This window comes from Trichocoleus sp. FACHB-46 (genome assembly GCF_014695385.1).
Classification (GTDB): Bacteria; Cyanobacteriota; Cyanobacteriia; order FACHB-46; family FACHB-46; genus Trichocoleus.
This window is the reverse complement of record NZ_JACJOD010000011.1, coordinates 1-115,343: the sequence shown is the minus strand read 5'-3', so window position 1 is coordinate 115,343 and position 115,343 is coordinate 1. Positions and strand designations below refer to the sequence as shown.

90 protein-coding genes (1 of these 90 running past the window's edge) are annotated in these 115,343 nt (G+C 49.5%); 49 read left to right on the top strand and 41 right to left on the bottom strand.

The features are described 5' to 3' along the window. Together H6F72_RS07085 and H6F72_RS07080 are read left to right on the top strand one after the other, a co-directional pair. Positions 1-1,089 carry the 3' portion of a serine/threonine-protein kinase gene (locus tag H6F72_RS07085; protein WP_190433198.1) on the top strand. The gene continues 333 nt to the left of window position 1, outside the view, so 1,089 of the gene's 1,422 nt are visible here — the last part of the coding sequence; its start codon lies beyond the left edge, outside the window; the stop codon is at positions 1,087-1,089. A gap of 74 nt (positions 1,090-1,163) precedes the next feature. Further along, positions 1,164-2,393, top strand: a complete 1,230-nt coding sequence (locus H6F72_RS07080) for an NAD(P)/FAD-dependent oxidoreductase (protein ID WP_190433196.1) — start codon at positions 1,164-1,166, stop codon at positions 2,391-2,393. Positions 2,394-2,489: 96 nt separating this feature from the next. Here the strand turns inward: H6F72_RS07080 and H6F72_RS07075 are convergent, their stop codons facing one another. The 11 genes from H6F72_RS07075 to dusB form a co-directional block, all read right to left on the bottom strand. Next, on the bottom strand, positions 2,490-3,248 hold the full coding sequence (locus H6F72_RS07075) for a HEAT repeat domain-containing protein (protein WP_190433194.1): 759 nt from the start codon (positions 3,246-3,248) through the stop codon (positions 2,490-2,492). Positions 3,249-3,431: 183 nt separating this feature from the next. Beyond that, the gene (locus tag H6F72_RS30705) at positions 3,432-3,566 is read right to left on the bottom strand and encodes a hypothetical protein (protein ID WP_255527309.1); all 135 of its coding nucleotides are present in this window, start codon (positions 3,564-3,566) and stop codon (positions 3,432-3,434) included. Positions 3,567-3,595: 29 nt separating this feature from the next. Then, positions 3,596-4,123 carry a GNAT family N-acetyltransferase gene (locus H6F72_RS07070; protein WP_348227568.1) on the bottom strand — a complete coding sequence of 176 codons (528 nt, stop codon included), beginning with the start codon at positions 4,121-4,123 and terminating at the stop codon, positions 3,596-3,598. A gap of 30 nt (positions 4,124-4,153) precedes the next feature. Continuing rightward, entirely contained in the window at positions 4,154-4,393 is a 240-nt protein-coding gene (locus H6F72_RS07065) for a hypothetical protein (protein WP_190433192.1), read from the bottom strand. Between the two features lie 90 nt (positions 4,394-4,483). Next, positions 4,484-5,758 (bottom strand): MFS transporter, encoded by a 1,275-nt coding sequence (locus H6F72_RS07060; protein ID WP_190433191.1) that lies wholly within the window; start codon positions 5,756-5,758, stop codon positions 4,484-4,486. A 104-nt stretch (positions 5,759-5,862) separates the two neighbouring features. Further along, entirely contained in the window at positions 5,863-6,480 is a 618-nt protein-coding gene (gene lexA, locus H6F72_RS07055; protein WP_190433190.1) for a transcriptional repressor LexA, read from the bottom strand. Positions 6,481-6,589: 109 nt separating this feature from the next. Beyond that, entirely contained in the window at positions 6,590-7,513 is a 924-nt protein-coding gene (gene argF, locus H6F72_RS07050; protein WP_190433189.1) for an ornithine carbamoyltransferase, read from the bottom strand. Positions 7,514-7,767: 254 nt separating this feature from the next. Continuing rightward, positions 7,768-8,154: a hypothetical protein gene (locus H6F72_RS07045; RefSeq protein ID WP_190433188.1), complete on the bottom strand. Its 387-nt coding sequence runs from the start codon at positions 8,152-8,154 to the stop codon at positions 7,768-7,770. A gap of 149 nt (positions 8,155-8,303) precedes the next feature. Beyond that, entirely contained in the window at positions 8,304-8,699 is a 396-nt protein-coding gene (locus H6F72_RS07040) for a response regulator (protein WP_190433187.1), read from the bottom strand. Positions 8,700-8,787: 88 nt separating this feature from the next. Then, positions 8,788-10,962, bottom strand: a complete 2,175-nt coding sequence (locus tag H6F72_RS07035) for a GAF domain-containing protein (RefSeq protein WP_190433186.1) — start codon at positions 10,960-10,962, stop codon at positions 8,788-8,790. A gap of 149 nt (positions 10,963-11,111) precedes the next feature. Next, a complete protein-coding gene (gene dusB / locus H6F72_RS07030; RefSeq protein WP_190433178.1) occupies positions 11,112-12,179 on the bottom strand; it encodes a tRNA dihydrouridine synthase DusB in 1,068 nt (355 codons plus the stop codon). Positions 12,180-12,379: 200 nt separating this feature from the next. On the opposite strand from dusB, the gene H6F72_RS07025 reads away from it, so the two are divergent. From H6F72_RS07025 to H6F72_RS06995, 7 genes are all read left to right on the top strand, one after another. Beyond that, complete coding sequence (locus tag H6F72_RS07025; RefSeq protein ID WP_190433176.1) at positions 12,380-12,991, top strand: Hsp20/alpha crystallin family protein; 612 nt, start codon at positions 12,380-12,382, stop codon at positions 12,989-12,991. A gap of 359 nt (positions 12,992-13,350) precedes the next feature. Further along, positions 13,351-15,273, top strand: coding sequence for a molecular chaperone DnaK (dnaK, locus tag H6F72_RS07020; RefSeq protein WP_190433173.1), 1,923 nt, complete (start codon positions 13,351-13,353; stop codon positions 15,271-15,273). A gap of 321 nt (positions 15,274-15,594) precedes the next feature. Continuing rightward, complete coding sequence (locus H6F72_RS07015; protein ID WP_190433163.1) at positions 15,595-16,482, top strand: hypothetical protein; 888 nt, start codon at positions 15,595-15,597, stop codon at positions 16,480-16,482. 210 nt (positions 16,483-16,692) lie between these two features. Beyond that, positions 16,693-17,619 carry a hypothetical protein gene (locus H6F72_RS07010; protein ID WP_190433161.1) on the top strand — a complete coding sequence of 309 codons (927 nt, stop codon included), beginning with the start codon at positions 16,693-16,695 and terminating at the stop codon, positions 17,617-17,619. Between the two features lie 42 nt (positions 17,620-17,661). Beyond that, a complete protein-coding gene (locus H6F72_RS07005) occupies positions 17,662-19,467 on the top strand; it encodes a proline--tRNA ligase (protein WP_190433158.1) in 1,806 nt (601 codons plus the stop codon). A gap of 119 nt (positions 19,468-19,586) precedes the next feature. Beyond that, on the top strand, positions 19,587-20,393 hold the full coding sequence (locus H6F72_RS07000; protein ID WP_190433156.1) for a DUF2993 domain-containing protein: 807 nt from the start codon (positions 19,587-19,589) through the stop codon (positions 20,391-20,393). A 131-nt stretch (positions 20,394-20,524) separates the two neighbouring features. After that, positions 20,525-21,166 (top strand): GerMN domain-containing protein, encoded by a 642-nt coding sequence (locus tag H6F72_RS06995; protein WP_190433154.1) that lies wholly within the window; start codon positions 20,525-20,527, stop codon positions 21,164-21,166. A gap of 22 nt (positions 21,167-21,188) precedes the next feature. On the opposite strand, the gene H6F72_RS06990 is transcribed toward H6F72_RS06995, so the two are convergent. Then, complete coding sequence (locus H6F72_RS06990) at positions 21,189-21,566, bottom strand: helix-turn-helix transcriptional regulator (protein ID WP_190433152.1); 378 nt, start codon at positions 21,564-21,566, stop codon at positions 21,189-21,191. Positions 21,567-22,032: 466 nt separating this feature from the next. On the opposite strand from H6F72_RS06990, the gene H6F72_RS06985 reads away from it, so the two are divergent. After that, positions 22,033-23,541, top strand: a complete 1,509-nt coding sequence (locus H6F72_RS06985) for an ATP-binding protein (protein WP_190433150.1) — start codon at positions 22,033-22,035, stop codon at positions 23,539-23,541. On the opposite strand, the gene H6F72_RS06980 is transcribed toward H6F72_RS06985, so the two are convergent. Both H6F72_RS06980 and H6F72_RS06975 read right to left on the bottom strand, forming a co-directional pair. After that, a complete protein-coding gene (locus H6F72_RS06980; RefSeq protein WP_190433148.1) occupies positions 23,538-23,924 on the bottom strand; it encodes a Rid family detoxifying hydrolase in 387 nt (128 codons plus the stop codon). The two genes, H6F72_RS06985 and H6F72_RS06980, sit on opposite strands and share 4 nt — an antisense overlap. 141 nt (positions 23,925-24,065) lie before the next feature. Next, positions 24,066-25,223 carry an acetamidase/formamidase family protein gene (locus tag H6F72_RS06975; protein ID WP_199298943.1) on the bottom strand — a complete coding sequence of 386 codons (1,158 nt, stop codon included), beginning with the start codon at positions 25,221-25,223 and terminating at the stop codon, positions 24,066-24,068. A gap of 214 nt (positions 25,224-25,437) precedes the next feature. Between H6F72_RS06975 and H6F72_RS06970 the strand changes: the two genes are divergently transcribed. Then, positions 25,438-26,382, top strand: coding sequence for an ABC transporter substrate-binding protein (locus tag H6F72_RS06970; RefSeq protein WP_190433147.1), 945 nt, complete (start codon positions 25,438-25,440; stop codon positions 26,380-26,382). 63 nt (positions 26,383-26,445) lie between these two features. Here H6F72_RS06970 and H6F72_RS06965 read toward each other — a convergent pair whose 3' ends face one another. Further along, on the bottom strand, positions 26,446-27,264 hold the full coding sequence (locus tag H6F72_RS06965) for an ABC transporter permease (protein ID WP_190433145.1): 819 nt from the start codon (positions 27,262-27,264) through the stop codon (positions 26,446-26,448). Between the two features lie 245 nt (positions 27,265-27,509). Here H6F72_RS06965 and H6F72_RS06960 point away from each other — a divergent pair, with 245 nt between their 5' ends. The 4 genes from H6F72_RS06960 (at position 27,510) to H6F72_RS06945 (ending at position 34,025) form a co-directional block, all read left to right on the top strand. After that, positions 27,510-28,355 carry an ABC transporter ATP-binding protein gene (locus tag H6F72_RS06960; protein ID WP_370527459.1) on the top strand — a complete coding sequence of 282 codons (846 nt, stop codon included), beginning with the start codon at positions 27,510-27,512 and terminating at the stop codon, positions 28,353-28,355. Positions 28,356-28,372: 17 nt separating this feature from the next. Further along, entirely contained in the window at positions 28,373-31,144 is a 2,772-nt protein-coding gene (locus H6F72_RS06955; RefSeq protein WP_199298942.1) for a transporter substrate-binding protein, read from the top strand. Positions 31,145-31,230: 86 nt separating this feature from the next. After that, a complete protein-coding gene (locus tag H6F72_RS06950) occupies positions 31,231-32,199 on the top strand; it encodes a phosphate/phosphite/phosphonate ABC transporter substrate-binding protein (RefSeq protein WP_199298941.1) in 969 nt (322 codons plus the stop codon). Next, positions 32,196-34,025, top strand: coding sequence for a sensor histidine kinase (locus H6F72_RS06945; protein ID WP_190433144.1), 1,830 nt, complete (start codon positions 32,196-32,198; stop codon positions 34,023-34,025). Before H6F72_RS06950 ends, H6F72_RS06945 begins: the two co-directional genes overlap by 4 nt. A gap of 34 nt (positions 34,026-34,059) precedes the next feature. Here H6F72_RS06945 and cobN read toward each other — a convergent pair whose 3' ends face one another. Then, a complete protein-coding gene (cobN, locus tag H6F72_RS06940; protein WP_190433142.1) occupies positions 34,060-37,980 on the bottom strand; it encodes a cobaltochelatase subunit CobN in 3,921 nt (1,306 codons plus the stop codon). Positions 37,981-38,311: 331 nt separating this feature from the next. On the opposite strand from cobN, the gene H6F72_RS06935 reads away from it, so the two are divergent. Both H6F72_RS06935 and H6F72_RS06930 read left to right on the top strand, forming a co-directional pair. Beyond that, on the top strand, positions 38,312-40,714 hold the full coding sequence (locus H6F72_RS06935; RefSeq protein ID WP_190433141.1) for a GAF domain-containing hybrid sensor histidine kinase/response regulator: 2,403 nt from the start codon (positions 38,312-38,314) through the stop codon (positions 40,712-40,714). A 43-nt stretch (positions 40,715-40,757) separates the two neighbouring features. Then, entirely contained in the window at positions 40,758-41,447 is a 690-nt protein-coding gene (locus tag H6F72_RS06930; protein ID WP_190433132.1) for an N-acetylmannosamine-6-phosphate 2-epimerase, read from the top strand. 29 nt (positions 41,448-41,476) lie between these two features. Here the strand turns inward: H6F72_RS06930 and H6F72_RS06925 are convergent, their stop codons facing one another. Continuing rightward, positions 41,477-42,634 (bottom strand): hypothetical protein, encoded by a 1,158-nt coding sequence (locus H6F72_RS06925; RefSeq protein WP_190433130.1) that lies wholly within the window; start codon positions 42,632-42,634, stop codon positions 41,477-41,479. Between the two features lie 132 nt (positions 42,635-42,766). Here H6F72_RS06925 and H6F72_RS06920 point away from each other — a divergent pair, with 132 nt between their 5' ends. Beyond that, positions 42,767-43,933, top strand: a complete 1,167-nt coding sequence (locus H6F72_RS06920; RefSeq protein ID WP_190433128.1) for a metallophosphoesterase — start codon at positions 42,767-42,769, stop codon at positions 43,931-43,933. Positions 43,934-43,955: 22 nt separating this feature from the next. Here the strand turns inward: H6F72_RS06920 and H6F72_RS06915 are convergent, their stop codons facing one another. After that, positions 43,956-44,660 carry a Mo-dependent nitrogenase C-terminal domain-containing protein gene (locus H6F72_RS06915; RefSeq protein WP_190433126.1) on the bottom strand — a complete coding sequence of 235 codons (705 nt, stop codon included), beginning with the start codon at positions 44,658-44,660 and terminating at the stop codon, positions 43,956-43,958. A gap of 103 nt (positions 44,661-44,763) precedes the next feature. Here H6F72_RS06915 and H6F72_RS06910 point away from each other — a divergent pair, with 103 nt between their 5' ends. After that, entirely contained in the window at positions 44,764-45,132 is a 369-nt protein-coding gene (locus H6F72_RS06910; RefSeq protein WP_190433124.1) for an EamA family transporter, read from the top strand. A 37-nt stretch (positions 45,133-45,169) separates the two neighbouring features. On the opposite strand, the gene H6F72_RS06905 is transcribed toward H6F72_RS06910, so the two are convergent. Genes H6F72_RS06905 through rfbC form a run of 6 tightly spaced genes read right to left on the bottom strand, consistent with a single transcriptional unit; the run spans position 45,170 to position 50,701 of the window. Then, entirely contained in the window at positions 45,170-46,243 is a 1,074-nt protein-coding gene (locus H6F72_RS06905; RefSeq protein WP_190433122.1) for a glycosyltransferase family 1 protein, read from the bottom strand. Further along, on the bottom strand, positions 46,227-47,168 hold the full coding sequence (locus H6F72_RS06900; RefSeq protein WP_190433120.1) for a glycosyltransferase family 2 protein: 942 nt from the start codon (positions 47,166-47,168) through the stop codon (positions 46,227-46,229). The genes H6F72_RS06905 and H6F72_RS06900 overlap by 17 nt, the downstream gene beginning before the upstream one ends. Positions 47,169-47,190: 22 nt before the next feature. After that, positions 47,191-48,192 carry a glycosyltransferase gene (locus H6F72_RS06895; RefSeq protein ID WP_190433118.1) on the bottom strand — a complete coding sequence of 334 codons (1,002 nt, stop codon included), beginning with the start codon at positions 48,190-48,192 and terminating at the stop codon, positions 47,191-47,193. 10 nt (positions 48,193-48,202) lie between these two features. Further along, a complete protein-coding gene (locus H6F72_RS06890; protein ID WP_190433115.1) occupies positions 48,203-49,276 on the bottom strand; it encodes a glucose-1-phosphate thymidylyltransferase in 1,074 nt (357 codons plus the stop codon). Next, complete coding sequence (gene rfbD / locus H6F72_RS06885; protein ID WP_190433114.1) at positions 49,248-50,156, bottom strand: dTDP-4-dehydrorhamnose reductase; 909 nt, start codon at positions 50,154-50,156, stop codon at positions 49,248-49,250. Before rfbD ends, H6F72_RS06890 begins: the two co-directional genes overlap by 29 nt. Beyond that, the gene (gene rfbC, locus H6F72_RS06880) at positions 50,153-50,701 is read right to left on the bottom strand and encodes a dTDP-4-dehydrorhamnose 3,5-epimerase (RefSeq protein ID WP_190433112.1); all 549 of its coding nucleotides are present in this window, start codon (positions 50,699-50,701) and stop codon (positions 50,153-50,155) included. The genes rfbD and rfbC overlap by 4 nt, the downstream gene beginning before the upstream one ends. A 610-nt stretch (positions 50,702-51,311) precedes the next feature. On the opposite strand from rfbC, the gene H6F72_RS06875 reads away from it, so the two are divergent. Both H6F72_RS06875 and larE read left to right on the top strand, forming a co-directional pair. Next, entirely contained in the window at positions 51,312-53,573 is a 2,262-nt protein-coding gene (locus tag H6F72_RS06875) for an ATP-binding protein (protein WP_190433110.1), read from the top strand. Between the two features lie 114 nt (positions 53,574-53,687). After that, positions 53,688-54,506 carry an ATP-dependent sacrificial sulfur transferase LarE gene (gene larE / locus H6F72_RS06870; RefSeq protein WP_190433109.1) on the top strand — a complete coding sequence of 273 codons (819 nt, stop codon included), beginning with the start codon at positions 53,688-53,690 and terminating at the stop codon, positions 54,504-54,506. A gap of 46 nt (positions 54,507-54,552) precedes the next feature. Here larE and H6F72_RS06865 read toward each other — a convergent pair whose 3' ends face one another. Continuing rightward, entirely contained in the window at positions 54,553-55,593 is a 1,041-nt protein-coding gene (locus tag H6F72_RS06865; protein ID WP_190433100.1) for a hypothetical protein, read from the bottom strand. Positions 55,594-55,626: 33 nt separating this feature from the next. Further along, entirely contained in the window at positions 55,627-56,271 is a 645-nt protein-coding gene (pdxH, locus tag H6F72_RS06860; RefSeq protein WP_190433098.1) for a pyridoxamine 5'-phosphate oxidase, read from the bottom strand. Positions 56,272-56,442: 171 nt separating this feature from the next. Between pdxH and H6F72_RS06855 the strand changes: the two genes are divergently transcribed. After that, positions 56,443-57,519, top strand: coding sequence for a glucokinase (locus tag H6F72_RS06855; protein ID WP_190433096.1), 1,077 nt, complete (start codon positions 56,443-56,445; stop codon positions 57,517-57,519). Between the two features lie 248 nt (positions 57,520-57,767). Here H6F72_RS06855 and H6F72_RS06850 read toward each other — a convergent pair whose 3' ends face one another. Continuing rightward, entirely contained in the window at positions 57,768-58,859 is a 1,092-nt protein-coding gene (locus H6F72_RS06850) for a HAMP domain-containing sensor histidine kinase (RefSeq protein WP_348252272.1), read from the bottom strand. A 328-nt stretch (positions 58,860-59,187) separates the two neighbouring features. Between H6F72_RS06850 and H6F72_RS06845 the strand changes: the two genes are divergently transcribed. Beyond that, the gene (locus tag H6F72_RS06845; RefSeq protein WP_190433095.1) at positions 59,188-59,904 is read left to right on the top strand and encodes a pirin family protein; all 717 of its coding nucleotides are present in this window, start codon (positions 59,188-59,190) and stop codon (positions 59,902-59,904) included. Positions 59,905-59,906: 2 nt separating this feature from the next. Here H6F72_RS06845 and H6F72_RS06840 read toward each other — a convergent pair whose 3' ends face one another. Next, on the bottom strand, positions 59,907-60,653 hold the full coding sequence (locus H6F72_RS06840) for a response regulator transcription factor (RefSeq protein ID WP_190433093.1): 747 nt from the start codon (positions 60,651-60,653) through the stop codon (positions 59,907-59,909). 171 nt (positions 60,654-60,824) lie between these two features. On the opposite strand from H6F72_RS06840, the gene H6F72_RS06835 reads away from it, so the two are divergent. Then, positions 60,825-62,660: a hypothetical protein gene (locus H6F72_RS06835; protein WP_190433090.1), complete on the top strand. Its 1,836-nt coding sequence runs from the start codon at positions 60,825-60,827 to the stop codon at positions 62,658-62,660. Positions 62,661-62,812: 152 nt separating this feature from the next. On the opposite strand, the gene fetB is transcribed toward H6F72_RS06835, so the two are convergent. Next, positions 62,813-63,592 carry an iron export ABC transporter permease subunit FetB gene (fetB, locus tag H6F72_RS06830; RefSeq protein ID WP_190433089.1) on the bottom strand — a complete coding sequence of 260 codons (780 nt, stop codon included), beginning with the start codon at positions 63,590-63,592 and terminating at the stop codon, positions 62,813-62,815. 157 nt (positions 63,593-63,749) lie between these two features. Between fetB and H6F72_RS06825 the strand changes: the two genes are divergently transcribed. From H6F72_RS06825 to H6F72_RS06815, 3 genes are all read left to right on the top strand, one after another. Then, positions 63,750-64,922, top strand: a complete 1,173-nt coding sequence (locus H6F72_RS06825) for an aminotransferase class I/II-fold pyridoxal phosphate-dependent enzyme (RefSeq protein WP_190433087.1) — start codon at positions 63,750-63,752, stop codon at positions 64,920-64,922. A 464-nt stretch (positions 64,923-65,386) separates the two neighbouring features. Next, on the top strand, positions 65,387-67,165 hold the full coding sequence (locus H6F72_RS06820) for an ABC1 kinase family protein (protein ID WP_370527458.1): 1,779 nt from the start codon (positions 65,387-65,389) through the stop codon (positions 67,163-67,165). 64 nt (positions 67,166-67,229) lie between these two features. After that, positions 67,230-67,601 carry a hypothetical protein gene (locus H6F72_RS06815; protein ID WP_190433085.1) on the top strand — a complete coding sequence of 124 codons (372 nt, stop codon included), beginning with the start codon at positions 67,230-67,232 and terminating at the stop codon, positions 67,599-67,601. A gap of 24 nt (positions 67,602-67,625) precedes the next feature. Here the strand turns inward: H6F72_RS06815 and H6F72_RS06810 are convergent, their stop codons facing one another. Both H6F72_RS06810 and H6F72_RS06805 read right to left on the bottom strand, forming a co-directional pair. Continuing rightward, positions 67,626-68,552, bottom strand: a complete 927-nt coding sequence (locus H6F72_RS06810; protein WP_190433083.1) for a tetratricopeptide repeat protein — start codon at positions 68,550-68,552, stop codon at positions 67,626-67,628. Beyond that, positions 68,549-70,210 (bottom strand): hypothetical protein, encoded by a 1,662-nt coding sequence (locus H6F72_RS06805; RefSeq protein ID WP_206755421.1) that lies wholly within the window; start codon positions 70,208-70,210, stop codon positions 68,549-68,551. The genes H6F72_RS06810 and H6F72_RS06805 overlap by 4 nt, the downstream gene beginning before the upstream one ends. Before the next feature lie 599 nt (positions 70,211-70,809). Here H6F72_RS06805 and H6F72_RS06800 point away from each other — a divergent pair. The 3 genes from H6F72_RS06800 (at position 70,810) to H6F72_RS06790 (ending at position 74,300) form a co-directional block, all read left to right on the top strand. Next, complete coding sequence (locus tag H6F72_RS06800; protein ID WP_190433080.1) at positions 70,810-72,873, top strand: elongation factor G; 2,064 nt, start codon at positions 70,810-70,812, stop codon at positions 72,871-72,873. A 99-nt stretch (positions 72,874-72,972) separates the two neighbouring features. Further along, positions 72,973-73,197 carry a hypothetical protein gene (locus H6F72_RS06795; protein WP_190433079.1) on the top strand — a complete coding sequence of 75 codons (225 nt, stop codon included), beginning with the start codon at positions 72,973-72,975 and terminating at the stop codon, positions 73,195-73,197. Further along, complete coding sequence (locus tag H6F72_RS06790) at positions 73,194-74,300, top strand: 1-acyl-sn-glycerol-3-phosphate acyltransferase (protein WP_190433078.1); 1,107 nt, start codon at positions 73,194-73,196, stop codon at positions 74,298-74,300. Before H6F72_RS06795 ends, H6F72_RS06790 begins: the two co-directional genes overlap by 4 nt. Here the strand turns inward: H6F72_RS06790 and H6F72_RS06785 are convergent, their stop codons facing one another. Further along, the gene (locus tag H6F72_RS06785) at positions 74,301-75,947 is read right to left on the bottom strand and encodes a DUF3352 domain-containing protein (RefSeq protein WP_190433077.1); all 1,647 of its coding nucleotides are present in this window, start codon (positions 75,945-75,947) and stop codon (positions 74,301-74,303) included. It abuts the gene before it with no gap. Between the two features lie 171 nt (positions 75,948-76,118). Between H6F72_RS06785 and cofH the strand changes: the two genes are divergently transcribed. Then, positions 76,119-77,273 (top strand): 7,8-didemethyl-8-hydroxy-5-deazariboflavin synthase subunit CofH, encoded by a 1,155-nt coding sequence (cofH, locus tag H6F72_RS06780; protein WP_190433075.1) that lies wholly within the window; start codon positions 76,119-76,121, stop codon positions 77,271-77,273. 33 nt (positions 77,274-77,306) lie between these two features. Here cofH and H6F72_RS06775 read toward each other — a convergent pair whose 3' ends face one another. Both H6F72_RS06775 and H6F72_RS06770 read right to left on the bottom strand, forming a co-directional pair. Continuing rightward, positions 77,307-77,591 (bottom strand): hypothetical protein, encoded by a 285-nt coding sequence (locus H6F72_RS06775; RefSeq protein WP_190433073.1) that lies wholly within the window; start codon positions 77,589-77,591, stop codon positions 77,307-77,309. Between the two features lie 287 nt (positions 77,592-77,878). After that, a complete protein-coding gene (locus H6F72_RS06770; protein WP_190433071.1) occupies positions 77,879-78,616 on the bottom strand; it encodes a hypothetical protein in 738 nt (245 codons plus the stop codon). Positions 78,617-79,095: 479 nt separating this feature from the next. Between H6F72_RS06770 and H6F72_RS06765 the strand changes: the two genes are divergently transcribed. The 3 genes from H6F72_RS06765 to tilS all read left to right on the top strand — a co-directional run bounded on the left by H6F72_RS06765 (position 79,096) and on the right by tilS (position 83,064). Continuing rightward, positions 79,096-80,862, top strand: coding sequence for a DUF3352 domain-containing protein (locus H6F72_RS06765; RefSeq protein ID WP_190433069.1), 1,767 nt, complete (start codon positions 79,096-79,098; stop codon positions 80,860-80,862). Between the two features lie 99 nt (positions 80,863-80,961). Further along, a complete protein-coding gene (gene ccsB, locus H6F72_RS06760; protein WP_190433067.1) occupies positions 80,962-81,993 on the top strand; it encodes a c-type cytochrome biogenesis protein CcsB in 1,032 nt (343 codons plus the stop codon). 87 nt (positions 81,994-82,080) lie between these two features. Continuing rightward, on the top strand, positions 82,081-83,064 hold the full coding sequence (gene tilS, locus H6F72_RS06755; RefSeq protein ID WP_190433065.1) for a tRNA lysidine(34) synthetase TilS: 984 nt from the start codon (positions 82,081-82,083) through the stop codon (positions 83,062-83,064). A 44-nt stretch (positions 83,065-83,108) separates the two neighbouring features. On the opposite strand, the gene hmpF is transcribed toward tilS, so the two are convergent. Next, positions 83,109-84,932 (bottom strand): pilus motility taxis protein HmpF, encoded by a 1,824-nt coding sequence (gene hmpF, locus H6F72_RS06750; protein ID WP_242016825.1) that lies wholly within the window; start codon positions 84,930-84,932, stop codon positions 83,109-83,111. A gap of 931 nt (positions 84,933-85,863) precedes the next feature. On the opposite strand from hmpF, the gene H6F72_RS06745 reads away from it, so the two are divergent. From H6F72_RS06745 to H6F72_RS06710, 8 genes are all read left to right on the top strand, one after another. After that, a complete protein-coding gene (locus H6F72_RS06745; RefSeq protein WP_190433057.1) occupies positions 85,864-87,141 on the top strand; it encodes a response regulator in 1,278 nt (425 codons plus the stop codon). Positions 87,142-87,285: 144 nt separating this feature from the next. Beyond that, the gene (locus H6F72_RS06740; RefSeq protein ID WP_190433054.1) at positions 87,286-87,651 is read left to right on the top strand and encodes a response regulator transcription factor; all 366 of its coding nucleotides are present in this window, start codon (positions 87,286-87,288) and stop codon (positions 87,649-87,651) included. 10 nt (positions 87,652-87,661) lie between these two features. Next, positions 87,662-88,192 (top strand): chemotaxis protein CheW, encoded by a 531-nt coding sequence (locus H6F72_RS06735; RefSeq protein ID WP_190433052.1) that lies wholly within the window; start codon positions 87,662-87,664, stop codon positions 88,190-88,192. A 125-nt stretch (positions 88,193-88,317) separates the two neighbouring features. Further along, positions 88,318-91,275, top strand: a complete 2,958-nt coding sequence (locus tag H6F72_RS06730) for a methyl-accepting chemotaxis protein (protein WP_190433050.1) — start codon at positions 88,318-88,320, stop codon at positions 91,273-91,275. A gap of 288 nt (positions 91,276-91,563) precedes the next feature. Continuing rightward, complete coding sequence (locus tag H6F72_RS06725) at positions 91,564-99,240, top strand: response regulator (RefSeq protein ID WP_190433048.1); 7,677 nt, start codon at positions 91,564-91,566, stop codon at positions 99,238-99,240. A 132-nt stretch (positions 99,241-99,372) separates the two neighbouring features. Further along, positions 99,373-101,478, top strand: coding sequence for a prolyl oligopeptidase family protein (locus H6F72_RS06720; RefSeq protein WP_190433045.1), 2,106 nt, complete (start codon positions 99,373-99,375; stop codon positions 101,476-101,478). Positions 101,479-101,614: 136 nt separating this feature from the next. Next, entirely contained in the window at positions 101,615-101,875 is a 261-nt protein-coding gene (locus tag H6F72_RS06715) for a hypothetical protein (protein ID WP_242016824.1), read from the top strand. Positions 101,876-102,070: 195 nt separating this feature from the next. Further along, positions 102,071-102,643, top strand: a complete 573-nt coding sequence (locus tag H6F72_RS06710) for a hypothetical protein (RefSeq protein ID WP_190433043.1) — start codon at positions 102,071-102,073, stop codon at positions 102,641-102,643. A gap of 92 nt (positions 102,644-102,735) precedes the next feature. On the opposite strand, the gene H6F72_RS06705 is transcribed toward H6F72_RS06710, so the two are convergent. The 3 genes from H6F72_RS06705 to H6F72_RS06695 form a co-directional block, all read right to left on the bottom strand. Then, positions 102,736-103,725 carry a pentapeptide repeat-containing protein gene (locus H6F72_RS06705; protein WP_190433041.1) on the bottom strand — a complete coding sequence of 330 codons (990 nt, stop codon included), beginning with the start codon at positions 103,723-103,725 and terminating at the stop codon, positions 102,736-102,738. A 182-nt stretch (positions 103,726-103,907) separates the two neighbouring features. Continuing rightward, entirely contained in the window at positions 103,908-104,717 is an 810-nt protein-coding gene (locus tag H6F72_RS06700) for an SIMPL domain-containing protein (RefSeq protein WP_190433039.1), read from the bottom strand. A gap of 190 nt (positions 104,718-104,907) precedes the next feature. Then, a complete protein-coding gene (locus H6F72_RS06695) occupies positions 104,908-105,717 on the bottom strand; it encodes a pentapeptide repeat-containing protein (protein WP_190433037.1) in 810 nt (269 codons plus the stop codon). 604 nt (positions 105,718-106,321) lie between these two features. Between H6F72_RS06695 and H6F72_RS06690 the strand changes: the two genes are divergently transcribed. Beyond that, positions 106,322-106,537, top strand: a complete 216-nt coding sequence (locus H6F72_RS06690) for a DUF2945 domain-containing protein (protein ID WP_190433035.1) — start codon at positions 106,322-106,324, stop codon at positions 106,535-106,537. A 2-nt stretch (positions 106,538-106,539) separates the two neighbouring features. Next, on the top strand, positions 106,540-106,869 hold the full coding sequence (locus H6F72_RS06685) for a DUF3140 domain-containing protein (RefSeq protein WP_190433033.1): 330 nt from the start codon (positions 106,540-106,542) through the stop codon (positions 106,867-106,869). Positions 106,870-106,900: 31 nt separating this feature from the next. Here the strand turns inward: H6F72_RS06685 and H6F72_RS06680 are convergent, their stop codons facing one another. Continuing rightward, positions 106,901-107,743 (bottom strand): pentapeptide repeat-containing protein, encoded by an 843-nt coding sequence (locus tag H6F72_RS06680; RefSeq protein ID WP_242016823.1) that lies wholly within the window; start codon positions 107,741-107,743, stop codon positions 106,901-106,903. A gap of 288 nt (positions 107,744-108,031) precedes the next feature. On the opposite strand from H6F72_RS06680, the gene ilvD reads away from it, so the two are divergent. Together ilvD and H6F72_RS06670 are read left to right on the top strand one after the other, a co-directional pair. Continuing rightward, the gene (gene ilvD, locus H6F72_RS06675) at positions 108,032-109,714 is read left to right on the top strand and encodes a dihydroxy-acid dehydratase (protein WP_190433032.1); all 1,683 of its coding nucleotides are present in this window, start codon (positions 108,032-108,034) and stop codon (positions 109,712-109,714) included. Between the two features lie 266 nt (positions 109,715-109,980). Continuing rightward, the gene (locus H6F72_RS06670; protein WP_190433030.1) at positions 109,981-110,601 is read left to right on the top strand and encodes a hypothetical protein; all 621 of its coding nucleotides are present in this window, start codon (positions 109,981-109,983) and stop codon (positions 110,599-110,601) included. Positions 110,602-110,623: 22 nt separating this feature from the next. Here the strand turns inward: H6F72_RS06670 and H6F72_RS06665 are convergent, their stop codons facing one another. Both H6F72_RS06665 and H6F72_RS06660 read right to left on the bottom strand, forming a co-directional pair. Continuing rightward, positions 110,624-110,956, bottom strand: coding sequence for a hypothetical protein (locus H6F72_RS06665; RefSeq protein ID WP_190433028.1), 333 nt, complete (start codon positions 110,954-110,956; stop codon positions 110,624-110,626). A 117-nt stretch (positions 110,957-111,073) separates the two neighbouring features. Continuing rightward, positions 111,074-112,798 (bottom strand): cellulase family glycosylhydrolase, encoded by a 1,725-nt coding sequence (locus H6F72_RS06660; RefSeq protein WP_190433025.1) that lies wholly within the window; start codon positions 112,796-112,798, stop codon positions 111,074-111,076. A gap of 130 nt (positions 112,799-112,928) precedes the next feature. Between H6F72_RS06660 and H6F72_RS29955 the strand changes: the two genes are divergently transcribed. From H6F72_RS29955 to H6F72_RS06650, 3 genes are all read left to right on the top strand, one after another. Beyond that, on the top strand, positions 112,929-113,087 hold the full coding sequence (locus H6F72_RS29955; protein WP_206755420.1) for a hypothetical protein: 159 nt from the start codon (positions 112,929-112,931) through the stop codon (positions 113,085-113,087). A 522-nt stretch (positions 113,088-113,609) separates the two neighbouring features. Further along, complete coding sequence (locus H6F72_RS06655) at positions 113,610-113,783, top strand: PCP reductase family protein (protein WP_190433023.1); 174 nt, start codon at positions 113,610-113,612, stop codon at positions 113,781-113,783. 754 nt (positions 113,784-114,537) lie between these two features. Continuing rightward, a complete protein-coding gene (locus tag H6F72_RS06650) occupies positions 114,538-114,924 on the top strand; it encodes a hypothetical protein (RefSeq protein WP_206755419.1) in 387 nt (128 codons plus the stop codon). Positions 114,925-115,343 lie beyond the last annotated feature (419 nt).

The following is a 115,343-nucleotide window of genomic DNA, read 5'->3' as shown; positions in this document are numbered from 1 at the left end:
CTGGGCGAGGCTACTGCGATTCACTATATTCGTCAGATTGGGCTAGCACTAAAAGTTGTCCATCAGAATGGTCTACTGCACCGAGATGTGAAGCCTCAGAACTTGATTTTGCGCCAAGGAACCGATCAAGTGATTTTGATCGACTTTGGCATTGCGCGGGAGTTTTCGCCGGGAGCGGTGCAGACTCATACCAGCTTCGTATCACCTGGTTACGCTCCCATTGAGCAATATCTGCCCCAGGAGAAGCGCACCCCTGCCACTGATGTTTATGGCTTAGCAGCCACTCTCTACATGCTGCTGACAGCTCAAGTCCCTGCCCCCTCAATTCTTCGCGATCGCCAACCCCTCCGAGAACCCAGAGAGTGGCGATCGGACTTGAGTGCTAGGGTCAACCAAGCGGTCGTCAGGGGCATGGCGGTCGAACCTCAATTACGCCCAGCCAGTGTTGATGAGTGGCTCCAGTTGCTACCTGACTCTCAATTTGCCAGTCAGCCAACTCCCTCCGCTACCACCCAAGCGGCAACGGTGGCCGTAATTCCACAACATCGGCCAGTTTCTCGGCCAGCTCCTCGGTCAGTTCCTACGGTCGTTGCTGCATCTCCTCGCTCCCAACTCTGGCGGTACGTGCTGATTGGTGGACTGGCAGCGATCGTAGCTGCAACGGTAGGAGCCTTAGTTGCCAGACAACCCTCCACTTCAAACCCATCCGTAGCCCAACCGAGTCCTGTCGCTCCGCCTTCCAGCCCAGCTCCAACTCAAGAAGCTGCAACTCCCGCTCCAGAAGCCATCTCTACTCCTACACCCCCGGTGCTACCAGAGGCTCCTGAGCCATCACCCCCCGACGAGCCTGAACCGCCCGCTCCAACCTCTCCTGAACCAGAAGGCGACTTAGAACCTGCACCTCCGTCAACTAGTCCCTCTCTACCCCCAGAATCTGAGAACATTCCTCCTGAACCGCCAGACGAAAAAGCCGCAGAGCAACAGCAAGAGGCAGAAGAACGAGCCGCAGAAGCAGCACGAGAAGCAGAAAAACAAGAAAAGGAGCGAGCTAAAGAGCAGGAGAAGGGAGACGGCAAAAAGAGAGATTAGCGCTGGCTTCAGCTTTTTGTGGAACTGAAGCGTTAGCCTAGAATCAAGGATTTGCAATCAGGGTTAGAATTCCTTTGTCTTCACGACCGTTAAAAGTTTTAGTGATTGGGGGCGGAGCGGCAGGCTTTTTTGGCGCGATCGCCTGTGCTGAGGCGCACCCCCACGCGCAAGTCATGCTGCTAGAAGCAGGCCGTCAACTTTTGCCCAAAGTTAGAATTTCAGGGGGCGGGCGCTGCAACGTGACCCATGCCTGTTTTGACCCAGCCGTTTTAACGCAGTACTACCCCAGGGGTGGCAAAGCTTTACGGGGAGCTTTCACCCGTTTCCAGCCACGAGACATGATTGCTTGGCTAGATCAGCATGGTGTGGAACTGAAAACCGAAGCTGATGGGCGAATGTTTCCTACCACCGATGATTCGGAAACCATTGTGGATTGCTTCATTCATGCGGCTAAGGCGGCGGGAGTGGAGATTCGCACTGGAGTTCCGGTGGCGGAAATTACTCGCTTAGATTCCGGCTTTGAGGTGGCGTTAAAGTCTGGGCAGACCCTCAGTTGCGATCGCCTCTTGCTCACCACAGGGAGCAGTCCCCAAGGGTATCAACTCGCTAAACAGTTGGGTCACAAAGTAGCGCCTCCTGTACCTTCTTTGTTTACCTTTAATGTTTCCGATCCGCGTCTGCACGACTTAGCAGGTGTTTCTGCCTCCTCAGTCCGAGTGCGCTTGCGGACAAGCAATGATGAGCAATTCGAGCAAAGCGGGCCATTACTAATTACGCACTGGGGCTTGAGTGGACCAGCCGTACTGAAACTGTCTGCTTGGGGAGCCAGGGCGCTGCATGACAGCCGTTATCAAGGCACTCTGCAAATCAACTGGTTGCCGCAATACAAACCAGAAGCCCTTCGGGAGCAATTGCTTGCAGTGAAGTCTCAGTTACCCAGAAAAGCGATCGCCCCCAATTGCCCAGTTCTCTTACCTCGCCGTCTGTGGGAACGGTTGATTGCTAGTGCTGGCATTACAGAAACAACTCGTTGGGCAGAGCTCTCTAATAAAGCCCTAAACCAACTGCTGCAAGAACTGACTCAGGGTTCCTATACCGTGAAAGGTAAAGGTGCCTTTAAAGAGGAGTTTGTCACTTGTGGCGGAGTCAGCTTAAAAGAAGTGGATTTCAAAACGATGGAAAGCCGCTGCTGTCCAAGGCTTTACCTAGCTGGAGAAATTCTAGATATTGATGGGGTTACAGGCGGCTTCAACTTTCAAAGCGCTTGGACAACTGCTTGGTTGGCAGGTCAGGCGATCGGTTGATGAGCATGCTAGTTCTACCGGAGTGCAATCGCTACCACCAGCGTTGTAAAATTGTCTCGGGAGAGCGCCATAGTCACCAACCGTTGCAGCTAACCGTTATATCAAGCGATCGCGCTCGATTTCTTCAATCACCTGCAAGCCACGCGGATCGCCCACTTTCAGCAAAGCGGTTTTGGCATCTTCTTGCACACCCAGTTCTTCGTCCTCAGCAAAGGCTTCGATTAGCGCATCGATCGCCGTCGCATACACAACGTTGGAAGGTAGTTCACGGCACAGTTGCCCCACCGACCAAGCACAGTTGCTTCGGACTGCCGCTACCGGATCACGTCTTAAGCCTTCGATCAGCGGTGGAATCGCAGCAATCACAGATTCGTAGTTCACATCCGACATTTGAGATAAGGCGCTCGCAGCCCAAAGTCGTACGGCGGAAATATCAGTCTTGAGTGCATCAATCAGCGGCAAGAGAGAGCGGCGATCGCGGCAGTTGCCCAAGGCCCAAACTACGCCTTTACGCACGTAGCCATTCCAATCGCGATTCAGTTGGTCAATCAACGGCTCCACCGCCTCATGACTCGGATTCCGCCCCAAACCATAGGCTGCACTGACTCGCACCAACGGGCAAGCATCCTGTAACAGGCTAATCAACTGCGGAATCGCACGATCATCCTGCAACTCACAAAAAGCTCTAGCTGCCAACATCCGCTGGTTGGTCTCCGGTGCGTCTAAGAGCGCCAGCATTGCCTCTGGATTTGGCTTCGGTGTCTCAGACTCAGCATCAATTGGCCCCATGCGGTCGAGGGGGCTCTCCAGTTCAGCCTCAAGATCGAGTACTGTTAGGTCGTCATCATCATACATACTGTCACTTTACAGCACTTAGCGGGGTGCAGGAGCAGGTCAACAGGTAGAGTTTTTGCGGTAGTGGAACTGCAGAATTGGGGGATGATTTCGCAGTTTTGACTCTATCCCAACTTAACTTGCGAGGTAGTAGTGCCGGAAGGAGTAAGCTACAGATTCTTCGCAAAAATATAACAATATTGGTCAGGATGCAGTATCTAAGCCAACCGTAGTAGTAGCGAGCCACAACATTCCTGAAAATATTAGCGATCGCTTTGGCAAGCTCGCGGAGCCAAAGCCAAAGCCTAAGGCGATCGCGCTAGTACCACTTAAACCCATTTTTCTGCCAAAGTCCTGGTTACCGATACTTACCCTTCGGTGGACGGTGATTCCAACGGCTTAACCATCCATAAAGCCTGCGTTTGAAACCCTAGCTTTTGGTACAGGTTCAGCGCAGGTTGGTTGGCTTGAAATACTTGCAGCCCCAGTTGGCGATCGCCCCTTGCCTGAGACCAAGCGATCGCATGTTGAATTAGAGCCGCAGCAATCCCTCGCCGCCGATGTTCTGGCAGGACATACAGCAAAAAGATACAAGCATGGCGATCGCCTGTCACTTGGTCAACCGAGTTACCCAGCCATAGACAGGCCACGGGTGACAAAGCCGCACGAGACAACAGAGTCGTAGAAGTAGCAGGGCTTGGCTCCTCTAGCTCCACCCACCAGACAGGACTGTCATGAGTCAGGTAGCGCTCCACAGTCTGCGCTAAATGAGAAAAATCTTGATCTGGGTATAGTTCCTGGTAAGTTCGCTGCATAAACTTCACCAGCAACGCTCGTTCCAAGCCAGAGCCAGAGCGCAACCAATAACCTGGCAACAATAGCTTCGGTGAGGACACCGCTACTTAATCACCCTACAAAACCAGGAGTTACAGTTGCTCGGACAACGCTGGATCATCTGGTAATCCTTTAATCAGGGCTGACAGCGCTGGTGGTAAATCAGCCACTTGGTCTGGGCGAGCCGGAATAGTTTGCAAACCCACTTCTTCAATGGGAGCAGGTGCTGCCATATCCGTTGGCAAAAAGATACGAGCGCTGACTGCAACCAGAGCGACCAGAAAGACCAAGACCACAATCAGAGGGGCAATGTACTGACGAAAGAAAGCCATAGTGACAGGGAATCGTAGGTAAGAAAATTTGTCTGAGAAAAAATCTAAGATTTGTGAAGCGACTCTCTCTTCATCCTACAACCGATACAGCTAATCGTCTCCGTCCTCTCCATTAGCATTTACCGCCTCAACTTTGGCATTCCAAGGCGCAAAAACAGGTAAAAGTAATAAACCTGGTAACGCTGCCACCAGCGATAGCGTAAAGAATAAAGGCCAACCTGTTGCTTCCACAATCCCACCTGCGGGTGCCACCAAAATGTCACGACTAACCGCCATGAGGCTGGAAAGTAGGGCAAACTGCGTCGCCGAAAACCGTTGGTTACAGAGGCTCATCAAGAAAGCGACAAAAGCGGCTGTGCCTAATCCTGCACAGAAGTTCTCGATATTAATTGCGACCACCATAAACGAGTAGTCTCTACCAACCTGGGATAGCCCTAAGTAGGCCAAGTTACTAACCGCTTGTAGCCCACCAAATATCCAGAGGGAGCGGTTAATGCCCAATTTACTAAGGACCGCACCTCCTGCTAACACCCCAACAATGGTTGCCAGCAGCCCCATTCCTCCCTGAATCGCGCCAATATCGGTCTGGGTGAAACCCGTCTTCAGCAAAAATGGGGTAGACATATTATTGACGAGGGCGTCTCCGAGCTTGTAGAGCACGATGAACACCAGAATCAAAGCGCCTCGCACTGCCCCGAGCCGCTGAAAAAACTCAATGAAGGGCAACCTGACAGCATCTGCTAAAGAATCGGGAGGGCGATCGCGCAACACGGGTTCTGGAGCCCAAAGCGCTGTTATCATTCCGATTGCCATTAGCACTGCCAGCAACAAGTAAACGGTGGGCCAAGGAATCCGATCTGCCAAAATCAGGGCTAAGGAACCAGTGATTAAAAGAGCAATGCGATATCCCAACACCGCTACCGCTGCCCCTGCTCCCATTTCATGGGTTTCCAGCACATCTGTGCGGTAGGCATCAAACGCAATATCTTGGGTGGCACTGAAGAAAGCAATGATCAGAGCATTCAGCGCCAACAGTTGCAGAGCTTGAGCAGGGTTTTGCAACGCCATCGCGCCAATAGCCAGCAGCAATGCACCTTGGGTCAAAATTAACCAACCTCGTCGTCGCCCTAGAAATGGTGGGATAAACCGATCGAGAATAGGGGACCACAGAAACTTTAGAGAGTACGGTAAGCCTACCAAGCTAAACAGGCCAATCGACTTCAGGTCGACTCCTTCCACCGTCATCCAAGCTTGCAGGGTTTTACTAGTCAAAAATAATGGCAAGCCAGAAGCAAAGCCCAACAGCAATAATGCAGCCATTTTGCGGCTTTGAAATACTTGCAGCACAGATTGAGTCGCTTTCACAGTTAGTTAGAATTCCTCCCACAACAGAGCCTTCCTGTCGCAGTCTGACAATCATGCCACAGGAAGATTCAAGCACTCATTGATTGTAGGGAGCTGTTACAAAATTAAGCGAGAGCCGTCTCAAGACCGCGCCAAACACCAACCAGTGAGCCTTGCACCTGTACGTGACTAGCAGACACTTCAATTGGTGGATACTTCACATTCGCAGGCTTCAACGTCACTTTGCTGCCCTTGCGATGGAAGTGCTTCAGAGTCGTACCATGTCCCTCCACCATCGCGGCGACAATGGTGCCGTTCTTGAGAGACTTAGGATCGGCGACAGGTTTCATAATCACGACATCACCAGGAGCGATCAGCGCTTCAATCATGCTGTCGCCAGTGACTCGCAACGCGAAATATTGAGGTTGCAGCAGAAGATTAGACAGATCTAAGCGATCCACTGTATCCGTAAACGGCTCGACCAAGCCACCAGCAGCGATCGCGCCTAGAATAGGTACACCCTGGGTATCCGCTTGCAAAATCCGGATTGTCCGAGCTTTGCCCTCGGTCCAGCTAATATATCCCTTAGCGCGCAGGTGCTCTAAGCGGCTTTGGATGGGAGCGGGCGACTTCAACTCCATCGCCTGCATCATCTGCCGAATGGACGGCGAATGGTGGTGGTGACGGATATACTCTAATAACCAGTCGAAAAGTTGCTGTTGGGCTTCAGTGAGGCGTTCCATAAAAATTTTAGGTGGTTGATTATTCTCACCCCATAGAACATTTGTATCATCACAATTCTCGTCTGTCTAGCCCTGAGCCAAATCTTGAGCCAAATAAACTTGTGATCGCCTACGCACCGGCTCCTAGCAAGCTAGCCAGCAATGCCTTCTGAGCATGAAGACGATTTTCCGCTTGGTCCCAAATCTTGGACTGCTCGCCTTCCATTACGCCATCGGTAATTTCTTCTCCCCGGTGCGCTGGGAGGCAATGTAAAACGATCGCCTTGGGGTCCGCTAAGCTCAGCAGGGGTTCATTCACTTGATACGGCTGAAAGATAGGAATGCGAGAGGCAGCATCTGCTTCTTGGCCCATGCTGGCCCAGACATCCGTGTAGAGTACTTGAGCAGCTTTGACGGCTGTTTCTGGATCATGAGTGACAGTCACTTCTGAGCGACCTTCGGCGATCGCTTTGGCCTGTTCCACAATTGCGGGTAAAGGCTTGTATTCAGGGGGTGTGGCTACTCGTACATTCATTCCAACTAAGGCACAACCCAATAGGAGAGAATGGGCCACGTTGTTGCCATCTCCTAAGTAGGTTAACGTCAGACCCGCTAAAGTACCAAACGTTTCCTGAACGGTCAGTAAATCCGCCAAAATTTGGCAAGGATGCTCCAAATCACTCAGGGCATTGATCACGGGAATCTGAGCATGATGGGCAAATGTTTCAAGGTCTTGCTGCTCAAACGTCCGGATCGCCATGATGTCGAGATAGCGATCTAGAACGCGCGCTGTATCCTCCAGCGGTTCTCCTCGCCCGACTTGAGTCACGTTTGGGTTTAGGTCTAGGACTTGTCCCCCTAGTTGGTACATGGCAACCGAAAAGCTCACCCGCGTCCGCGTTGAGGCTTTATAGAACAGCAACCCTAAAACTTTGGGACAGTGCGGTGCGACTTTGCCCGCCTTCATCTGTCCTGCCAAATCCAGTAGCCCTTGCACCTCGTCTGGGGTGAGATCCGCCAAACTTAGGAGATCCCGTCCTTTCATTGCCTCCATGCTGCCCCTCTTTAACTGAAGCAAAATGCTTTGATGCTTACAAACAAGCGTAGGCAACCGACAAGGCTACCCTAAGCGGCCTACCAGAGAGGCCGTCTTAAAACCCTACCAGATCCTCAAGAGATAACCTAGCCAGCAAACCTTGATATAGCAATCCAAGTGCAGAGCCCAATTTCCAGGTTGAGGGGCGATCGCGATATCGACATCTTCTCGGCTTCAGATAACCCGTCTACTCGACTAAATGAGTAATGATTTCACGAACGATTAGCCGCTAAAAATTGCTTGATTTGCGCCAGGATTGCTTCTAAACCCATATCTTTGACTAGAAATCCATCGGCTTGCGGGCAAAGGGCTTTACCAGCCTCCAAATCATGTTGACTCAAAAATCCAGTGGCTAGGATTAGCACAGGCGGATCGAGTAAATCGTTTTTTAGCTGGCAAATTAACTCACAGCCATTGATGTTTTTTTCAAATCTGGCGGGTGGAATGGAAAAATCGACGATCGCCAGATCATACTCATGGGCTTTGGGCAAGAAGCTATAAACATCTACATAGTTAGATACATCAAACTCATTTCTAAAAAATCGTTTAATTGCGAATCCCCATTGTTGATCATCATCCAACACCGCAATCTTAGACATCGGAAACTTCTATTTTATAGTGGCTAGTTTTAATCACTATTTTAAAACAACTATTTCAGCGATTCTATTGAGAATTTCCAAGCAAAACTTTCTCTTCCTAAATATGAATCAGCATTAATTCACCTAGGTTAGATGAATTAACAACTCAATTAGTTAGTGCCGCAGAGCTGGGCGATCGCATTCAGAAGGGCATCGTAATTTGTAATAGGTTTTGTATAAAAACCATCCGCTTGAGATGTAACCAAAAGTGCTTCTTGCTCAGTCAGCATGGCATAAGCAGTGACTAAGATAATTGGGATATGAGCCGTAGGGGAATGATTTTTCAGCAAACGAGCTAAATCCGCGCCACTCACCGCTTGCCCTTTCCATTGAGCTCCAGGTAAGTTCACGTCCATCAAGATTAAATCCACTGCCCCGATTTGGCATCGATAGAAAATCTCGACCGGATCGTCAGCAATGTAGACTTGATGACCACCTAAACGCTGAATTAATTTAGCGGTTCCTTTAGCTAGTACTTGGTCATCATCAACTAGCAAAATATTCAAGGTTTGTGTTCCTTTGCCTGAATCGTTAAATCTATTAGCAATCAGAGCGGTTAATTAGTAAAGCGATCGCAATCAGCTAAGCCAATTTCTAAGGATTGAGCGTATCCATATGGGGCAAAGTAAAACTTACTTGAGTCCCTTGATCTTTACCAGCACTATCAATCCAAATTCTGCCGCCCATCAGCTCTACGAGACGCTTACTAATGGTCAAACCCAAGCCCGTCCCCCCATAGCGCCGCTTAATCGAGCCATCGGCTTGCACAAAAGGCTCAAACAATAAATCTCGTTTCTCTAAGTCGATACCAATACCTGTGTCAGTCACAGAAACTTCCACAATTTGACCAATCTTGCTCTGAGAGGAATTATCTGTTTTCTTCACCGCGTGAATGTGAATTTCTCCTTGACTAGTAAATTTCAGGGCATTGGAAACCAGATTAGTTAATATTTGTCGAAGCTTGATCTTATCGGCATAAACGTTGTCCACTTCACATTCAACGATTAATGCAATTCCTTTACGACGGCTATCTAAATTGAATAAATTCTGCTCTTCTTGTAACAGTGTTGGTAGATGAACCACTTCCAAATTGATGTTCATTCGACCTGCTTCAATTTTGGCAATATCCAAAACATCGTTGATGATATCAACCAAATTTTCGGCAGACTGGTAAGCCACTTGAATATATTCTTTTAATTCCTCTTCATTGTCATAAAATCCTTCTTTAAGCAATTTCAAATAGTTCAGTGTTGAGGCTAAAGGTGTGCGTAGTTCATGGCTGGTAGAGGAGAGGAAATCAGACTTCAAACGGCTGGCTTCCTCTGCAACGGTCCGTGCCGTATGTAACTCCTGATTACGCATTTCCACCAGGAGCCGTTGTTCTCGTTCGTACTGGTACAAGCGGTTCTGCATCACAGCCATTGACAGATGCGTGCCTAGGGCGCGAATTAGCTCAGTTTCTCCTTCCAACCAAGGCTGAGCTTGGGCTTGCTTCAATTCTCGCCAAACTTCAAAGGACTGTCGGGGTCGTTGCTGCCGCTCATCGGAGTCCCAGTGTCCGGCCCACGCTTTCTCTGTATCAACCTCATCGCGGAAAATACTCAAGCAGCCTAAAGATTGCTGCCCATAACGCAGGGGCATGATCAGAATGCTACGAATCCGACTGGTCGCAAAAGCGGTTTGTAGTGCAGCTAGCTTTGGTTCCTGATACAAGTCGGCGATCGCACAGATATGAGGGATGGCTGGGTAAACGACGGGTTGCGCTTCTTCCGTGATTTCCATCAGGTCTGGAGTTAGAGAAGCAGCGATCGCAGATTTAGTTAGAGGCGATCGTTGGAGCAGAGATAACAGTAATGCTGGCTGTACAGGTTTAGTTTGGCCGTCCATTAACTCCTGCCAAAAACTGCTTGCCTCTAAATCTAAAGGTTGAGCAGCGTCAGGCAATTGGGGTTGCGTACCATAAGCATAGAGATGGCCGCCAGCAGTAGCTTCAGTGCCCGCCAAAAACAATCTGCCGCCCGAACCCTGAACCGCCTCAATTACCCGCTGGAGGACAATTTGCAGAATTGCTTGAATACTGAGCGGCGCATGTAGCAAGGTAGAAATTTGGTTTACAATTGCCTCGCGCGCTGCTTGCTCTCTGGCCTGGGTTAGCAGATTAGATTGAGCGATCGCGATCGAAACTTGGTCCGCCACCATCTGCAAAATTTGCAGATCTGTCGCCGAGAAAACTCTGGGTTCAGAGTGGTGGGAAACTAACAAACCCCACAGTTGTTGGTGATGCAAGATGGGCACAACCAGCGAAGACTGAACGCCCATCGCAGTCAAATATTCGACATGACAGGGATCAACAGGACGCTGGAGAAGCCCAATAGCAGCCAAATCCTCTGCGGTATCGGGGCTATTTAACCAACTCACATTCACTTGCTGACTCAGCACGTCAACAATGACTCGCTGCCGAGCTTTGACAAACATTTCGCGGGCTTGAGGGGGAATGTCGTCCGCTGGAAAGTTTAGCCCCAGCAAAGAAGGTAATCGCTGTTGGTAAATAGACTCTGCAATGACTTCACCGCTTTCATCTGGGTGGAACCGATAAACCTTGACCCGATCAGTACCTAGAAACGAGCGCGTTTCTGCCACAGTTGCAGCCAGGATTTCAGGCAATTCCAAAGACTGACGGATGCGGTTGGTCATCCGGTTTAGTAGAGTTCCTTGAGCCAGCAGGGATGGCTCTATTTCCTCTCTAAAACTGCTCTCTGGCTGTTTCATCTTAAGTTAGGGCGAAGTTAGTCAGTGGCAAAAAAGCTGTGTAGCAAAAAAGCTTTATAAATTTAGGGTTCCACCAATTCTGACTTTTGCAACAGCACACTCAACTGTCTCAACCGCTTGATATTTACTTGATATTTAACGGTTTTCGGCTAAGCAACCACAGAAATTAGGGGAAGGGCATCTGCCAGTTTTGCCGTGTCAGGCTCCAACTCAGCAAAAGCCGCGATTGCGCCATCCAATAGATCCAACCCCTGCTGTACCGTCTCAATCAGACACAACTGACCGCGCAGCTCAGCCGCCCCAGCAAAGCCTTTGACATACCAAGTCATATGCTTGCGAGCTTGCCGAATGCCGCGATCGCCCTTGTACTCCCACAGTGCTTGTAAATGCTCCCGCGCACATTGCAGCCGTTCTATCTGAGTCGGCACAGATTTTTCAGTGCCAGTTTTGAGGAAGTAATCAATCTCTCCCACTAAGAAGGGGTAGCCCATCGTGGCACGCGAGCACATCACCCCATCTGCCCCAGTCTGCTCTAAGCATTCCACCGCTGCCTCCACCGAGAAAATATCGCCATTGGCAATCACTGGAATCGACAGCTTTTCTTTGACTCGACTAATCCACTCCCACTTAGCAGAGCCGTTGTAGCCCTGGGCACGAGTCCGCGCATGCACCGTTAACATCTGCGCTCCAGCATCCTGCAAACGTTCGGCAAACTCCAGAATGTTAATTTCCTCATCTGTCCAGCCGATGCGGGTTTTCACTGTCACAGGTACATTCACTGCTTGCACCACCGTCCGCACGATCGCCTCTGCCGTTTGAGGATCGCGCAACAGCGAAGAACCACCCCCATTCTTCGTGATTTTGTTCACCGGACAACCCATGTTGATGTCGATCGTGTCCGCTCCCTCTGCGACGGCCATCCGCGCTGCCTCTGCTAGAAAGTCCGGGCGACAGTCAAACAGTTGAATACTAATGGGGCGCTCATTAGGGTCAATCTCCATAATTTTGGGCAGGTGCTTCACATGGCAAAGTCCGCTCGCCTGCACCATCTCGGTATACATCATCGAGTCAGGAGAATAGCGCCGTACCAACCGCCGAAACACCAGATCCGTCACCCCCGATAGTGGAGCCTGAAGCACCCGGCTATTAACTGTAAAAGAACCAATTTTCAGCGGGCTGGACAGACGGGACTTCAGACTGGGAGACAGAGAAACCATTACAAGCAGGTAAGTTCTAAGTTTTTATATTGTATAAAACTGAGCTAACCCATTGGGTTTGGACAAGCGATCGCTCCTTTCTAGATAATTCCTGAAGCAGGCGGCAAACACGACTCTGAGCTTACGGTTCCCCTGAATGCGGCCTGAAGTGTTGCTGCCTACAGTAGAAACATCGGAACCCAAGCAATGCTCCTAAGCCCATGAGAACCTTAATCCACTGGCAACCTCGACGTGAGTTCGACATTGTCCGTCGCCAACTTGACCAACTCTTTGACGAGATTTCCAATATCAATTTTGACTCAGCCCTGGTCAAACCTAGAGAGCTTGGCCCTAGAGAAAGGAGTGCTGCTTGGATGCCCGCGATCGAACTCAACGATATCGGAGCCGCACTAATCCTACGCGCCGAAATTCCTGGCGTAGACGCAGAGCATCTAGACGTGCAAGTCAGCCGTGAAGCTGTCGCTATCCAAGGCGAATATCGCTCCGAGCAGAAAACTGACGAGCAAGGCCACTTCCGTTCTGAGTTTCGCTACGGCAACTTCCGTCGCGTAATTCCCCTAGGAGTTCCTGTGCAGAATGACCAAGTTCAAGCAGAACTCAAAGACGGCATTCTCACCCTCACCTTGCCAAAAGTAGCCCCTGAAAAAGCAGTTGTAAAACTCAACTTAAGCACCACCGAATCCGCTACTTCCTTAACAGCAGCCCCTGAGACTACCGAAACCGTTCCAACTTCAGCTCCCACTCAAGCCCCGGTAGCTGAAAGCATCCTTGAACTCACCTCAGATGTCTGGTCTGAAAACCCTACTGCCTAAACAGTAACCTTCAGACTACCTTAAAACCCCTTCTGGAGGGGGTCTGGGGGACGCAGCCGTCCCTCAGCGGGGGTTTGGGGGCGAGTGCCCCCAAGGCTCGGATTCTCTTCCTAAAAAGGGGCAGAAACGAAGCCATCTCTCCAGAACCGACCATCCAGGTTCGGTAAATACCCCTTCAAGAGAAAGGCCAAGGACAAGCAGTATAGAGATTAGTGCGGTTAGTCTGGTCTGGCGTCACACAGTAGCTTAGCTGCCGACAAAACTCCAGTTCAGGTCTCACCCTGCCCCACCTCTAACCAAACTTGGCCTCTGAAATCGCTAAGTCTTTTGTATTGAATTGAATAGAGCCGGAGAATTTTATGGCAAAAGTTGTTGGTATTGATTTAGGCACGACAAACTCGTGTGTTGCGGTGATGGAGGGTGGCAAGCCTACTGTGATTGCAAATGCAGAAGGCTTCCGCACCACCCCGTCGGTTGTCGCCTTTGCAAAGAATGGCGATCGCCTCGTGGGTCAAATCGCTAAGCGTCAAGCCGTGATGAACCCCGAAAACACCTTCTACTCAGTGAAGCGGTTTATCGGTCGTCGCTTTGACGAAGTATCAAACGAACTCACCGAAGTTTCCTACAAAGTCCTCAACGGCAACGGCAACGTCAAAATCGACTCTCCCGCTCAGGGCAAGCAGTTTGCGCCTGAAGAAATTTCTGCCCAAGTTCTGCGGAAGCTGATCGAGGATGCCAGCAAGTACTTAGGTGACACAGTAACTCAAGCAGTAATCACCGTTCCTGCTTACTTCAACGACTCCCAGCGCCAAGCTACCAAAGATGCTGGCAAAATCGCTGGGGTGGAAGTGCTGCGGATCATCAACGAGCCGACGGCTGCTTCCTTGGCTTACGGTCTCGATCGCAAGAGCAACGAAACCGTTCTCGTCTTTGACTTGGGTGGTGGTACCTTTGACGTTTCCATCCTAGAAGTGGGCGATGGTGTCTTTGAAGTACTAGCGACCTCTGGTGACACCCACCTGGGTGGTGACGACTTCGATAAGAAGATCGTAGATTGGCTCGCTGACCAATTCCGTAGTGCTGAAGGCATCGACCTCCGCAAAGACAAGCAAGCTCTCCAGCGCCTGACTGAAGCTGCTGAGAAAGCCAAAATTGAGTTGTCTAGCGTCACCCAAGCAGAAATCAACCTGCCCTTCATCACCGCGACTCAAGACGGTCCGAAGCACCTCGACACGACCCTGACTCGCGCCAAGTTTGAAGAACTGTGTGCAGACTTGATCGATCGCTGCCGCATTCCCGTTGAAGCAGCTCTACGTGACTCCAAACTCGACAAGAGCGCGATCGACGAAGTAGTACTCGTGGGTGGTTCTACCCGGATTCCTGCGGTACAAGAAATTGTGAAGCGCGTGCTGGGCAAAGACCCCAACCAGACCGTTAACCCTGATGAAGTCGTAGCGGTTGGTGCAGCGATTCAAGCAGGTGTACTTGCAGGTGAAGTCAAGGACATCTTGCTCCTCGACGTAACCCCGCTGTCTCTGGGTGTGGAAACCTTGGGCGGTGTCATGACCAAGATTATTCCTCGCAACACTACCATTCCTACCAAGAAGTCCGAAGTCTTCTCGACTGCGGTCGATGGTCAAACCAACGTCGAAATTCATGTCCTGCAAGGTGAGCGGGAAATGGCCAACGACAACAAAGACTTGGGTGTGTTCCGTCTAGACGGTATTCCTGCGGCTCCTCGTGGCGTGCCTCAAATCGAAGTCACCTTCGACATTGATGCCAACGGTATCCTGAATGTTCGCGCTAAGGACAAGGGTACTGGCAAAGAACAGTCGATCAGCATCACTGGAGCTTCTACCCTACCCAAGGATGATGTCGAGCGCATGGTCCGCGAAGCTGAGCAAAACGCAGCAGCTGACCAAGAGCGACGCGAGAGAATCGACCTCAAGAACCAAGCTGACTCCTTAGCTTACCAAGCTGAGAAGCAAATGGGTGAGCTAGGCGACAAAGTTCCTGCAGGCGACAAGACCAAGGTTGAAGGTTTGATCAAAGACCTGAAGGAAGCTTCCAGCCAGGAAGACTACGATCGCATGAAGTCACTCACGACCGAATTGCAACAAGCTCTCTACAGCATTGGTAGCAACATCTACCAGCAAGCAGGTGGTGGTGCAGCTCCTGATGGTGCAACTGGAGCACCTGGTCCTGATGCTGGCCCCACTGGTGGTCCCACTGGCGGTGGTGACGATGACGTGATCGACGCTGAGTTCTCGGAAACCAAATAAGCAGTTGATTCGTCAACTTTAACGAATCGCTAGATCTGTACAACCTAGGGTCTGATAGTTTCAGGTAGCATGAGAGGTTTCTCTCGCTTCTGCTCTATCAGACCTTTTTGTTTAGCGCCCCGTTTGACGGTCTGCTTGGCGCACTATTAAGCTGCGCTTGTGTTGACTGCTACTGGCAAATTTTGCGGAACCAGCGTTAATTAAAGAGGGCGATCGCTCATTGTCATCACTGTTGAAAGAGTTGAGCTGAAAACGCTTCAGCCAGCCGACAGTCAGTTACGGTGAGCATCCCATTACAGGGTAGCTGGAGGCAGAAATGCAATGAATTGGCCAAATCAATTAGTAATAGGTGCGATCGGCACAACAGCGATCGCCTTAGCGATTGCACCTCCAGCCCAAAGCTTAACTCTGTACGGCACAACCCTGAATTCGGAGCTGATTCAAATTGACCCCGATTCGGGTCAAGGTACTCTGGTTAGCCAATTAGCTTTAGGAGCCTCTCCTTTTGGTTTAGCCACCCACGGCAACAATCTCTACACCTACGATCAAGTGAGCGGTACGATTCTGCAACTCGATCCTTTGACTGCCAAGACTCTCAACACCTTTGATGTTGGCGTTAAAGAAGACGGGGAAGGAGAGTTGGCCTTTCGCAAAGATGGCACTGGTTTCTTGACCAGCAGCTTTGGACCCACCGGAACGTTGTTTAGCTTTAATCTTGCGGGACTTAGCTCTACTCAAATTACACCCCGCGACAGCTTGACTCCCAGCCTAGATGGTTTGGCCTTTGACCCAACTGGCGTGCTCTTTGGTCTTAGCCAAAACCAAGTAGATTTATATACGATTGACCCCGCGACAGGAGCCAGCACCTTCATTGGTGATCCGGGCTTAGACAGTTCTTTTGTAGCAGGCTTAACTTTCGCTCCCAATGGCACCCTCTACGCTGCCGTAAATAACGCCCTGTACACCTTAAATCCGCAAACTGCGGCGGCGACTTTGGTTGGGAATACAGGCTTTACTCGCGTCTCAGGACTCGCATTTTTTGAAACTAACTCCACCAATCCAGATTCTGGTCCCGGTACTCCATCCGAACCGCCAATTCTCCCTTCCCCAGGTAGCACTGACCCTAATTCTATTCCTGAGCCTACTTCGGTCATGAGTTTGCTGCTCCTAGGAGCATTGGGTTGTTGGTCTTTACGGCTCAAGTACTGATTTCAAGAAGGGGTTTTCAAGAAGGGATTTTCAAGGAAGGATTGGCTGGCGATCGCCACTATTGGCCCTGACCTAATTTCTTAAGACAATCCAGAGAAAAGCGAGTTTCTATTTTGAAGTTAGAGATACTTGGAGGTTTAACCACGACAGGTTGATTCTGAGGGGAAAGCGCTCAGGCTTGTCAGCGATCGCAGAGTTGGGTTTCTCTCCATGCCAAATCACCCTCTGTTTTATCCTGTTTCTGAGCATCTACCCGCCACGCCACTCCATGACCAAATCCAGATTGCCTTGGCGATCGCTGATCCACAGGTTCTCAAGTCACTGTTAACGAACTGTTTGCCTGCGATCGCACAACCCCAGGAGATTGGCGAAGTCAGCGCAGAAATCGGGATTCCTTTGCAGGATCAACAAACTGCGGATGCGGTGGTTCACTTTGAGGCGGTGAAATGTGTCTTGGCAGATTCGCCCCCTGTAACGCCTTCAGAGGAAGCCCAATCGTGCCATAGTCCCTATCGCCACCAGACTAAAACGAGCCAGAGCAAACACTCCAAATGCGAGTCAGAAACCCTGACACTAGCTCACAACGTTTCTCTAGCTCAGGCGATCGCGCTTTTAACAAAAGTCGGATTTGGGCCGCAGCAAGCACAGGAAATTTTGCACCTGTCCTACGAAGCCTCGCATAAATCTTGGTGGTACGCCTTAGATGCAACAGGGCAGTTCTCCATCCCGTTTCTGCGCTACATCCGCACGCTGCGCTACCCAGACGGCACCGTCTCCCTGCAATACAAAGATTATTTCTCTGAAACCAAGCCTGTAGGTTTTCAAAGCTTGCCGCAGAAGGTGTTGGTTATAGTCCGTGAGGACAGCCAAAGTTTTAGCCAAACGCTCCGCCAAATCAATGCGGATAGAACGGCGCTAGGCATCACTCAGGCAATTTTAATTTGCAACACGATCGCGGAATTGGAAGCGCAAGCCTTTATTACACAAGGGATTAGCCTTTATCCTGCCACTGAGTTAATTTTGCCTACCCAAGCCAACTGTGGCATTTGTGCCACTCATACCTGCCCGATGAACGGTACTGCTGATTCTGCGATCGCCGTTTGTTATCGCTTTTGCTTAGAGGGCAGCTACGTCTGAGCGGTTAATGAGATAATAATCTCCGGTCTGGAAGGGGAACCTATGCGCCTGTCTCAAATGCTCTTTGTCACACTGCGGGAAGATCCGGCGGAAGCGGAAATCCCCAGTCATAAATTGTTGTTGCGGGCAGGATATATCCGGCGGATTGGTAGCGGGATCTATGCCTATTTACCGCTGATGTGGCGAGTGCTGCAAAAAGTCTCCCAAATTGTGCGCGAAGAAATGAACGCGACGGGAGCACAGGAATGCTTATTGCCGCAATTGCAACCTGCTGAGTTGTGGCAAGAATCGGGGCGCTGGGATACCTACACCAAGGCCGAAGGCATTATGTTTTCGTTGGTCGATCGCCAAGAGCGGGAAATGGGACTCGGCCCCACCCATGAAGAGGTGATCACCACGGTAGCTCGCGAGATGATTCGCTCCTATCGCCAATTGCCTACTCATCTCTATCAAATTCAGACCAAGTTCCGCGATGAAATTCGGCCTCGCTTTGGCTTGATGCGGGGGCGCGAGTTCATCATGAAGGATGGCTATTCTTTCCACGCGACTGAGGACAGCCTGAAAGAAACCTATCAGGCCATGCACCAGGCTTATAGCAATATGTTCCGGCGCTGTGGGTTGGCTTTCCGGTCTGTGGAAGCAGACTCTGGCGCGATCGGGGGTTCTGGCTCCAATGAGTTTATGATTCTAGCGGAAGCGGGCGAAGACGAGGTGCTCTACACCGAAGATGGCAAGTACGCGGCCAACGTAGAGAAAGCTGTGTCGTTGCCTGCGGATGCTGAACCTTCGGCTTTCACAACCTACGAGAAGCGTGAAACTCCGGGCACGGACACGATCGACAAGCTCTGTCAGTTCCTCAAGTGCTCCCCTACCCAAATCGTCAAAAACGTCTTGTACCAAGCGGTTTATGACAATGGCACTACCGTCTTGGTTCTGATTAACATTCGTGGTGACCAGGAAGTAAACGAGGTCAAACTGCAGAACGAACTGGTGCGGCAAGCAGGGCAGTTCGGAGCCAAAACTGTAATCGCGCTCACCGTTCCAGATGCTACGGCTCAAGCTAAGTGGGCGACTCAAGCATTGCCTTTGGGTTACATTGCTCCTGATATTGCCGATACCTACATCCACTCTGAGAAGAATTTAGCACCTAAGTTTTTGCGGTTGGTTGATCCGACCGTAGCCGAGCTGAAAAACTTTGTCACCGGAGCCAACGAATCTGGTTATCACGTAGTGGGGGCAAATTGGGGCGATCAGTTCCAGTTGCCCAAACTCGTGGTCGATTTGCGAAAAGCCAAACTCGGCGATCGCGCGGTGCATGACCCTAGCCAAACGCTGCAAAGCGCTCGTGGCATCGAGGCGGGGCATATCTTCCAACTCGGCACCAAGTATTCCAAGGCGATGGGAGCCACCTACACCAACGAGCAAGGCGAAGAAGCACCGTTGATCATGGGTTGCTATGGCGTGGGCGTTTCTCGTGTGGCTCAAGCTGCGGTCGAGCAATCCTACGACAAAGATGGCATTATTTGGCCTGTGGCGATCGCGCCTTACCAAGCGATCGTGGTGATTCCTAATGTGAATGATGCCGAGCAAGTGAAAGCGGCTGAAACGCTTTACTCTGAGTTGAACCAAGCAGGCATCGACACCTTACTGGATGACCGGAATGAGCGAGCTGGGGTCAAATTCAAAGATGCTGACTTGATTGGAATTCCTTACCGCATCGTCACAGGCAAATCGATAAAAGACGGCAAAGTGGAAGTGGTGCAACGGTCAACCAAAACAGTTCAGGAACTCCCACTTACCGAAGTGGTGTCTACGATTCAGCAATGGGTAAACGCCGCCTGCTCCTAGCAAGACCCCTCCCCAACTCCTCCCCGACGCGGAGAGGGGCTTTGACTCTGGCTCTCCTTCCTTAGTAGGGAGGGGGCTGGGGGTTAGGTCGGTCGCACCTCCTCAACTCCGGACTTGTTATGGAATTCCTCACCATTTTTCTGTCGAGCCTGATTGCTCTGGTTTCACCCGCAGGCTTAGTGCTCGATCGCGTAGCTGAAAATGCCGTGCGATCGCAATTTAAGTCAGTGGAGCAGTTGCAAGTCCGAGTTGATAACGCCCCCAGTTACCAAATCGTCCAGGGCAAGGCAGAAAAGGTGAGGATTGCCGGTCGAGGCTTGTTTCCCCTGTCAGAATTTCGGATTGCAGCATTAGACGTTGAAACCGATCCGATTGACATCAACCCTCGTGGTGGCGGCAAAGGTCTGAAGCTCGATCGCCCTTTGCAAGCAGGGGTGCATCTGGTTTTGACCCAAGCAGATATTAATCGCGCCCTCAGTTCCCCTACAGTGACCAAACGTTTGCGGGATTTGGGGGCTAGCGCCTTAGAGGACTCGGAAGCCCAGCAAGTACAACGCTACGACTTTCTCAACCCGCAGGTGGAGTTGCTGCCCAACAATCGCATTCGGGCCAAGGCGGAATTGCAAGAACAGGGGCAAAGCGATCGATTGCAAATTACCGTCGAGTCGGGTCTAGCAGTTGTGGCTGGGAAGCGATTGCAATTAGTAGAGCCACGCATTAGTGTGAATGGGGAAGCAGTGCCCCAGGAAATCCTCGACCCGATCGCCAAGGGGGTCACGGAGCGGTTTGACCTTGACCAATTAGCTGGGCCAGCAGTAACGGCACGAGTCCTACAATTAAAGGTAGTGCCAGAGCAACAGATCGATATTGTCGCTTTTGTCCGCGCTGAAACACCTCCAGCTTCTCCTGCCACCCCATCAAACTAGAGATTGGGCGAAAAACTTGGGTATGCTTTTGTAGTCACTCGGACTTCACCATCTGACTTTGGTGGGTTGTTACCGTCATCAGCTCTGGTAGTGCATTTACCACACTACTAACCTTTCAACAGGAGCTTCCTATGGAAGACCAATCTCGGACCCGTCCAGTTTCCGTCGGTCTAATTGCGGGCTTGTCAGCCTTGATTATGGCAGCAGGGGGAGGAGCCGCTTGGCTGGCTTGGCAAACCTCTCAACCGGACCTCGCCACCCGGATGCCCAATGCCACCAACTCTACAGATTTTTCCACTACCAAACCGCCGCAAACCCAAGTCGCTCAGCCTGCTCAAGAAGAATTAGCCCGCCCCTATTGGCTTCAAGACACAGGCAAAGGACTAGAAACTGTACCCAATCAGACAGCTTTACAGACTGACTTGCAGCCAGAAGCCGCTCTGAAAGCCGCCTTTGCTGAATTGTTGGCTGGCCCTAAGGCGGGAGATACTGCGATCGCCACGACCCTGCCTCAAGGCACGAAACTTCGCAGCCTAACCGTGGAGCCAGACGGTATTCATATTGACTTCTCAGAGGAGTTTACTCAAGGGGGCGGCAGCGCCTCCATGACGGGTCGAGTGGCGCAAGTCCTTTACACCGCCACCAGTCTCCAGGCCGATGCTAAAGTTTGGCTCTCCGTCAATGGCGAACTGCTAGAAACGTTAGGGGGTGAAGGCTTACTTCTCGAGCAACCTTTTACGCGCCAAAGCTTTGCCAGAGACTTCCCGCTCTAGTACTCTGATTTCGTGTTTTGGCCTAATGTTCAGGAGTGCTGACGCTGATGGACTGCTCAGCTAGACCAAAGGTGCGGAAGTAGTGAGCTTGTTGCTCAATCCGGGTGGCGAGGCGATCGCAAACTAAGTTACAAAGCTCAAAAATCAGGTCATCTTCGATGCTGTAGTAGGCCGAAGTTCCCTCAGTCCGTCGGCTCAAGATTCCTGCTTGCAGCATCACCTTTAGGTGCTTAGAAACATTAGCTTGACTAGTTTCCGTAGCCTCGACCAAATCTTGTACGCATTTCTCACCATCGCGCAACAAGTTCAAGATTCGTAGACGCATTGGCTCACTCAAGATACTGAAGTACTCAGCAATTTGCTGCATCACTTCTTGCGGTACGGGCTGCATTAACTTCATGCCAATCTGACCACAAAGGGAACTGATCCCCACATATTAGCAGTCAAAACCAACTTGACAATAGAGGGATCAACAAAGCTGTTTATTCACCGCGAGTTTTGTGAGGATTTGTTGAACCTCAAGCTCAGCAATCTTGCAAATTTTTCTACTTCAGTATTAAATTCATCCGAATGACCGCCATCGCCACCAGAATTCTTAGTTTGATCACAAAGTTAGTGCAATCAAGTATAAAAAGACACGATATTGTCGGATTATTCAGTTCATAGTTTTAGTATTCAAAAACACATTTAGCTCTTCGCTGCCTGTCATCTCTAAGGTAGGACCAAAAAGCTCATCATTAGGTCACAGAGGTAACAAGTAGTAGGTTTTTACCATTGGTTTAATCACCTTTTCGGTGAAATTAGGGTGCTCAAACTGTTTAGCCTAGGCTCATCGTTTCACAGAGGTAATTGAGTGCAGAAAGGTCATGAATAATGCATCTGTGAATCCTGATGTTTCTCACAAGTTACTTCATTTGGAGTTATTGTCTGTGTTCAGTTTTGGCAACAGTTTCGATTTAGAGCAGCTTAGTACCAGCCGAGAGATTAATGCGGCAGTGGTGAATGTAAGCGGTCGCCAGCGGATGCTCTCTCAACGGACAGCTTTGTTCGCTTTGCAACTAGTTTGCAGTCGTGATGAAGCTGAGCGGACTCGGTTGCAGTCTGTCTTACTATCAGCGCTCGCGTTGATGGAGCAGTCTCATCAAGGGTTGCTAAAAGGGGATGCCAGACTGAAACTGCCAGGGCGTTTGTCTCCGGCTCTGCAAACGATGTATTTTGAGCCACCGTTGAATCTAGACCAACAAGTACGCGACTACATTTATCAGGTGCGAGCGATCGCGACGGCTCCAGCCGCAGAACTAACTTTAGAAAATCCCCATTTGCAAGCGATTCTGAGCGCTGCTTCTACCAGGCTCCTAGAAACCTTAGATGCAGTCGTGAGCCAATATCAATCAGAGAGCGAAGCCGAACAACTAGCTATTGATTTAAGTCACGCAGAACTGTTTCAGCAGCGCGAGGCAGCGACGGCAGCGGCACAACAACAAGCGCAGCAACTGGAAACGATGTTAGTTGAGCTGAAACAAACCCAGGCGCAACTGATTCAAACTGAGAAAATGTCTAGCCTGGGTCAATTAGTGACAGGTATTGTTCAAGAAATTAACAATCCTGTCAACTTCATCTATGGTAATTTGGGGCATGTGAGGGAGTATAGCCACAATTTACTCAACCTATTAGCGCTCTACCAAAAGTACCACCCGCAACCTGAGCTAGAGATTCAACAACAAATCAAACTGGCTGACCTCGAATTCTTAGTTCAGGATCTTCCCAAGGTTTTAACTTCGCTAGCGGTTGGGGTTAAGCGAATCCAATCCATTGTTTTATCTTTACGCAGCTTTTCTCGACCCGATGATGCCTGCATGCGACGAGCCAATATTCATCAGAGCCTCGACAACACATTGTTACTCTTGCAGCATCGCCTGAAACCAGCGGGTGGCTTTCCAGGGATTCAAATCATCAAAGAGTACAGCAATTTACCCTTGATTGAATGCCATCCAGGTCAAATTAATCAAGTTTTTATGCATCTTTTGAGTAATGCTATTGATGCTTTGAGAAGTAGCGATCGCACTACTCAGAATTGCACCGACAATTCTTGCCTACTTCCCAGAATTACCATTCGCACCAAAGCAGAAGATACAAGCACAATCACTGTTTCGATTGCTGATAACGGTCCCGGAATCAGCGATGAAGTAAAAGCTCGACTCTTTGAACCTTTTGTTACCACTAAACCGACGGGGAAAGGAACTGGAATCGGGCTTGCTCTCAGCCAGCAGATTGTGACAGAAACTCATCAAGGGGCACTTTGGTGCGTCTCACAATCAGGCCGAGGAGCAGAATTTTGCCTCAAGTTACCGCTCCAACCCGCCATCGCCACCTAATCACCGCAATAAACAATTAAATCAATTTCCACATCACCTAACCCTGCCAATCCAATCACTCCGACTGTGGTTCGGCTCGGTAAGCGATTAGCTGGAAAGTAAGCCGAATAAATTTCATTGACAGTTTGATATTCCCGAAAATCAGTAATAAAAATCCGACTCATTACCACTTTGTCTAGACCTGTACCAGCATGCTCCAAAACTAATTTTAGATTCTCCATGACTTGCTTAGTTTGCTCCGCAATCGGACCTCGCACAATCTCTCCAGTTTCAGGGTCTTCAGATAATTGACCTGTGACAAACAGAAAGTCACCCGCTCGAACTGCGTGAGAGTAAGGCGCAACAGGAGGTAGCGTATTAGGCAAAGTAATGTATTCGAGCACAGGGAAACTCCAATTTCGACAAGTTTTTTGCGTTTTTTTCGACGTTTTACCGCCTTCTTCGCCTCTCAGCGTTCCCCAAAGTGTGTTCTAAAAAACAATTTAGAAAATGCTTCGAGTTTTTATGCAGCGCGAGCCTGTAACTTAAACTTCAGGTAGATCAGGTGTTGGTAAAAATAGCTGTTTGGGGAGTGCAGCGTGACAGCCTCGTCGCTGATTCACGACTTGAGTAATCCCGAAGTCTACCGCAACTGACATGAGGGCATAAGCTTCGTCAGCAGTCATCTTACGCTTGGTTTGTAAGAAGTCCAGCATTTGATCGGCACACTGGAGCACCGCTTGGTTGAGATCATCGTGAAAGCCGTGGGTAATCCAGTGGGATTGAGTTTCCAGGAGAGGGCTGCCGATGGGAAAGTCTTTCAAGAGCGAGATTTGCAGCCAAGCATTCATTGATGCTTCGATCGCGGTGCCTGAAATTTCGCCATCTCCTTGCCCCATGTGAGGGTCCCCAACAAAGAAGTTGGCTCCGGGCGTAAACACGGGATAGTAAACCGTAGCCCCTGCTCCCATGCGCCAGTTATCGATATTGCCACCAAAAGGTCCAGGGGGAACGCTATTGACGCGACCCTTCTGCGGAGGAGCCACCCCCATAATGCCGAAGTGAGGTCGTAGAGGAATAGCAACATGGGTTTTGATCGGCTCGCGGTGGGTGGCTACGGGCGGCACTATCAATCCCGGTTGGTTATACAACGGGCGCTCTCTGAAGTCGTAAGCAAAGGCAGGTTGGGCCAATCCCGATTCAGTATCTAGTTTGTAAACAGTAATGCGCTCTTTGCGGAAGCTGTTGTACAGGTAGCCCCAATGAGCGGCAATGTTGGCTCCATAAGGCAGACGCGGCGTGGTCTTCAAAATTCTGACGACTAGTGTGTCTCCTGGCTCAGCATCTTTCACCGCGATCGGCCCTGTCATGATGTGTAAGCCTGGACCGCGATCGCTGACTTGTTCGTAGACATCCCGCACACCTTGGTCCATCATCAAATCGGGTGCTCCTCCCGCTTGATGAGTCAAGGCTTCCACATAAACAATGTCCCCGGAGTTGATCGTGAGGACTGGGGGCAAAGACTGATCAAAAAAGCCCCAGAAACAGGTGTTAGGTGTGGCTTTAAGGACATGCAGGTTTCCCGCATCTCGCACAGTCTCAGCGATCGCCAAGATATCCAGTTTGGCGACTTCCGGATCTCGACAGAATTCCATTGCATAGGCAGATGAGTCTTGATCAGAGTCATGCTGATGTTCTGTCATTGATCCACCCCACAGGGACAAGCACTGAATCAGTTAAACAATAGCTTAGATAAACTTAGAGCAAACCAGCCAGCCACAAATGCTTAAGGATCACACAGTCCGGAAGTAGGATGATGATTAACTAAGTTCAGGTACTTACCAGGAATTAAGTATGTTCAGAAGTATGCTTAATCGCTATCGAACAGGCTTTCTATTCTTTTTATTTTCATTGGCCTTGTGCTTGCCAATTGCTTGTAGTTCCCAACCTCAAACCAATTCTGTTGCTAATCAGCCTTTGATTGTTGGGGTTCCTCCTTGGCCAGGATTTGCTGCCCAATATGTCGCGACAGATTTGAATCTGTTTAAAGCAGAGGGCATTGAAGTTAAGGAGGTTTTCTTCCCCACCCAAAGCGACCCTAATACTGCTTTATTAGCCAACAAAGTTGATCTAGCTTTGACGGGAGTTCCTGACTTAGTGCCATTGGCTCAGCGCGACACTTCCATTAAACTATTAATGCTCTTTGACTATTCAGATGGCTCTGACGGCATTATTGGTCGTGACATTAGTCAACCCTCTGATTTAAAGGGTAAAACCGTAGCTCGGGAAAATCTTTTGTTTGAAGTGTTACTACTACGACGCTATTTAGAAAAAGGCGGGTTAACAGAGAAGGACATCAAGATTGTTGATACTTCAGCCGCTAATGCTGCTGCTTCATTTGCCGCCAAAAAAGTTGATGTTGCCGTAACTTATGATCCTTGGATGGCCAAGGCAGCAAAGCAAGGCGGCGGCAAGATTCTGTTTACTAGCAAAGACAGCAATATTGTTCCTGATGGTTTGATCGCCAAGGAGAAGGTGATTCAAACCAAGAGAGCTGAAATTTTAGCCTACCTGAAAGCGATCGACAAAGCAGTAACGCTGGTCCAGCAGAAAGATGAAAAAGCGATCGCTATTGTAGCCAAGCGGCTCAACGTTACTCCGGAAGAAGCCGCACAACAAGTGGGGGGAGTCAAGTTATTCGGCATTGAAGACAACAAGAAGATTGTCTTTAACCCTCAACATCCTAGAAATGTCTTTGACAGTCTGAAGTTTGCAGCCAAAACTGCCAAAGATATGAACCTAACTCCCGTTGTAGTGGATGTCAATAAAATCTATGATGATTCTTTGGTGAAGTTACTTTGAGCTAACTCAATTAGCAAGTTTGGTGGGTGCTTGATGCGATCGCACTCATCCAACTAATAACTTTTAATGATTTTTATCGGTCGCCCAAGGTACGACTAAGTTAAAGAGTAGCTTGAAGCTAAAATCTATTAGTAAGCCTACTAAACCAATCACAATAATCCCCACAAAAATGGCATCGGTTTGGTAAGCTCTTTGAGCCATTAAAATCCGATAGCCTAGACCTGAACTAGCTGCAATCAACTCGGCAATTACGACAAAATTCCAGGCCGTCGCAATATTGATTCTGAGAGTATCAATAATATGAGGTAGCGTAGCTGGAAAAATCACATCGAAGAAGATGTCTTTTTCTTTGGCTCCCAAGGTATAGCTAACTTTAATTAAATCACTCGGAATAAACTTGACGGCATCAGCAATCATCAAGATGTTATAGAAGAAGGTACCCAGAAAGATAATGGCGATTTTGGCTGGCTCATCAATGCCAATCCATAAAATAATTAAAGGGATAAAAGCAGCAGTTGGCATATACCGAAGCAAACCCAAAATTGGTTCTAGAAGCCCTTGCATACTCTTGAAGGCACCAATCATTAACCCCAAAGGAATGCTAAGAATAGCTGAAGCCAAGAAGCCCCAAATTACTCTTGACAAACTAGCGATTAGATCTGCAATTAATTCCCCACTTTGTAGTGAAGTATAGCCACGAGCTAACACAGTAGTGGGGCTTGGCAAAAACTGGCTATCTACCCAGCCGCTGTAAGTGATGCAAGCCCAACCTAACAGAGGTATTGAAATAGATAGAAGCACCATCAAAAAATATAGACGCTTAGAAATCTCACCCCGAATTTTCCAGAGACTACACCAAGCCTGAAATAGCTTTTTAGTCATAACTTTGGTAAAAATTCCTTGTAAAAATTCATTGGATGTTGCCCAAGTTAGCACGCCCAAATTAGTCATCTGAAGGCAGCGATCGCCTACCTACCCGCCCCAGCTAAAAGTTCAGGGCTAAAAGTTCAGGTCAACACCCCTTCGGTTACATCCGTTACGCCTAGATTGCCCAAGGGCATGCTGAAGATAGAGGGTCTGAGGCACTACCATTGGTCGGACTCATGCTCACCCTGAGGCAATTCGCAATGGCACCGTTTACTAGACCTCCTAATTCCAGTCTTGAAACTGCTTCCAGTGTTAATAGCCTAGCCACCTCGATGGGCCAACCCAAACTAGCGGTCCGCCACCTCAACAAAACCTTTCAGAGTCAGAGACGGCCGCTGGTAGTCTTGCAAGACATCAACCTCAACATTTACCCTAATGAGTTTGTCTGTATTGTGGGCAAGTCTGGTTGTGGTAAATCAACCCTACTGAATATTGTGGCAGGGCTGGTTCCACCCACGTCTGGGCAAGTGCTGATGGATGGTGTGGCAGTGCAAGGCCCCGGTCGCGATCGCGGTTTGGTCTTTCAAAGCTACACGCTATTTCCCTGGCTCACCGTCGCTCAAAACATTGGTTATGGGCTAAAGTTGCAGCGTCTACCCAAACCGGAACGGAGGCAACGGGTAGCGTATTATTTAGACGTAGTTGGGCTAACTCAATTTGCCAAAGCTTATCCTAAACAGCTATCGGGTGGGATGAAACAACGAGTGGCGATCGCGCGGGCTTTAGCGAATGAACCAGATGTTCTTCTGATGGATGAACCATTTGGCGCTTTGGACGCCCAAACCAAAGAGCAGATGCAGCAGTTTGTGCTCAATCTTTGGGAGCAAACCCACGTCACAGTTTTGATGATTACCCATGACGTAGAAGAAGCAATTTTTCTATCTCAGAGGATTTATGTAATGAGTGCCCATCCAGGGCAGATCAAGGCAGAAATTGGCATAGATTTGCCAACGCAGCGGGATATGGAATTGAAGTTGACCCCGGAATTTCTGCAAATTAAACGACAGGTCGTTCATACCATGCGCGATCGCCTTGAGCCAGGCTAATTCGGCATGTCAGGTTTATGAGCAGTTTGGTAGCACAGCGCACGATGAATCCTCCAGATGGCACCGTCCGAGTTGGAATCCTACATTCTTTAAGTGGGCCGCTAGCAATCAGCGAATCGTCTCTGAAAGATGCTGCCTTAATGGCGATCGCTGAAATTAACCAAGCCGGGGGAGTGCTCGGTCAAGCGATCGTACCTGTGGTGGAAGATAGCGCTTCTGACCCTTACGTCTTTGAACAAAAAGCTAGAAAGCTCCTAAAAAATGAGCAAGTCGTCACCTTGTTTGGCGGTTGGTCTTCTACAGGCCGCAAGTTGGTCTTACCAGTCTTAGAAGAATTCGATCGCTTGCTCTGGTACCCCGTGCAGTATGAAGGTTTGGAGTGTTCCAAATACATTTTTTACACCGGAGCCTGCCCCAATCAGCAAGTGGAGCCAGCCGTCAATTGGTTGTTTCAGCATCAACATCGCCGCTTTTATCTCCTGGGCATGGATTATGTCTTTCCCAGAGTTGCGAACAAAATTATCAAAGCGCGGTTGAAGCAACTGGGAGGCATGACTGTGGGCGAAGCCTATCCCGCTTTAGAAACCACAGATTATCGCTCCGTGATTGAGCAAATCAAACAAGCTAGACCCGATGTCGTTTTTAGCACTTTAAACGGCAACGGCAATGTGGAATTTTACCAGCAGTACCATGCAGCAGGGATTTCCGCGGCAGAAATTCCCATTATGGCGGTGAGCGTGACCGAAGACGAACTGCAACGCATCACTCCAGCAGCAATGGCAGGACACTACGCTACTTGGAGCTATTTCCAAAGCATTGACAGTTTGCCAAACCAGGCTTTCGTAGAACGGTTCAAAACGCTGTACGGAGCAGAGCGAGTCACCAGCGATCCCGTCGAAGCCGCTTACAGCCAGGTTTATCTATGGAAACAAGCCGTTGAAACCGCTGAATCCTTTGAAACCCACCCAGTTCGCTGCGCTGCCTATGGCCAAACCTTGATTGCCCCTAGTGGTTTCATTCAGATTGAGCCGAATCACCATGTTTGGAAGAGTTGCCGCATTGGTGAGATTTTGCCCACGGGGCAATTTCAGTCGCTATATGTCTCAGAACGCTCGATCAAGCCCCAACCCTGGTTTGGTGTAGATGAATCTGACTTGAGAGATTCAGCTTTAATCCTTGACTTACTAGCAGAAGTGCCCCAGGTCATCCAGTACAGCTGCCAGCTAGAGCGCAAGTCGCGAGAACTAGAAGTGGCGATGGCCGAACTGGTAAACACCAATCAACATCTGCAACAAGCCAAAAATCAGTTGCTAGAGTTGACCAAGCGAGAAGAACTGCTGAAGCGTCGCCTATCCATTCAAATCCGGAGCACGCTAGAGCTAGAAACCATTGTGCGGACTGCTGTCCAGGAAATTCACCATCTCTTCGAGATCGATCGCTGCGAGTTTCTTTGGTACAACCAGAGCGAGGAAGCCGCCCGGTTTAAATTGGCCCATGAAGTTTCTGCGCCTCACCTGACTCATCGCTCCTTGCCACCCCCCACGATCGCCGTGGAAGTGCTAGGGGAAATCTTGCTGAAGCTGAGCCCGCTGTGGATTGACAACATTGCCACGGCTCCTCAATTAGACACTAGGAGCCGAGAAGCTTTAACGGATTTAGGTCTCGTTTCTTTGCTAGCGATCGCCATCTATACCAATTCTGGACAAATCGGAGCCATTGTTTGTGAGCATTACAGCGGCTCTCGGTCTTGGAGTACGGATGAAGTGGAGTTATTGCAGGATGTCGCCGACCAGTTAGCGATCGCGATCGATCAAGCCGAGCTTTACGCTCAGAGTCGAGCCACCGCTGCTGCGGCTCAAGCTCAAGCTCAGCGGCTCACCCAAGCTTTGGCAGAACTGCGAACCACCCAAACCCAGTTAATTCAGACTGAGAAAATGTCGAGTTTGGGTCAGTTGGTGGCAGGGATCGCCCATGAGATCAATAACCCTGTGAATTTTATCTACGGCAACCTGAGTTACGCCAATGAATACACCCAGGATTTGCTAAAACTCATTGATCTATATCAGCAGCATTATCCTGAGCCAGCGTTAGAAATTCAGCAACATCGCCAAACCAACGATTTTGAGTTTCTAGTTGCAGATCTACCGAAGATGCTGAGTTCTATGAGAGTCGGGGCCGATCGCATTCGCCAAATTGTTCTGTCGCTCCGCAACTTCTCTCGGCTAGACGAATCAGAGATGAAGCCTGTCAACATCCATGAAGGAATTGATAGCACTTTACTCATCCTGCAAAACCGTTTCAAAGTTCGACCAGGCTCTCAAGGGATTGAGGTGATTAAGCAATATGGCGACTTACCCCAAGTAGAATGCTACGCCGGACAGCTAAATCAGGTCTTCATGAATATCTTGAGCAATGCCATTGATGCCTTGGATAGTCAAAGTGAGGCAGCGATCGCATCCGGTCTGACAGAGCCTGCACCCACTATTACAATCCGCACTGAAGTCTTACATCCAGAGCGAGTCGCTGTGCGGATTCAAGACAACGGCCCTGGTATGGCTGCTTTTGTGGTTCAACGCTTGTTCGATCCGTTTTTTACAACTAAGCCCGTCGGTCAGGGAACAGGCTTAGGACTCTCTATCAGCTACCAAATCATTGTGGAGAAACATCGGGGAACCCTTTGGTGCAACACCCAACCGGGGACAGGAGCAGAGTTTTGGATCGAAATCCCCATTAGCCAAAGTGCCCCATTCCTCGTTAGTGAAGCTGAAGCTGCCTCTGTGCCTGAGTAGTCTCCTGAATAGTTGTAGGCAGGCTCGAAGCACGAGATGCCCGTTGAATAAAAATAAACCGTAGACATTAACCAACTCCCCACCTCATGCCAGCTACATTGTCTTTTCTCACTCGTTTTAGCTGCCGCACCTGGGTTCGCTATAGCCTGGCACTGTTCCCGATGCTGCTCAGTGTGAGTTGCGGGCCTGAATCTGGCGATCGCCCTACCCCTTCCGCCTCCAATCCACCGACAACTAGCAATCGAGAAGTCAAAGAGTTCAACGTCATTGATGTGGCGGTAATTCCAGCTCTGAGTCCTAAAGAACAAGAAAAACAACTGGAATCTCTTGCAGAGTATCTAGAAAAGTCGCTGGGATATCCCATTTACTTCCAAGTTACTCCGAGCTATGAGCAAGCAGTTGAGCTGCTAGTACAGGAAAAGGTAGAAGTTGCCTATTTGGGGCCTTTAACATACGTACTGGCCCAACAGCAAAACCCTCAAGTTGAGCCGATCGTCGCTCCGATTGAAAAAAGCACAGGTCGTCCTTCGTATACCAGCGTCATCATTGCTAGGAAAGCTGCTGGAATTGATAGCTTGAGCGATCTTAAAGGCAAGCGGTTTGCCTTCGTCAGCCGATCCTCCACCTCTGGTTACTTAGTGCCAATGGCTCACTTCCAGAAAATAGGTCTGCGTCCAGACCAAGACTTTGCCACCGTCAAATATTCTGGCAACCATGACAAAGCGCAGGCGGATTTGGAAGCAGGCGTGGTAGACGCGATCGCCGACAGCAGACCCTCTTTGCTAAAGCGGCAAAAATCTGGCAAGCTTGACCCCAGCCAGTACCAGATCATTTGGGAATCCGCTCCCATTCCCATGTCACCGATCGTTGTTTCCAAGAAGCTTTCCCCGGAAATCGTTTCTAGCCTTAAAAAAGCTCTGATCAATGCTCCTGAGGGACTTGCAGACGTTACAGGAGCTGAATCTGCGGGATATACATTGGTCGAGGATGCTGATTATGAGCCGATTCGACAATTACAAAAGACCTTAGAGGCAAATTCTGGTCCAAGACAATGAAGATTTGGCAGAAGTTTATTGGCTCATCGCTGGTGGCGGCTGGGTTGGTGGCTAGCTTCATGAGCGGCAGTACCCTCCTGATTAAACAAGCCGATCAGTCGATCCAAGCGAGCCGGGAAAAAACCATTCAAGCTCGGATCATTTCCTTAGAGCTGCAACTTTCCTTACGCGAGCAACTACTAGCGCTCAAGGCTTTCTTGCTGACGGATCAAGCAGCGGCGGATATGGCCGATTACCAAAAGGCAATGTCTAACTTTTTGATCAGCTTGGAAGAGTTGGAGCGCATTATGCCAGAGGCCGCAGAAATCCCTGTCGTGCGACGGCGACATCGTTTCTTAGTGCGCTTGGCAGGAACCCTGACCAACACACCCGCCAAGGGAAATCAAATTCAGCAAGATTTACGAGCCTTAGACTCTTTTGGTAAAGACATCGACTTTTATTTGGCTCTATTAACCGATACGGCTCAACAGCAGGATGTTTTGGCTCAGCAAGCTGGACAACAGTTTAAGCAAGGAGCCCAAGCTTTTACCTATGCCATTATTGGGCTAATTGTTTTGGTCTTGGTCGGTCAATTTTTATTGATTTTGCTGCCCGTCATTCGTTCTATCCATCAGCTCCAGGTAGGTGCGGCGACAATTGGGGCTGGCAATTTAGACCATCAGGTAAACATCTCCACTGGGGATGAAATCGAGAAACTGGCACAAGAGTTTAATCAGATGGCGGCGCAGTTAGCCGAGCTTTATCGTTCCTTAGAACAGAAGGTGACTGAGCGGACGGCAGAACTTGTGCGGGTCAATGAAAGTTTGGAAAGTGAGATCAGCGATCGCAAGCAAGCCGAAGACTCACTACGGCAATCGGAGGAACGGGAACGCGATCGCGCTCAACAGCTAGAGCAAGCCATCGAAGAACTCCAACAAGCCCAATCCCAACTGATCCAGACTGAAAAAATGTCCAGCTTGGGGCAACTAGTGGCGGGAGTAGCGCACGAAATCAACAACCCAGTCAACTTCATTCATGGAAATTTGGAGTACACCCATACCTATGTGCAAGATTTATTAGAACTCATTCATCGCTACCAGCGGCACTCTTCTTCAATTCCGGCGGAAGTCCAGCAATATGCTGACGCAATCGATCTAGACTTTCTGCAAATTGATCTGCCTAAAATGCTGGCTTCGATGAAAGTTGGCACTCAACGGATTCGCCAAATTGTGCTTTCGCTCCGCAACTTTTCTCGCCTCGATGAATCGGATATGAAGCGTGTCAATATTCACGAAGGCATTGATAGTACGCTGTTAATCTTGCAGAATCGGCTAAAAGCTAAGCCAGAACATCCAGGCATTGCAGTGGTCAAAGAGTACGGTGATCTGCCGCTAGTCGAGTGCTATACGGGGCAACTCAACCAAGTCTTTATGAATATTCTCAGCAATGCGATCGATGCCTTAGACAGCTACAACCAGACGCGATCGGCAGCAAATCTTCAAAGTCATCCTAGCCAAATTCGCATTCGCACAGAACTCGTGTCACCGGATCGGGTCGCCATTCGCATCGCTGATAATGGTCCTGGCATGACCCATGAAGTCAAACAGCGCCTATTCGATCCATTCTTTACCACTAAGCCCGTGGGCCAAGGGACAGGATTGGGACTATCAATCAGCTACCAGATTGTGGTGCAGCGACACAGAGGAACCCTACATTGCGAGTCCCAACCCCAGCACGGCACTGAATTCTGGCTTGAGATTCCGGTACAACAAAACTATGCCCAAACTTCCCACTCAGCCGTAGCCGCACTTCCCGTACCAGAAGCAAGCTCGCAGGGCAGTTACTAACCTAAAACTACCTTGCGGGCTAAGAATCCGTAGATCAGAGGGTAGTCTCGATCACCGCTTCTGCTTCATGGGCGATCGCTCGCAACTGATCTAAAGTTTCCGGTTGCACTTGTTGCCACAATCCGCGCTGGTGGGCTTCCAACAACCGTTCTGCCATATCGCGTAAGGCCCAAGGATTTTTTGCTTGAATAAAAGCTTGGACTTGTTCATCCAAAACATAGGCATTGACCACTCCCTGATACATGTGGTCCTCAACACAATGAGCAGTGGCATCGTAGGCAAATAAGTAGTCAATCGTAGCCGCCATTTCAAAGGCTCCCTTATATCCATGCCGCATCACTCCCTCGATCCACTTGGGATTCACCACGCGCGAGCGGTATACACGGGCAATTTCCTCTTGGAGTTTGCGAATTTTAGGGTTTTGGGGCAGTGAATGGTCGCCAAAATAAGTTTGAGGATTCTTGCCAGTGAGCGATCGCACTGCTGCCGTTAAGCCGCCTTGAAATTGGTAATAATCATCCGAATCTAGTAGGTCGTGTTCGCGGTTGTCTTGGTTGTGCAGGACGATCTGCATTTGTTGCAGCCGTTGCTCAAAGGCTTCGGGGGCAGCGCGGCCTGTGCCGTTGCGGGTGTAGGCATAACTGCTCCAGTTGATGTAAGCCCGCGCTAGATCCTGATCATCCGTCCAATTCTGCGCTTCAATCAAGCCTTGCAAACCCGCTCCATAGGCACCCGGTTTAGAACCAAAGACCCGATAACGCGATCGCTGTTCTGCCTGTTCTGGCGTCAGCCCTACGGATTGCCAATGTTGAGTTTCCTGCTGGACTTGAGCCGCTAAGGGGTTTTGGTCGGCTGGTTCTGACAAAGCGGCGACAGCCGTGACAGCTTGATCGAAGAGATCGATCAAGTTGGGAAAAGCATCGCGGAAAAATCCAGACACTCGCAACGTCACATCCACGCGCGGTCGCCCCAAAATTGCCAACGGTAAAATCTCAAAATCCACCATCCGGCGAGAAGGGCCTTCCCAAATCGGCTGGACTCCCAGTAGAGCTAACGCTTCCGCCATGTCGTCGCCTCCGGTTCGCATGGTGGAAGTACCCCAGATCGACAAGCCCAGCGTTTTAGGATACTCACCATTTTCCTGGGTGTAGCGCTCGATCAACGCCTCAGCCGCCTTTCGCCCCACATCCCAAGCGCTCTCGGTGGGAATGGCACGAATATCAACCGAGTAAAAATTGCGGCCCGTCGGTAGCACTTCTGGGCGACCACGGGTGGGGGCTCCTGAAGGGCCACTGGGAATGTAACGGCCTGACAGACCTTGCAATAAATGAGTAATTTCTTGCGGGGTTTGTTGCAGCTTGGGCAGCAGAACTGTGCGAATCCAGGTGATTTCTGCTTGGGTTCGGGGTGGGAGAGAGCGATCGCTAGAGGCAAGCGCATCTATAGAGGCATCGCTAGAGGCATCCATCACCTGCTCCACTAGCAAAGCGGCTTGTTGCTCCAAGAATTCCACCACATCGCCCAAAGTCCGACAGGCAGACAACTGCGGCTGGAGATACACAGGCAGCAGGGAACTAGCTACAGGGGCATGGTCTCCGGCTGGGAGTTCTGGTGCTAACCCAAACGGACTGGCTAAATCAGCCATGAGTGGATCAAGATCTAAACCCCAATCTTGGGCTAAGGCGCGAGTTAAACCCATACGACCCGTTCCAGGATGCCGCGCGATCGCCACGATTAAATCTCTGAGTTGCCGCCCTTCTGGACAGCACCCGAAAACGTGCAAACCATCTCTAATCTGAGCTTCCTTCAGTTCACACAGATAGCCATCGGCTCGCGTCAAAAATTCTGCCAATTGAGCCTGCGCTGAGGTGGAGCTAAACTCAATGCCTAAATCTTGATGGAGATTTTCTTGCAACACCAAATTCGTGATGCGATCGCGAATAACAGGTAAGCGAGTGGGGTCTAAGCTTTGGGCTTCGTAGTACTCATCAATTAACCGTTCTAGTTGTTGCAGTGGCCCATAAAGTTCGGCCCGAGTCATGGGGGGCGTTAAGTGATCGAGAATCACAGCTTGCGATCGCCGCTTGGCCTGCGCTCCTTCCCCTGGATCGTTGACGATAAACGGGTAGAGGTGCGGTAAAGGGCCGAAGGCGACTTCGGGATAGCAAGACTGGGACAAGGCGAGACTTTTACCCGGTAGCCATTCCAAGTTGCCATGCTTGCCGACATGCACGATCGCTTGAGCTTGCAAGTGCTGCCGCAGCCAGTAGTAGAACGCTAAATACCCGTGAGTCGGCTCTAAATCAGGAGCGTGATAGTTCAAGGCGGGGTCTAAATCGTAGCCCCGTGCAGGTTGAATGCCGACAAAAACATTGCCGAGCTGCAACCCAGAAACGGGGAAAGCAGCAGAATTGGCACTTGGGTTTTCTGGATCTGACGCTAAGCCGTCTACTCTCGGTTCTCCCCAGCGATCGCGCATCCCTTGTTGGACCGATGCAGGCAAAGTAGCAAAATACTGTTGGTACTCTGCTAAGTCCAGGCTTTGATGCACAGCGCGTAATTCATAACCCTCAGGGTCGTTAGTGACTCCAGCGGTTAAACGCTGAATCAGCTCCTCACTGCTTTGGGGCACATCTGCTAGGTGATAGCCTGCTTGCTGCAATGCTTTGAGGATTTCCACACAGCTCGTTGGGGTGTCTAAACCCACGCCATTCGCCAGTCGGCCATTCCGGGTGGGATAGTTGGCCAGAATCAAGGCAATGCGTCGCTGGGCGGGTGGAGTTTGCCGCAGCGTAACCCAATGGGCAGCTAGGTCAGCCACAAACTCAATGCGATCGCGCACAGGTTGATAGCCCACCACATCCGTTTCCAGATCGGAATTGCGAATCTGGACCGCTTTAAACGACACGGCACGACTAATAATGCGGCCATCGACTTCTGGCAAAGCCACATTCATCGCTGTGTCTCGGGGCGACAACCCCCGGTACTCGGTTTCCCACTGCTCCACCGTACCGCCACTCAAGATCACCTGGATCACGGGCACATCCAACTGCTGCCAAAGCTCTAAATTGGGAGTCTCGGTTTCCAACTTAGCCAGCGAGAAACTGGTGGCATTAAGTAGTACCTGAATAGGAGCCGCATCCGGAGTCTGGAAGTACTTCAACAACTCGGTCTGCAAGTCTGGGTCGCGCAGGGATGGCACAAAGATAGGTACAGGCTCTAGACCCCGCTCAGCTAAAGCTTGGCACAAGGCATCAATCGGAGCTGTGTTGCCTGCGAGGTAATGAGCCCGGTAGAACAATAAGCCTACTTTTGCAGGTGAGGGGTGAGAGGTTGCCGCTGCAAGCGTTGCCGTAGGTTGGGGGGCAGGATGAAGGGGAGGGGATGAAGAGTAAGAATAAGGCTGCCAGGGGTAGAAGCCGATTTGAGGAATCGCTTCAGGCGGTGCAGGAGCATAATCTTGATTGAGGCCGATTTTGGCCGCAAACTTGAGGGCGTTGACTAGATTGGTGACACCGCCTTCGGTGAAGTACCGCCAGAATTGATTCACCGCTGTGAGAGGCACTGTTGAGTGGCTGATCAAATCTGGATCAGGGCGATCGTCTCCTGGCAACACAATCAGAGTCGCCTTGGTGCGCTGAACCGTATCTTTGACCACCTCAAAACCGTAGGACCAATAAGAACGACCTCCCAACAGGCGCAAGACGATCACCTGAGCGGACTCCAACACCTCCTCAGCATAGGTATCTATGGTGAGTTGTTGCTGTAGCTGCAACAGGTTCACCACACGAATAGCTGGAAACTCTGGAGGCAATTGCGGTAGAGCTTGCGCCATTGTCTGGATGTCAGTGTCAGCCGCAGTCAAAAAAACAACGGGTGCGGGCGTTTGCTCGATAAAAATCACGCCTTCCACTTGCGGATTCCAACCGCCGGGCGTAGCAGCTAAACGATGCATAGTTTCTGGGTTTCTAAATTTGGTTTCTGAACTTGGATTTCTAAATTTGGGTTTTAAGATATTGCTGACAAATACGGCTGACTCTGGACTCCCGCTCCTCCAGGGATCTGGAGAGGAGTTGATTAGGATATGCTGATTAGTAGCTGATCATCATGTCAGACGCGCATTTTCTAACTCAAAAGCCTGACGCTCTATAGCGGTCAAGCATTAATCAAGCAATTTACTGAGTATTCAATTATTTGGGTGCGGTTCCAGCCATGCTGCATCGTACCAGCTTACAGCGTTTCGCTTGACTGAGTCAGGCAGCTAATTTGTGTGAACAACCCCGAAAATGCCTAGTTTCCCAGCCTCAGCAGTATGTCGGACTTTGCCTGGTGCTACCTTCAACCAACTACGCGACCTTCTGCACCAGACGGCTCTGGCGATCGCGCCTCAGGCTACAGCTACAGTTCTGACCGAAGCCGTTCTCTCTGCCACCAACCGTTCTCTAGATCTAGAAGTAGAACAATTTGTGGTGGTGGTATCAGAGCCGTTTAGTGCGCTGCTGTCTGCCAAAGCGGTTGGGCCTGAGTCTGGGTTAGAGCCTGGACTGCATTCTGAGCTTCATTCTGGGCCTGAGTTGCACTACGAATCATCAACTGAATCCGCTGCCTGCGAGGTGAATTTAACCTTTGAGCCAGCCTCGATCGCGGAGTTTTTATTTCAACTTCGTCCCCTGTTTAGTCACCAGTCTGATGTTCCTGATACCTTAGGGCAGCTTTGTCAGCAGCTTCGCCCCAACGATGCCAAGCTGCAAAGTGAGTTTACGTTGCAATTGGTGGAACGATTGGCGATCGCTGGGACAGCCAACCCAGGGCTAAACAGCGATTACCCATTTGTGTCAGTTTGCCAGCCCGTCGAGGAAGCGCTGCGCCAGCAGGTTGAGCAAGAGCGCTTACTTAATCAGGTGATTACGCAAGTGCGCCAAAGCTTGGAGTTGTCCAGCATTTTAGAAACAGCAGTGCAGCAAGTCCGACACTTTCTGCAAGCCGATCGCTTAGTCATTTATCAATTTGATGCTCATTTAGCAGCGGTTAGGCCCAACCCGCAAACGCCCTTTGACTCTGAGCCTCTGCAACACTTGCAGCCTGGTTATGGGTGCATTACCTATGAAGCGCGCGCTGCGGCAGAAATTTCTTCTGTGCTGCATGTGGCGGAAGAGGAAAACTGCTTTGTAGGGATTCCCAATTGCCAGGAAAAATATTGCCAAGGCTACACCCTAGCGGTGAATGATGTGGAAGCGACCTATGTCATTTCGCCCTGCCTGTTGAAATTGTTGCGTCGGCATCAAATTCAAGCAAAGTTGGTGGCCCCCATTGTGGTACAGGGTGAGCTATGGGGATTGTTGATCGCGCATCAGTGCTTTGCGCCTAGAGAGTGGCAGGAAAGTGAAAAAACATTTTTGCAGCGGATTGCTGAACACTTAGCGATCGCCATTGATCAAGCCCAGCTCTATGCCCAGGTGCAACAACAGAAGGAAACTTTAGAAGAGCGGGTGATTGAACGGACTCAAGAGCTACATGATGCCCTGGCTGTAGCCCAGGCCGCCAGTCAAGTTAGAAACGAATTCGTGGCCACCATGAGTCATGAGCTGCGCACCCCACTCACTTGTGTCATTGGTATGTCGGCAACTTTGCTACGCTGGTCCTTTGGGCACTTGAGCGATCGCCAACGCCATTATCTACAAACGATCCATGATAGCGGCGAGCATCTGCTGGCTTTAATCAATGACATTTTGGATTTGTCCCAAGTAGAAGCTGGGAAAGCCACCTTAAATCTGAGCGAGTTTTCTCTCACCAACTTAGTCAATCAAAGCTTGCAAACGCTGCAAGAAAAAGCCGAGTCTAACGACATTGCACTGATTAGCGAAGTCAGGATTCCGGCGGCAGGCGATCGCTTTACCGCTGACCAACGGCGACTGAAGCAAGTATTGCTCAACCTGCTCAGCAACGCCATTAAGTTCACACCAGAAGGCGGCCAAGTCACACTGCGAGCTTGGCTCGAAGCCGAAACAGCCATGCTTCAGGTGGAAGACACAGGTATTGGCATTCCAGAGCACCAACGTCCCTTACTGTTTCAAAAGTTTCAGCAGCTTGATACCTCCTATCAACGCAAGTATGAGGGCACCGGGTTAGGGCTAGCTTTAACCAAACAGCTCGTGGAACTTCATGGCGGCTGGATCGATGTTGATTCAACAGTCGGCATGGGTTCGGTGTTCACAGTACATCTTCCCGCTCAACAGCCGTCTGCCGCTACAGATGTCCCCACCACGCATTCCAGCCAAGGGAATTTGCAAGGCCGCATTGTCTTGATCGAAAACCATGAGGAGAGCGCCATGCTGATCTGCGACCTGCTCACCGCAGCAGGCTACCAGGTGGTTTGGCTCGTGGATGGATCAACGGCGGTGAAGCAAATTGAAATTTTGCATCCAGTCGTGGTAGTCGCTGACATGCAACTGCCGGGGATGGATGGCTATGAAGTGATGCACTATTTACGCACTTCACCCGCCACTCAAGCTCTCAAAATTCTAGTTTTAACTAATCACTGTCCTGACAAAACCGATTCTCACTATTTAGAAGCAGGCGCAGACGATTGTTTAGAGAAACCGATTGAACCGGAGCAATTGCTATACAAGGTAGCAACCCTAATGGACTCGGTTACGCCAGCAGCCTTGGAAGCAGCGTATTCTCCTTAAAAGTCATTTATCACGTTACAAAGTCACAGGCTCAGTCGAGGCGATGTCTGCTATTTCTAGCGATGTGATTTCATCTTTGCGTCATGGGTTAATCGTGTCTTGCCAAGCTCCGGTAGACTCGCCCCTGCATGAACCCAACGTCATTGCGGCGATCGCTGAAGCAGCGATTAACAAAGGGGCAGTCGGCGTCCGGATTGATACACCCCAGCATGTAGCAGCCGTACGCCAACGCCTTCAGACTCCAATTATTGGCCTTTGGAAACAACAAATTCCCGGGTTTAACATTTACATCACGCCGCAATTTCACCATGCTGCCGCGATCGCTGAGGCAGGTGCTGACATTATCGCAATCGATGCGACTTTGCGCGATCGCCCCGGTGGTGAGACAATCACTGACTTGATCGCTCGGATACACCAAGAACTCGGCAAACCCGTGATGGCCGATGTCGATACCTTGGAGGCCGCGATCGCCGCAGTTGCAGCAGGAGCAGACGTAGTAGGAACCACGCTCTACGGCTACACCACTGCCACCCAGCAGCAATCTCCCCCCGGTTTCGACTTGCTAGCCCAGATGGTTCAACAGTTGAAAATTCCAGTCCTTTGTGAGGGTGGGATCGCTTCACCTGCAATGGCCCGCCAAGCCTTAAATCTAGGAGCCTATGCAGTCGTGGTAGGTACAGCGATCACAGGCATTGATCAGCAAGTTCAAGCCTACCGAGCCGTGTTTCTTTAACAAGTTGCGTTGTTAGACTTTTAGGTTAATTAAGAGGCAGTCGCTAGATTACCCCGTTGCAAAATCACCATGCCTGAACCGACTACAGGTGTACGGGCTAGCAGTTTGCCTTCAGCATCGGTTATTTCTAGCTTGGTGAAATCTAAGGTTTTGGCCTTGGCCAGCACTTCACTAGCTAACTGATCCTGCTGAGAGTTTTGCAGGTTGTACCAGCGATCGCTCAGCTTTACAGTCAGGCGGTTGCCAACCAAGTTCGTTTGCACCGACTGCACCAAATTCTCAGCGTACTGATTTGTCACTTCTGCTACCTTCGCTTGAATCGAGGCGAGGATTTGCTCTTGTGGGGACAAGACAGGGGCAGGAGGCTCGATCGGTGCTGGGGGCGTCACCTCAACTGGCTCCGGAGGTTCGGGAGCTACAAGATCCAAAGGTACTTCTGGAGCATCAGCGATCGCAGGTATTTCTGGCTCGGCCACGATTGGCTCAGGCAGAGGCACGGCTGTTTCCTCAGGTGGCGCAATCGCTATTGGAATTTCTGCTTCCGGAGCGCTGAGTTCTGGAGGTGCTGTAAGTTCCGCTGGGGGGACTCGCTGCGAGATCGGCACTTTGGCGACTTCTGGTGCCCTAGGCTGGGGGGAAGAGAAGAGTGAATTCGTTGTCAGGACAAGAAACACGACCCCAGCGGTCGCCAGGTTGGTTAAAGCTCGATCAGATAGTTTTTCGTTCAGAGAAGCTGGTAAGCGGTTGCGAATTTGGGGCAGAGTCTTAGTCCACCAAGTTTGCAGACGTGCCAGTTGAGGCTGGATTTTTTCCAGTGCTGCCGTCGCCCATGTTTGGAGCTTAGCTAAGAAGGGGCGCGATCGCTCCAGTAGGGCCGAGAAACTAAGTTGAGCAGACTGGCCCGTAGGTTGAGTGGGGGTTGGTGAAGTTTCCTGAGTCGAAGCTGGCCTAGACGGAGATTGTGGAGTGTCCGTCTCCAGTTTTTCGGCTGCTGTTTCCAAGCTCCGGATAGTGAGGCGCAGCACTTTAGCACTTTGCGCCTTCAACCCAGGCTGAACCTGCTCCCATTTCTGCTGCAACGTCTGGGTGACTTGCTGCAAGCTCGTTCCACCTTGACCCGTGGAGGCTGGGCGGTTGGGAGTTGGGGGGACAGATGATGATGGTTGCTTCGGCTGCTCCTCTGGCATGGAATCTCCCTCTAGGCTACGCAAACCGCAGGAAACGCGGTAGATTCTTACGGGTGTTACCACAAAGCCTATCATTTCCTCCCTAGCAACCGATATTCTCTCGACGCTCTTGCCCTTCCCTGCTACTGAACTATGAGCTTGAATCGCCGTCAATTTCTGGTTTTAAGCGGTTTAACAGGAGGTTTTGGTGTAGCAGTGCTAATGCAAAGAACCTTTGCAGAATCAGCCATCCAGCGCTCGCCCGCTCCTAGCCAGCCGCCGCCACCCAAAGCATCAACTCCCACCCAACCTGCCAATGCCAACGTCGGCCAAGCGATCGCACCTCAAGGGATGTTTGCTCCACCTAGAGGCGATGTGCGAATTGCGGTGATTAGCGACTTAAATAGCCAATACGGTTCCACGGACTATGAGGCAGAAGTAGATAAGGCGATCGCCCTAATTCCTGCTTGGCAACCGGATTTGGTGCTATGTGGGGGCGACATGGTGGCAGGCCAATCTCAATCGTTGTCTGATGGGGAAGTGCAAGCGATGTGGGCCGCATTCGATCGCCACATTGGGGCACCGCTCCGCAAAGCCAAACTGCCCTACGGCTTTACTGTTGGCAACCACGACGCTTCTGCAGCTCTGTCCTCCGGTGGCACCTTCTTATTTCAACGCGATCGCAATTTAGCTGCCGCCCACTGGAATAACCCAAAGCACAATCCGGGTTTGCAGTTTGTCGATCGCGGTAAATTCCCCTTCTACTACACGTTTCAGCAAAATGGCATTTTCTATTTAGTTTGGGATGCTTCTAGCGCGACCATTCGAGCGGATCAACTGGCTTGGGTGGAAAAAAGCTTAGCCAGTCCTGCGGCTCAAAAGGCCAAGTTACGCATTGCCATTGGTCACTTGCCCCTCTATGCCGTAGCTGTGAGGCGCGATCGCCTGGGTGAAATTCTCGACCAGCCGGATAAGTTGCGATCGCTGCTAGAAAAATATCGAGTCCATACTTACATCAGCGGCCACCACCACGCCTACTTTCCGGGGCATCGCGGCAAGCTAGAACTGCTGCATGCAGGGGCGATCGGAGCTGGACCTAGGCGCTTGCTCAACAGCGATCGCCCCCCACAGAAGACCTTAACCATTGTGGATGTCAAGCTAGGTTCAGCTTCGACGACTTACACCACCTACGACATGACCACGCTGCAACTGGTAAAGCATCAAGACCTACCCAGAATCATTGTGGGTCCCAATGGTTGGGTACTCCGCCGAGATGTGCAGGAAGCAGACATGACCCCAGAGGAGCGATCGCTGATTTAAACCCTGCCAACCCAATAGCCTGCTAGCAATAGGGCGTTACATCCTCACCACATTTATCGGCAAGGTAAGAGAGCGCCCGAAACCGCAAACCCACCAACTGCTCGTAGAGCGGATTTAGCTTGCACAGGGGAGGAATATGCACGACCTTACGACCAAATAGTTGAATATCGCGCTCGAAGGGACATTGAGCGGGAATCAGCTTACAAAGGAAGCGAGCCACCTGAGGATCTTGAACGTCTAGTTCATCGAGCCATTCCCGCACCGGATGCAGCAAATCGGCTTTTTCCGCTTCTGTCAGGTTAAGCGGAGCGACTGGAGCGGAAGCTAGGTTTTGGCTGGTCGAGGTTGTGTCTGATGGATGATAGAGGGTGTGGCGCAAGGCTTCCAGCACTTCTAAACTTTGCCCCAGCGCTTGGCAAAACTGCTCTAACTGAGCGTCTTCTTGAGCCGAATAGGTACCATCTGCGATCGCTACCATCACAGCCGTGCGGAGGAAGTGTTGGGCAATTTCATTGCTTTGGCCCAAACTGGCAGCCAGTTCCCTCGGTGTGATTGTTGTTGTGGCTTCTAAGCTGCTCGAGGGAGCCAATTCTTGCTGGGTCAGGCTAGTGATTAGCTCTTGCTCTTCCCGGTCAAAGTTGCCATCAGCCCAAGCGATCGCGAGTAGCCCTCTCAACCAGGCAGAAATTTGATCGCTAGTTGGAGGGGATTGCGCCAGATCAGACATAAAATTCTACTGAGTTTCAAGTTGCGATTTTGAACCGATTTTAGCTCTAGTCTTGGCTGAGCTACCTGTAAACTAAACTGGCAATTCCCTGTGAGGCAGTTCTGTGACCCTGCAAGAATTTAGTTTGTTGTTAATGTCAATTGTCGCTAGTGTAGCGGGGCAGTTCTTTCTCAAAGCAGGGGCACTCAAACTCGGCAAGGTGAATGTAGACAATATGTTAGGGCACATCCTTAGCATTCTGTTCACTCCTGAGTTGCTGGCGGGCCTGACCTGTTATGCCTTTGGCGCGATCGCCTATATTTTGCTCTTGACTCGCGTCAAGCTGAGTATTGCCGCACCTTCGGTGGCCTTGAGTTACGTCTTTGCGGTGATGCTAGGCTACTTTTTATTTCGCGAAACCATCCCTGTCAGTCGAGTCATCGGACTGGGTTTGATTGTCAGCGGTGTAGTTTTGGTCGCTTGGCAAAAATAAACTGGCTGGCGCTTGCCCAGTCTACTTGGCGGAGAGCTTAGAGATATGGCTGCAAAATCTCTGCGGTAGCCTGTCCAGTTTTCGCCCAGCTAAACTGTGTGGCTCTCGCTAATCCTCGCTCGCGCAACTGCGATCGCAAACTCGTATCCGTCGCGATCGCTTGCATGGCCTGGGTTAATTCGGCCACCCGATAGGGATTCACCAAAACAGCCGCATCACCCGCCACTTCTGGCAAAGAAGCCAAATCTGACGTGATCACCGGAGTACCACAGGCCATTGCCTCCAATACAGGTAAGCCAAATCCTTCCCAGAGGCTCGGAAACACCAAGGCGATCGCCTGATTCAGCAATCTGGGCAATTCAGCATAGGGCACGTAATCGAGAAACTTCACTTGCTGTTGAAGGTTTAACTCGGCAATTTGGGTTTGTAGGGCGGGAGTGTATCGCGGGTCGGTGGGTCCTGCCAGCCACAGTTCATAGTCAGAGCAGTTCGGCAAAGCCGCAAAAGCTGCTATCAAACGCTGTGGGTTCTTGTGGGGATTGTGACGGCCTAAATAGAGGAAATAATTTTTTCCGGGTAAGTGCAAGTCGTGAAAGTTGCTGGCATCATAAGCCAACGGAATTGCTATTACTTTTTTAGCTGAGATACCAAAAAAATCAACGACATCTTGAGCAGTTGCCTGCGAGTTACAGATAATTTGTTCTACCTGTCTTAGAACAGCAGGAATATAGTAGCGACAATACAGCTTTTGAGCCGAAGAAAACCACTGCGGAAAGTGCAGAGGAATCAAGTCATGAATTGTGACAATCGCCCTACAGCTTTTTGAAATAGGTGACTCTGGAACTGGGGAAAATAATAATTTAGAACCAAGATTTTGATAAATTTTTGGCAAATAGAATTGAGTCCAAAGTAATCGTTTGAGATGCCCCTTGGCTCCAAACTCTGTTGTTAAGCCTATAGGAGCTGGATACGTCTTTATATTTTCTGTCAAAGGTGTTGGACTAACCGCTTTAATGTCTGGCAGAGGCAGCGCCTTCAGTAAATTGAGACTATAGGTTGCCCAACCTGTCGGTCTTTCTGGCAAAAAGGCTAAATTAACGAGGAGTGACATTGAGACTTGATCTGGGTTTAAAGCTTAAAGGATATTGCTTAAAGTTGAATAACAATAGAAGAATCTTACCAAAAGTGGGATTTAAAGTTTTCAGAAAAAGACTCAGAAATTTAATTAAAAGGTAGAGTCTTACTAGAATTTGCTCCACCAAAGAGCAATGTTTTTGATAGTAATAAAGTTGACTCTTGCGATACTCAATTGCCATTGCATCAGCTCGCTGATTCACAGATTGCCCTTTCAAGTGAATCAGTGCGGTTTGAGGAGTATAGAGAATTTTCCAGCCTTGGTTTCGCGATCGCTGACACAAATCTGATTCTTCAAAGTACATAAAGAAGTTTTCATCAAATCCACCCAAGCTATCAAACACCTCTTTTCTAATGAAAATTGCTGCCCCAATTACAATCTCGACTTCTTGAATTACCTGGAATTGTTGGCTAATTGCTGCTTGATTATTGGCACTTTGATACTTTTTTAACTGTTGTTGCGCTTGGTATTCCCCTCGCAAGCCGATCGCAGGAACTACTGAAAGCTGCAAAGTACCATCTGGGTTAAGCAGTTTTGGCCCAATCAGCCCCACATCCAAGTGAGTTTGCATCAAGGCCAATAAGTGTGGTAGTGGATCACTGAGCAGGACAGTATCAGTATTCAGTAGAAATAAGAAATTTCCCTTGGCCGCTTGAGCACCTAAATTATTTCCTGCCCCGAAGCCTAAATTTTTAGATGATTGAATGAGCTGCACTTGAGGAAATTTTTGTGCGACTAGCTCTAGGCTGCCATCGGTGGAGGCATTGTCTACCACAATGACTTCATAAGTAACCGAATGAATAAATTTTTCAATCGAATCGAGGTAGTCTAGAATAACTCCTAGGCCGTTGTAATTAACTGAAATAATTGAAACTAAAATATCTTGTTTATCTAATTGCATTAGTCAGGAAATATCATCAACGCTAACCAATCTTGAATAATTTTGGCGTCAACTTTTGGCGCAATTTTCGCAAGTCAAATAATAGCTTTAAGGCCCAAATCCTTAAGGCAATTCCTTCAGAACCATAGCCTGCTTGCCAACTTTGCCAACCTAAGCGAAGAATGCCTAAACCAAAGTCTAATCGGCGATCGCTAAACGGATCTTGCCATTCAGGATTGTTAGATTGTTGAAAGCGTAGATAGAAAGCCTGACTCAAATTTCGATGAATCAGGTAACTTTTACCCGTAATCCGACATTTTTTACTGAGCCAAACAATCAATTCTCGGTAGAGTTTCCCGGCATCTCTAACTACTCCAATAGTATTAGAACCATGAATTCTATATCTGACTAGAGGCTGCCGCACATGGGCAACTTTTCCTAACTGTGCTGCTACGATCGCCACCCAAACATCGTGATACCAATTCACCTCTACTTGAGGCGGAAACGGCAGCACCGAGGACAACAACGTCGCACAAAATAGTACCGAACAGCCTGTCACAGTGTTTCGTAGAAGCAATAGCTCGGCTGTGAGTTTTTCCGGGTGGCGGCTCTCGAACTCCCAAGCCGAAGCGTGCAAGGTGCGATCGCTTCCATCAATCAGTTCTAAGTCAGAATGCACTAGCAGCGCTTGCTCAGCTCGTAGAGTTTCTAGCAACAGGCTCAGCTTATGGTCTTGCCAGATATCGTCCTGGTCGGCAAAAGCGATCGCGGTCACTGTGGAGTCGGTAGCTACAGACTGCAAACCCCGCTCAAAGTTGTGATAGGAATTGAGATTTTGGGGATGGAAGTGACAGATAAAGCGATTATCGCTGCCTACGGTGTCTCGAATTAGCTGCTGCGACTCAGGTTGCGAACGATCATCGACAATATGGCAAACCCAGTTTCGCCAAGTTTGGCTTTGAATTGATTGAATTTGCTGGCGAAAATAGGCTGGGTTCGGGTTGTAAGTAGCGAGAACAATGGCAATTTTTTCTGGGCCTGGCATGCTGGTATCCCTAGGCCAGTTCAATTTGGCAGTCATCCCCCACCATAAATCTCAAGGCTTTGGGTCGGCGGGGATGCACTGTCAGGGAGGCATTTCGACCAATCACGCTGTCCACGATCCGCTGATGAATATTGACGACTCTAGCGCCTTGCAAAATCACGCTGTGGTCAATATCAGTGTCAATCAGGGTGACTTTGTCAGCAATGCTGCTGTAAGGACCGATAAAGCAATTTTCTAAGTGACAGTTTTGGCCGATGATCACAGGGCCGCGCACAGTACAGTTAATCAGTTGTGAGCCTTCGCCAATCGCGACCCTGCCGCTAACCTGGGATTGGGCATCAATTTCGCCCACAATTTGAGGATTTACATAACTGTCGAGAATGATTTGATTGGCAGCGAGCAAATCATCTTTCTTGCCGGTGTCCAACCACCAACCTAGTAGTTGAGTCGCCTGGACTTGGCGTTGTTGATCGATTAAGTATTGAATCGCGTCGGTAATTTCTAATTCGCCACGTGTAGATGGTTGGATATTGGCGATCGCGTGGTGAATCACGGGGGAGAAGAAATAGACCCCCACCAAAGCCAAATCCGAGGGAGGTTGCTGTGGCTTTTCAATCAAGCGCACAATCCGTCCATCCTCCGCCACCTCTGCCACCCCAAAGGCACTGGGGTTCTTTACCGAGCGCAGCAGAATCAAGGCATCGAGGTCTTGCTGAGTGAATTTATCTAAGAATTGCTCCAGCCCATCTTGGATCAAGTTATCGCCCAAATACATGATGAAGGGCGAATCTCCCAAGAAAGGTTGAGCCACTTTCACGGCGTGAGCTAAACCTGCGGGTTGTTCTTGCAGAATATAAGTAATTTTGGCCCCAAAGCGATCGCCCTCTCCCGTCTTGGCCTTTACTTCTGCACCCGTTTCGGGGCTAATAATGATGCCAATATCAGTGATGCCAGCCGCTACAATCCCTTCAATGCCATACCAAAGAATTGGTTTATTGGCGACGGGCACTAGTTGCTTCGCTCCTGTATAGGTCAGCGGTCGCAGACGTGTCCCTTTACCGCCGGAGAGAATTAGCGCTTTCATGGGTTTGAGCATAAAGTTCGGCTAGCATGTGCCTGAGTCCTTGTCGCCAGTGGGGGGGATAAGTTCCCAGGACTCCCGCTATTTTTGCACAAGAGAGGACTGAGTAGGCTGGACGCTGAGCGGGCGTAGGATATTCAGCCGTTGTAATCGGAATCACTCGTTGCACTTTGAGCGGCAAGCCTAATAGTTTGGCTTCTTCAAAAATGGCAACAGCAAAGTCGTACCAACTGGCTACGCCGCTATTGGTGTAGTGGTAGATGCCTGCGTGTTTGGGATTTGCGTGAGGAATGAACTGAGCGATCGCCTGAGCTAAATCCTTAGCCCAAGTGGGACTACCAATTTGATCGGCTACCACGCGAATTTCTTCACGCTCAGCTCCTAGACGCAACATAGTTTTGACAAAATTACCTTTGCCATAGCTGCCATAAACCCAAGCGGTTCTGAGAATGGCGTAGTTGGAAGTGCTGAGCGCGATCGCGGTTTCTCCCATTAATTTTGATTTGCCATAAGCCCCCAAGGGATGGGTAGCATCTGTTTCTAAGTAAGGGTGGCTTTGCGTGCCGTCAAATACATAATCGGTTGAGATATGGATCAAAAAAGATCCCCCACGTTGGGCGGCTGCCGCTAAAACTTGAGTTGCTGTGGCATTAATCGCGATCGCTTGCTCTAATTCCGCTTCCGCTTTGTCTACCGCTGTGTAAGCCGCAGCATTCACCACAATTTCTGGTTGAATCTGATCCATCACCTGCCGAATTTGTTCAGGCTGGGCTAGATCTAGTGCGGCTCGCCCTAAGCTGGTGACTTCTCCGAAAGAGGTGAGGCAAGTTCTTAGCTCTTGCCCCACTTGGCCATCTGCCCCAGTGACTAAAATCCTTTTCATGGAAACATCTCTGCCGCTTTGAAAAGTTGTCCTGCTTGATCTTTTGCTGACAGAATCGGGGTCTCTCCGGCCAATGGCCAGGCGATCGCTAATTCTGGATCATTCCACAAAATGCAGCGCTCTCCACCGGGAGCGTAGTAATCCGTCGTTTTGTACAGAACTTCGGCAACCTCTGAAATCACAAAAAATCCGTGAGCAAAACCCGCAGGTATCCACAACTGCTGCTGATTTTCGGCACTGAGCAAGCGCCCTACCCATTGCCCAAAAGTGGCGGAACTGCGGCGAATATCAACGGCCACATCAAACACCGCCCCTACCACCACTCGGACTAATTTCCCTTGTGGCTGCTGAATTTGGTAATGCAACCCCCGAAGCACATTCTTTTGGGAGCGAGAATGGTTGTCTTGGACAAAAGAGACAGGAATTCCTGTCTTATCGTCAAATAATTTTTGGTTAAAGCTTTCAAAAAAGAAGCCGCGATCGTCTCGAAAAACCCGAGGTTCAATCAGTAAGACATCTGGAATCTCAGTTGGCACAATATTCATGGTCACTTCTCACACAGATTGCTCAGCGCTTAGCGGCTATTAGGGCGACATTTGGCCAGTTGCGTTCCCAGAATATCATTGTTGGGGCTGGCTCAAAGTACTGGTTCAAAGCACTGGCTCAGAGCAATAGATGCCAAAAATTTTCTGTAATCTCTATTCACAATCGTGAGAGTGAGGTGAGCGATCGCATGAACTTTATGAAATTTATCTAAAATTTACAAAGCAACAATTTTTGTTTTCAGTACGTTCACGCATGTAACGTTAGAATTAAGCGAAAGCATGCAATCTATTTTTAACTAAATTAATTTTTTCAGTGAGGATCAGTTAGTCAGCTTTAAGCTAAGACAGAACTGTAAGTAAGACAAAACTGCCAGCCTCAACTTTAGATAATGACAGATTTTATGGAGTCAATCTTAGCCTGAAGTGTTTGCGTAAACTTGCGCAAAGCGAAGGTGCTCTAAGGTCTGCGTTTTTAGGATAGCGACTGAGTTATGACAGCTTAAAACTACTGAGCTGATGACTAGCTCCATCAAAGCAGTAGTAGTGTGTTCCCTGTTTTCTGCGGCTGGTCAAATATCCGAGCTATTGAATTAAAAGAGACCGAAATTTAGTGGACAGGCTAAATACACATCAACATTTAAGTTGGCAGGCTGAGGAGTCGTCAGAGACATCTCTGCCAGAGTTGCAGACGCACGGAGCACCGCAGCGAGCAGCTTCGTCTCGAATTCAGCAATTGGAAGCTGAGCTTTGGGTCGAGCGCTTTTGCAATCAACTCAGCGATCGCCTAGCCAACCAACTCCTGAACCACAAACATCAACCGGAACTCGCGACTGCGCTACAGCCAGAAGCAGAAATTTTTCAAATCATTGTCAACGAGCTGAGAAGCGCTCTAGGCAGCGGAATCGTTGCGATCGCCCTACCTTACCAGTCACCCACTCCTCCCTTAGCGACAGTTCCAGCCGCTTCAGAAGCAATACTGGCTTTTCGCATCGGTCATGTAGCGCCTCAGCAATTGCAGCGCTCCAGCAATTCCGTGACACCCATCGCGATCGCCACTAGCAAGCCGTTCAAATTTAGTTTGGGTGAATTGTTGCCCCTGACTGATTTACAAACGCTGCATGACCAAAGCGATCCGATTGCTTGGCCAATTCTGAATTTGGATGGCAAAGCTTTGGGTTGGCTAATTGCTTCTGATGTTGTTTGTGATGCGGTTGGCGAAACCAAACTGGCCACCTTGCAAGCCTGGCAGGAACCCTTAAGAACCCATTTAATTGAACGGCTGATCCATCAATGTGCGATCGCAGTTCAGCAAGCTCGACAACTGAATGCCACTTGTCCGCAGTGCCAAAACCTAGAAGCTCGTAACCGGGAGCTAGAGCGCTCCAATCAACTCAAGAGTGAGTTTTTAGCCAATACGAGTCACGAAATTCGGACTCCCCTCAGCTCCATTCTAGGTTTTACTCATTTGTTACGAGAGCAAGGCTTCAACCCCAGTAGCCTCCGCCATCGAGAATATCTCAACATTATTTTGACGAGTGGTCAGCATTTATTAGCCTTAATTAATGACATTTTGGATTTGTCCAAAATCGAAGCGAATCAACTCGATTTGCAATGTGAAACGACTAAAGTTGAAGAGATTTGTCGTAGCGTTCTGAAATTAGTCAAAGAAAAAGCTAGCGACAAAGGCTTAGAGTTGCGCCTTGACCTCGATCCAAATGTGACAACGTTTGTTTCTGACCCGTTGCGGTTGAAGCAAATGTTATTCAACCTACTATCCAACGCTTTGAAGTTCACCACCAAAGGCACTGTAGGTTTACAAGTCCGGTTAGCGGGGATTTTTCTGGACTTCACTGTTTGGGATACCGGAACCGGGATTTCTCACGAACAGCAACAACAGTTGTTTCGGCCTTATTCACAGATTGCCAATGCCGTGGTGAGCCGAGACGAAGGCACAGGTTTAGGCTTAGCTTTAACCCAGAAGCTAGCTGAACTACATGGCGGTTGGGTAGAAGTCGAGTCAGAACTCAATCGGGGTTCGCGTTTTACTGTCAAGTTGCCATTAACGCCGCAGCTCAACACTCAGCCTATGCGGGAATGCGCGGAAGCTTTGCCTGCAATCTCTACAACAGCCAGCCCCGCAGTCAGCTCTACTTCTGCTGTCGTGGAGAGTGCTGCCAAGTATCAAGTTGAGACTGAAATTACTGCCTCTCACTCAAGCCCTCGATCTAACCCTCGGTCTAACCAGAGTCCAGGCAAGCCAAGAACCACCCCAGACATTGCCAGCCCGACTAGCTCAGCTACTCCTACGGCTCAGCGATCGCGCTTGAAGCGAACTGCCATGCAAGCAGCGAGTCCCTCGGCTCAAGCTGCTCTACGCCACAACACAGAATCAGTGATAGCAGCAACTCCGGAAGAGATTGCTACAGGTATGCGAATTTCAAGCCGCCCCAGAGCCCTGAGTACGCACACTCGGCCCTACCATATCCTGCTGATCGAAGACCACGTCCCCAATGCCAAGCTGTTGATTGCTTACCTGAGCAAGCTGGGTTATGAAGTCACCTGGGTCAAAAATGCGACCGAAATGTGGCAAGCGTTAGCCATTTCATTACCTGCTCTGATGTTGATGGACATTCATCTACCTGAGATTGATGGCCTGTGCCTAACCCGTGAGTTGCGGTCTTACCAGGCATACCAACAACTGCCAATCATTGCTCAAACTGCAATGGCGATGACAGGCGATCGCGAAGTTTGCTTGGAAGCAGGCTTCACCGACTACCTCACCAAACCAATTGACTTGAGTGCATTGGCGCAAATGGTAGCGAAATACAGCGGTGGGGTTGAACCCAATCACAGGTTGCCGCAGCAAGCTTGAGCCAGATTAAAAATTCAGTTGAAATTCGCTACCCTAGGTGAGGCGCTTGATGCCAAAAGTTGCCAAAAGCTGCCGAAAGTTAAGTGACTATCATTGCTTGGGGATTGCCAGACCATGCTGCTACAAAAACTTGAGCAATTGAGAACCTTATTGGCCGAAATGGAGCGGGCTCTGATTGCCTACTCAGGCGGCATTGACAGCACCCTGGTTGCTAAAGTCGCTTACGATGTCTTGGGCGATCGCGCCCTCGCAGTCACGGCAGAGTCTCCCTCCTTGATGCCAGAAGATCTGGAGGATGCTCGGATTCAAGCGGCTGAGATTGGCATCGCCCATGAGGTGGTTAACACCCATGAAATGGATAACCCCAACTATGCCTCTAATCCCGTCAACCGGTGCTACTTCTGCAAGAGTGAACTGCACGACACCTTAAAACCACTCGCTCTAGAACGGGGCTACCCTTACGTGGTCGATGGAGTGAATGCAGACGATTTACAAGACTACCGTCCGGGCATCCAAGCGGCCAAAGAAAGAGGAGCGCGATCGCCCTTAGCCGAGGTGGGCATTTCCAAGCTGGAAGTACGAGAACTGGCTAAATCTTTGGGTTTACCGTGGTGGAACAAACCCGCCCAACCTTGCCTCAGTTCACGTTTTCCCTACGGTGAAGAAATTACGGTAGCCAAACTACAAAGAGTCGGACGAGCAGAGCGTTATCTGCGCGATTTAGGCCTCCAAAATCTCCGGGTGCGATCTGAAGGCGACACAGCCCGGATCGAGTTACCTCCAGAGCAAATCAAAGAGTTTGTCTCAGCTAACGACCTCTCTACCCTCGTGACGGCTTTCCAAAGTTACGGCTTTCTCTACGTTACCCTCGACTTAGAAGGCTTTCGTAGTGGCAAGCTCAATCAAGTCTTACAGCTTGCTAGCAGCAACTAGGCAGTCTCAGAAGTTTTGCCTACAAAACATCTGAAAAATATTGAGTTTACCGTGCGGCTTCAAGTTGCAGATCTGCTAAGACTTGCTTCATGTCCAACTCCAAGAAGCGATCGATGGATTGATACATCCAGTAAGCCGAGAGGGAAGCCTCTTGCCCTGTTTTTTGAAAACCCAAGGTAGTGGCCAAGGATGAAAGATGAATCGGATGTACCACCACGATGTAGAGATCGCACAGGTTAGGGAAATCCTGTTTCATCTGCGTCAGAGTGGCTTGCGCATCTTCTAAAAACTGGCAAAGATAATCGCGGCGCAGATATTCACTATCAACAATCCAAAATCGCTCAAACACAGCCGTACAATTCACATCTCCTAAGGATGCGATCTGGAATGGGTCGCTTTTGGCCTTGGAGGTTAAGTAAAAACTCTTGGCGGGTGGCCTGAAGAAATTAGCTTCTGACTCACTGGCAACCGGAAATAAAATCGACATGCCGACGGGCTGAAGGTTATCGCAGCGCCGCAAGACCCGCATTCCAGTCGAATATTGTTGTGCCCAAGCTCGCAGAGTTTTGATGATTTTGGGCTGAGCGATCGCGGCATCTTTGACCAGCCAACCATAGGTGTGAGTTAGCAAACTTGCAATTGGAATGGCATCGGTGCGGGGATTAAAGGCGTCTGGTTGCACGCTGGGGAAGGGAGACAACCGAGGCGACTCGAGCAGTTCTGGCACCGCCCGAATGCGAATAGAGACGCGGTTGCCGTCAAATTGTTTGTCAATCAACCCTAGGGCAACGAGTCGGTCTAGCATCATTCCCGCTGCGCGATCGCTTCCTTGGTCTTTACCTGTGTAGAAGAGTTGTGCCGCTTCTCGATGGCTACAAGCGACTAACTCTGCTAATGGCTGTAATCGCGAGATAGGGAGAGGAGGTAATTGCGTCACAGCTTGTTGCTGCTTCAGAGACAAGTAGGCCCACAACCGCACGAAACATTCGGCTCGACGCCGAGTTAGGCCAATGCGTCCAGACAACAGCGTCATGTAATGCTGCTGACATTCTGGAGTGAACCAGAGGTCTAGCTCATAAGGCTGCATGGAGCACTCCTGCCGCCGCAATGCTGTGACAACTCAAGGTGCTAAGCGCTCAATCAACCATTGGCCAGCTTCGCCTTGGCGATAATGCAAGCGATCGTGGAGACGACTGGGTCGACCTTGCCAAAATTCGATCGCCGATGGCACCACGCGATAGCCTCCCCAGTGAGGAGGGCGGGGAATTTCTTGGTCTTGATATTGCTCGGTTAATGCTTGCAACCGTTGTTCTAACACTTCGCGATCGCTGATCACTTCGCTTTGATTAGAAGTCCAAGCACCTAAACGGCTACCACGGGGACGACTCTGGAAATAAGCATCGGCTTCTGAGTCTGCGACTTTTTCTACACGACCTTCGATGCGGACTTGCCGCTCTAGCTCGGCCCACCAAAACACCAAGACTGCCTGGGGATTTTCGCCTAGCTCTTGGCCCTTGCGGCTGTTGTAGTTGGTATAGAGCACAAAGCCTCGCGGGTCAAAGCCTTTGAGCAAGACAATGCGGGCCGAGGGCATGCCTGTTTTGGTTGCGGTCGCCAAGGTCATCGCATTCGGTTCGTGGAGTTGGGCGGCGATCGCTTGATCAAACCAAATTTGAAATTGCTGAAACGGATCAGGATGGGCTTCTGCTTCGGTGAGAGCTTGTAGGGCGTAGTCTTTACGCAGATCAGCGATCGAACTGTTCATGGACGGTTGTATATCGAGCAATGATGAGGGATCAAATTATTAGCTGGCCGAATGGAATCTATGACCATTCATGGAGTTGTAAATGGGAACCACGCCTTACACTTACCATTGGAGTTGCATCCTAGGCAGCTTCTTGCCTGAGTTAGCGTTGAGAGGGAGTACATAAAAGCTATGACGTTACTATTAGCGGGAGATATTGGCGGTACTAAAACTATCCTGCGGTTAGTAGAAGCCCAAACGACATCACCTCAAGCCAAAATTAATCTTAAAACACTCTATGAAGCCCGCTACTCTAGTCAGCACTTCCCTGACTTGGTGCCGATGGTGCAGCAGTTCTATAAGGAAGCCGCAGAAAAAGTAGGCTATGCTCCCGCGCCCCAAGAAGCTTGCTTTGCGATCGCTGGGCCTGTGGTCAACAACACCTCCATTTTGACAAATTTGGGTTGGTCTCTCGATGGTAAGCGGCTAGAAGCAGAGCTAGCCCTGAAGCATGTACGGCTAATCAATGACTTTGTGGCGGTAGGGTATGGAGTCGTGGGCTTGAATCCCGAAGACTTACTCACCTTGCAAGCAGGCAAACCAGATCCGAGCGCTCCCATCGGGGTGATTGGGGCGGGAACGGGCTTAGGAGAAGGGTTTCTGATTCCTTGCAACAACGGCTATGAAGTGTTTGGTTCCGAAGGGGGGCATGCTGACTTTTCGCCTCGCTCCGAGCTAGAGTTCCAACTGCTGAAGTACTTGTTGGATCGCAACAACATTCAACGGATTTCTGTAGAGCGTGTAGTTTCTGGGCAAGGTATTACCGCTATTTATCAGTTTTTGCGCGATCGCCAACTCACAGGCAGCGCTCAACCGATTGCTGAGTCTCCAGTGGGGCAGATCGTGAGAACTTGGGAGCATGAAGCGGGGCGGAGCGAAAAAACCGTAGACCCAGCCGCCGCGATCGCCACTGCTGCTTTAGAAGAGACAGATCGGCTCTGTGAGCAAGCGATGCAAATCTTTGTGGAAGCTTATGGGGTTGAAGCAGGCAACCTAGCACTGAAACTCCTACCCTACGGTGGCCTTTATGTGGCGGGTGGCATTGCCAGCAAAATTTTGCCATTAATGCAGACTGGTCTGTTTATCCGAGCATTCGGCCAAAAGGGCAGAATTAGCCCGTTGCTAGAGAGAGTCCCAGTCCATATTGTCTTAAATCCTCAGGTTGGCTTAATTGGAGCTGCCCTCTGTGCTGCCCGATTAGAGGGTTAACTCTCTGATTGCGGTTACTGGCAGTAGCAGTATTAGTCAGGAAAGCGACTGGGAGGAAAAAGATAGCTAATTGCAACCACACCTAAAGTCAGGGCGAGGCTCACCAGAAGGATCGCTAATGAGAGGGGAGACATAGGGATTACCATTGTGCCAACCGCCTGACTTTAGCGATTCTGTTTGGCATCTTCGTGACCACAACATCACAAAGTTTTGTCATCGGATATGGCTCACCTCAAGGAGTGGGTTATTCAAGCCAAGGGTAAGGAAAATCTAAAGGTACTACCCTGCCCTACCTGGCTCTCCACTTCAATTTGGCCCCCTTGCAACTCTACCAAGCGGCGGGAAATGGATAACCCAATTCCGGTGCCGCCAGAACTGCGATCGCGCGAGGGATCAGACCGCCAGAAGCGCTCAAAGACATGGGGTAGATCGGCAGGAGCAATGCCTACACCCGTATCTACCACTGCAACCCACACTTTTCCTGCTTCACTCCAAGCCTGCACTGTAATTGAACCCTGCTCGGTATATTGCAGCGCATTTCCTAATAGATTGATCAAAATCTGTTCTACTCGTTCTGGATCAGCCAATGCCAGAGGAAGCGCGGCTGGACAGTCTAGACGTAACTCTGGCCCTTCTTCCAGCAGTTGGTCAGAAAACTTTTGAATCAGTGACGTCAACAAAGGCAGCAGTTCCAACTTTTGGGTATGAATGGGCAGATAACCTGCTTCAGCTTGGGAGAGTTCTTGCAGGTCATTCACCAAGCGTCGTAAGCGTCTGGTTTCCTTCGCCAAGCGTTGATAGATATCAACAGAAGGTTCGATCGTGCCATCTGCCAAACCTTCTAGATACCCTTCCACTACAGTTAGGGGAGTGCGCAGCTCATGAGTCAGATCGCCCACTAGCTCCCGCCGCCGCTGCTCTACTCCTTGCAGATCCGCTGCCATGCGATTGAAACTTGCCGCCAACCGATGCAACTCACGAATGTCGTTGGCAGGCATGCGCTCACTCAGGTTGCCAGAAGCGAATTTCTGAGTGATGGCTTCCATTTGAGTTAGGGGTTTGACAATGCGCCGCGCCACTAAATAGCTCAGTCCTCCCGCAGTCGATCCGCCGACCACGACTGACCAAAGTGCCCCACGTCCCCAGGCATACTCGAAGCCTTTAATCAGTTGGTAGCGCACATAACCTAACTTAAATCCGCTTCCTTCTAACTTGGCTAAATGCAGCACAAACAAGCGAGGTGAGTAAAACTTGCCCACTGTGATCAGGGTACTCAGCCCCACTACCATGACAATCACATGGGATAGAAATAGTCGTCCTTGCAGCCCAATTTTAGCCACGAATGCTCGATGTCCTGAATCTAATCGTTCACGATCGCCAGTGCTATTTAACTAGTTCTATCTCTTAACCTATTGCCTCAGCCTTAGCTCGCTACGCTAGTTCTAGGCTAACTTCAAACTCAGTTGTTTTGCTTAGTATCTTTTTGGATAGTATTGCACTTTCAAGTATGTACTTCCCATATTGATGCTAGCTAGTTTAGAGTAAGAAGACATCCAAGAAATAACCAATTTCATTTGGATAAAAGCAAGATTTCAGCTGAGAAACACCTCCCTGACGCAACACACCAGGAGTGTTTTCAGCGATCGCCTTTATTACGAGGTTTAAGCCATGACCCAAGGGACAGTGAGTAACCTAATTCATGATCGCAATGCCCGTGGTCGCACTAAAATCGGCTGGCTCGACAGCTACCACACCTTTTCCTTCGGCAACTTCTACGATCCCGGTCGGATGGGATTCCGGGCGTTACGAGTAATCAATGACGATCGCGTAGCACCAGGCGCAGGGTTTCCCATGCATAGCCATCGGGATATGGAAATCCTGACCTATGTGATTGAAGGAGCCTTGGAGCACAAGGATAGCTTAGGCAACGGTGCCATCATTAAGCCCGGAGAAGCTCAGGTGATGAGTGCAGGCACAGGCATTACTCACAGCGAGTTCAACTCTTCCAGCACCGAACCTGTTCACTTTTTACAAATCTGGATTCTGCCAGATGAGGAAGGGTTGAAGCCCCGATACGAGCAGCGGGACTTTCCTCTAGAAGAAAAGCAAGGTCAATGGCGCTTGATTGGTGCTAAAGATGGCCGTAATGGAGCCGTCACGATTCACCAAAATGTTGACCTGTATGTGTCCATCTTGGCTGCTGGCGATCGCCTCTCCTACACCCTCCAACCAGAACGCTACGGCTGGCTGCAAGTGGCAAAAGGTATGGTTGCTTGGGGCGATCAAACTCTCCGGGAAGGAGATGGTGTCGCGATCGCGGCTGGCGAGCAGTTAGACCTCAGCACCGATACAGGCGCAGAACTCTTGCTGTTTGACCTAGCGTAACTTCAAGCTTGGGCTTGATCCTCAAACTTATAGCCTACCCCGATCACCGTTTTTATGAACGTGGGATTTGCGGGGTCGGGCTCAATTTTTTTGCGGAGTCGCGCTACATGGGTATCCACCACCCGTTCATCGCCAAAAAAGTTACTACCCCAGAGTTTGTCTATGAGTTGGGTGCGGTTCCAGGCTCGTCCTGGATAACTCATAAACGTGGCTAATAGCTCAAACTCTAGGGTAGTTAGATCCAATGCTTCTGCGCGATCGCTCCCTATAGCCCCCCCTATAGCGCCTTCTGTAACGCCATCCATAAAGCGGGAAGCGGTGCGCTGTTCAATATCAATCAGAAAATGCTGGGTGCGGTAAGTTTGGGTTTGGCCACCTTGTCGGAGCGTTCGTCTCAACAGCGCCCGCACCCGTGCTACCAACTCTCGTGGACTAAAGGGCTTCACCAGGTAGTCATCCGCCCCAGTAGATAAGCCAATGATGCGATCGATTTCTTCACCCTTGGCCGTCAGCATCAAAATATAGGGATCTTTCGCGCCGGGACGTTGCCGAATCCGAGCGCACACCTCTAAGCCATCCAAGCCAGGAATCATCAGGTCTAGGATGACTAAATCTGGCTTTTGTTCTGGAAACACTTGCAGCGCCGTGATGCCATCCCGACAAATGCGGCACGAAAAGCCTTCCTTCTCTAAATACAGTTGAATGAGCTGGGCAATTTCAGCTTCATCCTCGACGATTAAGATTTCCATTGGCTTTGCCGCTTTTCCCCATTTTCTACAAATGACGATTAAATTCGACCGAAATCACCCACAAGCAGGATGTAGATTGTATTGATACGGTCGCGATCGCAACTTCTGTATTGGGCAATCTGGAAGTTGTATTTATCTTTCTAAACTAATCAGGTGGAGTGGGACTGCCCTATGGAAACCGCAGTGCATCAGGATAGTTTGCAGGTGCTGGCACGGCAGTTACAGCAACATTTGCAATCCGAGTTGGGCCAGCCAGTTCCGATCCAGATTCAGTGTGCGCTAAAGCAAGGCGTACTCATGATTTTAGGCCAACACTCTCCTGGTATTAACCCACCCACTCCTCAGTCAGTTTTCACGCTTTTAGAGCAAGCCTTAGAGTCTCTACAACCCGATTTTTCTGATTCCGAGTTTAACTACACCGTCCGGTTGTATTTGCGAGTCGCTGGACAGAAACAACCTTACGCTAGCCATTCCCTGACGCTGGAGCCCACCGCACCTGCCGAGCTTCTAGAGGGCGATGTTGCTACACCACCGGACAACTCAGCTAATACCAGCCACAACTTTGAGTCTACCAATGCGCTGCTGGATACCGAGATTGCCGACCCACCAGACTTGAACGATGCAGAGGATAACCCTTTTGGTTCTGCCATTCAACCTCTGACTGAGCCTAGGGATGAGATAGTTCCCACCCACAAGCCCAGCAAGCCAGACCAACGCACTAGGTTACCTTTGCTGGTAGCTGGAGCAGGGGTAGGGCTGTTTGCTTTGGCGGGAGTCATTTATGCCCTGACGCGGCCCTGCGTAATTGGCGGTTGTCCCGCGATCGCCACGGCGCAGCAACTCAGCCAAGAGTCAGCAAAAATTCTGCGAACCACAAAGTCTGGGCAAGAAGTTTTAACGGCTCAACAAAAATTAGAGACAGCAACCCAAGCTCTAGCGCCCATTCCTGCTTGGTCAGGTCATCATGGGGAAGCCCAAACTTTGCTAAACACTTATCAAGCACAGGAGCAAGCGATCGCTCAAGTAGTAGCTGCACAAAACCAAGCGATCGCCGCCGCGCAAAAGAGCCAGAACCCGCCGCATCCCTTAGCAGACTGGACTGAGATTCAAAAGCTCTGGCGAGGGGCAATCACACAATTAGAGGCAGTTCCCAAAATCAGTACTGCTTACCCCGTCGCGCAGAAGAAGCTGAAGGAATACCGCGCCAACCTCGTCATGACCAATAAGCGAGCCAAACTGGAGCAACAAGCTAATGCAACTTTAGCGAAGGCTAAGTCTACCGCTCAGGTGGCGGAGGCTCGCCAGGGAATTGCTCAATCCTTAGCGAGTTGGCAGCTAGCAGATGCGACTTGGCGCATGTCTACCAACACCTTGCGGCAAGTTCCACGCGGCACGATGGCCTATCAAGAAGCTCAGCAATTGCTCGGTGAGTATCAGCCAAAGATTCTAGCAGCCCGCGATCGCAAAACGAAGGAGCAGTTGTCTGTCAATGCTTATCGCCAAGCCGTGAACTTAGCCCGTCAAGCCCAAAGTTTTGAGCAGCAAAACCAATGGTCCCAAGCAGTTGCTAACTGGCGAGATGCCCTAGCTGCAGCCAAGCAGGTTCCCACAGACAGCCTGTTTTACAACCAAGCTCAGCCATTAATTAGTTCCTATGGCAACTCGTTGACCGAAGCCGAGAATAAGCTGAGTTTGGCAAATATTTTAGAAGGCGCTCGCGCTGACCTTCGCCGTACTTGTGCTGGCTCTCCCAGGGTATGCGACTTCGCGGTGAGTCTCGCCCTAATCAAAGTTCAGTTAAATCCTGACCATGTCAGAAAGCTGGTACGAACCGCGATCACCGCTGAAGCAAATGGTGACATTGGCACCCAAGTAGACGTTCGCGATCACATTCAAACTTTGGAAGCCGCTCTAGAAGCCATCAGCGAAAATGCCAACATCGCCATCGAACTCTACGACGAAAACGGCTCTTTGCTAGGACGCTATGTACCTTCTTTAGCCCAATAGTTTGGGAGCGATCGCCCCCCTCAGCGTTTTGAAAAATTTTTGAAAAAATCAGTGCTACTGAAAAATCCGCTCGTAAAGCAGAGCGGACAAATTTTGTGTGGCTGAGAAATTATGAAGTTTTGGGCTACCCCTTGCCAAGGCTATATTGCAACTCAATACAAAGTTAGTTGAGCGGCTTGATTAAAAAATACACGGCAGAGACCTCTGGTTACTAAAATTGTTGTCACCAGCGTCGTAAACGCCAGCATAAACATAATCAGCATTTGGTAACTCGCAGCATCTAGAGGACTGACACCGCTGAGCAACTGCCCCGTAATCATGCCTGGTAGGGTGACTAATCCCACTGCCATCATGGAGTTAATTGTGGGGATCATGCCTGCTTTGATCGCATCTCGACGGTACTGAGCCACTGCTTGCTCTGGGGTTGCTCCTAGACTTAAATAAGTTTCAATTTCTAGGCGACTGTTACTGATGGTGCTGGCTAGGCGTTCTCCTGCGATCGCCGCTCCATTCATGGCGTTTCCCAAGACAATCCCTGCTAGGGGCACCAAATATTGGGGCGAGTACCAAGTGTCAGGGCGAATCACCAGCAGGTTGGTATAGCTCAAGGTCAGGGCTGCGGCGACAAAGATTGAACCCCAGAGCAGCGGCAGCAATTGCGGAATCTTCTTGCTGATGCGGTTACGAGCCACAATGGTGGCAATGGTCAGCATGCCCGCAATAATGCCTAACACCACCCAAGGATTGTCTACGGCAAAAACTAGCTCTAGCAGATACCCGACCATGACCAGTTGAATCACCGTTCGGCCTGTCGCCACGGTCAGATTCCACTCCAAACCAACCCGTTGCCAAGCCGATAAGCCGATCGCGATCGCCATCATTCCCAAGGCCCAAGCTAGATCCAGGATGTCTAACTTTATCAACGTATCCACAAGCTCTGACCTGCCAACGTGTTTTCCTGATTTTGCCAGAGCTGAAACAATCTGAGGGCAGCTTTATTCTAGAAACTGGTAAAGCCGAGGAATGGCGGATTCCATTTTTTAACAAAGTTTGATTTTATTAACCTAGCAAGACTTGTGGTGTAAACGAGTGAATAAAGTCCCTCTGCTCAACCTGACGCGGCAATTTGAAACCATCAGCGAAGAAGTAAATGCAGCCGTTCTCCAGGTTTTGGGTTCTGGTGGTTACATTGGTGGTCCCGCCGTTTCAAACTTTGAGCAGCAGTTTGCCGCCTACACAGGCACCTCGGAATGTATTGGCTGCAACTCTGGGACTGATGCCCTCTTCTTAGCCCTGCGGGCCTTAGAGATTGGCCCTGGAGACGAAGTAATTGCGCCTCCCTTTACCTTTTTCGCGACCGCAGAAGTGATCAGTGCGGTGGGAGCCACCCCGGTTTTTGTCGATATTGATGCGAATACGTTCAATCTCGACCTCAATTTGATTGAAGCGGCGATTACTGAGAAAACCCGCGCCATCATTCCAGTGCATTTGTTTGGTCAGCCAGTCGATATGACTCGACTGATGGCGATCGCAGAAGCGCATAGCTTAGCCGTAATTGAAGACTGTGCCCAAGCCACCGGAGCCGAATGGACAGGCCAGAAGGTTGGCAGTATCGGCCACATTGGTTGCTTTAGCTTCTACCCCACCAAGAATTTAGGCGCAGCAGGAGATGGAGGCGCAATTACTACTAACGATCCAGCGATCGCAGCCAATATTCGAATGTTGAAAGAGCATGGTAGTCGAGCGCGCTACTATCACGAGGCGATCGGGATGAATAGTCGCCTGGACGCGGTACAAGCCGTAGTGCTGCAAATTAAACTGCGGTTTTTGGATACCTGGAACCAACAACGGCAGCAGATTGCTGAGCGCTACCAACAATTACTTAGCCGTATTCCGCACATCGTTCCGCCTCAAGAAATTAGTGGGGGGCGATCGGTGTGGAATCAATACACAATCCGCCTGGTGAATTCGCCAGATGCACCCAGCCACCTGAGCCGTGAACCTGGAGCCTTGCAGGATTGGGTGCGAAATGAGCTGCAAAGCCGTGGCGTTGGCTCGATTGTTTACTATCCTTTACCGTTGCATTTGCAGTCGGTTTATCGAGATTTAGGCTATCAGCCAGGGCAACTGCCTGTGTCCGAGCAAATGTGCCACGAAGTTTTGTCTCTGCCCATGTTTCCTGAGCTTTCGGCTGAAGATCAAGACCAAGTGATTTACAGCTTAAAAGATTGCTTGGCTACTGCTGTTGAGAGTCAAAGTTAATCGGGAAGACTACAAGCGAAAGCCTTAAGTCTGCTTGTGCTGGTGCCGAGCGCCTTGCCATTTAATAAAACCCCTGCTGTCAGCGATTTAATACGAAAATACAGCAATATTTACAATCCTTAGGCTTCGACTCGTTGGAGTTTGAATTGCTTATTGCTTGTAATGTCGAGGTTGCTGAACTTTTACTGCTCAGAGGTTCACGCTAATTGCAGTGATCTGCGACACAAAACTTAACTCTGCCTGCGGTCGTATCCCAGTTGTTTGTAGTTTCCTATACTATAGTTAATAAAAAGATAAGAAGATTCAGGGGTCTGACCTAATCGCAGCTTAGGTGGTTACCCGTAAATTTCAGTCGAAGATCAGTAGGTACTGGGCAGGCCGAGTGACAGCTCAAGATGTAGATGTTGCGGCGACTGTCAGGCTTTTGAGACGTTAAATCCCGCACAAAAGAGGCGTAAAGAGGCGTGAGTCAGCATCAACTGGTTTCTACAGCAGAAACACAACCGCGTTCCACCGACCTTAGCTGGCGGGCTCACCGCGAAAAACCGCTCTCCACTCGCAAGTATGATGCTCAGGCGATCGCCCGTCACTACCGCTATCGCCCTCTCCAAGCTATCTGGCGTGCTCTTAATATTCTTTGGTCTTTTGCCTGGTTTGTCCTGGGCTTAAAGTTCGATGATTGGCAGCACCACACCGAAGCCAATAAATTTAAGCGGGCTGCTCAACTCCGGATTTTGCTGACTCGCTTGGGTCCCACCTTTATCAAAGTGGGACAAGCGCTTTCTACTAGACCCGACTTAGTGCGGAAAGACTTTTTAGAAGAACTGGTGAAGCTACAAGACCAGTTACCTCCCTTCCCAACCGCGATCGCCTTTGGCATTATCCAGGAAGAGCTAGGTTACGCAGTTGACGAGATCTACGCTCAGATTTCACCAGAACCGATCGCGGCTGCCAGTTTAGGCCAGGTGTATCGGGCGCGTCTTTATAGCGGGGAAGAAGTTGCGGTCAAAGTGCAACGGCCCAATTTGCTCCCAACGCTGACATTAGATTTGTACTTGATGCGCTGGGCTGCAAGTTGGCTCGGCCCCTTGCTACCGCTCAATCTAGGACACGATCTCACCTTGATTGTGGATGAGTTCGGCACCAAGCTGTTTGAAGAAATCGACTACTTGCATGAGGGATACAACGCTGAGAAGTTTGCTGATAACTTCCGCGACGACCCCACAGTAAAAGTTCCCAGCATCTATTGGAGCTACAGCAATACTCACGTCCTGACGCTGGAATGGATTCACGGCTTTAAGCTCACCGACACCGAAAGTATTAAAGCCGCAGGGCTGGATACAGATACCCTAATCCGGATTGGAGTCACCTCTGGTTTGCGCCAGCTCCTAGAGTTTGGCTTTTTCCATGCCGACCCGCACCCTGGCAACTTGTTTGCCATGCCCGACGGTCGCATGGCTTATATCGACTTCGGCATGATGGATCAACTGAGCGAAACCAATAAAGAAACCTTGGTGGACTCGTTGGTGCATCTAATCAACAAAGACTATGTGGATTTAGCCGCAGACTTTGTCAAGCTCGGTTTTTTGGCTCCTAACACCAACATTTGGCCGATTGTTCCGGCGCTAGAAAGCGTATTGGGCGACATTATGGGCGAAAGTGTGGGTGACTTCAACTTCAAAACCATTACCGACAAGTTCTCGGAACTGATGTATGACTATCCGTTCCGCGTTCCCGCTAAATTTGCCCTGATCATCCGTTCCTTGGTGACGCAAGAGGGGCTGGCCCTGAGCTTGAATACTCAGTTCAAAATTGTGGATGTGGCTTATCCCTACGTGGCTCAGCGGTTGTTGAAGGGAGAATCACCTGAGTTGCGGCGTAGGCTAATTGATGTGCTGTTCAAGGATGGTAGATTTCAGTGGCAGCGACTGGAAGATCTAATCGCGATCGCCCGCTCTGATACCAACTTTGATTTACTACCGACAGCTCAACTCGGTCTGCAATATTTGCTGTCGCCAGAAGCCAACTTCCTACGCCAACAGCTCATTCTCGCTCTGATTGAGGACGATCGTCTACATACTGAGGAAGTTCAGCGGCTCTGGAACTTAGTTAAAGACGAACTCAAACCTGCCCGCCTTTTTAGTGCGGCTTGGGGAGCATTAGCTGGAGCCTCCATGCAAGGAGCGGCGGCGCTGCTACCCACGATTCCCTTTGCTAGTTGGCAGACTCCTCAAAATCACTAAAAATTGAGGAATATCCATAGATTGATACAATTGAGCGTCAGCAACTGCATATTAGGAGTTTTCTGTGTTTACTTTCCCTGACCCTCCGTACTTCTTACTGGTTGCTGGCCTCCTGATCAGCATTACTTCTGGGGTCGCGTTTGAAGCAACTCTAAAGCAAGCGGTGCAAGATTGGGCCAAAAATCGCTCCACTCGCACCCTAGCTGCTTTGCAAGGCATGCAGCTGTTTGTGCCTTTCTTGGGAATTACCGCAGGTGCCTGTCTCTTTCTAGGTTCTGGGATGGAAATTTTTGGTTTTAGCACCAAATTGTCCTACGCCCTCTCTCTTCCCTTATCAATCTTCACGAGTTGGCTAGTTTGGTCGCAGTTGGGCAAGATTTTGATCCAGCTAGAGCAGGGTGGCTCACAAGCGCTGGATCTAGATTCATTCAACTAACTCTGCCTCAGCCTTAATCTCTATTCAAGGTGCTGATGCACTACCTGCCTGAGCCTGTTGCAGTTGCTTTTCAGCATTTGCGGCCCAGGCAGTATTGTTTTGAGCGGTGTAGAGGTCTTTGGCATACTGCAAGACCTGTTGGGCATCTTTGTACTGTCCTTGCCGCAGAAATACTAACCCCGCACCATAGTAAGCATTAGCATAGTTAGAATTAGCCTCAGCTGCTTGGCGAAAAGCCACTAAAGCTTTTGATAGCTGCCCCTGCTTCAGCAAAATCGACCCCAAGTTGTAATGCGCTTCGGGATACTTGGGGCTAATTTTAATCGCCTCACGCAGCGCTGCGATCGCCTCAGACATTTTGCCCTGCTGCATGTAGACCACACCGAGATGATAAGCGGGTTCCGGAGCGGTGGGGCTGAGCTGTTGTGCCCGCTTGAATGTCGCGATCGCCTGGTCTAAAGCACCTTGCTGTTCTAGCACCAAGCCCAAGTTGTAATGAGCCAAGCCGAGTTTGGGATCGATTTCTAGCGATCGCTGCAAATATTCCTTGGCTTGCTGTAAATTGTTGCCTTCTAACAATGCTGCGCCTAAATTGGCATAAGCCAGAGCGAATTTGGGGTCTACTTGAGCTGCTTGGTAAAACGCATTGGCGGCAGGTTGCAACTCACCTTTTTGCCGTAGCGCTAAACCCAAGTTGTAGTGAGCAGCGGCTAAGGTGGGGTTTAGCTGGGCTGCCTGCTGAAAGGCGGCGATCGCGGGTTCTACCCGACCTTGCTGAATCGCTCGCAACCCTTGCTGCATTACATCCTCGGCTGTTTGGGTAGATTGAGCTTGAGCAACTAATGATGGCCTCATCTGCCCATCCCAATTGCTGTGCAGTAATCCTAGCTGGATCAGCACAGCCACACCCAGCCAACCCAACTTATAGACAAATTGATTGTGGTTTTTCATCCAGGCTGAACTCCCATCAAACATGCTGCTGTTAGCACTGTAAACTGCTTGGTTTGAAGAACGGAACATTGATCCATGAATTGAGCTAAGGCAGGCGTTTGTCCTTGTTGTAAACGAGCGATCGCCTCTGATGCAACAGGTTGGTATTGATGCAGCCAGCGTTGCCATCTTGGCCCTGGCGTTAAGTAGGCTGGTGTAAAAGCATCCTGCTCAATTAAGAAAAAATCAACTCCATACTTCGCAATGAAGCGCTGCACGTCCTGAAGCTCAGGGCTGTAATGGGCTTGCATCAAATCGATCGCTCGTTGGCGAATTTGCTTGTAGTAACCCAAGTGGTAAGGAAAAGCAAATTCTCGGGCCACCAAAATAGAACGTTTGGCGAAAGCAGGCAGATTACTAGCTTCTTCTGCCAAAGAGGCAATCAACGTATCTTTGGGCTGTTGGGCCAAAAACTCATACACCTCAGGCACCCGACCTTTAACTTGCAAGTGAGTGCTCAAAAAAATACTGGGTACGGCTGGAACTACAAGGGAAGCGATCGCCAGGATTGCCACCAACCCTAAACAACCCCGCTGCCACAGGTTCAAAGCGGTTCGGCTTCGTCGCATCTGAACCAGCCAGCGTAGACCTATTTCTGCAAGTAGCACTAAGGTAATCCCTGCAGCTAAAGCCATGACTATCCGGAGGCTGTACTCCATATAGCGACCGGGAAAGTGCAACTTCAAGAAAACCACGTGTGCCAAGCCAAACAGTCCTACTGAGGCGATGAGCACTTGAACTAGTAGCTTAATTTGGCTAGAAACTTGGCGCACTAACGCCGACGGATAGCGCAGTAAGAATGGCAGGAACGCTCCAGCCCAAATGACAGGTGGATGCAACGGCAACCGGATGCCGCTATCCCCCACAAACCAAAAGGCGAGCAAATTTGGGATGAAGAACTGGGCACGACCATCTACACCGTACTCCGGCATGAGTTTAGCCTGAGCCGCTGTGACAATGGGGCCAAATTCAGCAGCTTGCTGGGCAAAAGGCCACAAGGCGAAAAGGGCGATGATTAAGCTCAAGCTCCCCAAGATCCAAGCTTGGCGATCGCCTACCAAACGCAATTGACCTTTGTGCCAACGCCACAGTCGTACCGTAAGAATGGCGATTTGGAGTAAGGCCATTTGGGGATAAAACAGGGCTTGTAGCGCGATCGCAATCAGGCAGGGAACGAGCGATCGTTTTAGCAAGTAATACAAGAATGCCAAGAAAATTGGATATAAGAAGGCGCGAGAAGTGGCGGAAATCAAGTCGTCATTAAGCCACCAAGACTGATTAAGAATGAGCGTGGATAGAAAAGCACTGATAGGAACTGGAAATAATTGCAGAGCTGTACCAAAGCCATAGACACTAGCAATTAGCCCCAAGAATAAAGGTAGAAACTTAGCTATAACTAAAGGCTCGACTCCTAGTTGGTTCATCGCCCAATAGAAACTTTTATAGCCTATAGGCGCAATAGATTCGAGATAATTAGCAATTAAATCATTAGGAAATAAATTTGGATTAGAAAATCGTTCTAACCAAACTACATGCAAACGAGCATCATCTTGAATCAGATAGGGCAGGCTCAGCGAATCGGCTAATGAAATCAAACCGAAATAAACTGTTGCCGCCAAGCTTAAAATCAACCAAAATTTTTTACTATTTAGAAGTTCCCAGTTAAGTTTGGTAGTTGCAATTAGGGTTCTAGCTTGAAGTAGGGGAAGGGGCATGAAGTTTCAGCAGGGCTATGCAACAATTTGAAGAAAGTTAAAGCAATCTTCAAATTTATAGCTGTTATTGCACATAGTCAAATCAAAGGCTTAACTCTGCCTTGCTCCAACCATCTGCACAGTCAAAATAGCTGTCTACCATGAATTTTCTCTATCCCATTCAGCCACGATCGCCAGATGAGAAGATACGGCAGCTAACTCATCTTTTTAGCGAAATTCGAGTTTTTTATAGACAAGCTATTAAAATTCACCCGATTCTATTCCTGCCGAATTGCTAGCAATCTACAGATTAAACCAAGTCATAGAGTTGTGAATTAATAGCTTGAGAACTGTAAAGACTCGTCAAGATAGCTGTTACATGAAATTTTGCTAACAAACCTCTCTCTCTAATCCCAAGCGCGTTAATCTAAGCTTTAAGCAATTAAGATTTCTGTGTTGAAAGCTGAGCAGTTATCTCAATTACCGCTTTACTTTTTCACATAATTAAATAAGGAGAGCGACCTATGAACAACAAAGTAGAGGTGGGTTCGCGAAATGTAGCCATTGTTGGTCCTTATCTGAGTGGAAAAACCACGCTTCTCGAAAGTCTTTTATCGGTTACAGGAGCAATTAATCGTAAAGGCCGGGTGCAAGACCGTAACACCGTGGGGGACAGTGCCGCTGAAGCCCGCGATCGCCAAATGAGTGTGGAAATAAACGCCGCCAGTACCGAATATGGCGGCGTTCGTTTTACGTTTGTAGATTGTCCCGGCTCAGTTGAATTTGCTCAAGAAACCTACAACGCTTTGATTGGTGTCGATGCGGCGATCGTGGTTTGTGAAGCAGTGAGCGATCGCGTCCTCACCCTCGCTCCCTTATTTAAGTTTTTGGATGACTGGGAAATTCCCCATCTCGTCTTTATCAACAAAATGGATCGCGCCACCTCTCACTACATGGACGTGCTCCAGGCGCTGAAGTCGGTTTCTAGTCGGCCTCTGGTGCCGCACCAATACCCGATCGCCCAAGGCGAAGAGATTGTGGGCTTTATCGATCTGGTGAGCGAGCAAGCTTATCACTACCATCCGGGTGCACCTGCTGACCCCGTGCCACTCCCAGAAGCACTTCGGAGCGAAGAGCAGGCTGCCCGAGCGGAAATGCTGGAAGTGTTGGCAGACTTTGATGATCATCTTCTAGAAGAACTGCTGGAAGAAATTAACCCCTCCGAAGAAGAAATTTTGCAAGATCTGAAAATGGATCTGGGTGCCGATTTGATTGTGCCTGTCTTCGTGGGCGTAGCTGAGCAAGATTATGGTGTCAGGCCACTGTTAGAAGCGCTACTGCGAGAAGCCCCCGATGCCGAAACAACGGCAGAGCATCGAGGCACGGTGCTCAGCGCCAAGACTCCATTGGCTCAAGTACTCAAAACCTACTACACCCCTCAAGGCGGTAAGCTCTCTTTGGTGCGGGTTTGGCAAGGCACAATTAGCGATGGCATGACGCTAAACGGCGTGCGAGTAGGCGGTTTGTATCGCCTGATGGGGCAACAAACCCACAGCTTGACCACGGCTCAGGCAGGCGAAATTATTGCCATTAGCCGCTTGGAAGGTGTGAGAACCGGAGACACACTAACTACGGCTGACTCTCAACCCACCGCCGAACTGCCGAAAGCCGAACACATGGCTCCTGTGTTTGCGCTTGCCATTACTCCTGAGAAGCGCAACGACGAAGTGAAGCTCAGTGGTGCCCTAACCAAGTTGCTAGAAGAAGACCCCTCTCTGGCTTGGGAGCAACACGGCGACACGCACGAAGTTATTCTTTGGGGACAAGGCGACATCCACTTGCAGGTGGCGCTCGATCGCCTGCGGCGGAAGTACAACTTGCCCATGAGCACGCATCTGCCCCAAGTACCCTACAAGGAAACGATTCGCAAACCCACCTCTTCTCATGGGCGCTACAAGCACCAAACCGGAGGGCATGGGCAATTTGGAGATGTTCACCTAGACATCAAACCGCTGCCACGGGGAGAAGGTTTCAACTTTAAGGAAACGATCGTGGGTGGTGTGGTGCCACGGCAATACATTCCGGGTGTGGAAACAGGCGTGCGGGAGTTCTTGGTACATGGACCGCTGGGTTTCCCGGTGGTGGACGTCGCGGTGACTCTTACCAATGGTTCCTATCACAACGTTGATAGCTCGGAGCAAGCCTTTAAGCAAGCAGCGCGGATTGCCATGCAGGAAGGTATGACTCAGTGTGAACCCACGTTGCTAGAGCCGATTCTGGCGATCGCGATTTCTATACCCACTGACTTCACCTCCAAAGTGCTGAAGCTGGTGAGCGGGCGACGGGGCCAGATCCTGGGTTATGCCGCCAAAGAGGGTTGGCATGGCTGGGATGAGGTTGCTGCTCACTTGCCCCAGGCGGAAATGTACGACCTGATTGTGGAGTTGCGATCGCTCACGATGGGCGTGGGTTACTTCCACTGGGAAGCACATCACCTACAAGAAGTTCCAGAAAAGCTGGCTGAAAAGGTGCTCGCCTCCAATATTGGCAACAATAACGGCAGCAGCAACGGTAACAATCGACATTAAGTTTCTGCCCTACCAAGTGCTATAGATTGGCCTTCTGGTAGACGCTAAAGCTAAGCAGAGAGTGGCATATCAGACAATACGGCTATCTGGTATGTCACTATGTTTAGCTTATTAGAAACCACTATTCGGCCACTACAACTGAATTCTAAAGTGCTAGAGGTGGCCTATGAACTGTATTTAGAAGCACCCCAAGCAAGTCATCCAGGCATTAACCTACAGGAACTTTCCCGACGCACTGGAGCCAGTTTGATGGAGTGCCGCAATGCGATCGTTGAAGCGAACCAAGTAGGCAGATTCCCAAATTGCTCTCTGTACACAACATGAACTGGGATCATACGGCCTACAACGATGCCAGCGACTCTCCCTACGATTCGTGCCCCAATTCTACGGAGCAGCATTGTTCACCTGCGCTTAAGTCGCCTTCTGCTTATCGTTTTATTTGGTTTGACTGGTTTTGCCTGTGGTATCCACCGGGCTGGCTGATTTTGTTTAATCGCCACTGGCAGCATTACCATGACGATCCTGAAGGCTGGAATTGGTTGGATTACATGCTGTTTCTGATTCCGGGAGGCTTTTACCTAGCCTCTCTTATCCGCTGGTTGCGACTCGGTTGTCGGGCACCCCGATCTGAAGGAGGCAATGTTAACCCTGCTTATCAACAAGCATTTCAAGATGAAATCCTGGGTCCAATTGTGCAACACTATTTCCGGGCAGAGTTGCACCAGCTAGAGCATTTGCCTGTCACAGGCCCACTGGTCGTGGTGATGAATCACGCAGGTATGGCTTTCCCCTGGGATTTTATCAGTTTAGGTTGGTTACTTAAGCAGGAACGAAATTGGGTGATCCAGCCGCTAGCTCACACCATTTTCTTTGATCATCCTTGGTTGAATTGGTGGCTCCCTCCGAGTTGGCCTCAAGTCTTAGGTGGGGTAAGGGCGGAGCGTCAAACTTTTGAAGTAGCCGTAGCTAATGCAGAGACAGAAACGGTAGTACTTTATGCCCCAGAAGGCTGGCGCGGCTTGATTAAGGGGTGGCGGCAGCGCTATCAGTTGACTACGTTTGACCCTAGTTTTATTCAAGTCAGCGATCGCCACCATGTGCCAATTTTGCCAGTAACTTGCATCGGCAATGAATTGTTGCACCCTTGGGCCTGGAACTTCAAAACCTTAGCTCGTTGGATCAAGCTGCCGCTGTTTCCCATTTCGTTGCTGATGGTAGCGTTTGTGCTCTTTCCCTCAATGGGCGTGTGGGCCATGCGATCGCGGCTCAAGTATACGGTGCAACCGCTCTACCAACCTTGGCAGGAAGCAGGAGTTACAGCACCAGATCAGCCCAAGCGATCGCACGCTTACCAACAAGCCCAAGCTTTGCGATCGCAACTTCAAGATCAACTCAACCAGATTCGTAGCAGCGCGAAAAGCAAGTAGCTACTTTAGGCTCACCGCTTTGGGTTTGAGGGCTAAGAGCATCTCGACCTGAGCGGTGGTTTTGTCTGGTTGGGTCACGGTGATGCCAAGGCCACGAATAGAGTTCAGCATGGCAGTTGTCTCAGGTGTAATGCTGCTGGTTTGAGTTTTTAACAGGCTGGTATTCATCACGGCCATGATTTTGTCCATGTCGAGATAAAAGTAGCCTGCATTCGGCTTAGCCAAAGAACTTGTCACCGTTTTGAAGGCAGCGCTTTGATCTAGAGGCTGCTTGGCTGGTGCGGTCATGCCATCAATGAGGGGGCTACCCACTGCGATAAAGAGAGAATTTTGGTTCAGCCAACCGTGCCCCAAAACGCTTTCCTGTTGTGGCAATTTCCATTCAGTAATAGTTTTGCCATCCACATTGCGTTGCGCCACCTGCATAAAGTTCTTTTGGGCGATCGCATCTAGTTTGGTCAAGGTAGCCTCGGCAGTCGTACGATCGCTGGTTTCTAGCACCAACACGCCGCCAAAGCCAACCGAAGACAGCACGCCTTGATTGAGGGCGATCGCCCCTAGGCCAAATTCTCCATCCATCCAGCCAAACACTTCTTGATCAGCATCCAGGTTGACAGCCTGTAGCTGTTGCCTCACAGTGTCAACCACTATCTGGCTCTGGGGCACGTTTTGAGCCTGCTCTACCATTGTTGTCCAGGCAGCTTTCAGGCCTTGCCCAGTCACTAAGGCGATCGTGTCTGTCGGAAAGGCAGCGACTACTTTGCCTGGAACGGGTTTGTACTGCATGGCGGTGGCTTGAGGTTTCGCTTTCGCCTTGGCTTTCACCCGCAGCCCAGAATCATCTACGCCCACACCCACGACCAAGGATTCCACCTGGTCTAACTGCTGCATGCTTTGCGGCGGAATTTGGGACGCTTGCGGGCTGTTGGCGATCAGTTGTTTGACCGAAGTGCCGTAGTTGGGTAAATAAATCTGCGCGATCGGATTTTCTACATCTACGCCCGTTGCCATCAGTCGAGCCGCCCCGGATTTATCGGCAAAGGAAGGCGCACCCTTGAACGTATCGACTGCTTGTTCTACCGTGGCTTTTTTGTGGGCAAGCACCAGGCGATCGCTGAGCACGGCACTGTAAATCGTGCTGTTGGGCTGATCCTTTTGCGTGGTGGCTGAGATTTTGATGCCTTTGTAATCACTCTCTCGAGTTTGGACTCCGGGCTGGGACTTGGCTTGATTGGCAAAGGCTAAAGCTCGAACTTTGTCCTTAATGCCCACTACGAGTAGGGTGTCCGACTGTTGGGTGCCTTCAGACGCACTCGGTAGCACGGCCACCATGACATTGCCCACCCAAGGCTTCAGGTCTTTGTCATAGTTGAGTTGGCTGCCTTTGAGCAATGAAGCCTGGAAGCTTTGCACTCCTTGACCCACAAACTTCTGAGCCTCTGGGGTGCCAAACTGTTGCAGTTGGTCCCAACCTTTGGCATCACTCGCAATGAAAGTAGCCATCAGCGCTTCATCAGGCACCACTTCCGCACTCGCAGCGGGACTGGATGAATCAATGGGGCCGCCTTTCATGAACCAGTAAGCAGCACCCCCAACAACAACCGCGATCGCAGCAACAGGCAATAATACTTTTTTGAAAGCAGACATGGGAACCAAGTTCTCCTAGTAGCGTGGAATTTTAAGCTCTAATGTGAAACGGGGCGAAAGCTAAGACGGAATGAGCGCTGGGCTTGATAGAGGAAACACAATTCTTCGGCTTGATTCCAGTGTTCCCTGCCACAATGGATCAAAGATTGAATCCTTCTTTAAGAATTTCTTGTGACTAACAACAGAGTTGACGCGATTTTGCACCGCGCCTTAGCGGGCGACGACATTTCTCCAAAGGCAGGGGTGACGCTGCTGCAACAAACAGAGCCAGCCGCGATCGTTGCCATTCGAGAAGCGGCAGACCAATTGCGCCAGCAGCAAGCAGGCAACACTGTTACTTACGTCATCAACCGCAATATCAACTTCACGAATATCTGCGAGCAGCACTGTAGCTTTTGTGCCTTTCGCCGGGATGCAGGAGATGAGGGTGCTTATTGGCTGGATAATGCCAAGGTTCTCGAAAAAGCTACAGATGCAGTGCAACGGGGTGCCACCGAAATTTGTATGCAAGGCGGGCTGAATCTGGAAGCCAAACTTAATGGCAGTTCCCTAGCCTACTATTGCCAAGTTGTAGAAACGATTACTCGCCAATTTCCCCACCTGCATCTCCATGCTTTCTCACCTCAGGAGGTGCAGTTCATCGCGCGGGAAGATAATTTAAGCTATTCCGAAGTGATTGCTGCCCTACAAGCAGCGGGCGTTGGCTCTATGCCAGGAACCGCCGCAGAAGTGCTAGACGATGAAGTGCGTCGCATTCTCTGCCCAGAGAAGACTGACAGTGCAACCTGGTTGGAAATCGTCGCCACGGCTCACCGTGTGGGAATGCCGACGACTAGCACCATGCTCTCTGGGCACATCGAAACCCCAGAGCAACAGATCAAGCATCTGGATTTGCTGCGATCGCTCCAGCAATCTGCTCAAGACCGAGGCGATCGCGGCATTACTGAGTTTATTCTGTTGCCCTTTGTCGGTCAGGAAGCGCCCAAACCGCTACGCCGTCGAGTTGGGCGCGATCAACCCGTTCTGGCTGACGCCTTGCTGCTGATGGCGGTGGCTCGCATTTACTTAGGTCGCTGGATTCCTAACCACCAACCCAGTTGGGTCAAGCTCGGATTAGCAGGGGCAACAGAAGCTCTGACTTGGGGCTGCAACGATATCGGCGGCACTTTGATGGAGGAGCACATCACCTCAATGGCGGGAGCCCAAGGCGGCACTTGTATGGAAGTTGATACGTTACAAGCCGCGATTAGTTCTCTAGGCCGACCACATCAGCAACGAGATACTTTGTATAACGCGATCGCAACTCCAGCTCTAGTGACTTCTTGAACTACTTTCTAACTTTTAAAGCGATGACTCGGCTTACCAAGTGACACCTTTCAGCTTAGGCGGAAATAACTTGCGTTCAGACAACCGATCATCCTCTAAGGTGTGGATTAAATATTGGCCTGTCGCCTGCTGTTCCTGATCATTCTCGTGGTCCATCCAAGACTGAAGTAGGTTAACGGCTTCAGTTTGCTTTTGCTTCAGTAAGAAAGAACTTGCCAAAAGTTGCAATGCCAATGCTTCCACCGAAAGCCCTTGCTGAGTGGTTTCCTGTAAAAGATATTGCTCTAACTCAGGTGACAGGTTAAGGGCAAGTGTCATATGGCTTTCGTGTACCCTACATCTTAGAGCTGATTTGTAAAGTCTCCTGGAACCGTTATAAATCAAGGACTTTTGAACAGTTGCTTTTCTCAAACGATCACAAGCTCAAAGTCAAACAGATTATGATGTTCGAGCTTCTTAAGATTTACTTTATAAATCACCTCTTAATCTTGCAACGTGAGATATCACGCTAGCGATTGCTTGATGGATTAGTTTAAAGAGTTATCATATCCCGCATTCTAAAATTACTAAATAATGGATTCTGAAAGAATTTACTTCATTAGTCTTTAAACAAAATTAGGTGCAAAAAATTTTTTCAATTTAGATTTAGATAATTTTTCATACTCGCTAACACAACTGCATTTAGGTTTACAGGGGTAAGGTTGAATAATTAAGTTCTTCATTCCAGATATTCTGGCAGAAACCTTTAACGCGCCTACAGCTTGGCTATATAGATCAACTGTACCTAATTTTTTTTGGGGATTATCTAAATATACTTTTTTCAAGTAAGGGTCTAATGGCAATATTCCGCCGCAATGGCGTAGGACCAGCATTTGCTTAAATTCACCATATCGATGCTCTTGTTTAAACTCGTCCTCACTGGAAAAATATCTATCGGTAAGTCGCTCGTTATCTTTCCATTGGATAGGATTAGATTTTGTAACCCATAGCGATGGTAGCCAATCTTGCTCTAATGCTTCTAAATCAAAAACGAATAAAGCAGGACCATATTCATTTCTACGTTTAATCCGATCATGAATGTCTACACTATCTAAAAATAGATCGAACCAGATGTTATATTTCTTGTCAATTTTGTCGGAATTTTGGGAGGTTTGGTGGAGTCCCATTTCTTTTACAACACCGCGAGCCATCAACCGTCCAGACTGTAAAAAGGTACAAGCAGTTTGTACGGTATTAGCGTGATAAAGATTCTCCACTCCCTTATCCTGTAGGATTTCTAAGATCCGTCTTGCGTCCAATTCCATATTTAATTGAGTAGATTTAGAAATATCGGTGGTAACCATAATCTATTTAGCGTCTACACAATCTCCAATGATCTGGAGAAATTTACATTCATATCTCAATTGGAACACAAAGTAAGCTAGCCATTATTGGACTGCAACTTTTTGTATAACATGCTCGTAGGTAGTGATTGGACGAAAGGTTTCCTATAACACTTCAAATGTAATAGATGGGTGGAATCTCTCAGCAATATATGTTGTCGAACCGATTTATGCGCATATCTTGAGTCAAGAAGGACAAAACGTGAGAAGTCCCATTTCTCCAATAGCAATTGGTTTAAATTCAGCAGAATTGAAAAATCTTTGACATGCCCTCCAATGGGGAAAATAATTATTTTCGGTAGAGACCTATGTGAGACGAAGCAATGACTGATCGATTTCTCCTGGATAGATATCCGGATTTAGCAGGCCACAGGCCGATAATACTTTGCTAGAGTGTCAACGGCGTTGCGTATTCTGTCTGGCTAAGAGAGCTTGGGGTCATGATCGACAAGAAAAATAAGGTTGCTCTACCACTAACGCTAGGAGCCGCAGGCTTACTGATTGCAGGGGGAGCAGCGACCTACTGGTTTATTACTCAGAGAAACACTGGGTCAGGCGAGCTACCCGTGGGAGCCAACATCATTCCGCAAACCGCGCTCATGGCAGTTTCGGTCTCGACTGATCCAGGGCAGTGGCAAACCCTCAGACAATTTGGCACCCCAGAAACCCAAGCCTTAGTAGACCAAAACTTGGCTCAGTGGCGCGATCGCCTGCTGACAGCCAACGGCTATAACTACCAAAAAGATATTCAACCCTGGGTTGGCAGACAAGCAACTTTCGCCTTCCTACCTTCTCAAACAGCCACACCCGCCAGCCCCTCCCCTACCCTGCCTGCTCCCACTCCGGGAGGCCAACAATCGGTAGTATTGGTTCTACCCATCACCAATCCGGGTCAAGCGCAGCAAGCACTCTCTCAGCCCAAAACTGGAGGGGGGACTCAGTGGACGCAGCGGGACTACAAAGGCTTTCAGATCCGAGAAACCCAGGGAGCACCGACCCAGAATTACTCCGCTACTGTTCTAGATGGACGCTTCTTGGTGGTTACGACCGATCCCAAGATCACCGATCAAGCGATCGACACTTATAAAGGTGGTGTTTCTCTCCTCAACGCTCCTGGATATACCGCCGCCCTTAACAAGATTGGTACGAATCAAGGCTTTGCCAACCTATATGTCAATGTGCCAGCAGCAGCAGCGGTAGCCTCCACCAGTTCAGCCGTTCCGGTTGCGCCAGAAAGCCTCAGCCAGCAAATCCAAGGCTTGACCGCTGCCTTTAGTTTGCAGCCACAGGGCATTCAGGTTCAGAGCGTGGCTTGGTTGAAGCCAGATAGCAAGAAAAAGTACACGGTTGCGAATGCGGCCAAGAATATGACTAACCGCTTGCCTGCGGAAACTTTGGTCATGGCTTCGGGTGGCAATCTCAAGCAGCTTTGGGAACAGTACATTCAGGGAACCAACACCGCCACTTCGCCTAACCTGACCAATCCCCAGGTTTTACGAGAGGGGCTGCAAACCCAGACGGGTTTGGACCTGGACAAAGATTTGCTGAAGTGGATGGATGGAGAGTTTTCCCTGGCTTTAATTTCCAATCCACAGAAAGCGCCGACAGATTTACCCGCTGGCTTGATGTTTATGGTGCAAGCGAGCGATCGCCGAGCTGCCGACAAAGCATTCAAGCAACTGGATGAGGTGATGGCCAAGCGGTACAACTTCAAGGTCAATGAAGTCAAAGTTGGCAATCAATCCACAATTACGTGGTCGCCTGCTTTAGGAGGCGCGATCGCCAGTCATGGCTGGTTAGATAGTAATGTTGCCTTTTTGACGGTGGGTGCGCCTGTTGCTACCAGCATTATTCCTAAGCCTGCAACTCCTTTAGCCACCAGTGAATTATTCCAGTCCACTGTACCCGCAGAGCTAAAACCAAATAATGGGCACTTCTTTATTGATGTCGATCGCACCCTGAGCAGCAACCTAGCTTTGATTCGGCTGGCCCCCAGCAGTCAGGTTTGGGCAAAAGCAATTCAGGCGATCGGAGTGACAGGAGCCATCAGCGACGAACGCACGACTCGCTACGATGTGTTTGTGCGTTTGCGTCAAGGTAATAAGCCAGGGTCACTACCAAGTCCTGATGCCAGCCCTGATGCAACTTCTAGCCCCACAGCATCACCGACCCCTGCTCCAGAAGCTTCTCCCACGCCATCTCCTTAGGAGCCACTTGATAGGTAGGCTACCGACAAGACCCAGGAGTCGATAGGATAGGATCAGCCTTATTAGCATCCAGTCTGCAAAACTGTTGGGAGAGCGTCGATGGATTTGGTTGAACTTCAAGGCAAGTTAGACAATGTCTCGTTTGCCGTTTTATTTGTCACCATGCTGATCTACTGGATCGGGGCAGCGTTTCCCAAGATTCCGCTCTTGCCAGCATTAGGCACCACTGGGATGGCGATCGCTAACCTCTGCACAGCAGCCCTTCTAGCGGCTCGGTGGCTAGAAGCAGGTTATTTTCCCATCAGTAATCTCTATGAATCTTTGTTTTTCCTAGTTTGGGGTTTGACTACCATCCACCTGATCGCGGAGAACATGAGCCGTAGCCGCTGGGTGGGGACTATCACCGCTCCGGTGACGATGGGGATTACTGCTTTTGCCGCCTTGACCCTACCAGACGAAATGCAGGCTTCGGCACCCTTAGTACCCGCCCTCAAGTCTAACTGGCTGATGATGCATGTCAGTGTCATGATGCTCAGCTACGCCACTTTGATGGTGGGAGCACTGCTAGCGATCGCCTTTTTGATTGCCACAAGAGGCCAAAAAATCGAGTTACACGGCAGTTCGGTCGGCACAGGTGGCTTCCGCGAAGGAGCCTATCGCTTACGTCGGGCGGGAGAAGAAGTCAACTCAGAAGTGAGCACTGAACCCGCGTTAGCTTATGCTGCTGACAGCAACGGTAGTGGCGGCACTGCAGTCCTGAATGCGGTTGGCGCTGAAACAGCTACTAGCGAACTCCTTTCGCCTCAGCGTCTGAGCTTGGCCTCAACCTTAGACAACATCAGCTATCGGATTATTGGTCTTGGCTTCCCTCTCCTCACCATTGGTATCATTGCGGGTGCGGTGTGGGCCAACGAAGCTTGGGGTTCTTACTGGAGCTGGGATCCGAAAGAAACCTGGGCCTTAATTACCTGGCTAGTTTTCGCAGCTTATCTCCATGCGCGGATCACTAAAGGGTGGCAAGGTCGTCGTCCCGCGATTTTGGCAGCCAGTGGCTTTGTGGTCGTCTGGATCTGCTATCTAGGAGTTAACCTGCTGGGTAAAGGACTCCACAGCTACGGCTGGTTCTTCTAAACCGCAAGTTATTTTGCAGTTGCAGTCAGTTCTCAATTGAAGAGCTGGCTGCTTATTTTTTGACATGATTTAGCCGTACTAGGGTCTATGAGTGCTCCTTCTACTTGGACACCTCTACATGCCAAAGTTCATCAAACTCTGCGATCGCGGCAGTTACTACCCCGACAACGGCGGTTATTAATTGCCGTCTCTGGCGGGCAAGATTCGCTCTGCCTAGCAAAATTACTTTTAGACTTGCAGCCCAAGTGGAATTGGCAGGTCGCGATCGCGCACTGTGACCACCGCTGGCGAGCCGACTCAGAGGCGAATGCTGCTCATGTGCAACAGTTAGCGCAAAGTTGGCAAGTTGAGTTTTATCAACGTACTGCCACTCAAGCTTTACCCAGCGAAGCAGCTGCAAGAGCCTGGCGCTATCAAGCACTCACCGAAATTGCTCAGGCTCATGCCTACCAGTGCTTAGTGACAGGTCACACTGCTAGCGATCGCGCTGAAACGTTGCTCTACAACTTGATGCGGGGCAGCGGAGCCGATGGGTTGCAAGCTTTGACTTGGCAACGAGCCTTAAGCCCAGAAATTATGCTGGTGCGGCCTCTACTAAATTTGACGAGGCCAGAAACTGCTCAATTCTGCCAAGTGTTTAACTTACCCGTTTGGGAAGACTCGACCAATCAGGATTTGAAGTATGCCCGCAATCGGATTCGGCAAGAATTACTGCCTTACTTACAGCAGCACTTTAATCCGCAAGTAGAAAAAGCTTTGGCACAAGCGACCGAGTTGCTCCAGGCAGATGTGGAATATTTGGAGCAAGCTGCGATCGTGCTACGCCAGCAAGCCCAACACCCCTCTCAAAGAGGTTTGAATCGATTGGTGCTAGGGTCTGCTCCTCTCGCGCTGCAAAGACGAGTAGTTCGGCAGTTTCTCCAAGCAGCCCTGACCAAGGCGCTTAATTTTGAACAAATTGAAAAGGTGACCAACCTGATTACAGCCCCCAACCGATCGCAAACTGATCCGTTTCCGGGAGGGGCGATCGCGGTAGTAGAAGGTGAATGGATTTGGCTAAAACAGCTTTAGGTCTGTGCTAATCCATCCACCTACACTTATCTAAACGGTACAAGCTAAGGGGCTGCTAACTCTGGCGTATTCATCAAGCCGACTAGCACTTGTCGCATTTCGGCGATCGCTTGCAGTTGGTAATCACTGGCTTCTTGCACTTGGTTCAAGACACCCGCGATCGCTTCCAGCTTTTGCCGTACTCCATCTACATGGTCTTGCACGGGTTGCATCATCTCTTGATAGAGACTGACCTTACCCGACAGCTCCGCCAAATTAGCTCGCTGAGTTTGCAGGTTTTGCTCTAGCTGCTTCAGCTCGTTCTGTTTCTGGGTCTGCTCATTGGATTGATGATCGACCATGCTTTGGGCTTGTTGAATCGCCCCCCGCATTTGTTCAATCTGGTTTTCTAGCTTTTGCAGTTCTTCCGCTTGCTGCTGCTTAATGTTTTCGATCTGAATTAAGGCAGGTGCTAGGTCAATTTCACTCTCTTGTTTCACCGCTTCTGATTTGCCTTCTCGTCGCAGTAAAACAGCTTGGTGTTGCGCTAGAATTTCTTCCCGTTCCTTGAGGTTGCGTCGTTGTCCCACCAAGGTTTCGTTCAGCATTTGATAGCGGTCTTGCTCATCCGCTAGCTCGGTCTCTAGCCGGAGACGGTCATACTCGCTGGCCTGCTGAATCTGCGCTTGCACCTCTTCAATCGTTTGCTGTTGAAAACCTAACTCTTCTTCCTGGTCATTAACGAAACGGAGGATTTTTTCCCAGTCACGCTGGAGATCTTGAAGGACTCCTTGAAGCTCGCCCAGCGGCATCGTTTCTAGCGCTTCAACGTCAACTTTAGGGCTAATCTTAACTTTGTCAGAAGTTTCCGATAGCCGATACAGTTGCTGATGGAGCTCTTCCTGGTTTTGCAGTTGCAGACCTAGCGTCTGGGCATAGTCTTGCTTGAGGTTTAGAGCATTTTGCTGTGCTTTCAACTCAGCTTTGGCCTGCTCCAAAGAAGTCTGGGCTTGTTGCCACTCATTCCAGCGATTTTGTAGATCTTGGGCTTGACGATCAACCTCTTGTTGTAGCTGTTGAGCGCTGGCCCGTTGTTGTTCTAGTCGCTGCCAATGTTCGGTCAGAATGTTTTGCTGGCCATTGATGATTTCAACGGCTAAATTCAGTTGCTCACGAGCCGATTCGGTGGGAGCTACGGAGCCAGATAAGCGGTTCAATAGATCCTGAATTTTACCGGCTTGTTCATCATCTAGAACCGCCGATTGCTGAATCTCGGATTGGCGTTCCTCTAAGCGTCGCATTTCACCATGTAGGTGAGCCCAAGCTCCCTCCAGTTCCTGGTTGCGGCGCTCTAATTCTTCCCGGAGTCGGTTGGCTTCTTCTCGCGATCGCTCAATTTCTTGGCGCTGCTGCTCTAGCTGCTCAAAATCTTCTTCTATTTGCTGAAGCTGCTCCCGCCGCGCTTCCATTTCCATTTCACGGCGATTAAGCTCTTGGCTTTGATAAGTCAGAGACTGCTTCCACTGCTCAATTTCTTCTTCCTGGGTCTTAAACTTTTCTTGCAGCCGAGAGAAATTTTGCAGAATAGTCACTAGCTGGCGGGAGGCTTCCTGTAGCCGCTGCACCTGCTTATTTGCAGTCAAGTCAGCTAGTACCAAGGCTCCTGCGTTAAAGCTATTCGCCTCATCTGAAGGAATAACTTCTTCCCCAGGGACAGCAGCCCAACTCTGCTCAGAGCGCTGACAAGCCAGCAACTTTAGCTCTGCCTTACCACTACCAATGAATCCGGTCTTTTTTTGTACTTCTGCTAGATACAGCACGCCAATCGTCCTCTTCCGTGTCGATGCCCAGTTCCTTGTGTCAGATAAGCCTTCTGCCAGCAGTTTCATTCGCCCTGCTAAACCCAGTTTAAGAAGAGAACATTGGTTGAGCAATATTCTTTAACACTGGGCTTCCTGCTGGGAACGCTACTGAATCCACCTACATAAATATGAGAGGTTCATGATGAGTCTACTGCTCCTACCGTCTCTAGTTTATTGGTTTTTACCTGTTGCTCGCTGCAAGCAGTCTCTGGGGAGGGGCATATCCTCAAACACTTCTGCAACCCGAAAACGCAGCGGTCTTAGCGTCATCGTATCCTTAGACTGTTTTGCCTCTCAACTTGCTGCCACCTGAAGTCAATGTACATTGACTTTACTAAGGACTCTTACAGTGAGTAGCGCTATATAAAGCTCCATTAAAGATGAAGCAGTAGAGCTATTCACTCGAAGTAAAAGCCTAGCGCCATCATACTAACCCCTACAACCCACGTTACGGTGAGAAAAAGCTATTGGATCTGAATAATCAAATTTTTATCGTAAAAGCAACAAATTTAGAATCCACAGTTCCGATTCTGGCTTCAGGCCAAGAATTGAAGATGCCAGTAGACCTGCTGAAGTCTTAAACTAAACTGAAATATATACTTCAGTGGACTCATCCCATCCCCACAATTTAGCATCATTTTTAGTAGTGATGTCGAAGCAGTAACTTCTATGGCATTTCCAAGTACCACCAAAAAATTCTTTTGGTTTGTTGACAAGCAAATCTTTAATGTTACGAACGAGGAAAATCGCTCAATGTTTAGTTCTATCAGTAACGGGCTGCCATAAAAGAAAACTCGTAGGAGGTTGGTAAAAGTTTTAACACAAGTTTAATTTCTTACTGATCGTTATTATTTTGTGTAGGAACACCTGCGGTAAGCCATAAGTTTGAAGTGATTTGAGTCAGGGTTCCACTTGACAAGCGTCGAAGCTGTTCTTTGGAGAGCATCATAGCTGCATCATGCAAGGCAAGTTAAACGAGATAGACATCCGCAGCATTCTACAACTGATTGAGCTAGGTCAAAGAACGGGTGAGCTTTGTGTTGAAGCCTATGGTTCTCTGCCAAGCCTGCTCAGCAGTGATCGTCTCGGGCGATCGCTATCTACCCAGTCTTGGTTTGTCTTTTTTCTCAATGGCCAAATTGTCTATGCCGCAGAAGGGGATGACAGTTTACTTCGCCTGCGTGACTATCTCCGTCGCTACAAAGTAGAAGCCGCACTCGATAACGTCACCGTCCCCTCGGTTGCTGCGATCAACGCCCCTGAGTATGGCTACTTATGGGCACTGCTAGAAAATCATGTTTTAACACCTGCTCAGGGACGTAGCATCATTCAGAGCATGGTGCATGAAACACTTTTCGACTTGCTGAGTCTCCATCAAGGTTCATTTATTTTCGAAATTGGCTCCGCTTTGTCTCCTCAACTCACCACTCTGGAGATTAATCCGCTGGTGGCCAAGATCATGAAGCAAGTCCAAGAGTGGAAACAGTTTCACCCTCACATTCAATCACCTGATCAATGTCCGATCATTGCTGATGCCAAGCAGCTACAAGAGGCTTTGCCGGAAAACGCCTTCAACAGCCTGCACCGCTGGGCAGATGGCAAAACTTCAGTCCGACAGATGGCCCGTTATCTCAACCGAGATATTCTCACTGTTGCCAGAGCTATTTACCCCTACGTGCAGCAGGGGCTAGTACAACTGCTATATCCCATCTCCAAAGAAACAATTGCTAGCAAGCAGCCGTTTTCCCTACAGATGGCTCGAACTCCCAGAGTGGTTTGTATCGACGATGGGGCAAGCATTCGTAAAACTGTGGAGTACATGTTAAGTCAACATGGTTATGAAGTTACATCCATTGGGAATCCTCTTAAAGCACTGAGCTTAGTATTTCAACTCAAGCCAGATCTAATTCTTTGTGATATTGCTATGCCGGAGTTGGATGGTTACGAAATTTGTGCCATGCTACGCAAATCAACGGCTTTCCGGCAAACTCCTATTGTGATGTTGACTGGGAAAGACGGATTTATTGATCGGGTCAAGGCTCGTATGGTCGGGGCGACTGACTACCTGACCAAACCATTCGGTGAAAACGAGTTACTCATGCTAGTAGAAAAGTATGCTGGCTCAGGCGACCCCGATCGCCCCAAACCAGACAGGCTGCTTGCTGATGCGCTAGAAGATGAGTTAGAAATTGACCTTGGCGATCCAGCTTCTGCTTCCTCAGCGCCTTTTAGTTAAGCATTGAGGGTATTTTAGTGATTAATTAGTGATTATTCTAAAAATCAAGGATTAAGGTGACTAACACAAATCTAAAGATTAAGTTTAAGAGTGTACGCGGTCGATCTTTCCCGTTAACCATTGCAGTTAGCAGGTAGGGTGGTTATGAGTACAGTTCTAGTTGTGGAAGATAGTGTCACGCAACGGGAGATGATCACAGACCTTCTCAAAGGAAGTGGCCTAACTGTTACTGTAGCTAGCGATGGGGTAGAGGCGTTAGAGCGCATCCAAGCACATTGCCCTGACTTAGTGGTCTTGGATATTGTGATGCCTCGCATGAACGGGTATGAGGTTTGTCGTCGTTTGAAAGCAGATCCCAAAACCCAAAATGTGCCTGTAGTGATGTGCTCTTCCAAAGGTGAGGAGTTCGATCGCTACTGGGGCATGAAACAAGGTGCAGATGCTTATATTGCGAAGCCCTTTCAACCCACAGAGTTAGTTGGAACAGTCAAACAGCTGCTACGAGGATAGGTAGGCGTGAATGGTTGGGAACCCAGATTTTTTAACAGGTAGAGGCCAAGACCAAGCTCCAGAATTTCAGGAATTAGAAAGTCCTGAAGGTGAGTTGCACCTAAGATTCTATGTATCTTCAGGCAACGAGTTTGCTCTACCTGCTACAGGAATTCGGGAAGTTATTTCACCTTCGCCGGATCGGATCACTCCCATTCCGAACGTTTCCCCTTTGCTTTTGGGTACGCTGAATGTACGTGGGCGCGTTATTTGGGTGGCTGATTTAGGCCAATTTCTAGGCGATGCTAATCCTCTCAATACAGATAGACCAGAGATTCCTGTCATTGCAGTCGAAGATCAAGACACCATGTTAGGGTTAGCAGTTGATCGAATTGTGGGCATGGATTGGCTAGACATTGACGAGGTACAGATGCCAGCGAATGTTCCGGATAGTATGGCTCCGTTTTTGCGGGGCGAATGGATGACGGACAATAAAGACGACAAATTGCTCCGACTACTCGATCAAATTGCAATTCTTCGATCAGCGCGGTGGGCAGCATGAGTTAGCTCATGAATTAGTTAGATTTAGGGTTGAGCAAGGTGGTTCAATCACCCGCTGTAAACCAATCCATACAAGTAGGGTGAGCTTCGAGCAAATGGGATACGTGCAATGGCAGGAGGAGGCAAATGGCATCCAGCACTGAGTACGCGCAAGACTATCAACAAGCCCAGAAGGCATATTATCAGGGCAGTTATGAAGAGGCAGCGGCGATTGTCGATCGCCTGGCTCAAGACTTTCCTGATGACCCCAGTGTCCATCTTCTAAAGGGTCATATTTACTGCTACGGACTCCAGCAGTATGATGTGGCGCGCGAGCAATATCAACGGGTGCTGGGCTTGACCTCTGATCCTGAATTTATTGACTACGCGAATAGTGGATTGGCCTACACTAACGAATCTGATGCGGATGCAGGAGCCGCTTCAGCAGCTAATTTGGCTGATGGCTCTCCTAATGTTCAAGAGCTAGATAGTTTTTCAGGTGGCTCTGACTATGGAGCCGCAGAAAGCTGGAATGCCCAAGAAGAACCCGCCTTTGACTTTAACAATGCTGAGTTAGAAAGCTTCGACGATTTTGACTCTGGCTTGGGTTTGACAGAAATGCCAATGGCTTTTGATGAGCCTGTTGATACGCCTGCGACAGCAACACCGTTCTCCGATCCATTTGCTAATAGTTCTTATGCAAGTTCTGAGCCTTTAGACAATACTGCCGATCCATTTGCCTTTGACGAATATCTAGATGCTCAAGATCCAGGAACTCATCCGCAATCTCAATCTGGGACTTCCCAGGAGTTTTCGCCCTTTGGCCACGACTCTAGTTTGGGGCAGAGTGAGTTTGATGCATCGCTCGATCAGTTTGACGATGTCTTTCAACCCCTAGATTTTCCAGAAGATGATCTGAGTCCAGATGCTCAGTTGTATGCGGCTGAGGAGGAAAGCCTCCCTAGCGATCGCCCATCGGCTTTAGACTCTTTCCCTGGCGGCAACATTTCTGCCAATAGTTCATACAGCTCCAATCCTCCTTTGAGAGAAGACGAAACTCTCTTCATGGCTGATGAGGAACTAGATGACTTTAATGCTGATAATTTTGGCTACACAGACTTAGATTCAACTGGCTACAACTCCAGCAACTACGAGCAAGATGAGCAAACTTTCGTCTCATCTTCCAACTGGAACGGCTTTGACGCCCAAGACAACAACGTTAGCACCTTTGACGACGCCTTCTCAGATCCAGAATCTCCTGTGACCGGAGGCTCCTCTAGTGAAGCAGGTGGACGCCAGAGCAGCATCGACTTTCTAGATGAGTTCGATGAATTTGATGATCTAGGCAACCTACCTGACTTTGATATCTCTGAAAGCTCTGCGGGTTTCACTAGTCCTTCGGTCGGCTCAGCTGCTTTTGGAGGCATGGGTGGTACAGTTTCCGGCTTAAATAGCCGTCGCGGCCACGAGAGCGCTGCCCCAGAGGCAGGCGCAGGACTGAGCTTTTCCAATATGGGAGAAGTTGATTTCAGCGATAGCGGCGATCGCTCCATTATTCGAGACGATGAAGTATTTGGGATTGCTGGCAACTCTGAGCAAGTCCCCATCTTCACCCAAAGTGATAGCCTCAACGTAGAGCCTACCGTCACCTCCGAGCAGGGAATGTTGTCGTTCTTAGACAACGCCTCGCTTAAAACCAAGCACTTGATCACAGCGGGTGCAGTGGGAGTGATTTCGGCTTTAGCAGTGGCAACTGTTAGTTGGGTGGCAGCGCGGGGTGCCGTAGAGCAAAAGCGGCCTGAAGTCATCGCTAGCTTGCGACAAACGGGTCTAATCATGGCTGTTGTGGCTGGTGTCACTAGCGGTGGTGTCGCTTACTTTATGGGGCGCAAAACCGCCAATCAAATTCAGCGAGCAACTGATAACTTGCAAGCTCAATTTCAAGCGGTCTCTCAAGGGAATTTAGATGCTCGGGCTTCGGTCTATTCAGAAGATGAGTTTGGCCAATTAGCCGCTGGCTTTAACCAAATGGCACGGGTGATCCTCACGACTACAAGTGAGGCGCAACGGAAGGCAGAAGAGCAAGAGCAAGCCAAAGAAGACCTACAACGCCAAGTAATTCGCCTCCTAGATGACGTGGAAGGGGCGGCGCGAGGCGACTTAACAGTTCAGGCAGAAGTCACCGCTGACGTACTGGGAGCAGTGGCAGATTCGTTTAACTTAACGATTCAAAACCTGCGCGAGATTGTGCAACAGGTGAAGTTGGCTGCCCGACAAGTGAACAAAGGCGCTTCCGACAGTGAAATGTTCGCTCGCAGCTTATCGTCTGACGCTTTGCGGCAAGCAGAAGAGTTAGCGGTCACCCTCAATTCTGTCCAGGTCATGACCGATTCCATTCAACGGGTAGCTGAAAGTGCCCGCCAAGCGGAAGAGGTGGCTCGCTCAGCCTCTGCGACAGCGCTCAAAGGAGGTGAGGCTGTAGAAAGCACGGTTTCCGGTATTCTCAAGATCCGCGAAACAGTGGCAGAAACCACCCGAAAGGTAAAGCGGCTGGCCGAGTCGTCACAAGAAATCTCAAAAATTGTGGCGTTAATTTCCCAAATTGCTTCTCGTACCAACCTGCTAGCACTTAACGCTAGTATTGAGGCAGCGAGAGCAGGTGAGGCTGGACGTGGTTTCGCCATTGTGGCTGATGAAGTCCGACAGCTCGCAGACAGGGCCGCGAAAGCTTCGAAGGAAATTGAGCAGATCGTGCTGCAAATTCAGAGCGAGACAGGCTCCGTAATGACAGCAATGGAAGAAGGAACTCAACAGGTAATTGAGGGGACTCGCTTAGCAGAACAAGCGAAGCGATCGCTCGAAGACATCATTCAAGTGTCTAACCGCATTGATGCCCTTGTCCGTTCCATTACTGCCGATACGGTAGAGCAGACTGAAACTTCGAGAGCGGTCGCTCAGGTAATGCAGTCGGTTGAATTAACCGCACAAGAAACCTCTCAGGAAGCTCAAAGAGTTTCGGGTTCTCTACAAAACTTAGTAGGAGTTGCGCGCGACCTCTTAACTTCCGTAGAACGGTTCCGTGTAGAGGCTGGGGAGCGGCAGTAAAGGCAACTTTTAACGCTTGGATGTCGCGGAATAACTCGAAGTTAATTTGTTTTGATGTCGATTTTAAAAGGATCGGGTACATTAAAACAATCTTAGGTAGAAGCCCATCTGAGCGCAGGAAACAAGCTAATTGATGCTGATGGCATAGCCCTAGAGCGGCTCCCTGCCTTCAAATTCTGTCAAACACAACCCAAACGCTATAGTTTTGGGTGCTCCTTGGCCTCGGGCTACGCTTCGATAGCAAGCATTTAGAAGAAATAACGTTTTCCAAAGGAACGGGGCACTGCTATGCAGTCAGAACAACAGCAGCGGATCATGGGTTACTTCATTGAGGAGGCCAAAGACCACCTCAACACCATTGAGCAAGGTTTGCTGAATCTGCAAAGCACCATCGAAGACTCGGAAATGGTGAATGAAGTCTTCCGAGCGGCTCACTCTGTCAAAGGCGGAGCAGCCATGCTAGGAATCAATAGCATTCAGCAGGTTTCGCACCGTCTAGAGGATTGCTTCAAACTCTTAAAAGAGTGCCCCATCAAAGTTGATCAAAAATTAGAATCTTTGTTTCTTAGGGTGTTCGATACTCTGCACGAACTCCTAGAGCAACTTCAAGGACCTTTTGGTCTGACTGAAGATATTGCTAACGGTATCATGTCAGGCATTGAGCCGATCTTTACCGAGCTCACCAATCACTTGGAAGGACTGATCACTCAAGCGGGCGGTGTAATTCCAGTCGAAGAAGGGTCTAGCTTTATCCCGGTTGTGGTTGAAACAATCCCAACGCCAGTTGCAGCGGCTCCTCTGCATCAAGAAGAGAGTGCGTTGCTATTGCTTTTTCAAAGCGATGTGCCAACCCGCTTACGCGAGATGTTGCAGTTGTTCAAGCAGTCGGAAAGCTCAGAGAATCGAAAACAACTGCAAGACCTTTGCCGTAGCTTGGGTCAACTAGGTGAACCATTCGATTTGCCGAATTGGTGTAACTTGCTTGAGGTGTCTCGTCAAGCGATCGCCTGCCCTGATAATGCCTACCGAACTCTAGCTCCCATTGTCATCAAAGAAATCAAAAAAGCACAGGAGTTGGTTCTAGCTAACCAAGCAGCGACAATTTTAGCTGGGGACGCTCTGACCGTTCTAGTGCCTATTTCCGCCGCCGAAGCTGCAACAGAACCTACATTTGATGACCTTCTGGCTGGGGATCTCTTTGAACTCACTAATGAGCCGGAAGAGTCTCTGACTGAAGCCTTCGATTTATTTGAAACGGCAGAAGAGCCTACTGCTGATGACATTTTTGCTGTAGACCTCACTGAAGATAGTCCGTCAGATGGGCTTGAGGATTGGTTTAGCAGCCCTGCCCTAGAACCAGATGCAGTCACTAGCGACGCAGACCTCGGTTTAGATTTATCCTCCGACCTCAACGCAGACTTGGTTACGGCTGAGCAGGCTACAGGCGATCGCAATGGCCCTGAGGTAGGAATGGCGGAGCTAAACAGCTTGGCCGATCTGTTTGAAGGGGAAGTTCTTGATTTAGGCGTGACTTGGCAGGAAGAAGAAATTATCAGAGAGACTGCTGAGTCAGCAGATGGTTCTCTAGAAAGCGATGTCAACTCAGATGATTTCTCAGATTTACTTTTTGATGCAGAGAGTTCTGGGAATTCAAGTTCTAAGGCCAGGGGAGGAGATGACCTCGCTAGCTTGTTTGGCAGTGATGACTTGCTCAATGATGAATCTTTAGATTTCCAAGGCTTAGAAGATTTCACTGATGCCTCACTGGATTCTGCGGCAGCGATCACCTTTGAAGACCAAGCTGAAGAGCAACCTGATCTAGACTTTTTCGGAGATCTTGAATCAGACGATGCTGCTTTCAATAGTCTCGGTGTAGAAGCAGTAGAAGACTCTATAGATACCTCAGCAGACAACTTAGCCTTTGAACTATCTGAGTCAAGCTTTGAGTTATCCGAATTTGAAGTTGTTGCTGATGAGATTGTCGTTGAGGTTCCTTCTGACGAGTTGGGAGAGTTCCCTGACTTATTTACTGAGTCTGATGAAAGCGAGCTACTCTCTCTAGAAACTTCTTCTGAGGAGCTGACTAACGCGACTATTTCAGATGATTTCACTGATTTCTTCAATGAGCCCGCCCCAGAAACCTCTCTTGAGGGGCTGGGTGATAGCGAACCTGATTTCTTCAGCGCTGAGCCAACCTTTGAGCCTGATGCAGAGCTAGAGGCCGCTTTAGAGGGTTCAGAATCTATTGGACTGTTTGGTGAGGAATCTCCTAGCGATTTAGAACCAGGGATTCTAGCTGAAGATGAGGCAGATCTGACTGATTTATTTGGTGTCTCCGAGGAACCTTCCTCTCTAGATGCAGCTGACCTGTTCGTAGCCAGCGATGATCAAGACAATGTGTCAGATGACCTCTGGTCAGAGGAGACAACCGACTCAGCCGAGCCTGGGACTTCTTGGTTAGACGCTCCCATGGGCGAGGTAGATGACACTCCATTCGATCTATCACTGGCAGAGGCAGACTTAGCGGCTGAGCCAGAAAGCCTAGATTTTTCCTTGGAAACGTCAGCAGAAGCTGATTTAGATGATTTGTTCGCCACTTCCTCTAACGAGGGAGATGAACCTGATGTTGATGCGAATACACCAGTACTAGACCTGGCTTCCGAGGAGCCTGTGGCTGCGATCGCCGATCCTTGGGAGGAACAAGGACTGACAGGTGGCAATTCTGAGCCTGAAGCGAGTTGGAACTTAGACGCTTTAGATTTAAATGAGGATCTATTAACGACTCCTGAAGCAACGAGAGCTGACGGAGAAGATCCCTTTGCGATCGCTGAGCAGTTAGAAAGTCTTGATTTTGATCTAGAAACTGAGAATTCTGAAGAGGCATTCACTCTCGCTCCAGATGCTGATGAAGAGCTTCTGTTAGAAGAACTGACCGACAGTGCCGCCTCATCTGACTGGTCGTTGACTGAGGTTAGCGATCGCAATACAAGCGACGAGCTAAACCTAGCTCTTGGTGCAGATGAATCCTTAGACCTGTGGAGTTCAGAAGCTTTCGATCAGACAGACCTCCAGGAGGTGGTAGCAGACACTGATCTCAACAGTGAGCTTGACGAATCGTTACTCCTAGAAGAACCTACTGATGATGCCGAGTTTGCAGACTTATTGGCTGACTCTGAGCTGAGCGATCGCAGTGACGATCTGGGCTTTGACCTGAGCAGTGATGAAACTAACGACCTCTGGGGAGACGATTTGTCATCTGGGATTGATCTAGAGGAGCTATCACTCGCTACACCAATTGCAGCTACCGAAAGCGTTGATGATCTTGGGTTGGCAGAATCTTTTGCAGATGATGCCGAGCTAGCCGATCTCCTCACCGAATCCAGCGAATTCGGTGTCACTCCTGAAGAATTTGATTTTGAGTTAGCCAGCTCTGAAGCTACAGACCTGTGGCCTGAAGCCGTACCAGGCGAAACCGATTTGGCAGCGCTAAACCTAGAAGAAACGGCTGACTTAGGTGGCTCCGCTGACGATCCACTAGCTGACTTTTCGGTAGAAGCTAATTTTGCTGATCTCACCACTGATGCAGACGAATTAAACACCAGCGCAGACGAGCTCGACTTTGACCTCATGGGAGCTGATGAGGCTGATGAATCTTGGATGCCAGAGCCTGCCGCAAGCTTGAATGAAGTTTCTGAAACCACAGTGGCAGAACCCTCGCTTTTTGATGAGGACTTGTCACCGGAAACAGTAGAATCCAATGCTGATTTAGGTGATTTAGAAGACTTCATGAGTGAGTCTCTAGAGGCGAGAGATGCCAACTCAGACTTTGGTGGGCTGAATGATCCCTCAAATGAATTGCTACTAGATAGCTTGCCTACTGAGGAAACATCTGCCTTTGAAGACTTTAGTTTTGAGTCAGCGGTTGACACTTCAGATGAGTTGGATTTTGGCGACGAACTCACTCCAGCAGCAGATCTAGGAGACTTGTTCGATGAGCCTTCGGAACCTGAGGTAGAGGCGATCGCTCTCGACTTGGGTAGCTTTGATGATTTCTCGTTAGATAGCTTACCGACTGAAGTCCCAGAACCAACTGAAGACTTTAGTTTTGAGTCAGTGCCCGAAGCACCTGAAGACTTTAGTTTTGAGCCAGCGGCTGACACTTCAGATGAGTTGGATTTTGGCGACGAACTCACTCCAGCAGCAGATCTAGGAGACTTGTTCGATGAGCCTTCAGAACCTGAGGTAGAGGCGATCGCTCTCGACTTGGGTAGCTTTGATGATTTCTCGTTAGATAGCTTGCCGACTGAAGCCCCAGAAGCAACTGAAGACTTTAGTTTTGCGTCAGTGCCCGAAGCAACTGAAGACTTTAGTTTTGAGCCAGCGGCTGACACTTCGGATGAGTTGGATTTTGGTGACGAACTCACTCCAGCAGCAGATCTAGGAGACTTGTTTGATGAGCCTTCGGAGCCTGAGGCAGGGGTAGAGGCGATCGCTCTCGACTTGGGTAGCTTTGATGATTTCTCCTTAGATAGCTTACCGACTGAAGCCCCAGAACCGACTGAAGACTTTAGTTTTGAGTCAGTGGCAGACACTTCTGATGAGTTGAATTTTGACGACGAACTAGCTCTTAACCTAGATTCTGAAAGCAATCACACTCAACTTGATGTTTTATCCAATGTTGAGCTTGATGAATCTTCAGAGGCTGATTTCGCCTTTGACTTAGACACTCCTGAAACTAGCCTGGACGAAAGCGAGTTAGGATTCGATAGCTTACTGGATGATTCTGAGCTTGATCTAACCGAGTCTCTAGCGCCTGTAGAACCATCTCTAGGTGCTGAGAGCGAACTAGATTTTGGCGACGACTTAGCGTTAGGAGGCTTATTCGATGGCGAAGAAACCTCCGATAACCTCAGTGAAGCAAGTTTGTTTGACGAAGAAGAGTCAGATAGCCTCAGTGAAGTGGATCTGTTTGACGAACAAACATCAGATAGCCTCAGCGAAGCCAGCATTTCTGAGAACATAGATTCCGAAAGTTGGCTTGAAGGCTTTGATGCAGATGAGGCTGATGCAGCTATCACTTCTGAGGTAGGCCCTGACCTAGCCTCTGATAACAGCGATGAGTTTGGGGACTTCTTCCAAACGGAAAGCGTCGATACAGCACAGGAGGAAGCGGTCGATCTTTTTGCTGACTCCCCCACCACTGAATCAACTGATGAATTCGGCTTTGATGCGCTAGACCTCTCTGGCTTACCTGTTGCGGAAACGACTGAGCTTGGAGATGCCTTTACAGAGGTTGATGCAGAACTCGGCTTGGAAGACGATGTCACTACTAGCACTGAATCAGCACCAAACCTGACCACAGAATCAAGCTTTGACCTTGATGAGGTTGATCTCGATCTGTTTGATTTAGGAACAGATGCAGTTCCAGAAGCTGCGGACGTGACGGATATCAGCTTTGGCCTAGAGGATTCCGAAGCAGCAGATCTCAATGACTTTGATTTATTTGCTCTAGATTCAACGGATGATTTTTCCGATGGGTTAGATTTGGGTCAAGCTCAAGCTAGCGTCGATACTGCCGATGTTGGTGGCTCTGACTTAGATGACTTCCTAGCGATCGCTAGTGAGGAAGATGGCTTTGACGGTAACTTTGAGCGCAATACAGCGCCCGCTGATTCTCTCGATAACTTTGATGACCTCGAAGCTTTACTGAGTGAGGATGATTTTGCTGCGCCACCCTCCATCTCAGAGATAGGCAAAGACGACGCGGACTTTTCAGGATTGGAAGCGTTGCTGGACGAAGAATCTTTTGGTTCTGTTAATGGGCTAGGAGCGTCTGCGTTTAGTGCTACTGCCAGTGGTGCTGGAGCTTTTGACGGTGAATTCGATGATTTAGAGAAGCTTCTAGAGGATGCTGACAAAACCTTGGGTGGTCCTCCAACCGTTAAAACGAGCCGCGGTGCTGCTCCTCAGGCTAACCGTCGGCCAGGGCGTCGAGGTGGAGCAGGTTTTGCTGAGCAAACGATGCGGGTTCCGGTTAAGCACTTAGATAACCTCAGCAACTTGGTTGGGGAACTAGTGGTCAATCGGAATAGCTTGGAGCAAGACCAAGAACGGTTGCGGCAGTTCCTGGATAATTTGCTTTATCAAGTGCAGCAACTCAGCGATGTTGGGCAGCGGATGCGTGACCTGTACGAGCGATCGCTGCTGGAAAGCTCACTCTTAGCCAGCCGCCAAAGTCATCATGCCCCGGTACATGGTACCAATGGTGATGCCCAGAACAGCCACTCCACAGGAGCCAGCTTCGATGCCCTAGAGATGGACCGCTTTACTGGGTTCCATACCTTGTCTCAAGAGATGATCGAGTTGATTGTCCGAGTTCGAGAGTCTGCTTCTGACATCGAATTCATCGTGGATGAAACCGATCAGGTCACTCGGATGTTCCGGCAGGTGACGACTCAACTACAAGAAGGTCTGACTCGCTCCCGAATGGTTCCCTTCGCCCAAATTGCCGATCGCTTGCCGCGAGCAGTGCGAGATATTGCCCTCAAGTGTGGCAAGCAGGCTGAGCTGCATGTCGAAGGTCGAGAAACCTTAATCGACAAGATGATTTTGGAGCAGCTTTATGACCCCATGACTCACTTGGTCAATAACGCGATCGCCCACGGGATTGAAACGCCAGATGTACGGCAAGCGGCAGGCAAGCCACCTATCGGTCGCATTACGATCCGGGCCTTCCACCAGGGGAACCAAACAGTGATTTCTGTCTCGGATGATGGGGCAGGAGTTGATCCAGATCGAGTGAAAACAAAGGCGATCGAGAAACGTCTGGTTACGCCCGCAGAGGCCAGGACTCTCTCGCGCTTGGACGTTTATGACTTACTATTCCATCCCGGTTTCACGACCAAGGATCAAGTCACTGACTACGCAGGCCGTGGAGTCGGCATGGACGTCGTCCGCACTAGCTTAGGTGAGATTCGTGGTGCCATCACTACTGACTCTGCCGTCGCGAAGGGAACGACGTTTACTATTCGCCTTCCCCTTACCCTGAGCATTTCCAAAGCTCTCTGCTGCATCAGTAATCGGGCTCGCATTGCCTTTCCGATGGATGGGGTAGAAGACATGCTAGATGTGCCCAAGGAGCGGATTCAAGCTAATCCTGATGGACAACCCTGTATTCTATGGCGCGATTTGCTGCTGCCCTTCCGACCGTTATCTGACATTCTCAAATACAACCGTTATCTCGGTCGTGGTAGCGTCTACGGCGGTAACCAAGAAGATGACATCGTCTCCATTGTGGTGCTTCGTAGTGCTGGCAACTTCATTGCTTTGCAGGTCGATCAGGTCTTGGGCGAGCAAGAAATTGTAATTAAGCAACTTGAAGGCCCTGTCCCTAAACCAATTGGGGTTGCTGGTGCGACAGTTCTAGGGGATGGTCGGATTATGCCGATCGCGGACGTTTTAGAGCTGATCGACCTGTCTATGGGTCGGATTCGCCGAGAAGCTAGCACGACGCTATGGGATCAAAACGCTGAACCTCCTGTAGCGGAAGCCGTTGCCAAAACTGACCCGACGGTTCTGATTGTGGATGACTCGATTACAGTGCGTGAGCTGTTGTCCATGACGTTCAACAAAGTGGGTTACCGAGTTGAACAAGCGCGTGATGGTCAAGAAGCTTGGGAAAAACTGCGCTCTGGCTTGCCCTGCGATATGGTGTTCTGCGACATTGAAATGCCTAGAATGGACGGCCTAGAGCTGCTATCTCGCATTCAGAAGGATTCCACCCTCAACCACATCCCGATCGCGATGCTCACCTCACGGGGTGCTGATCGCCATAGACAGATGGCTGTCCAGCTCGGTGCCAAGGGCTACTTCACCAAACCTTACTTAGAAGAAGCTTTACTAGATGCCGCTCAACGCATGCTAAAAGGTGAAGTTTTGATTGCAGGCAGTGGGAGCCATGCATAAGTTCTAGCTCACTTACTAAGGCTTAGGAGCGATCGCGCCATTTCAAGGAGGGAATCACGCTTTTGACGGGTTCCCTCCTTTTCAGTCTCACGGAAAATATTTTTTGCCCCTATTCTTCTCTGACTTGCCACCATGCCCCACTCCAACGAACCCTTCGTTTATCCTCCCACCCCCCAAGGGTCTCAAGTTGATGTCTATCACGGCGTTGAAGTCCCTGACCCTTACCGCTGGTTAGAAGACCCGGATTCCGAGGAAACTCAGGCATGGGTAGAAGCCCAAAACCAAGTCACTTTTCAGTTTCTCAATCAAATTGCGGTTCGCGATCGCCTGCAGCAACGCTTAACCCAGCTCTGGGACTATGAAAAATATGGCATTCCTTTTCGGGGTGGTGATGCCCAAAAGTACGGCGTCCCGGAGCGTTATTTCTACTTTAAGAATGATGGTCTGCAAAACCAGAGCGTCCTCTATACGCTGACCTCGCTTGATGCTGAACCTAGAGTTTTGCTAGACCCCAACAAGCTATCCGAAGACGGCACAGTGGCTCTTTCGGGGCTGGTGATTAGTGAAGACGCTAGGCTCATGGCTTATGGTCTCTCCACATCTGGGTCAGATTGGCAGGCATGGCAAGTTCGAGATATTGAAACGGGGCAAGACTTGAGCGATCGCCTAGAGTGGATTAAATTCTCTGGGGCTGCTTGGACTCATGACAACCAAGGTTTTTTCTACAGCCGCTACGACGAACCGAACGAAGCGACTAAGCTGGAAGCCATCAACTATTTTCAGAAGCTTTATTACCATCATTTAGGCACGCCTCAAGCTGAAGACCTGCTGATCTATCAGCGCTCTGATCAACCGGAGTGGGGCTTTAATGGCGGTGTCACCGAGGATGGTCGTTATTTAATCATCTCGGTTTGGCGCGGCACTGATCCGAAAAATCTAGTGTTCTATAAGGATTTGTCGGACCCTAATGCCGCTGTGGTTGAACTGATTTCTGAGTTTGAAGCTAGCTATAGCTTTATTGATAATGAAGGTTCAACCTTTTGGTTTCAGACTGATTTAGAGGCACCACGGGGTCGCGTAATCGCGATTGATATTCAGGCTCCAGACCGGGAAAATTGGCGGGAACTGATTCCCCAAGCGGTTGAAACCTTAGAAGGTGTGGGTCTACTCAATCATCAATTTGTGGCCTCCTACCTCAAAGACGCTCGCAGCCAAATCAAAATTTTTGACTTAGAGGGTGCCTTTGTTCGAGAAGTAGTACTCCCCGGAATTGGCTCAGCCGGGGGCTTTGGCGGACGACGAGAGGACACCGAAACGTTCTATAGCTTCACGAGCTTCACCACTCCGCCGACCATCTATCGCTACGACATGGTGAATGGGGAGAGCAGCGTTTTTCGGCAGCCAACTGTCGCCTTCAACCCTGACGAGTACGAAACCAAGCAGGTTTTTTACGCCAGTAAAGATGGGACTCAAGTGCCCATGTTTATTACTTATAAAAAAGGCTTGCAGCTAGACGGCAACAATCCCACTTACCTCTATGGCTATGGTGGCTTCAATGTGTCGCTGACACCTAGCTTCTCAGTTAGCAACTTGGTGTGGATGGAACTCGGCGGTGTGTATGCCATGCCGAATCTGCGCGGCGGCGGTGAGTATGGGGAGGAGTGGCATCAGGCAGGGACAAAGCTCAACAAGCAAAATGTGTTTGATGACTTTATTGCCGCAGCCGAGTGGTTGATTGCTAACCAATACACCGCTCCCAGCAAGTTAGCGATCGGCGGTGGGAGTAATGGTGGCTTGTTGGTCGGCGCTTGCATGACTCAACGCCCAGATTTATTTGCCGCAGCATTGCCCGCAGTTGGCGTGATGGATATGTTGCGGTTCCACAAGTTCACCATTGGCTGGGCTTGGACTTCGGACTATGGTTCTCCGGAAGAGTCAGAAGAGTTTAAGGCGCTTTACGGCTACTCACCGCTGCACAACCTGAAGCCAGGGACTGCTTATCCTGCCACTCTGATCACCACGGCGGACCATGACGATCGCGTGGTTCCTGCCCATAGCTTTAAGTTTGCCGCAGCGCTCCAAGCCGCCCACCAAGGTTCCGCTCCCGTCTTGATTCGGATCGAGACTAAAGCAGGGCATGGTGCAGGCAAACCTACTGCCAAAGTAATTGAGGAAGTGAGCGATCGCTGGGCTTTCTTAGTACAGATCCTTAACATTCCAATCGCCGCTGAAGGTTGAAGTTTCATCTTGAGGAAGAGTGACAAGCTCTCTCTAACGTGCGATCGCGGTTCTTCCTATTTACAGAACTCACCCCATAGGCACCCTCGTTAACATGTTTACAAAAGTTAAATATTTTAATGAGAGTGCCTTTATCATGCCTAATTTACTAGCAGCTACTCAAGACTATTGGCGCAAGTTAAACGAGCTACAAGCGGCTTACCAACGGGGAGAAGTGTCACTGCCCGAAGTAGATGCTAGGGTGGCCGAGCTGATGAGCGAGTTAGGGCAAGAGCGGCGGGCCGCGATCGCCTTCACGCTCGCAAATATGCGCCATTTGTGGCATCAGCAAAGAGAAATGATTATGGGCGTGAGTTTGCTGAGTGTGCTCACCTACGCTTGGGCAGTTATGCCTTAACTCAGGCAAAATCCTACAGCAGAAAAATTGAGTTTCCGGAACTTTTTGAGTTTAATTACGTCATCGTTTGGTAACGTCATAGCGGATCGCAACCTAAGTCGCCTGTGATCAACCGTTACGCTCCAAATTTGCGCTCCAGAACGGTTGTGCCTGCTATAGTTGGATGCGATCGCTCACCCAAGCGCGAGACAATTTATGAAACGATTTCTAGCTGCCCTTGCCTGCATTCCTCTCACTCTGACGGGTTCAGTTTTTGAACTTACGCCTGCTATTGCTGCCCCCACAGCCGCAGCTCAACAGGCGCAACAGCAACAAAGAGCTAAAGAACAAAGGGCTAAGGCTGCCAGTTATCGTCGTTACATGCGACTAGGGTACGCTGCGAATAAACAGCGAGACTACCAAACCGCCCAATCGAGTTTTCAAGCTGCGCTCAGAATCCGTCCTGGCGATCCTTATGCCACGAAAGCTCTACGTAACGTTAGAGGGTTTGTACGACGCAACGAGTTAATTAGGGCTGCTAACGTGGCGCGGCAAAAGCGTGCAGATGCCTTGGGCCAAACGTTACAACAAGCAACTGCAGGGCAAGATTGGCAATGTGCAGTGGCGGTGATCGATAATTTAACCCCTTTGTTGCCTGCCAATTCATTAAAACGAGCTGAACTGCTAGCTTATCGCAGTCGACTACAAGGGTTGATCGGGGCGGAAGCGAATGTCACCCGCTGGTCTACTATTTGTAGCCAAGCTAGTCTCACGGCTCAAGGCCGCTAAAGTTTCTAGTAGCGATCGCCCCTCCAGTAGGCTCGGAAAGTATAGGAAGCTCAGGAAGCGATCGCTCCATTCAGAAAAGTTTAGTCAAAGAATTAGCGGTACAAGCTGCCATCGGGCATGGTGGCTCCCACTAGAATTGCCTCATCTTCGTTGGTATCAGCGATATCTGCTCCTCGGAGGCTCGCTTCTGCCAGGTTAGTTTGCCACAGGTTTGCTTGCATCAGCTTAGCCCCCCAGAGGTAAGCGCGGTAAAAACTAGCTGCGGTTAAGTTGGCTTCGCAGAGATTCGCTGCATTCAGGTTTGCGCCCGTTAAGTCTGCTTCAGTCAAATCCGCAGCACTGAGGTCTGCTTTACTCAGAGTTGCTTCGCTTAAGTTGGCTCGGCGTAAATCGGCTTCGCTCAAATTAGCGGCATGTAAGTTCACTCGAATCAAACTCGCAACTCGTAATTGGGTTGCACTCAAGTTTGCAGCTGTGAGGGTGGCTCCATTCAGATTGGCTCCGCCTAGCTTGGCAGCACTTAAATTCACGCCATCTAAGTCAATCCCATTCAAATCCACACCATTCAAAAAGGCAGCACTGAGTTTGACGCCATTTAGTAACGCACCATTGAGAGAAGCGCCACTCAGCCGTGCCCCGGTCAAGTTAGCCCAGCTAAGATTTGCCTTGCTGAGATTAGCGGAGCGAAGATTGATATTTCGCAAATCGGCTCCACAGAGGTTTACTTCTTGTAAGTTAGCGGCTCGTAAGTTAACTGCTGCCAGGATTGCTCCGCTCACTTTAGCGCCTGTTAAGTCTGCTTTAACCAGAAACGCCCCCTTGAGATTGGCTTTGGTTAAGTCTGCATTCGTTAATCGGGTGTACCCCAGTTTGGCGAAACTCAAATCTGCTGAATAGAAAAATGCCCCATCTAAGTTTGCACCCGTCAAGGAAGCCCGACTCAAGTTGGCAGACGCAAACGAGGCACCTGTAAAGTTAGCACCTGCCAGATTTGCTCTTTCCAGGTTTACTCCAATCAGATTGAGGCCACTAAAGTCTCTTTCCCCTGCTGCATAACGTTTCAGTAATTCATCCGCATTCATACTATGGCCTCGCGATCGCTCTGGGCGGGTAATAGGTTTAAACTGCCCAAACCAAAAACAAGTTCAAAACGAATGTATCTATTGACACAAAGTGTTATACAGCTTCAACATCTTTGAGTGCTAGCTCACCTGAGTTTGAGCAAATTTTGAGCAAAGCTGTCTAACAAGGCTAGTGCCTGAAATCACTCAATTGTGTAAGTGATGCTGATCTGGCTTAAAACTCTTACCTCTGTAGAGGCCGCAGGATCGTAGGGAGGCGCACCTGTACTGGGAGGACTGAGAGGATTGGCAGGCCCCCCCACCTTAGAACCGCATTTAGAAAAAGCAGACGGCGATCCTAGGACAGGCAATTCTGTAATTTGCAAAACGGCTCCGAGCCGAACTCGCACCGCTGTTGCTAAAGCTCGCAGACGCTCTTGGGCATCGCTTAAAGCGGCTCGCCGGGAAGCATTTTCTAAAGGCTTACAGTTTTTGACAGCATACTCCGCCCCAATGCTTTGAACGGCAAGACGATTGGTCTTCTGGGCTGCATTGTTCGCGGTTAAAACCACTTCTTGGACCCGGGGACGAGTTGGCTTTTCGAGCAAAACAATTACGTCAGCGCTTTCGCTAGAAGTTACTTGCACTGTGACAGCCTCCGCTGGAACACCGATGGCTTGTAGCGCTGTGACTACAGGTTGTAGGACCGCAGGTTGTAGCGGTCGATTACCCACTGCCAACTGATTTGGCGCTCCTGCATCGGCACCAAACGGATTGCGAGTGATTACTTGAATCTCCAGCCGAGCTATATCTGCTGGAGCCGTTACCTGTCCTTGTCCCAACACTGTAATGTTGCGTGGAGCATTCACCAAAGGAGTGGCAGGATAGGCAACCTGAGCAATGGAGGTAGAAACTGCAAGTTGCGGTAAAGCTTTCAGCTCAATGGCCTTCACCTGGGGCGGAGGTAAGAGGAACGCTGACGAAAAAAGTGCTGCGATCGCGATCCCTTTCATGGGGGCAAGACTCCTGCTTCAAGCGTTTCACTTCTAACCGTTTGCTAGCTCACGATTTCTTCTACGCTGCCAGCAAGCGACCTCCACTGTTATAACCTTTCCGCTTTAGGAAACACCCAAAATACTACTGTTCAGTTAGGTAAATTGACTTAGCTACACTGAATTAACGCCTATTAGCACAAAGCTTTATCTAGTTGTGAATCGTGCCATCAGGCATCACGGCTCCACTCAAATTAGCGTTTTTTAGGTCTGTGTCAATTAACGTTGCCCGTCTCAGGTTGGCATCCATCAACATGGCATCTGTTAAGGTCGCTTCAGTTAAGTTTGTCCAGCTGAGGTTGGCGCGATACAAGTTAACGTTACTTAAGTTGGCACCCCGGAGAGTGGCCCAACTCAAGTTGGCATTTCTGAGGTTTGCCTGCTTCAGCTGGGCCACTCGAAGATTCGCTCCTGTCAAATCTGCTTTGCTCAAATTCACTTCACTAAGTTTTGCCGCGTCTAAAATGGCACCGGTCAAAATACTATGAGCGAGATTGGCACGGTCTAAGCAGGCACGACTGAGGTTGACGTGAGTCATGTTGGTATTGCTCAGGTTGGAGCCGTTGAGTGCTGCTTCCACTAGCTTGGTGCGGCTAAGATTCGCTTCATGCAAATCTGCCTCAATTAAGCTAGCGCCGCCCATATTGGCTTCACTCAAATTGGTATTTTGCAGAATGGCACCTCGAAAGTTGGCTTCACCCGACTGCGCTCCCTTCAAGCTAGCTTCGCGAAAGTTGACCCGAATCAAGTTGGCACCAATCAGAGTCGCATTCGTTAAGTTGGCTTGACTCAAATTCGCTCCTCCCAAGTTGGCACCACTTAAGTTGGCTTCGAATAAGTTCGCTCCTGTCAAATCTACCCCGCAAAGGTTGACCTCGCTCAAAGATGCTCGCATCAAGTTGACATCTTGAAAATTTCTTTCCCCTGCTGCATAACGTTTCAGCAGTTCAGCGGCATCCATAGGATTTCCTCTCGCAATTCTGTAAGTAAGCAAGTCAGCTAGGTGCACTCATCCATGAGTTTTTGCTCAAACCAGCTTAGGGTCAGGGCCTAACTCTAGGCAAATCCCGGTTTAGCTAGCGATCGCTGCTTGCTGATATAGCAGCTATTTACACTAGGCTGCCCTTCTAATCAGTAGAGCCTGACAAACTTTTATGCGTCTTAATAGTGATGAAATTAATTGATCCTACCTTCTTGGTTCGTGGTTACACACTACTTTCCGATTAGGCAGAGATCACACTTTTACTAACAATATTTGGCTTGAAATGAGATGAGTCTACTCTAAATTCATGAAGTTGGCATAATCCTTGCTACTGAGATCTCTTAATCAAGCTAGGTACCGGATCTGAAGGTTCTTTGGAGCTTGGTTAGGCGATCGCCAAAGTGCCGTCCCACCTAAGACGCAACTGACAGACTAGTGCTTGATCCATATTTCGACAGAGTTATTTATGGCTAGATTTACATAGTTTAACAAATAGTTAAAAAGCTAGTTAGTTTCTCGAAAGAAACCAAACTACAGCTAAAAAATCACTTGACTCAGCAACTGATTAAACGAGGTAACTGCAATGACAGAACAATTTAAGCAGGGCGATTCAGTGGAGTGGAAGACCTCTCAGGGGACAACCCAAGGTGAGGTCAAGCAAAAGCTTACTGCTCCAACTGAAATTAAAGGGCATCATGTTGCAGCTTCTCAAGAGCATCCTGAGTATTTAGTTGAAAGTGAAAAAACTGGCAAACAAGCGGCTCACAAACCCGAAGCCCTCAAAAAAGTGGAGGACTAAAAATGACTACAGATGCTAAATCAGTGGTTGAAGAGTTTAAGCAAACTGTCAATATGACGGCTCGCGAACTCAACACTTGGCTTCAAACCGAAGAGTCCAAAGCGGTAGGTCAGAAAGAATTAGGACATGAATCCATCGGCCATCAATCTGGTAAACACATCGTTGAGCTGCTCAGCAAATCCCAAGCAGACTACGACGAAGGTGATTTGTCCCAAATGAAGCGAGTGATCAGCTATGTCCACCGCCACTTAGCTCAACACCCATCTGGGAATATTGAGCAGACTCGCTGGCGTTACTCTCTAATGAACTGGGGCCATGATCCACTCAAGTAGGGGCGATCGCTTAGGTCGAGCTGGCCAAAACCTACTCATAGGTTCTACCGTTAGGCATGATGGCTCCGATTAAGCTAGTGTTACGGAAATTCACCTGATTGAGTTTGGCATCGATCAAAATCGCTTCTTGCAAATTACCTTCGCTGAGGTTGGCCCAACTCAGGTTGGCTCGGTAAAGATTGGCGCGACTCAAGTTGGCCCCTCGTAAGGTAGTCCAACTCAAATTCGCGCCTCTCAGATTTGCTCCTGACAAGTTTGCCTTGATCAAGGTGGCTCCGCTTAAGCGGGCACGGCTGAGGTGCGCCCCTTGCAGGTTAGCCAATTCTAAAATGGCTCCATTCATAATGGCGTTGGTGAGGTTAGCTAGCTCTAAGGCGGCCCCTTGCAAAATGGCATTGGTGAGATTGGCCGCTTCTAACATCGCTCCGTTGAGAATCGCATCAGTTAAGTTGGCCCGATTCAAAGCCGCCTCTGCCAATTTGGCTCGACTTAGATCAGCGCCGCGTAAGTTCGCTTCACTCAAACTCGCCTCACTGAAATCAGCCGCCACACAAATCGCGTTAGTGAGATTGGCCCCCCGCAGATTGGCAGTCTGCAACTTAGCTTCTCGTAAATCCACACCCGTGAGGTCAGCGCCTGTGAGATTTGCTTCTTGCAAGTTTGCTTGTAAATTCGCATTGCGAAGATTGGCTTCTCTCAGATTTGTGCCAATTAAGGAAGCACCCAGCAGCTTGGCACCGCTCAAATTAGCTCCTCGCAGATTCGCCTCACTTAGATCGGCTTTGACTAAATCTGCACCTGCTAAATTGGCACTGCGAAAATCTCGCTCGCCTGCTGCATACCGCTTGAGTAAATCCATAGGCACCCAGGTCATCTTAGTCCGCTTTTGCTGTCACTAGCTTTAGAGTGCCTTAATGGATACAAGGTGCATCATTCCTTTTAATTCTTAAGAGTTTAATTTTCCGAGCGATCGCCTCGTTCGCTACTTGTTTCGCCACTGGTGACGATGGCAATTAATCTTTTCTGAAAAGGGTCAGAGAAAAATCAGGCCAGCGATTTAGTCATTACTGTGAGGATAAACAACATCACCAATAGTCTTGCATTCTGACAAAATCAGAGAAAGCAATGAACCGAATCCTCACAGCTTTTACAGGAAAGAAGAATGCCTGATAACGTTAGAAGCCAAGTCGTAACTCAAGGTGTCCAGCGATCGCCTAATCGTGCCATGCTTCGGGCAGTTGGATTTGGCGATGATGACTTTACCAAACCCATTGTAGGGGTCGCTAACGGTTATAGCACGATTACCCCGTGCAATATGGGCCTAAACGATTTGGCAAAGCGGGCAGAAACAGGGGTGAAAATGGCTGGGGCGATGCCTCAGATGTTTGGCACCATTACTATTAGTGACGGTATTTCGATGGGAACTGAAGGGATGAAGTACTCCCTGGTTTCCCGCGAAGTGATCGCTGACTCGATTGAGACGGCCTGTATGGGCCAAAGCATGGATGGTGTGTTGGCCGTAGGCGGTTGTGACAAAAACATGCCCGGGGCCATGATTGCGATCGCCCGGATGAATATTCCGGCTGTTTTTGTTTACGGTGGCACGATTAAGCCAGGGCATCACAACGGCAAAGATCTAACCGTGGTTAGCGCCTTTGAAGCGGTGGGCGAGTACAGTGCTGGCAAGATCAGCCAAGACGAACTGCTAGAAGTAGAACGCAAAGCTTGCCCTGGTGCAGGTTCTTGCGGCGGTATGTATACCGCTAACACCATGTCTTCCGCGATCGAAGCGATGGGTATGAGCTTGATCTACTCCTCCACAATGGCGGCTGAAGATGCCGAGAAGGCGGAAAGTGCTGAAAAGTCAGCTTTTGTCTTGGTCGATGCCATTCGCAAGCAAATTTTGCCCAAGCAAATTCTCACTCGCAAAGCCTTTGAGAATGCGATCTCGGTAATCATGGCTGTAGGTGGTTCTACTAACGCGGTGCTGCACTTACTCGCGATCGCCCATGCCATCGGCGTTGAACTCACGATTGACGACTTTGAAACTATCCGGGGCCGTGTGCCCGTCTTGTGTGACCTCAAACCCTCTGGTCGATACGTCGCAACTGATTTGCACCAAGCGGGCGGCATTCCCCAAGTGATGAAAATGCTGCTGGAACATGGCCTGCTACATGGGGATGCGCTGACTGTGACTGGGCAAACTTTGGCTGAAGTCCTGGCTGAAATCCCGGCTGAACCTCGCGTTGACCAAGATGTGATACGTCCCTGGAACAATCCCATGTATCCTCAAGGCCACTTGGGTATCCTCAAAGGTAACTTAGCGACTGAAGGTTCTGTCGCGAAGCTAACTGGGGTGAAGAACCGCCGCATCACTGGCTCTGCACGGGTGTTTGAGTCGGAAGAAGAATGTTTGAAAGCGATTCTGGCGAAGCAAATCCAAGCAGGAGATGTGATTGTCATCCGCTACGAGGGTCCCAAAGGTGGTCCTGGGATGCGAGAAATGCTGGCTCCCACATCAGCCATTATCGGGGCTGGGTTGGGTGACTCGGTAGGTCTAATTACAGATGGTCGCTTCTCTGGTGGCACTTACGGGATGGTTGTGGGTCACGTTGCACCTGAGGCGGCTGTAGGAGGTGCGATCGCGCTGGTTCAAGAAGGCGACACTATTACCATTGATGCGGATGCGCGGCTGTTGCAGTTGAATGTGTCGGATGAGGAGTTGGCGCAGCGTCGGGCAAATTGGCAACCTTGTCCGCCTCGATATACGAAGGGGGTTTTAGCGAAGTATGCGAAGTTGGTGGCTTCGAGTAGTGTGGGTGCGGTGACTGATCTGAGTTTGTAGTTGTCTTTTCCCAGCTCTCTACATGACAGTAAATGCTTGGGGGCGCTTGCCCTCAAACCCCCGCTGAGGGACGGTTGCGTCCCTCAGGCTCCCTCCAAAAGTTTTTGAAGGGCTTTGAGCTTGAAAGTTGAATATCAGTCCAATGATCAAACTGTATCTATCTGTGTCGGTTTTCTAAGAATTTGGTTCATAGGTCCCCAGGTTATGGTCTCGGTTGGTAGCTTGGCAGGGTAAGGCGTCTTATTCAGTCGTATCTAAATAGAGTGATGACGATCAAAGTTGATGGTCTCAATCCTATTTCCAATACTTTGCGGGCTACAACGAACCAGGTTCTGACGCATGCTGAGCAGGCTAGAGTTAGAGCGGCAGATGCTGTGAGTGCTACAGCTCAACAAGCACAAATGTCTATCACTTATGCAGTTGAACAAGCCAAAAGCTCAGTAGAAGGCACAGTGCAGCAAACTGGGAGCTTGAGTAGTGGTATGGCTGACGCGATGCAAAATGCCTTGGGTGGGGCAATACAACAGTGGATGGCGGGACATCAGTTTTGGGCTTGGCTGATTCAGCATCCTTTGATCTCGGTTGGGTTGCTGCTGGTGTTGTTGGTACTGTTACAAGGATTGTTCAGTGCGATCGCCCAGTTAATTCAACGGGCAGGATTAGCTTTGCTGCGATCGCCTTGGCAGCTCAGCCAATGGTTGTTTGGTTTTAGTACTAAGTCATTTCAGGCAGCCCTGGCTTCGGGTCCAAAGCAAGAAGCTGAATCGAAGCAGCAAAGATTGACGGAAATTGTGAATCGGCTAGAAGTTCTCAAGCGGGAGCAGGATGCTCTATTGCAAGAAGTCAAAGCAATTGTGGCATCGGACTCTGCCACGCGCAAGGGTTAGGGCTTCTAGCGATCGCTTGCAACTAGCCACATTGGCTCTGCCGTTCGTAAGCTTCCCCTTTGCGAACATCTGCTGGGACGTAGACTGAGCCACCTCCGGAGTTACTGTTGATGTAGTTGCCACTGGCGGTGCGATTGCAGTTAAAGGCAGCCACCGTAGGTTGGGGCGATCGCTGCCCACACAAGTTTTCTAAGTTGATTAGTTGGTTACTGTCGGTTTCCATGTAGCAAACGGGAGTATCCGAGCTGAGATTGATCGTGGTTGCTGGACGAGGGGTGTCTACTTGAGCGATCGCTGGAGCACTGACCAGTAAAGCAGTTACAGCCGTAGCCAACCGAACAAACAATTTCTGCATAATGAATCCAAATGAAGGTGCAGGTAGGGGCGAATGGGGATTCGCCCTCACAATGTTGCACGTGGCAACTCAATCACTGTCTAGAGAAACCTGAGGAGCACAAATTGCGATCGCTGGTTATTTCACCGTCACTTGAGTGGGTTTATAGTCGGTGCCGAGTTTGTTGGCACAGAAACCCATCTCTAGGGTTTGGTTTGGCGCAATGACTCTGGCCCAATCTGGAGCCGTGGCGACATAACCTGTGCTTTGCTTCACCAAATTGCCATTCCAGCTATTAGCGATCGCGGCTTGATTCATTTGAAAAGTCACTTGCCAGTTAGAGCCACTATTCGTTGTGCCAGAGTTGGTCACACGAAGATTGGTACAAAAGCCAGAAGCCCAATCGGATTGCATAATCGCTTCTGCTTTTAGTGCAGTGGAAGTTGTAGGTGTGGGAGTAGGAGTTGGTGTTGGCGTAGGAGATGGACTTGGACTGGGAGCAGGAGCTGGGCTGGGGGTTGGGCTCGGACTGGGGCTGGGTACGGGAGTTGGACTAGGGGCAGGAGTTGGGCTGGGCGTAGGACTGGGAGTCGTACTGCCAATCTGATTGGTGGTAGAACCAACCACACCAGTGGCCAGTGAGAGCAACGAACCTAAAAGTTGTTGCTTAGCAGCATTAACAGTGCGCCAGTCATCTTGCAGAATGCCACCCGTATCACCACTGTTGGGGTTCCAGCTCCAGTAAGTAAAACTGAGATTTTTCTGGTTAATAAACTCAACAAATTTGCGTTGCCAAATCCCCTCTTTGGAGGTGCTATCGACTTGTCGCCCGCCAAACTCCCCAACCAAGATGGGCGCAATTCCTTGAGTGGCAATGTAGTGGAATCCAGTTTCCCAACGGGTTGGCAGGTTGTTGGGGAAAGTTGGATCAGAGAACCAAGCTTGGTTGAAAACACCAGGACCGTACTCGTGCGGAGAATAAACTAGCTTGTTGGCTACAGGTAAACGCACCGGGTTATTCTTCACGCCTTCTAAGTTAGCGCCCCACCAATGGTTGGCAAGTTGTTGCCCTGCCACGTTTTTCTCGACGCCCTCTACCACAATTAACCAATGGGGTGCGATCGCCTGAATCGCTTTACCCGCTCGTTCTGCCGCCAACCGCCAATCAGTTGCAGGGTCATTTGTGCCCCAGCTGGCCCGACCATGCGGTTCGTTTTTCAAGTCAGCACCAATCACGTTCGACTGGTTCTTGTAGCGAGTGGCTAACATTTTCCAAGTGTCGATCCAGTCCGCTTCGGTAAAACCATCGCCATACCAAAGTTCAGGGATTTGCTGATCGTTGAGTCGATGACTGTCGAGCAGCACTAGCAGTCCTTGACGGTTGGCTTCTTGAATCACCAAATCCATGATTTGCAAGGGAGTTTTGCCTTGCAGCTCGCGATTGCTGCCGATGCTGAAATCAACCCCTTGCACAGTGCTCGATCGCAACGATTGCACCGAGTAAGGTAGGCGAATTAGGTTATAACCCTGGCTTTTGATTTGAGCCAGCATTTCTTTGTAATCTCGCACCCACAAACCATGTGGTGCATGGGTTTCAGTTTCGATACCAAACCAGTTGATTCCTCGTAACAGGACTGGCTGACCGCTAGCATCCACAATCCGAGATCCTTTCGTAGATAGCGGCAGTTGAGCATTGGTGGCTGCATCGGCAACTTGCATTGCACCCGGTTGTAAGGTGAAACCAAGGACCGAAAGTACAAAGGCTCCTCGATAAAAGGACCGCCAAAAGCGAGCGGTGCGAGAACGCTGAGCCACAAGCTGGCTTTGAGCAGATTGCTGTTGCAGTGTCGTTTGACGTGCCATCTGATTGCCTCCTCTACGATGTCGCGTGGAGTTAGGCAAAGTTGAATTCCAAAGCAGTGTGAATGTTGTCAGCCCAAGTGACTGTCTGAGCAGGGCTCAGAGGGATATTTATTTAACTGGATAGAGAACAATGCCAAGACTAAAGCCAGCGGAAACAGTGTTTCCACAAAATGCAGAAAGGAAGACTGGTATAGCTGGTACAGCTAAGTTGAGTTGGGGCGATCGCCTTAATTTGAATGAGAAAAACTTAAACCAAAAATTCCATCAACAATCGAACATCATCAATTAGCGCTTAACCTTACGACTGGACTCGGATTATCTGCAATCGTTCGGCGCGAACGAGTAGACGTTATTGGTAACAGAATTCGTGTGATCAGAGATGATCATTACTTCAGAGCGCACACAACTGAGGGAAGGAAGGCCGTTGTTCTAGCGCAACGGCTTTCAAGATAACGGATATAGCTTCAGCACCCTGGTAATTCAGCACTATTCTGACTGATTTCACACTTTTTGGAGTCAACTTCACACTAACGACACAAATCTAAATTTTTGATAAAGCTATGTCATCCCTAAAATTACTTAGCCAATTAAAAATAGAACCGCAAACCAAGAATAATGAGTTGTAATTTTTTATACTATGGCGCTTCAAGCCTAAAGCTAGCGGCTTTTTCACCCTGTCGGCTGAGCTCGGTAGGTTCACGGTATAAAAATAATTTAAGTCTGGATTTTTTCTTGCCATCTGTTCCAGGCAAGTCTACGCTCTAAAAATGGTGCAAAGCCCAAATCAATGAGCCCATAGGAGATACAGACGATGAGTGATGCAATTCAGTGGACCACTGACGCAGAAGCCCGTCTCAAAGAAATTCCCTTCTTTGTTCGTCCAGCTGCCCGCAAAAAAATCGAGAAGTTTGCTCAAGAGGCAGGCATCAACCAAATCACGGTCGAAGTCTACGAGCAAGCCAAACAAAAATTTGGTTCCAATTAAGTAACTGCCCTGCTACCTGTGGGGCGATCAATTTCTGGATAAATGCTGTCAATAAATTCATCGGCTTTATATGAAGAGCTGATAAAAGCTAATAAAACGCATTAACTGCCACACTGTCTACAAAGCTTATTAGTGAGGGAAATAGTGTCAGCTTTGTATATTTTTCGGCCCGTAATCTAAAGATTCTTTTGAGCTGAATGCAATCTTTTGTTTGTATGTCATGGAAAAATGTTGACAGGTTAGTCGTTATACAGGCAGAGTGAGCTTGCTCAATTGTGGAGTTGAAAATGAACAAGTTTATGGCTCAGATTCTAGAGGTGACAGCTAATAGTCTTGCATCGAAAAAGCCCGAGAAGAATCCTGACGCGATCGCTACTAAATAGTACTAAGAACTTAAGTCTTCAATTCTTATTAAATAAGTTCACCCAGCTAGAGAGATTATCTTCGATAATCTCTCTAGCTGGGTGAACTGAGAACCATAAAGATTTTTACTTCAAAGCTCATTCCTCTGAAGCGATCGCAGTATTTGGTTGTACGCCTGGATTTAGGTACCTATACACTCAAGTATAGCGAGACTTTGAATTTTGACCTTTATATGTGCATATCACAAGGTGTTTAATTTCAAATGTTTTCGATAATGAATAGCCTGAATGCTGATCTTTCGTTTATATTTCACAGAAAAATGTTGACAGGTTAGCCGTTATACAGGCTGCGAAGAACTTGTTCAATTGTGGAGTTGAAAATGAACAAGTTTATGGCTCAGATTCTAGAGGTGGCAGCTAATGGCCTTGCATCGAAAAAGGCCGAGAAGAATTATGACGCGATCGCTCCCACTTTAGAGCCCAAACATTTACTTTCAAAGCAAGCATTGCCAACTGATAGAGAACTACAACTGGCCCAAAAGAAAGAGATTGGTCAAAGTTCTAAGCTTGGACTATTTGCTTGGCAGTCCATAACTGCTATCTGCATACTGTGGGTTTCTACACTTTTCTGTATTACAGCGATGCAAATGACTAGTGGTCGATTAATGATTAACCTAGAAGTCGAAAAAAGCAAAATAAAGCTGATAACAGATATAGATAAGCGAGAACGACACCTACCTGAAAAAGATATGACTCAGAACATCCCATCGTCTTACTAATAAGTAGTAGGTATTGCTGCGGCGTTTGAAGGGATGGTCTAGTAACGATCATCCCTTTGATTAGTACAAACAATCGCTCTCTGTTTCAAATATGAATAGTAATATGAGGAATTCTGAGTAGGGTTGACGTAGCAGTTAGATGAGGTGGATTAGATCTAGGTCTCACAGACCAACCAAAACGGGTAGACAAAGCCTGAATGTAACGCTTGGCTGTGTTAGTTTGCTTGTTTTGGCTAGTTTAATGATGCTGAGGTCTTTTGTGTCTAAGCTAAGACCGTTCCTCCCAGCCCTCGGTTTTCTCTGTGGCAGGACTTACGCAAGAGCCATCTGAACAGACGGATGCTTGAGTTGTGCAATCAAGTAGTCCGAGAGCATCCCATGCTTGACTTGATAGATGGTTTTGCTGCTCTGGTAAGCGA

Bases quoted from the DNA above. Each gene is read 5' to 3' on its own strand.
- H6F72_RS07015 (WP_190433163.1), top strand. From the start codon at position 15,595: ATGAATTGGCCAAATCAATTAGTAATAGGTGCGATCGGCACAACAGCG.
- H6F72_RS06905 (WP_190433122.1), bottom strand. From the start codon at position 46,243: ATGTCACTCCTCGTTAATTTAGCCTTTTTGCCAGAAAGACCGACAGGT.
- H6F72_RS06975 (WP_199298943.1), bottom strand. From the start codon at position 25,223: ATGACAGAACATCAGCATGACTCTGATCAAGACTCATCTGCCTATGCA.
- H6F72_RS06950 (WP_199298941.1), top strand. From the start codon at position 31,231: ATGCCAGCTACATTGTCTTTTCTCACTCGTTTTAGCTGCCGCACCTGG.
- H6F72_RS06925 (WP_190433130.1), bottom strand. From the start codon at position 42,634: ATGCCAGAGGAGCAGCCGAAGCAACCATCATCATCTGTCCCCCCAACT.
- H6F72_RS06915 (WP_190433126.1), bottom strand. From the start codon at position 44,660: ATGTCTGATCTGGCGCAATCCCCTCCAACTAGCGATCAAATTTCTGCC.
- H6F72_RS06670 (WP_190433030.1), top strand. From the start codon at position 109,981: ATGACGATCAAAGTTGATGGTCTCAATCCTATTTCCAATACTTTGCGG.
- H6F72_RS29955 (WP_206755420.1), top strand. From the start codon at position 112,929: ATGCCAAGACTAAAGCCAGCGGAAACAGTGTTTCCACAAAATGCAGAA.
- H6F72_RS06685 (WP_190433033.1), top strand. From the start codon at position 106,540: ATGACTACAGATGCTAAATCAGTGGTTGAAGAGTTTAAGCAAACTGTC.
- H6F72_RS07065 (WP_190433192.1), bottom strand. From the start codon at position 4,393: ATGGCTTTCTTTCGTCAGTACATTGCCCCTCTGATTGTGGTCTTGGTC.
- H6F72_RS07000 (WP_190433156.1), top strand. From the start codon at position 19,587: ATGGAATTCCTCACCATTTTTCTGTCGAGCCTGATTGCTCTGGTTTCA.
- H6F72_RS06725 (WP_190433048.1), top strand. From the start codon at position 91,564: ATGCAGTCAGAACAACAGCAGCGGATCATGGGTTACTTCATTGAGGAG.
- cobN (WP_190433142.1), bottom strand. From the start codon at position 37,980: ATGCATCGTTTAGCTGCTACGCCCGGCGGTTGGAATCCGCAAGTGGAA.
- H6F72_RS06770 (WP_190433071.1), bottom strand. From the start codon at position 78,616: ATGGTTACCACCGATATTTCTAAATCTACTCAATTAAATATGGAATTG.
- H6F72_RS06920 (WP_190433128.1), top strand. From the start codon at position 42,767: ATGAGCTTGAATCGCCGTCAATTTCTGGTTTTAAGCGGTTTAACAGGA.
- larE (WP_190433109.1), top strand. From the start codon at position 53,688: ATGCTGCTACAAAAACTTGAGCAATTGAGAACCTTATTGGCCGAAATG.
- tilS (WP_190433065.1), top strand. From the start codon at position 82,081: ATGAGTGCTCCTTCTACTTGGACACCTCTACATGCCAAAGTTCATCAA.
- H6F72_RS06690 (WP_190433035.1), top strand. From the start codon at position 106,322: ATGACAGAACAATTTAAGCAGGGCGATTCAGTGGAGTGGAAGACCTCT.
- hmpF (WP_242016825.1), bottom strand. From the start codon at position 84,932: ATGAAACTGCTGGCAGAAGGCTTATCTGACACAAGGAACTGGGCATCG.
- H6F72_RS06680 (WP_242016823.1), bottom strand. From the start codon at position 107,743: ATGACCTGGGTGCCTATGGATTTACTCAAGCGGTATGCAGCAGGCGAG.
- H6F72_RS06895 (WP_190433118.1), bottom strand. From the start codon at position 48,192: ATGCCAGGCCCAGAAAAAATTGCCATTGTTCTCGCTACTTACAACCCG.
- H6F72_RS06865 (WP_190433100.1), bottom strand. From the start codon at position 55,593: ATGCAGCCTTATGAGCTAGACCTCTGGTTCACTCCAGAATGTCAGCAG.
- H6F72_RS06840 (WP_190433093.1), bottom strand. From the start codon at position 60,653: ATGGAAATCTTAATCGTCGAGGATGAAGCTGAAATTGCCCAGCTCATT.
- H6F72_RS07045 (WP_190433188.1), bottom strand. From the start codon at position 8,154: ATGTCTAAGATTGCGGTGTTGGATGATGATCAACAATGGGGATTCGCA.
- pdxH (WP_190433098.1), bottom strand. From the start codon at position 56,271: ATGAACAGTTCGATCGCTGATCTGCGTAAAGACTACGCCCTACAAGCT.
- H6F72_RS06935 (WP_190433141.1), top strand. From the start codon at position 38,312: ATGCCTAGTTTCCCAGCCTCAGCAGTATGTCGGACTTTGCCTGGTGCT.
- H6F72_RS06835 (WP_190433090.1), top strand. From the start codon at position 60,825: ATGGAAACCGCAGTGCATCAGGATAGTTTGCAGGTGCTGGCACGGCAG.
- H6F72_RS06890 (WP_190433115.1), bottom strand. From the start codon at position 49,276: ATGAAAGCGCTAATTCTCTCCGGCGGTAAAGGGACACGTCTGCGACCG.
- H6F72_RS06730 (WP_190433050.1), top strand. From the start codon at position 88,318: ATGGCATCCAGCACTGAGTACGCGCAAGACTATCAACAAGCCCAGAAG.
- H6F72_RS07025 (WP_190433176.1), top strand. From the start codon at position 12,380: ATGAGAACCTTAATCCACTGGCAACCTCGACGTGAGTTCGACATTGTC.
- rfbD (WP_190433114.1), bottom strand. From the start codon at position 50,156: ATGAAAAGGATTTTAGTCACTGGGGCAGATGGCCAAGTGGGGCAAGAG.
- H6F72_RS07075 (WP_190433194.1), bottom strand. From the start codon at position 3,248: ATGTATGATGATGACGACCTAACAGTACTCGATCTTGAGGCTGAACTG.
- H6F72_RS06985 (WP_190433150.1), top strand. From the start codon at position 22,033: ATGAATAATGCATCTGTGAATCCTGATGTTTCTCACAAGTTACTTCAT.
- H6F72_RS06810 (WP_190433083.1), bottom strand. From the start codon at position 68,552: ATGAAAAACCACAATCAATTTGTCTATAAGTTGGGTTGGCTGGGTGTG.
- H6F72_RS07035 (WP_190433186.1), bottom strand. From the start codon at position 10,962: ATGAAACAGCCAGAGAGCAGTTTTAGAGAGGAAATAGAGCCATCCCTG.
- H6F72_RS06955 (WP_199298942.1), top strand. From the start codon at position 28,373: ATGAGCAGTTTGGTAGCACAGCGCACGATGAATCCTCCAGATGGCACC.
- lexA (WP_190433190.1), bottom strand. From the start codon at position 6,480: ATGGAACGCCTCACTGAAGCCCAACAGCAACTTTTCGACTGGTTATTA.
- H6F72_RS06900 (WP_190433120.1), bottom strand. From the start codon at position 47,168: ATGCAATTAGATAAACAAGATATTTTAGTTTCAATTATTTCAGTTAAT.
- dusB (WP_190433178.1), bottom strand. From the start codon at position 12,179: ATGGTTTCTCTGTCTCCCAGTCTGAAGTCCCGTCTGTCCAGCCCGCTG.
- H6F72_RS06660 (WP_190433025.1), bottom strand. From the start codon at position 112,798: ATGGCACGTCAAACGACACTGCAACAGCAATCTGCTCAAAGCCAGCTT.
- H6F72_RS06650 (WP_206755419.1), top strand. From the start codon at position 114,538: ATGGCTCAGATTCTAGAGGTGGCAGCTAATGGCCTTGCATCGAAAAAG.
- H6F72_RS06740 (WP_190433054.1), top strand. From the start codon at position 87,286: ATGAGTACAGTTCTAGTTGTGGAAGATAGTGTCACGCAACGGGAGATG.
- ilvD (WP_190433032.1), top strand. From the start codon at position 108,032: ATGCCTGATAACGTTAGAAGCCAAGTCGTAACTCAAGGTGTCCAGCGA.
- H6F72_RS06855 (WP_190433096.1), top strand. From the start codon at position 56,443: ATGACGTTACTATTAGCGGGAGATATTGGCGGTACTAAAACTATCCTG.
- H6F72_RS07010 (WP_190433161.1), top strand. From the start codon at position 16,693: ATGCCAAATCACCCTCTGTTTTATCCTGTTTCTGAGCATCTACCCGCC.
- H6F72_RS06990 (WP_190433152.1), bottom strand. From the start codon at position 21,566: ATGAAGTTAATGCAGCCCGTACCGCAAGAAGTGATGCAGCAAATTGCT.
- H6F72_RS06735 (WP_190433052.1), top strand. From the start codon at position 87,662: ATGGTTGGGAACCCAGATTTTTTAACAGGTAGAGGCCAAGACCAAGCT.
- H6F72_RS06945 (WP_190433144.1), top strand. From the start codon at position 32,196: ATGAAGATTTGGCAGAAGTTTATTGGCTCATCGCTGGTGGCGGCTGGG.
- H6F72_RS06655 (WP_190433023.1), top strand. From the start codon at position 113,610: ATGAGTGATGCAATTCAGTGGACCACTGACGCAGAAGCCCGTCTCAAA.
- argF (WP_190433189.1), bottom strand. From the start codon at position 7,513: ATGGAGGCAATGAAAGGACGGGATCTCCTAAGTTTGGCGGATCTCACC.
- H6F72_RS06995 (WP_190433154.1), top strand. From the start codon at position 20,525: ATGGAAGACCAATCTCGGACCCGTCCAGTTTCCGTCGGTCTAATTGCG.
- H6F72_RS06765 (WP_190433069.1), top strand. From the start codon at position 79,096: ATGATCGACAAGAAAAATAAGGTTGCTCTACCACTAACGCTAGGAGCC.
- H6F72_RS06745 (WP_190433057.1), top strand. From the start codon at position 85,864: ATGCAAGGCAAGTTAAACGAGATAGACATCCGCAGCATTCTACAACTG.
- rfbC (WP_190433112.1), bottom strand. From the start codon at position 50,701: ATGAATATTGTGCCAACTGAGATTCCAGATGTCTTACTGATTGAACCT.
- H6F72_RS07005 (WP_190433158.1), top strand. From the start codon at position 17,662: ATGCGCCTGTCTCAAATGCTCTTTGTCACACTGCGGGAAGATCCGGCG.
- H6F72_RS06720 (WP_190433045.1), top strand. From the start codon at position 99,373: ATGCCCCACTCCAACGAACCCTTCGTTTATCCTCCCACCCCCCAAGGG.
- H6F72_RS06790 (WP_190433078.1), top strand. From the start codon at position 73,194: ATGAACTGGGATCATACGGCCTACAACGATGCCAGCGACTCTCCCTAC.
- H6F72_RS06965 (WP_190433145.1), bottom strand. From the start codon at position 27,264: ATGACTAAAAAGCTATTTCAGGCTTGGTGTAGTCTCTGGAAAATTCGG.
- H6F72_RS06695 (WP_190433037.1), bottom strand. From the start codon at position 105,717: ATGGATGCCGCTGAACTGCTGAAACGTTATGCAGCAGGGGAAAGAAAT.
- ccsB (WP_190433067.1), top strand. From the start codon at position 80,962: ATGGATTTGGTTGAACTTCAAGGCAAGTTAGACAATGTCTCGTTTGCC.
- H6F72_RS06700 (WP_190433039.1), bottom strand. From the start codon at position 104,717: ATGAAAGGGATCGCGATCGCAGCACTTTTTTCGTCAGCGTTCCTCTTA.
- H6F72_RS06705 (WP_190433041.1), bottom strand. From the start codon at position 103,725: ATGAATGCGGATGAATTACTGAAACGTTATGCAGCAGGGGAAAGAGAC.
- H6F72_RS06800 (WP_190433080.1), top strand. From the start codon at position 70,810: ATGAACAACAAAGTAGAGGTGGGTTCGCGAAATGTAGCCATTGTTGGT.
- H6F72_RS06785 (WP_190433077.1), bottom strand. From the start codon at position 75,947: ATGTCTGCTTTCAAAAAAGTATTATTGCCTGTTGCTGCGATCGCGGTT.
- H6F72_RS06960 (WP_370527459.1), top strand. From the start codon at position 27,510: ATGGCACCGTTTACTAGACCTCCTAATTCCAGTCTTGAAACTGCTTCC.
- H6F72_RS06710 (WP_190433043.1), top strand. From the start codon at position 102,071: ATGAAACGATTTCTAGCTGCCCTTGCCTGCATTCCTCTCACTCTGACG.
- H6F72_RS06795 (WP_190433079.1), top strand. From the start codon at position 72,973: ATGTTTAGCTTATTAGAAACCACTATTCGGCCACTACAACTGAATTCT.
- H6F72_RS06930 (WP_190433132.1), top strand. From the start codon at position 40,758: ATGTCTGCTATTTCTAGCGATGTGATTTCATCTTTGCGTCATGGGTTA.
- H6F72_RS30705 (WP_255527309.1), bottom strand. From the start codon at position 3,566: ATGGGTTTAAGTGGTACTAGCGCGATCGCCTTAGGCTTTGGCTTTGGC.
- H6F72_RS06715 (WP_242016824.1), top strand. From the start codon at position 101,615: ATGCCTAATTTACTAGCAGCTACTCAAGACTATTGGCGCAAGTTAAAC.
- dnaK (WP_190433173.1), top strand. From the start codon at position 13,351: ATGGCAAAAGTTGTTGGTATTGATTTAGGCACGACAAACTCGTGTGTT.
- H6F72_RS06665 (WP_190433028.1), bottom strand. From the start codon at position 110,956: ATGCAGAAATTGTTTGTTCGGTTGGCTACGGCTGTAACTGCTTTACTG.
- H6F72_RS06845 (WP_190433095.1), top strand. From the start codon at position 59,188: ATGACCCAAGGGACAGTGAGTAACCTAATTCATGATCGCAATGCCCGT.
- H6F72_RS06775 (WP_190433073.1), bottom strand. From the start codon at position 77,591: ATGACACTTGCCCTTAACCTGTCACCTGAGTTAGAGCAATATCTTTTA.